The sequence below is a fragment of the Deltaproteobacteria bacterium IMCC39524 genome, assembly GCA_029667085.1.
Lineage (GTDB): Bacteria > Desulfobacterota > Desulfuromonadia > Desulfuromonadales > BM103 > M0040.
Map to the genome: position 1 here is coordinate 114,618 of JARUHJ010000003.1, position 115,343 is coordinate 229,960.

Here is a 115,343-nt window from a genome sequence, read left to right on the forward strand (position 1 = left end):
ATCAGCAAAAAACACATAGAGCGACTTTTGTCGCGCTTTTTCTGTTGACTGCGATACCCCTGGTGACTTCGCCAATGGCTCTGGTCGCGGGCTTTGCTTTCAGTTTTCTCTTCGACAACCCCTTTCCGGAAAAGACCGCCCGGATGAGCAAAGCTCTGCTCAAGCTTTCAGTTGTCGGGCTTGGCTTCGGCGTCAACTTCGCAGAGGTTCTAGAGGTCGGCAAAAGCTCTCTGTTGATTACCTTCGTCAGCATCACCGCAACCCTTGTGCTAGGAGAACTTTTGGGAAGGGCGCTGCGCTTGCCCCCGAATACCCGAACGCTGGTCTCTTTCGGCACGGCCATCTGTGGCGGCAGCGCTATTGCCGCCATGGCTCCGGTGATCAAGGCAAAGGATGAGGAGATCGCGGTTTCCCTGGCCACGGTTTTTTCTTTAAATGCCCTCGCCCTGGTTCTCTTTCCTCCTCTCGGCCATCTCTTTGCTCTCGACCAGCACCAGTTCGGCCTCTGGGCGGCTCTTGCGATCCACGACACCAGTAGCGTGGTCGGCGCCTCGGCCGCATATGGCGCTCTTGCTTTGAGCGTCGGCACTACGGCCAAGCTGACCCGTGCGCTCTGGATCGCACCCTGTACCCTGTTAGCGAGTGTGTTGAAAAAGTCGCAAGAACGAAGCGGCTTCCCCCTTTTCATTCTCGGCTTTATTGCGGCAGCTTTCGTCAATACCTGGCTGCCATCTCTCGACTGGGTGTGGGGAGGGCTTTATCTGCTGGCTAAACAGACGCTGGTGATGACGTTGTTTCTGGTCGGGGCAGGCTTGACTAAGAAAGTTCTCAAGCAGGTGGGCCTCAAGCCCCTTCTTCTTGGTATCATGCTGTGGGTCATGGTCAGCGCAACTGTTTTACTCTTGCTCCTCAGTGGCCACCTCCACTAAAACAAGGCCTGAAAGCCTGTAAGCTTTTTCTCCTATTGTTGCCCCAAGATTTTTGTTCATTCGCTGCCTGCATGAAGTGTTACAAGAGCATTCAAACCCTTACTGTCGACTTCAGGCGTAAGGGTTTTTTGTCTTTTTGGCAACAGGTTGAACATTATGGTGGCTGCATGCACCCCGTAGAGGGGGAATGTGAAAGTGTAAAACGTGTGCACAAAAAATTAGCAACTATAAGTTTTGCTTGATTGCGAAAAAGATATACGGTAAAAAAGACATAATGCATATTAAATAAGCAGCTAACTGCACAAAAAGGAGGCAGCATGTCGAATCAGCTAGATGAGAAGGTAGAGCCAATTTTTCAGGAAGTTCTGGCACGCAACCCGGGGGAAACAGAGTTCCACCAAGCCGCCCGCGAGGTTCTCGAATCACTCGGCCCTGTCCTGGTCAAACATCCGGAGTTCGCTCAGCACAAAATCATTGAGCGCATCTGCGAGCCTGAGCGTCAGATCATTTTCCGGGTCCCCTGGCGGGACGACAGGGGCGAAGTCCAGATCAACCGGGGCTTTCGTGTCGAGTTTAACAGCGCACTCGGCCCATACAAAGGCGGCCTGCGCTTTCACCCCTCCGTCTATCTCGGCATCATCAAGTTCCTGGGCTTTGAGCAGATTTTCAAGAACGCCCTGACCGGTCTTCCGATCGGTGGCGGCAAAGGTGGTTCAGACTTTGACCCGAAAGGAAAATCAGACGACGAAATCATGAGCTTTTGCCAAAGCTTTATGACAGAGCTCTATCGTCATATTGGCGAACATACAGACGTACCCGCTGGCGACATCGGCGTTGGTGGTCGCGAGATCGGCTTCATGTTCGGCCAGTACAAGCGCATCACCAACCGCTGGGAAGCCGGGGTTCTCACCGGTAAGGGCCTCGACTGGGGCGGCTCCCTGGTCCGTACCGAAGCAACCGGGTACGGTGCGGTCTTCTTTGTTGATGAAATGCTCAAAGCCCGTAAAGACAGCTTTGACGGCAAAATCTGCTCGGTGTCAGGCTCCGGTAACGTCGCAATCTACACCACTGAGAAGATTCACCAACTCGGTGGCAAGGTCGTCACCTGCTCTGACTCCAATGGTTACATCTATGACGAAAAGGGGATTGACCTGGCATTGCTGCAGCAGCTCAAGGAAGTTGAGCGCCGCCGTATCAAGGACTATACTCAATATCGCAAGCACGCCAAGTACGTGGCCAAGGGCAACATATGGGAAGTTCCATGTCAGGTAGCCATGCCTTCGGCGACCCAGAACGAGATCAACGGTGCTGACGCCCAGATGCTGGTCAAGAACGGCTGTATCGCCGTCGGTGAAGGCGCGAACATGCCGACCACTCCGGAAGGTGTTAAGATCTTCCTCGATGCCCAGATCGCTTACGGCCCAGGTAAAGCAGCCAATGCTGGTGGTGTTGCAACCTCAGCGTTGGAAATGCAGCAGAACGCCGAGCGTAACTCCTGGACTTTCGATCACACGGAGAAGCGTCTGCAGGAAATCATGCACAACATCCATGAACTCTGCTACGAAACGTCGATCGAATACGGAACTCCGGGTAACTATGTCAACGGCGCAAATATCGCTGGCTTTATCCGTGTTGCCAAGGCGATGGTTGCTTTCGGCGTAGTTTGACCCAAACAGATGTTAAGCAGGGCCGGCAATAACTTTGCCGGCCCTGCTGTTTTAAAGGTCTATAATCCAAACAAAGGGAAGACGTCTTTACACCAAAACAGTAAAAGGTTGAAATCAAAAGACCAACGCAAAGACGCAAAGAAAAGCCAGGAATGACGAAAATGGTGACTATTCTCGCTTTTTGAAGTGGTTTCCTTTGTGGACGTTCTCTACCACTGCGCGCCTTCGCCTAAAGCGCCTACTTTTGGTGCGTTAAATACTTACAACCTTTGTTTGGGTTATAATTCCTTTGTCTTATGCAGCATGGTCGCCAAACGCCAAGTTTAAGAGCGCAATGACGACGCCGGGGTAGAAAGAGGCCAAGGTTCTCCTCTGATTTTGCAGTTCCGAAAAGGCTTCAGCGGTTAAGTTTCTTGATGAAAGCTTAAAGGGGAAGTCCATGAACAACAGATGGGTGACAACTGGTTTCGATGGTCTTGATGAAATCCTTGATGGCTTGCGGATGGGCGACAACGTCGTCTGGAAGGTTGATAGCATTGAAGATTATCAGTACTTCGTCACTCCTTATGTAAAGCAGGCCCTTGCCGAGAAGCGAAAGGTTGTCTATTTCCGCTTTGGCCAGCACCCCCCTGTGATTGACCCAAAATTGCCTATTGAAACCTATGTGCTCGATCCGCGCGAAGGTTTCGAGACCTTTGCCTGTGCTATTCACGAAATTGCCACCGAAAAAGGCGTTGGCGCCTTCTACGTCTTCGATTGCCTCTCTGACCTGTTGTCAGCCTGGGTCACCGATCATATGATCGCCAACTTTTTCCACGTCACCTGCCCTTACCTGTTCAAGCTTGATACGGTGGCCTATTTCGCCCTGTTGCGCAATCGTCACGCCCACAAAACCATCGCCCGCATTCGTGAGACGACCCAGGTTCTGCTGGAACTGCACAACCGTGAAGGGCAACGATATGTACACCCGCTCAAAGTCTGGGAGCGACATTCCCCGACCATGTTCCTGCCACATCGACAGACCGGTGACAGCTTTGTCCCCCTTGCCAACAGCCTTGAAGCAACTGAGCTTCTGTCTAAAGCCTATCGTCAGGTTCAGGATGCCGGCAGTCGTCGTCTCGACCACTGGCATCGCCTCTTTTTGCAAGCGGAGGAACTGAATTCTGAAAAGGTCTCGCAGCAGGAGCAGGAAAAGATGGTGGCACATCTTTGTCGTCACCTGATTGGTCGCGAAGACAATATCCTCAACCTGGCGCGGCGCTATTTTACACTCAGCGATCTGCTTTCCTACAAAGCGCGCATGATTGGCACCGGGTTTATCGGCGGCAAGGCGGTCGGTATGCTACTGGCGCGGCGCATTCTGGAAACCCAGCCGGATGCGGATTGGTCTGAACGACTGGAGCAGCACGATTCTTTCTTTGTCGGGTCAAACGTCTATTACTCTTATATTGTCAATAATGGTTGGTGGGAGCTCTATGCGGCACAGAAAACACCGGAAGGCTATTTTGAGGCCGGTGCCGAACTCCATCAGAAGATGTTGACAGGATCTTTCCCGGAACAGTTACGGGAAGATTTTATGAGCATGCTCGATTATTACGGGCAATATCCGATTATTGTCCGTTCAAGCTCATTGCTGGAAGACGGATTTGGCAACGCTTTTGCCGGCAAATACGACAGTTTTTTTTGTGCCAACCAGGGCTCGCCGGAAGATCGATACAATGCCTTCGAAGATGCCGTTCGCAAGGTTTTCTCCAGCACCATGAGCGAAGACGCCCTGACCTATCGCAAGCAACGCGGTCTTGATCAACAGGTGGAGCAGATGGGCCTTCTTGTTCAGCGTGTGTCCGGCTCTTACCATAAAAATTATTACTTCCCGGAATTGGCCGGTGTCGGCATTTCTTACAATACCTTTGTCTGGGACAAGCATATGGATCCGAAAGCCGGTATGCTGCGGCTGGTTCTTGGGCTTGGCACACGTGCGGTTGATCGGGTCGAGGGAGATTATCCACGGATTGTCGCTCTTGACGAGCCGATGAAGCTGCCACTCAAAGGTTATGAAGATATTCGCCGTTTTTCCCAGAAGGATGTCGATCTGGTCAATATCAGCGAGAATGACCTGCAATCGCTGCCACTGTTCAACCTGGTCAGTGAAGGCATTGACCTGAACCTGGAGTGTTATGGTGTTCCGGACCAGGAAACCATTTCCCGATTAAAAGAGCGTGGGCGGCCGGCTCAAGATGTCTGGCTCCTGACCTTTGAGCACCTGCTGAAAAAAACGGACTTCCCTGTGAGAATGCAGCTGTTGCTCAAGACCCTTGAAAAAGCTTATCAGTACCCTGTTGATATAGAATTTACCGTTAACAAAACGAAGAATGGCGCGTCCAAAATCAATCTGTTGCAATGCCGGCCACTGCAGACCAAGGGGTTAAAAAAACGAATCAGTATTCCAAGTGAGATCGAACCGGAAAAGGTCTTCTTTAGTGCGGATGGCGGCTTTATGGGTGGCAATTCGGCATTGCCTATTAAACGGATAATCTGGGTTGATGCCAAACAGTACTCACAGTTGTCCCTTTCCGATAAACACGAAGTTGCTCGCTTGATTGGCCGTCTTAATAGGCGTATCAAGGATCGCGAACAACAACCGACTCTGCTGCTCGGTCCGGGGCGTTGGGGAACCTCCACACCGTCGCTGGGCGTTCCGGTCAAGTTTTCGGAGATAAACAATATGGCTGCCATCGGTGAAGTTGCCTTTGCTGAAGGGGACCTGATGCCTGAACTTTCTTTTGGCTCACATTTTTTTCAAGATCTGGTTGAAGCCGATATCTTCTATCTGGCATTGTTCCCGGACACTTTCCCTTGCACGTTGAACAGTGCCTGGCTTTATCAGCGCACCAACCTGCTGGAAGGCTTGATGCCAAGCAGCAGTCGGTTCAAGCCTGTTGTCAAGGTTGTCGATGTTCAGCCGGAAAATTTACTGATGTTGGCTGATGTTGTAACGCAGCAATTGAGGTGTTTCTGGGTTGAGCAGATATGAGTCGCTCTGACCGTCTTCAAGTGTATACAGTATACAATTCAGTTGACATTTATTGGTCGTTTCTTTACAGTGCAAAACTGCTGATGGCGGTAAAGATGCCGGGGTCAGTTTGCCCCAGAGATGTTGGCCCTTCTGCTTTGTTGTAGAGGGGTTTTTGTTTTTTCTCCTGTTTGGGTGTTTCTGCATATTCTATGCAACAGGAACACAGCAATTAGCTTTGCCTCATTGCTCTTGCGGGATTTTAATTTGTATACCGGTTTAACAGGGCTGAATTGCAAAAAAAGCTGTGTTAGGATGCTCTCGTGTTTTTATGATCATCTTTTCAGATTGGAACATGGCAAGTATGAGTAAACCTGCAGAGAAACTGGTGGAAATCTTCTCCGACGGTGCCTGCTCCGGTAACCCGGGGCCGGGTGGCTGGGGAACGGTTCTGCGCTGTGGCGATTATGAAAAAGAGTTCTCCGGTTATGACCCGGAGACCACTAATAACCGCATGGAGTTGATCGGTGCGATCGCCGGCCTGGAAGCCTTGAAGCGACCCTGTCAAGTCAGGGTGACCACCGATTCACAGTATGTAAAAAAAGGTATGACCGAGTGGATTGATGGTTGGGTCAAGCGCGGCTGGAAAAATTCCCAGAAGAAGCCGGTGGCCAACCGTGATCTTTGGGAGCGCCTGCTGGAATTGACCGACCCGCACGAGGTTGAGTGGTGCTGGGTACGGGGGCACGACGGCCACGCTGAAAACGAGCGCTGCGATGCCCTGGCAAGGGCAGCGATAGAGACGGCACGGGATGGGCTTTAATCCCCCGCCAAAAGGTGGACTTGACCCATTTTTATGCTAGTCTGATTCGAGACTTCAATGATAATTGACGATTGGTTTGTTCCCTCTTTTCAGAAGGTTACTTAACTTAAGCATATGTCACCTGCGACAGCCCCCTCACAGCTGATGGCGACGCCACCCGAATTCGAGTCTTACCTGGCTCTGGGAATCTATGGTGGTATAGCCATTTTCCTGGTTGCGGTTCTTTTGCTGCTCTCCTGGGGGCTTGGCCACAAGACCCGTTCCCGTCAGAAGCAGGAGCCTTACGAGTCGGGCATTCTGCCTCTCGACAATGCCCGCCTTAAAGGCCCGGTGCCCTTTTACCTGGTTGCGATCTTCTTTGTTATCTTCGATGTCGAGGTCCTCTTTGTCGCCTCCTGGGCGGTTGCCTATGAGCGGCTCGGTTGGTCTGGTTATGCCCACGTCTGTTTTTTCATCTTCATCCTTTTCCTTGGCCTGGTACATATCTGGAAAACCGGTGGACTCGACTGGGAACCGCGAGCCCAGCGCGAGCGGCGCAGGGCGCAGAATGATCAGCGCAGAGCAAAGGGGAGCGCATCATGAGCGAAGAGTTGCCTCCCAATGTCATACTGACAACCCTGGACGATGCTATCAACTGGGGGCGCAAGAACAGCCTCTGGCCGATGTTCTTCGGTCTTTCGTGTTGTTTCGTCGAGATGATGACCAGCATGACGCCCCGTTTCGATATTGCCCGCTTCGGCGCCGAGGTCTTGCGCAGCACACCGCGTGAAGCCGATCTGATGATCATTTCCGGAACTCCTTTTAAAAAGATGGGCGCCAGCATGTTGCGTGTCTACGAGCAGATGGCCAACCCCAAGTGGGTTATGGCGATGGGCAGTTGTGCAAACTCCGGCGGCATGTACGATGTCTACAGCGTCATGCAGGGCGTTAACCAGGTGCTGCCGGTCGATGTTTACGTGCCCGGCTGTCCACCACGTCCGGAAGCATTTCTGCAGGGTCTGATCATGTTGCAGGAAAAGATCGCCGCAGATGAGCAACCCGCCCGCAAGGTGCTCGGCATGCAAGGCGGCAGCGAGGGGACAGACGGACCGCTACTGATAGACGGCGTCAGCAAGAGCCGCGACACCCGTGGACCAGGCTTCGGCAACAGCCCTAACCGCGGCACATCCAGCCAGGCGCCAAATTTCTGGGGGAGCCGTGCCGAAGAGTTATGGCGTCCAGATCAGCCACGTGTAGACTTCGTCGCCTCAACACCTGACCTGCGCAAAACCCTGCACGAACATTTTGGTGACCGGGTGCGTGAAGACGCCAAGGGCGCTGATATGCCAACCTTCTGGACCGACACTGAGACGGCTCCAGAGTTGCTGCGTTTCCTCAAGGAACAGGCGCCGACCCGATACCGCCGCCTTGAAGACCTGACAGCAATCGACGAGCGGGCACGGAAAAAACGTCCCAATCACGATTTCACTCTCGTCTATCATCTCTTGTCCTTCGATGACCCCGGCTACCTGCGGGTCAAGGTCCCCCTGCAGGGAGAAACACCGACGGCACCGACGATCACCGACGTCTGGACCACGGCCAACTGGTATGAGCGCGAAGCCTACGACATGTTCGGCATCGATTTCAAAGGCCATCCCGACCTGCGCCGTATTCTCATGTCTCACGACTGGGAAGGGCACCCCTTGCGCAAGGACCATATCTCGCGCGCGACCGAGATGGAGCCCTTCACACCGGAAGCGGCAATGAAGATGGTGCCGCGTGATGCGGACAGCTTCTTCAGTGGCAAAGAGATGGAGCGGGTTGACGATGAGACCATGATTCTCAATCTTGGTCCTCATCATCCCGGTACTCACGGCGTTCTGCGCCTGGTCGCCAAGCTCAATGGTGAAGAGGTCGAGGATGTTGATGTCGACCTCGGTTACCACCATCGTGGCGCGGAGAAGATCGCGGAACGGCAACACTGGAACCAGTACATCCCTTACACCGACCGCATCGACTACCTCTCCGGCGTGCAGAATAACCTCGCTTACCTGTTGCCATTGGAGACCATGCTCGGTGTCGAGGTCCCGGAGCGGGCCCAGGTGATTCGGGTGATGCTCTGCGAGCTTTTCCGCTTGTCCAACCATCTGGTCTGGCTCGGCACTTTCGCTCATGATGTCGGTGCCATGACGCCGGTCTTCTACACCTTCGAGTCGCGGGAAAAAATCTTTGACATCATCGAGCAGATCACCGGTGGCCGTATGCACCCGGCCTGGCTGCGCGTTGGTGGTTTGCCTATGGACCTTCCCGATGGCTGGAAGCAGACCGTCGATATCTTTACGCGCGATTTTGACAAGCGCATCGATGAGCTCGACCGCATGTTGACCAACGGACCGATCTTCCGTGCGCGCACCGAAGGTGTTGGTGCCACGACCCTTGACGAAGCGATCGACTGGGGGATGTCCGGTGCCAACCTGCGCGCCTGCGGACTGGAATGGGACCTGCGCAAAAAGATGCCCTACTCCGGTTACGAACGCTTTGATTTCGAGATTCCCACTGAAACCGGTGGCTGCAGTTATGCGCGTTACCTGGTAAGGCTCAACGAAATGCGCCAGAGTTTGCGCATCGTCAAACAGGCCGCGGCCGATATGCCGGGTGGTCCTTACGTGAGCAACGATTTACGTTATGTCTATCCGGAACGCAATGCCGGCAAAAAAGATATCGAATCACTGATTCATCATTTTATGAATGTGACCCGCGGCCTGACGCCACCACGTGGCGAGTGTTACCGCGGCATCGAATCGAGCAAGGGTGAGTGCGGTTATTACGTGGTCAGCGACGGTGGCAACACTCCGTATCGTTTGCGCATCCGCACCCCGAGCTTCGCCCACATGCAGGTTTTCCCCAAGATCACCAAGGGCTGGATGATTTCCGACTTGATCATGGTTTTGGGGGCAATTGATTTTATTCTCGCAGATTTGGACAGGTAGCTTTTTAACGCAAAGACGCAATGGAAAAAGAAAGACGCTATGAAAAGCAATGAAGAGAAAAGACTCTCTTTGCGCCATTCGTTAAACTTTGCGCCTTTGCGTTGCGCTGGTCGGTTTTTATGAAAGAACTTTTACCTCAAAAACAGATCGACAGCTTCAAAGCCAAGGCGGCGGCGATTGCTCATCCCCATGAGTTGATCGTTGACCAGTTGCGGGCGATCCAGTTGCATCACGGCTGGGTGCCTGACGACGGTGTGCTGTTGACGGCTGAAACCCTCGGGGTTCTACCGATCGAAGTGGAGGAGGTGGCCACTTTCTACGATAAGATCTTCCGGCGTGAGGTTGGCAAGCGGGTCATTCATGTTTGTGATTCAATTTGCTGCTGGTCGACCGGTGCCGAGATGATCACCGAACATCTCATGAAAACTTTGGGAATCGGCCTGGGTGAAACAACAGCTGACGGCATCTTCACCCTGCTGCCAACCTGCTGTCTTGGTGCCTGTGGTGATGCCCCGGCCATGATGATCGGCTTTACCACGCACGGTTTGCTGACCACCGAGAAGATTGATGCCATTCTGCAAAGGGAGCGTGCCGCAGTAGCGGCCGAGGTTTAAGGATATGAACGCCTATACACAGGTTCTATTCAAAAATCGCCGGCCGAACGAGACGATCCTTTTGCCCGAGTACGAGAAGAACGGTGGCTACCAGGGCCTGCGCGCGGCGATGAAGATGTCGCCGGCCGAGGTCTGCGAGCTTGTCAAGGGCTCCGGTCTGCGTGGCCGTGGCGGCGCAGGCTTTCCCACAGGGATCAAATGGTCTTTTTTCCCGGCCGATCAACCGGGAGACAAATACCTGGTCTGTAACGGTGACGAGATGGAGCCGGGCACTTACAAGGATCGCCAACTGCTACTGGCCGACCCTCATCAACTGGTCGAGGGGATGGCGATTGCAGCCTATGCCCTGCAGACCCAGATCGGTTACATCTTCCTGCGTTACGCGTACGAAGATTGTTTTCAACGGCTTGAGCGGGCGATTGAAGAAGCGGTCGAAGCGGGCTACCTGGGGGGAAATATCCTTGGTTCCGGATTTGACGTCGAACTGCACGTACACGGGAGTGCCGGGCGCTACATCCTTGGCGAGGAGACCTCTCAGCTCAACGGTCTCGAGGGCCGTCGGCCCAATCCGCGTTCCAAGCCGCCTTTCCCGGCCCAGCGTGGTCTCTTCGGGCTACCCACCAACGTCAACAACGTCGAAACCCTGGCCACCGTACCGCATATTCTGACTCATGGCACCGCCTGGTTTCAGGATCTGGCGCTGAATCCGGAGAGTGCCGGAACCAAGCTCTTTGGCCTGTCCGGACACCTGAACCGCACGGAATGCTTTGAGCTGCCCCTCGGCATCACCTTGCGTGAAGTCGTGGAAGATTTTGGCGGTGGCGTACGGGGGGGCAAAAAATTCAAAGCCTGTTTGCCAGGTGGCGCGTCAACCCCATACCTGAACACCGATCACCTTGACGTGATGATGGATTTCAACCCTCTTGAAGAGGTCGAGAGCCGTCTCGGTACAGCGGGCGTGACAGTCTTTGATGAAGACACCTGCATGGTGGCGGTAACCCGCAACCTCAACCAGTTCTTCGCCCGCGAAAGCTGCGGCTGGTGCACACCTTGCCGAGATGGTCTGTCCACCATCTCCTGGCTGCTCGACCGAATCGAGTTCGGCCAGGCGACCAACGACGATCTGGCGATGCTCAAGGACCAGGTGAAAAATATCAAGGGACGCTCTTTTTGCGCCCTGGCCGAAGGCGCCATGGGGCCGGTAGAAGCTCTGCTGCGGCTCTATGAAGATGAAATCAAGGATCACATCCGCAAAGGATGCTGTCCTTTTAACTAGGCGAGCCCCCAGAGGCCAGCCCCGACAACCGATTTTATGCCTAAACTGACTATCGACAACCTTGAAGTGACCGTGCCGGACGGGACCAACGTCCTCGAAGCCGCACGTGAACTCGACATCGTCATCCCCCACTTCTGCTACCACGAAGCACTGGGATCCGTCGGGTCCTGTCGTCTCTGCGCCATGATGTTTGTCGATGGCCCGGTCAAGGGTTTGCAGATGGCCTGTATGGTCCAGGCTCAGGACGGCATGGTGGTTTCGTCAACCGATCCCGATGCCATGGAAATGCGCGAGCATGTCATCGAATGGGCCATGATCAATCATCCTCATGATTGTCCGGTCTGCGACGAAGGCGGCGAGTGTCAGTTGCAGGAGATGACTGTGGCCGGTGGTCATGGTGTCCGCCGCTATAGTGGCAAGAAATGCACCTTCGTCAACCAGGATCTGGGGCCATTCGTACAGCAGGAGATGAACCGTTGTATCACCTGTTATCGTTGTGTGCGCACCTATCGCGACTATTGTGGCGGTACCGACTACGGTGTTTTTGGCTCACGCAATCGGATTCAGTACAGCCGTTTCCAGGAAGGTGCCTTGGAGAGTCCCTTCTCCGGAAATATTATCGATGCCTGCCCGACCGGGGTTCTTACCAGCAAGCCGTTCCGTTTCAAGACACGACTCTGGGATCTGCAAGAAGCGCCGTCAATCTGTCCGCACTGTAGCCTCGGTTGTGCCACCGTTCCCGGCGGTCGTTATCGTGAGATACAACGGGTCAGAGCCGGTATCAACCGGGAAACCAACGGTTTCTTCATCTGCGATCGCGGCCGCTTTGGTTACGATCATGTCAATCATCCCGAGCGACCGCGTCAGGCGCGCCTCGATGGACAGCCTGTCGCTGTTGATACTGCCTTGCGTGCCGCCCGTGAGCGGGTTGCAGCAATCGCAAGCAAATACGGACCGGACAGCGTCGCTTTCCTCGGTTCTCCCCGCTCTAGCTTTGAAGCCAGTGTGCTTTTACACGATTGGGCTAGAGCAACCGGTTCGCAGCAGCTTGTTTACGAAGCTCATCAGGGGCGTGATCGTGCCGCCCGGACTCTGACAGCCCAACTTGGCAAGCATGTCCGCAGCCAGGAAGATCTCCGTCAAAGTGACCTGGTGGTCCTCTTTGGTGCCGATCCTCTGGCAGAAGCTCCGATGTTGGCCTTAGCTATCCGCCAGGCGGTACGCAAGGGTGGCAAGGTCGTCGTTATTGACCCTCGTCCGGTGGAGTTGCCCTGCGCTGCAAACCACTTGCCACTGTCTCCGGAAAGATTGTCAGAAGCCCTCGTGGCGCTCGGCAAGAACGATTTGAACGCCTTCGAAGCTGACGAGCGAGCCCTGCTTGAGAGTCTCGTTGAGCAACTCAAGGCTGCTCAGCGTCCTGTTCTGATCGGTGGGGCTGAAATCCTTGGTGGGCAGGGCGTTCAGGCCCTCTGCTCTGTTGCAGGGCAGTTCTCCTCTGATCAACGCTCTGTCGGTGTCATCACCTTGCTGGCCGGGCCCAACAGTTATGGCGGCGCTCTCCTTTCCGGTAACGGCCCTGATTTTGATAGCGTTCTTGATGCCGTTCAGGAAGGCACCGTGCGCGCGTTGGTCTGTCTGGAAAGTGATCCCTTCCGTGAAGCCAGGGATCCTGCTCGAGCTCAGGCCGCTCTCGGTCATCTGGAAGTACTGGTGAGCTTTGATTCGACAGCGAACCTCGCAGCCCAACGTGCTGATATTTTCTTGCCAACACGTGCCAACGCTGAAATGGCAGGAAGCTATGTGAACAACGAAGGCCGCCTGCAGGACTTCCTGCCGGTCATCGATCCGGGGGTGCCAATCCGTGAGGCAGGTGCTGGCAACCACCCCCCCCGCGAATTCTTCCAGACAACCCCTGGTTCCGCTCCCGAAGCAGACTGGCTGCTTTTGGCCGGACTCCTCGAACGCGATTTGAACCTCGTTGAATTGCGCGAATCAATCGAGCAGGACCATCCCCTGTTTGCAGGACTTTCATCAATTGCCGCAGAAACGACAGGTGTCCGCCTGACCGCCCAAGGCACTTTGCCTCCGGCCGAAGAGCAGGAACTGCCTCATACCGCGGCGGCTGAGTCCTTGATTCTCATGGCCATCACCGGCCAGGTTGGCTCCCGCTGGCTGGCGCACCTCTCTGCGCCTCTGGCCGCCACGGAGCCGCAACCTTATGTCCTCCTGCATCCTGAGCTGGCAGCGGAGTTGAATCTGGCAGCGGACGAACGGGCACGTCTGACCACTCATTTTGGCCATTGTCACGTCATGATCCGCACGGACGAAAAGATGCTGAAAGGATTGGTCATGGTACCGCAACTCTGGGATACCGCGCTTGAAGGGATGGTCCCGGGCGGCATGCTCGACTGCCGACTTGAGAAGGAGGCACAGCGATGAATGATCTGCTGATCAGCCTGATTCTCATCCTGGTCAAGCTCGGCCTGATCTTCGGCGTGGTGCTGACCATGGCCGCCTACCTGGTGCTGGCTGAGCGAAAAATTCTGGGCCGCATGCAGATGCGTTACGGCCCCAACCGTATCGGTCCCGGCGGTATGATCCAGCCGTTGTGCGATGTCATCAAACTGATCACCAAGGAAGACTTTGTCCCCGCCCGTGCGGACAAGTGGATTTTCCTCTTCGCTCCCGGGTTGACCGCCCTGACCGCTCTGCTCAGCTTTGCAGTCGTGCCGTTTTCACCGCCGCTAACCCTGTTCGGTCGCCAGATCCCGATGGTTGTATGTGATTTGAACATCGGCCTGCTCTACATCTTCGGGCTCTCCTCTCTGGCTGTTTATGGTGTCGTGCTGGGTGGCTGGGCCTCAAACTCAAAATATTCATTGCTCGGTGCCATGCGTGGCCTTTCGCAAATGCTCTCTTACGAGCTCTCACTTGGCCTGGCTCTGGTGCCGGTCGTGATGAGTGCCAAGTCCTTCTCCCTGACCGAGATCGTCATGGCACAGTCCACCTGGCCCAATATGTTGCAGCATCCGTTGGCCTTCATCATCTTTATGATCAGCATCACCGCTGAATCGAAACGGACCCCCTTCGATATGCCGGAGGCGGAAAACGAGATCGTCGCGGGTTTCCATACCGAGTACTCCGGTATGCGCTTCGGGCTCTTCTTTGTCGGCGAATATATCAACCTGATCGTCATCGGCGCCATGACCACGGTATTCTTTCTCGGTGGTTGGCACGGGCCGTTCCTGCCGCCGGTGGTCTGGTTTGTCGGTAAGGTCCTCTTTGTCGCCTTCCTTTTTATCTGGGCCCGCGGCAGCATGCCACGCCCGCGCTACGATCAGTTACTGCGCTTCGGTTGGAAGGTGTTGATTCCACTGGCCCTGCTGAATGTGGTTATTACCGGAGCGATCCGGTTGGCGATGAATGGATAGCTAAATGTGGAGAAGGGTTAAGGGAAAAGGGCTGAAGGTTAAGCCTTTCACCATGAACCCTGTTCCCTGAACCTGTGACCCTGTACTCGAAATTATTATGAATCTTTGGCGCGATATAAAAGGCACCCTGCAGCCGTTCTGGATCACCCTCGGTTATCTCTTCAAGAAGCCGGTGACCATCCAGTATCCGGAAGAGAAGCGCACGCCGCCGCCACGTTACCGGGCGCGCCTCGTGTTGACCCGCAATCCTGACGGCACGGAGCGCTGTGTCGCTTGCCAGCTGTGCAGTGCTGCCTGTCCGGTCGACTGCATTTCGATGCAGGCCGCTGAAGATGGTGACGGCCGCCGTTATGCGAGCTGGTTCCGGATCAATTTTGCCCGTTGCATCTTCTGCGGCCTCTGCGCTGAAGCCTGTCCAACCATGGCGATCCAGGCCACCCCGGATTACGAGATTTGCAATCGTGACCTGCTCAAGCTGGTGCAGGAAAAAGAAGATTTGCTGATCGATGGTTGCGGCAAGGATACGGAATACAACTATTACGAACATGCGGGAATCGGTGTGGTTAATGAACGCGGCGGCAACGAAGATGAATACGGTCCCGTGGATCCGAAAGCTTTAGTGCCTTGAGTTTATCACTAATAAACTTACAGAGCTTCGATCTGAAGTTAGGGTTTTAGAGAAGAAAGTGCGTGGTTTCGAACCCCAGAAAGGGTGAGCGCTCTAAACAAAAGGTACACCACAGAGGCACAGAGGACTCAGAGAAAAACCAGAGACTGTTTTGAATCCTTTACCTCTGTGTTCTCTGTGCCTCTGTGGTAAGTATTTAAGTTTTTGTAGCGAGCTAATATTTATGGCGACATTGTTATTCTACATACTCGGCTTCATCATGCTTGCAGCAACCCTGCTCTGCATCACGCGCCGAAATCCTGTCCACGCCGTGATCTACCTGGTGGTGAGCTTCTTCGCCCTGGCGATCATGTTCTACCTGCTCGGAGCCCCTTTGGTGGCAGCCTTTGAGGTGATTGTTTATGCCGGTGCAATCATGGTGCTCTTTCTGTTTATTATTATGATGCTCGGTCTGGCACCGCAAGAAACTCCGCAAGGACCCGGATGGCAGAGATGGGGGCCTCTGGTGCTGCTCTCTTCGAGCCTGATGATCTGCACCCTGATGCTGATTTTCCAGGATCCGGCGGCGGGCAAGGACATTGGCTCGTTCTACCTGGCGCCGCAGGCCGTCGGCGAAGCACTCTTCGGCCGCTACGCCCTGGCGGTGGAGGTGATCTCCTTCCAGCTGCTCTTTGCTACGATTGGGGCCTACATGCTCGGCAAGCCATTACCGAAAGGGGATGAACAATGATGATTCCCTTCGGACATGCTCTGGCTTTTGCGGCAGCGCTTTTTGTGCTCGGTTTGACCTGTGTCTTGCTGAGACGCCAGGTCATCATGATTCTGGTTGGCGTGGAGATCATGCTCAACGCCGCTTCACTGGTGTTTGTCGCGGCCTCGGCCTACTGGCAGCAAGCCGATGGCCAGGTTTTTGTAATCATACTCATGGCGATTACCGCTGCAGAGGTTGCAGTGGCCCTGGCCATGGTGGTTTATCTGTGGCGGCGCAAGCGTAGCTTGGTCGCCGATGTTTTCAACGGGATGCGTGGATGAACGAGAGCCTGCTCTTCCTCATACCTCTGTTGCCGCTCTGCTGTGCGGTGATCAACATGGTCTTCGGCATGCGCCTGCCGCGCCTCTTTGCCGAGGTTCTGGCAGTAACGGGAGTCGTCGGGGCCTTTGTGCTGACCCTGCTCTTCTGGGGTTACGCTGAAGGAGAAGGGACCCGCGCGGTTCTCTTTACCTGGCTTAACAGCGGCAGCGTCGATATCAGCTTCGCCCTCAACTTCGATCGCCTCGCGGCACCGATGACTTTGATGGTGACCGGCGTTGCCTCTCTGATCCATCTCTATGCAGTCGGCTATATGCATGAAGAAGAGGATTACGCCCGCTTTTTCAGCCTGCTCAATCTCTTTGTCTTTGCCATGCTGGCGATCATCCTGGCCGACAACCTGCTGGTGCTCTTTCTCGGCTGGGAAGGCGTGGGGCTATGTTCCTACGGCCTGATCGGTTTCTGGTATCGCAAGCTGGAAAACGCCAAAGCTGGCGTCAAGGCTTTCTTGGTCACCCGCGTTGGCGATGTTTTTCTTGCCATCGCCCTGCTCTGGCTCTTTGCGGTTACCGGCACTCTGTCGATCAGTGAAATCAATGCCCAGGCGGCCTCGATTTCACCAGGCGTTGTCATCGCCGTGAGCCTGCTCCTTCTGCTCGGCGCTTGCGGCAAATCAGCCCAACTCCCTCTGATGACCTGGCTGGCCGACGCTATGGCCGGCCCGACGCCGGTTTCAGCGCTGATTCATGCCGCGACCATGGTCACTGCTGGTGTTTACCTGCTTTGCCGTCTCTTCCCGTTGGTCTCCCTCTCGCCAGTCGCCATGACCGCGATTACAGCCATTGGTGCCTTGACGGCAATTTATGCCGCGACCTGTGCCATGGCCCAACGCGAGATTAAACGAGTGCTGGCCTATTCGACCATGAGCCAGGTTGGCTACATGTTCATGGCGGTTGGCGCCGGCAGCGTGGCCGGTGCCATGTTCCATCTTCTGACCCATGCATTCTTCAAGGCCGTACTCTTTATGGCCGCCGGTTGTGTGATTCATCTCGCCGGTGAAGAAAATGACATCTTCAAAATGGGTGGTTTGACCCGTCGCGGACCCGTCGAACTCTTCTGGGTCTTTCTGGCCGGGGCCGTCTGCCTGGCGGGTTTACCATTAACCGGCGGTTTCTTCTCCAAGGACGGCATCCTGCTGGCCCTCTTTACCCATCCGGAACCCTTCTACCGTGTCTTCTGGTTGATCGGGGTTGTCACGGCGCTGTTGACAGCCTTCTATACCTTCCGCCTGGTTTATCTGGTCTTTGCCGGAGAGTATCGCGGTGTGGGTCATCCCCATGCACTGCCGCTGCTGATGCGTTGGCCGCTCTGGCCGCTGGCTTTCATTGGACTATTCGGTGGCTTGCTCAACCTGCCTGCCTTTGTCGGTGGCAGCGAAACACTGCATCACTGGTACGACAACCTGGCAGGTCGTACCGTGACCGCCAGTCACGAGGTGGAATGGATGCTGATCCTTCTCGCCGTAGCGATCGCAGCGGTTGGCTGGTTCGCGGCCCATTGGCGTTATCGAGTCTATCGGGCCCCGCAGGAGAACGCACTGAGTCGCTTCCTCCTCAATGGCTGGTATGCCGACGCCATCGTCGATCGGCTCTTTGTCCGCCCCTTTGCAGCCATGGGCCGTTTCTGTTCTTCAGGTTGTGATCGTACCCTCTTCGACGGCACCCTTAACGGCCTGGCAAAGATGGCCATGGGCTGGAGTTCCTTGATTGTTCAGATGACCACCGGAAGATTGACAACCTACCTCTCTGCTTTTGCCTGGGGGTTTCTCGTCCTGCTCGGTTGGTTCCTGCTGAAGCTGGTTAGCGGGGGAGGCCACTGATGACTGAGTTGACGAGCCTTCCACAATTTCCCTGGCTGAGCCTGCTGGTTGTGTTGCCCCTGGCCGGCGCACTTCTCTGCCTGATGCACAGCAAACGTCCCGCCGATTGTCGCGCCCTGTCGCTGGCGACTTCGCTGGCGGTCTTCGGCGTAGCCCTCTACCTCTTTATCTGCCATGGGCAGGGTGAAGGTCGCTGGCTGCTGTACGAGGATGTCAGCTGGATCGAGCGTTACGGCGCCCGCTATGTTCTGGCCTTGGACGGCATCGCCCTGCTGATGGTGCTGCTGACCTCTTTCATGCAGGTTTCTGCGGTTCTGCTCGCCTGGCGTGTTGAACGTCAAGTCTCCAGTTTCTTTGCTTTGCTACTCTTGCTGGAAGCTGGTTTGATGGGCATCTTCCTTGCCTACGACCTAGTTCTTTTCTATCTCTTCTGGGAAGTCGCGCTGATCCCGATGTTCTTCCTGATCAGTGTCTGGGGTGGAGCCAACCGCCGTCAGGCCGCGCTCAAGTTCTTCCTCTACACCCTGGTCGGCAGCTTCTTCATGTTGATCGCCATCATCGCGCTCTACCAGATCCACGGCGCACAGAGTGGCATTTACAGCTTTGTCATCGGTGATCTCTTGCAAACCCAACTGACCGCTGCTCAGGAAGGTTGGCTCTTCGCCGGCTTCATGGCGGCCTTCATCGTCAAGTCGCCACTGGTGCCATTTCATACCTGGCTGACCGACGCTCTAACCGAATCACCTGCGGCAGGCTCTCTCGACCTGACCGGCCTGCTGCTGAAAACCGGTATCTACGGATTGATTCGCGTGGCCTTCCCGCTCTTCCCGAATGCCACAGAGAGCTTTTTGCCGATCCTTGCGGTCTTCGCTCTGGTCGGGCTCTTTCATGCCGCCTGGAGTGCTTATCATCAAGATGATATCAAGCGCCTGCTCGCCTATTCATCGATTTCCCACCTTGGTCTGGTAGTGCTTGGCCTGGCCGCCTGGCAGCTGACGGCCTGGGAGGGCAGTATTCTGCTGATGGTCACCCACGGTATCACCACCGGAGCTCTCTTCGTGTTAGTTGCCTTGATTCAAGAACGGACCGGCACGCGCAGTTTGAAAGAATTGGGTGGGCTCTGGGGTCAGGCGCCCTGCCTCGGTTTCCTCTTCCTGCTTTTTTCCCTGGCTTCGCTTGGCTTGCCCGGCTTGGCCAACTTTGCCGGTGAGATCCTGGTATTGCTCGGCACCTTCCAGCAGCACCCGTTCTGGGCGGTGATTGCCTTGCTCGGTGTGGTCTTTGCCGCAGCTTATATGTTACGCCTGGTTCAGGGAGTCCTCTGGGGCCCGGTTTACAAAGAACGCAGCTTGCCTGATTTGACCCTGAGAGAGTGGATCATCCTCTTGCCAATGGCCATCCTCGTCGTCTGGATGGGTGTTTATCCCGAACCGTTCCTGGCGCCGATGCATGGCGCTGTCGCTTCCCTGCTGGCGGGAGGTCTGCCATGAGTCTACTTGACCTGCTCGCTTTATTACCCGTCCTGATTCTCGTTTTTGCCGCAACGACCATTCTCATGGTCGGAGCCTGGTACAGAGAACCTCGTCCGCTTATTGCCGGTGGTATTCTAACGGCTTTACTGGCGGCACTGGCCGCCGGGATGGTGGCACCACCTGTCTCTGAGATCGCCGGCCTCTTCAGTGCAGGCGGTTACGCGCGCTTTTTTACCATCCTCTGGTCACTGCTGGCTGCGGCCGGGTTGATGCTTGGCGGTCGTTTTGTCGAGGACAAGAAAATCGGGGCCGGCGAATATGTTTCCCTGCTTCTCTACGGTGCGGCAGGTATGGCGCTGCTTTCTTCAGCCACCCACCTGCTTGGCCTGTTTCTGGCTCTCGAGACCTTCACCCTGGTGTTCTATATATTGATTGCCTGCAACCGTGACTGTGAATTTGCTGCTGAAGCCGGCTTAAAATATCTCCTCATGGGCGCCGTCGCCACCGGTTTCATGGCTTTCGGTATTGCCCTGATCTATGCCTCGACCGGTTCGCTCGCTCTTCCTGACGCAATGACACAACTCACCACCGTGAGCGGTGAACTGCACGCCTGGGGTCTGCTGGGCTGGGGGATGATCCTGATTGCGGTTGGGTTCAAGATTTCCCTGGCCCCTTTCCATCTCTGGACGCCCGATGTCTACCAGGGGGCTCCTGCTCCGGTTGCTGCTCTGCTGGCCACCGGCTCCAAAGGAGCGGTGGTCGCCGCGTTGGTTGGCATGCTGGCGGCCTCAGGACCGATCTGGCATGACCTGGTCGACTTGATCTGGCTGCTTGCGGCTTTGACGATGTTGGTCGGCGCCTTCAGCGCCCTCGCTCAAAAGAATCTCAAGCGCCTGCTCGCTTACTCCTCTGTGACACATATGGGCACGCTGCTGGTGGGCCTGCTCTGTCAAACTTCCGAGGGGTTGGCCGCTACAACCTTTTACGTGGTGGTGTACGTTGTCGCCAGCTTCGGTGCCTTTGCCGTAATCGCTTCTTTCGCAGACAAGCGCGGCGAGCCGATGTCTTTTGATGATTTGCGGGGCTTGGGCTATCGGCATCCGCTGCGCTGCGCCGTGCTGGTCCTGCTGCTGCTGTCGTTGGCCGGGTTGCCCGCTACCGCCGGCTTCATGGCCAAGTTCACGATCTTTCATGCGGCCTTGCAGTCCGGCTATATAGGTCTGGTCGTGATCGGGGTTTTTGCTTCGGTCGTCTCCTTTGCCTTTTACCTGCGTGTCGCCATGCTGCTTTTCCAATCCGACAAGCCCGCCTCAACCTGGCATGTCGGCTCGCCCCTCGAGCACGCTGTTCTCGCCGTTTGTTCCTCTGCGGTTCTCGTCTTAGGCCTCTTCCCGGGTGTGCTCTTTGATCTGATCGGTCGCCTCTTACCCTGACTCCCCTGTTTGGGTTATTATGGGTGCAGGGCTATTCACTAGAGGAGCTTTCCCATGACAATATCTGAGCGAATCGAAACCTTTTTAGCTGCTGACGCGTTTGGCGTTGTCGGCGCTTCATCCAAACCCCACAAATATGGCAACAAGGTCTTGCGCTGCTACCAACAGAACCAACATGCAGTGATTCCCGTCAATCCCGTCGAAAAGGTCATTGAAGGTCTCGACTGCGTCGCCTCAGTTAATGAGCTGCCGGGACATGTCGACAGTATCTCTATCATTACCCCGCCACAGGTCACGGAAAAAGTGGTCATTTCCGCGATTGCCAGGGGCATTAAAAATGTCTGGATGCAACCCGGCGCAGAAAGTCCTCAAGCTGTGGCGACATGTGAAGCGGCTGGAGTCAATGTGATTGCCGATGGTAGTTGTGTTCTGGTGGTGATGGGGTACCGGGAACATTAGGCGGAAAGGAATTGATCTCAGCCCTGGGCAAGAGCTGCTGCCCTTGGGGAGGAATTCAGGGCGAGAGAGGAGTAAAAAAAAGAGGACAAGGCCTGCTGGCCACGTCCTCTTTTTTAGTTGATATTTGCTACTGGCACTACACCATGGAGATCACGTCAATAATCACAAAGTAGAGATGTCAGAAGGTGTTCCGTGGTTTTAATGATCAATGCTCGGTGCTTGCTTATGCTGCGTAGCAGTAATCATCACCTTCAACAGTTTCGGTCAAAGCTTCGAGAAAGGATGCCTGCTGCGTATCTTTGATGACTTCTGTCAGCCCGTGATTGACTGACCAGCTGCTTTCACAGGTGGGGCATTCAAACAGGTCCTCGTAGAAGCCTTCGGCATGCAGGTCTATCTCTTGGGTCTCTAAGCTCTTGCAAATTGGGCACTTCATAAGTTGCCTCCTATATGTGGTTAAATTTAATCGATATTGTCAATACAAGTTAAACATAGAAGAGAAACGCCCCTTTGGCAAGCAAGTTTTTTGTAAAAATTCTTATAAAACAGTATGTTATAGTCGTTTTCTGTTTTGCTGGGTAGACCGCTGGTTTAAGATGGCTTTTGTACACGGCGCTTAAATTCGCAAGCTCATCGGTTCGTGTTCCCTGAATATCGAAGAACAGGCTTGGTCAGAGGTTTTAACAGTGCAACCACTATTTTGTTTCGCAGATGTCCATGGTTCAGTTCAATCAAGTATAAAAAATCGTAGCAGGACAACTTTTTTACTTCACGAACCATTGCCAAACTCTGTTTACACGGCTGTCGGCAGTTTTTAAGCCTTTAGGTAAGAGCAAGCCCCGGTTTTTTGGGTGCCTTCGTCTGCTTTTTGACCTCGCCAGGCAAAATAAGGTAATGTGCCAAGCGCTACAAAGCTGTTCATGTTAAAAAGCAATCACCGACTTACAGCTTCAGCAAAAGCATTAAGTGATGACAGGTACTTTTTACAGGCCTCCACGATGGACACCAAAGAACTGAAAATTGATTGGCTGTATCGCCTGAAGAAGAAAATGCTCTTCTCTCTTCTCGGCGTACTTACGGTGGCCATCTTGGTGACCATGGTCATTATTGCCGTTAATCTTCGTGACACTTTAGTTAATGACAGTAAGCTCAAAACCCGGGAGCTTGCGGTAACCATCAATTCAAATCTTCATTACCTGATGATTCTGCGTGCTCCCGAAGCCATTCAGGACACCCTGGAACATATTGTGGAGGAGAATGAATCGGTTCTTCAGGCGACCATATTGAACAGTCAGGGCAGCGTGACCTATTCCTCCGATCCGTCTCTGATCGGCATTACTTATGACCGTTATGAAGAGGCCTCATGCAGTGTCTGTCATAACCGTTCTGGAACAGAAACTGAATTTGATGCTTTGGTCTTGACGACAGGTCAAGAAAGCCATCGCAATATCTCCCTGATTGACAACGAGAAAGACTGTTACAATTGCCATGACCCCGCCAAGGAGACCATCGGCAAGCTGATTATCGACCGATCTCTTGAAACCACACATTCATTGATTCAAGAGATTCAGCTGATCCTGATTGGCGCCAGTGTCGTCTGTCTGATTATCCTTGTGCCGCTTTTTTCCAGACTCCTCTCAAGGGGCATCGACAAGTATATCCTTGAAATCTTTACCCGGAATGAAGAGTTGCGGCTGCTCTATGTCATGGTTGAGCGGTTGAGCAAGACGCTGGATATGGTTCTGCTCAAAGAAATCGTCATTGAAATCTTTAAAGACATACTGAATGCTGACGAAGTGACTTTAATTCTTGCGCGAGGAGAAAATGATTTCAACGGCTCTGAATGGACCAGGGAGAGCGGCAAGGTCGAGCGTAAAAACATCGCAGAGGATGAAGTTCTTAACCAGACCATGCAGGAGTGGTTATCGGGAGAGCTTGTGAAAATGAGAGTTTCTGCTGATACCAAGCAGCTCTTCATGCCGATAGAGAAGGGCGTGCAAAGGCTTGCCCTGGTTATTGCCAGGAAAAAGGGCCGCTATTTTGACACGGAGCGCCTCAAGCTCTGCTCGGTTATCAGCAGTCACATCGCCTTTGCTTTCGATAATGCAAGACTCTACTATATTGCCATAACCGATGATCTGACTAAAACCTTTACCAGGCGACATTTCCGCCAGTGTATCGACCAGACTTTTATTGAACACCAACAAGACGGCCATAAGTTTGCCCTGTTGATGATGGACCTTGATAAGTTCAAACAGGTTAACGACACCCACGGTCACGTTGTCGGCGATGCCGTTCTTAAGCAGATTGGGGGCATTATTCATAGCTCGATACGGGAGAATGATCTTGTCTTCCGCTACGGTGGTGAAGAGTTTGCCGTGATCCTGCCGAACACCAGTGAAAAAGGCGCACGCTATGTGGCCGAACGGATCAGGGCGACCACGGAAGCAGCGGTTTTCGAACCTGGGACAATCGATCTGAAACTGACCATAAGCATCGGCATAGAAACCTGTCCGGAATCTGCTTCGATTCATGACCTGATTGTCTCCGCGGACCAAGCGCTCTATGCGGCGAAAAAGCAGGGTCGCAATCGGGTCGTTCTTGCAGAGGTGGCACACGGGTTAGAGTCGGAGAAAGAATTATAGCTGAGGGGGTTTCATGAAAAGAATAGTTGTTTTCTGTGTTGGCATACTGGCAATGATCTACATTCTCAACCCGACCGCCGGTTTGTTCGAAATCATACCGGACAACCTGCCTCTGGTCGGCAACCTTGATGAAGCGGCGGCGGTCGCGCTGCTACTGATGTGCCTGAGCTATTTCGGTATCGATTTACCGAACATTTTTAAGCGTGACAAGGATGATGAAAAAACCATCAATCTCGATAAGGAATGAAAAGAGATCCCTTTTAAGAATAGAAAAAGGCAGCCACATGCAAAAGATGTCGCTGCCTTTTTCTTTGATTATTGAGCCCTGCTATTTCACCGGACCGATAAAGAGCCAGTCATTGCTTTTTACTGCAGCATGGCAGCCGATACAACCGCCCACCTTCCCCTCTTTCTGAATGGTGCCATCAGGGGCATACTTCAGCCAGAACCAGTCGCCACCTTCGGCATTGTATCCCGCCTGCTTGTACATCACCGTGACTGCCGCCAGTTTTTTCTCTGCTGTGTAGTTTTCCTTAACGACAAAATCCCCAGAAGGAATGCTCCCGGCTTTGCCCTCAATCGCCTGATAGGCCCCCTTACTAACATAGGTGGTTAACAGGGAACCGTGAGGATGCCGACCTTCGTAGAATTTTGTTTTGCCGGGCCAGAGTTGCCAACCCTGATAATTCACCTCGTTAAGATAGTTGATCACGTCCTGACCGGTTGCGGCTGGCAACGCGGCGGCGAAAAGATTTCCGGAACAGAAAAAAGACACTAACATCGCGAAAAACAGAGACTTCTTCATCGGCTCCTCCCTTCAGCATGAGCATTGTAAAGATGTGTTCAAGTCAAACAGGCGATTTAATCTTGTCAACAGGGAGTGAGGAGAAAACTAACCAGAAATGTGGCGAAGAGTTGACAGGGACACTGGGGAAAGTGTCCCTGTTTGCAGATATCGCTAATCGAGAACCATCACCGATTTAATGACGACCGGTTCCACCGGCACATCGTCGTAGCCCTCGGTGCTGGTGGTTGCCTGCTGTTCAATAGTGTAAACCACATCCATGCCATCGACGACCTGTCCGAAGACTGCATAGCCATACATCTCAGCTTTAAGCCCACCATGATCGAGGTCCTTGTTGTCCTCGGTATTTATGAAGAACTGGGTTGTCGCGCTGTTAATTTCAGCGGTGCGCCCCATGGCGACTGTTCCGGTCTTGTTCTTCAGCTTATTGGTTGCTTCATTGATAATCGGTTCACCGGTGGGCTTCTCCTGCATCTCCGGGGTAAGGCCACCCCCCTGAATCATGAACCCCTTGATGACACGATGGAAGATAGTGCCATCGTAGTGGCCGGCATTGGCGTAGTTGATAAAGTTTTCGACACTGATCGGCGCTTTAACACGGTCTAGCTCGAGAATAATTTCACCGTGAGAGGTTTCAATCTGGACTATCGGTTTATCACTCATAGCAGAATCCTTTTCTTTTTAGCGAGGGCGTGGATGGGTTGATTATAGGCAAGGATGATACTGATGGCAACTCGTCGCCGTTCTGCCGTTTTGATTAAAATCTTAACGACAGGCAGGTCAAGCCACCATCAAGCTTGGCATATTCAGAGATATCAACTTCGATAAGCTCTGCCCCTTGATCGACGAGTTGCCTGCTCACCTCGGGGAAACCGGCTGAGAGCAGAAGCTTGCCGTTGATACGAATGCAGTTGGCTCCGCTGTTTGCTTCTTCCGGAACAGCAAGGATCCTGAAGTCTGAAAAATTCGGACTGGCAATAAATTCACCGGCGGCCAGCAACGTATTTTCAGCAACTTGAGTGACGCCGGTTTTCAGATGGAGAACCTCTGTAACCGGCACAGTCGATCCGGTCATGCCGTAACGCTGCAAAATTTCGATCAACTGATCAGCCCCGGCACGGTTGGTACGCGTGGAGAGGCCGATATAGAAGTGTTGGTCAACTTGCATCACGTCGCCACCGTCAAGAGTCCCCGGAGGCTGGATCTTCTCAATATAGGAATAAAAGTCTTCGAGGATCGGAAGCATAGCTGCTGTTTCCCCTCTGCGCGAGGCTGCTGCAGGGCGGGTAATGATGGCGCACTTGGGTGTGACTATGGCGACATCTTCAACAAAGGTCGAATCAGGAAAGGCTTCGTCAGCCTCAAGAACCAGGACGTCCAGACCACAGCACTCGAGGGCTGCAACATACTGCCGGTGCTGCTCCAGAGCTTTCTGGTAGTCGGGGGATCCCAGGTTGGCAGCTGTCAACCCTGAGGTCAGGCTACGCCCTGGCGTTCGGACAATCGCTTTAGTAAACATTGAGTTTCTCTCTATTTCTTTCCGCGCGGATTTCTTGTTGTGCTTTTCTGTGTCATGCCGTGCTTCGCTTTGCTGTTGGTTCGTTGCTTCGGAGAGCCGGCTTCGTTATCATTCCTGCGCCTGCTTTTCCCTGCCGCAGTTTTTTTTGCTTTGTTTATGTCCTGCACTTTACTGCTCTTACGGGATTTGTTTCCAGAACTGTCTTTGTCCTTATCTGGCTTGTGATCTTTTCCCCTCTCCTGTTGCCTCTTCGGCTTTTTGGGTTTCTTTGGCCGAACCTTGGCTTGGTGAGTCAGAGGAACTCTATGCTTTGGAATAAAACCGTTTTCAACCTCTCTTGTTAGGGTTTGACGGATCAGGGTTTCGATTGCCGCAAGGAGGTTGATTTCGTCGGCGCTGACCAGGGAAACGGCCTCCCCTTCGGAGCCGGCGCGACCGGTGCGGCCAATGCGGTGAACATAGTCCTCGCAAACTTTGGGTAGATCGAAATTGACGACATGAGGTAGTTCGTTAATATCGAGCCCGCGTGCAGCGACGTCGGTTGCGACCAGCACACGGACCTTGTACTCTTTGAAGCGTTTCAGCGCTCGGCTTCGTTGGTTCTGTTTCTTGTCGCCGTGGATCACTACAGTTGAAATGCCGGCACGCTCCAGTTCCTGGGCCAGGTGGTCAGCGCCATTTTTGGTTCGGGTGAAAACCAGTACAAGCTGCCAGTTCTTGTTGAGTATCAAGTGGCTGAGAAGGGCCGATTTCCTGCTTTTATCCACTTCGTAGACGGTTTGCTTCACCCTTTCCGCCGTTGAGTTGCGCGGGCTGACCTCTATCTGTACCGGATGATTGAGCAGACGTTCAGAGAGTTTGCGAATGTCGTTGGAAAAGGTTGCCGAGAAGAGTAAGTTCTGGCGTTTTTTCGGTAGTAAGGCAATGATTTCAAGGATATCGTCGATGAAACCCATGTCGAGCATTCGGTCCGCTTCATCGAGAACCAGGGTTTCTACCTGGGCAAAATGAATGGCGTTCTGGCGGAAAAGATCCATTAGACGTCCCGGCGTCGCCACCAGGACATCGACCCCACTGCGCAGCCTCATCATCTGTGGATTGATCTTTACGCCACCATAAACAACGCCCGACTTAAGCGGTAGATGCTTGCCGTAAGTGGCAACACTTTCGGCAACCTGCACCGCAAGCTCACGGGTCGGCGTCAACACCAGGGTGCGGATGTGGTTTGCTTTGACCCTGGGGCCTGCAGCCAGGCGTTGCAGCAAGGGGAGTGTAAAACCGGCCGTTTTGCCGGTGCCGGTCTGTGCTGCGGCCAGGACATCCTTGCCAGAGAGAACCACAGGAATCGTCTCGACCTGGATCGGCGTGGGTTCCGTATAACCACTTTCATCAACGGCGCGCAAAATGAGTTCAGAGAGACCAAGGGAAGAGAATGACATCGGGCCTTTTTGCATGCTAACCTGCACGCTCTAGTTAAGGGGTTGATCGGATGGGCGACAAGGGATGGAACATAACATGAACTGGCAGGTTTATATCATTCTCTGCAAAGACAAGTCTCTCTACACCGGGATTACCACGGCTGTCCAGCGGCGGTTTGCCCAGCACCTCGCCGGCACAGGGGCCAAGTATTTTCGTGGCCATTCACCGCTCAAGTTGGTTTACCTTGAGGAGGGGCATGACCGTAGCAGCGCCAGTCGTCGTGAGGCTGAGATCAAAAAATTACGCCCCGAGGACAAGCGGCGGCTGATCGAATCGCCCGAAAATAACCTTAAATAAATAGATGTCCTTAGTAATCCAGGACCCCTTTCAGCTGCCCCCCGAGTTTTTCGCCAAGCTTCTCCTTCTCAGTATCCAGGCGTTGGTTGACTTCACCCTCGAGTTTCTCTTTGTACTGATCGAGGCCCTTTCTCTTGACCTCGGCCAAAGCCTTGGCTGTCAGTTCCTTAAGGACTTGATCTGCAATTTCCCCAGGTGTAGCACCATTTTCCCCACCAAGATTCATCATCTCAATCTTCGGAAGTTTCAGGTCGTAATCCTTGTTCAAAGGAACAACCTTGGCGTGGATGATGCCGCCTTCAAAGAGCAGTTTGCGGATGATCAACTTCGGTTCAGCACCACTGCTTTTAGAGGCAGAAGATCCAGACTTTGCCGATTCGCCGGATGAAATGTTCTTATTAAGCGACTCCAGGTTGTTCTTGCCGGTCTCATTCAGTTCGAAAAAGACCTCCGGAGCCCGTATGATGATGTGTTCAATAACGGTGACATCCTCAGAGAGTGATTTGAGATCAATCTGGGTTGCAATCTCGCCGAGGGAAAAGGCCTGCGCAGCAGCAAAACCTTGCGGGTTGCCAACGGTTAGCCCGCTGATAGCCCCGGAACCATCTGTCAGTTCAAGTTGCACTTTTTCTACCCGTACGGACGTCTGCGTTGCCTCCGAACCGTAACTTTCGATCGCCGCTTTGACGATGCTGTCGAGGTTGGAGAGTAAATAGTAAACTCCGAATCCAATACTGAGCAAAAGGACCAGAAAGGCCCCCAGAGCAAGCTTTTTCATCGCATTTCTCCCTCTTTCTCTCGCAGGTGCGTGACCATCGTTCACTGTGATCTGTTGTTCGTCAGCACAAGGCAAAAAAGCTGTCAATAAATAGCGCAGGTCAAGATCAAGACAAGCCCTAAAAATATGGGCTGGCGCACTGGTTCAAATATTACTTCGGTTGCTTGAGTTGGTCATCAAGAGCAGCGAAGGGGGAGTGCGCGAGGGAGGGGCGGTCTTGTCGGTCGGACGGACCCTCTTTGCTACGTGCTTCCTGGACTCCGCGGGTATGTTCATGATCATGACAGTAGAGACACAACAACTCCCAGTTGCTACCGTCTGGTGGATTGTTGTGGTGGTCGTGATCCTTGTGGTGCACGGTTAATTCCCGCAGTTTTTTGCCTTCGAAATCACGGGTACAGCGGCCGCATACATGGGGAAAGAGCTTCAATGCCTTCTCGCGGTATCCGGCCTGTCGTATCTGTTCTCCCCTACGCAACTTTGCAACGATGAGGTCTCTTTGTTCGGAAACAGTCATAAAGCCTCCTGACCTTTAATACTACAACATAATCAGTTTTAGTGTGTCATGAAGAACTTTTTGCGCAGAAAGGGAAAAGGAGCTCCTGTTTTGTGTGCCATCCGTTTTTGGCCATCAATTTGTCAGTTAGGGCCTTGGGTTGCTCCCCAGTAAGGACGAAGAAGGGCACAGGGAAGGTTCTCTTGTATTTAATGGTCTATATGTCCTGAGGCCTTATGAGAAGGACTTGCAAGAGATTAATAACAAGCGCTTACAGAGAATCTACGATGTTACTATTAATCGTGACAAAAAAAGAACGACCACCCAGAATTGATCCAAATGGTTTTGACCCCCTGTGTTATATGTTTCGCGATTTAATTTGCACTACAATCATTAAATGATACGCTCACATTATACGATTCTATACAGTCAACCCACAACACCATTAAAGGAGTCACCCATGAAATTCAAAACCCTTATGTTCTGCTTTGTCTTGCTGATTTTTTCGGTTGCCTCTGTAAGTGCCAGCGATGACATTGGCCAGTCGGTTTACACCAAGAGTTGTGCAGCCTGTCACGCTTCTGGTGTTATGGGAGCACCTAAAGTGGGCGACAAGGATGCATGGTCCGCTCTGATAACGGAAGGGGTTGACACCTTGACCCATAACTCCATTAAGGGCAAAGGAAAGATGCCGGCTAAGGGAGGCAACATGAAACTAACCGACGAAGAGGTGAAAGCTGCGGTAACATACATGATGGAGATGAGTAAGTAGAGTTTTCGCATCCTAATGGATAAAAAGGGGGGACATTCTACGATGCCCCCTATTAGAAAATGGCCACTCGGAATTGATCCAGGTGGCCATTGCTTTGTGGCTTAAAGAGCTTCCTAAAGACCTCGATCAAAAAGAAGCGGGTTTTAGTCTTGGACGTCGGGACTTATGAAAAAAGCCCCCGATCCTAAGATTGAGGGCTTTCGTGTTTTATCAATATAGTTTTTTCAGTGGTCAATCTACTAGAAGCGGGCAAGCACTCCAGCGTAAGGGCCATCGAGCGTGGCATCGATAAAGAGACCCGATTCATCAATTTCGAGATCCAGGTAACGGTAGCCAGCAAAAACCCCGATTAGTGGAATCGGTGAAAACTCGATCTGACCATCAACATCAAGGAAGCTGTTGCCATCATACTCCATATAGCCGACACGACCTACCAAGGCCACCCAGTCTGAGAGGCCAATCCTAGCCCGAGCGCCGAGAGTTGGTACGGGAGCGGTCAGTGAGTCGCTTTCGCTTAGGCCGGTGGTGTGATCGACCATCGACACATTGGCATCGACCACTTTGACAGAAAGTTCCGGACCTAATTGCACTCTTACCGGCAGATCATCAATATTGAGGATATTCCAAGTCAGGCCTAAATCATAGATATCCATATCGACCGAACTAGAGACCTCGCTGTTAACTAAAAAGGTTTTGCCGTTGAAGATGAGGGTCTGATTCAAATTGCCCTTACCGGAAAAGTCGATCGGCAGGTATCCAGCGGCCAGTCGAAAGTTTCCGAGGTTAAGTGCGATCTCGGCAAAAAGTTCCTCACTGTCGTCAAAATTCAGGTCATCATCAAAATCGACTTTAGTACCGGGAATGCCTCCACTGTTGACGGCAAATATGCCGTCAGGGTTGAGAGAGATATATCCGGCCTTAAAAGAGACTATTTCGTCGGCCCAGGTCGAACCAGCAATTAGCAGAAGAGCAAGAATAAGGCATACGATGTGTTTTACTTTCATGGTGAACCTCCTTAGAAATCTTACTCAAAAGATTGCAAACTGCACACCAAGAAGCTTACTACTTGAAATCGTTAGTTTTACCCTGAAATAATGGAATAAAAAGCATGTTACGATGTAATTCGGTGACGATTTGTGTCGAATGAGACCGGAATATGCCGGCTTCCAAAGTTGGCTTAGTTCTCTGCGGCAAGGATGTTGAGGCCAAAGATTGGTTTCATATTTATCCTCTGCCATTGACTTGCGTGAGAGAAATTGGCAGACATGCCTAATGACTGCAAACCCTGACAAATAACAAAAGGCCACCCGTTTCCAGGTGGCCAATTAATTTTACAGCCCCATCTAAAAAGGGGTGGTTTTTTTTGAAGTTAAGAAGACTATACCTTATTGCTTAGACGCTTAGTCTAATAGCTTAGCAATTTTGCCTCAGCCTATTCGGACTCCCCGCGGAGGCTGATCCTGGTAGACCTGTTGCAGTTTAGCCTCGGCATCCGAGACAACTTTGCCGACGGCCTGCAAAATCTCTTTGGCTTGTTGCCTAGCTGCCGGGTCGTCCTGCTCCTGGATTGTTACGGTGAAGGTAAGTTTGTACTCGTTCATGCTTTTCCCCTCTGTCAGATATGAGACTAAGATGGGCGCTGGGTGGAATGTGATGAGATTTAACGTTTTGGATTTCCTGTAGGCCTCTGTTTCTACAATTTGTCGCTAGTTTATCGGGGAAACAAGTCGGTGCGATTCATCAGGAGCTGGGCATTATATTAAGTTTGAAATCAGAGACTTAAAAGTTGCTGCTCCCCTTGGAGTTAGCAATAAAAAGAAGAAAATGCAGTTCGTCATAACCGTAAACCAGAAAACTAGACGAAAAGACATCTTCTTTGTCTTATGTCGAAGTTTTTGCTGGGCTACGAGTGCCGCAGGCCAGCCACCCATTAAAGAAAAAAGATGCAAGGTGTTTTCTGGCGTTCTCCACGTATCGTTTTTGGCTGCAGCCTTGTCCTTTATATAAAGGAGATAAGAAGCTAAACTTGAGACTACATATAGGGAAAAAACAATAAGAGGTATTTTGCCTAACAAAGTACAAATAGCGACGATAAAGAGAAAGCACCCTGCCAAAAGGAATGATAAGCCATTAAAATTAGTCTTATCTTTTTCATAACACTGTGCGGCAGCCATCGCGGCTGTCGCGGCACAAGGTCTACCTTGTTTGTCTGTTGACAATGTGTAGGTTACCAATCGATTGATCTCAGGCCGCCTGCTTTGCTTCTTGAATGCTTTGATGTGAACGAAGACTTGCTTTCCGCCTGGAATTGGCGTGATAAAACCGAAACCTTTGTCATCATTCCACGATGTGATTTTTCCTTTTTGAGTCATAAGATTTTCTTTTCGGCTACATTGAGATCTTTAGAGTGAGTATTTCATATGACCCCCATTTCAGTAACACGGGGGTCTCAAAATACTCAAAACACAAAAAATCCGCTGGCCAGCACAAAGCCAACAACAGCGGTTAAAATATTTATCTACAATTTTCTGCCTGCTTTTTTTCATTTCCATCCCCCAAGGAACACATCAAATAAGACGAGGCCAATCTACGCCATGAATCTGGTTAGGTCAAAGATATTAGCTTCTTATTTATCCTCTCGCATTGTTTTGAAGACTCCAGGTTCGCCAATACACCAAATCATTACTGACCCTGCATTCTAGTAACGGAAAACATTCTGACAATAGTGGAATTAAGAATGAACTCAGGGCTTGTCGGTGCGACTTCCAACTGGTTGGATAATCAGACGATCACCGGGATGAATCGGGCTATTGATGTCAATACGATTCCATATCAGGATTGCAGCTAAGGGTACCTGGAAACTTTCAGCAATGGACGAGAGATTATCGCCGGGCTGAACAATATAGATTTGCTCCTGCCTCTTCTGACTCCATTCCTGATGCAATTTATCAAAACGCTTTTGAAGCCCAGGTGGCGTTTTTTCTGGGACTGCCAGTGTATAAGTTCCAGCCGCAAGGTAGTGGCCACGCAACTCAGGGTTCAAATCCTTAATTATTTTGAAATAGGTCTGTGCTGCTTGTGCTACCACCGTCAGACTGGTTTCCTCGTAGCAGGTCAATTCGGCGGTAGTAAATCTGATGGGAGGATAATAATCCTTTTCTTTCAAGTGAAAGCCGTAACGCTCCGGATTTTCAAGAATCAATTTGGCCGAAAGAACTCGGAACAGGTACCTCTGGGTTTCTAACGGTAAGTAGAGACGGTAGAAGTTGCTGACACCTTGGGCTAGGATTTCTGCCTGCAAACCTTGCTCTCCCATATTATATGCTGCTGCGGCCAGGCTCCAAGACCCAAACTCTTCGTATAACTTGGAGAAATAACCTGCTGCGGCTTTGGTGGATGCTGACAGACTTCTTCGCTGATCGACTTGGCCGTTGATGGTCAATCCATAAAGGCGACCTGTCTCTGGTAAAAACTGCCAAAAACCGATAGCCCCTTTTGGTGACCCGACGTGCGGTCGCAAGGCGCTTTCAGCAAGCGCGATGTATTTCAGATCATCGGGTAACCCAGCCTGGGAAAGCATAGCTTCGATAGCAGGAAGATAGCGAGTAGATCGCTTCAGCCATAAAATAGCTTGATCTCGATCCCAGAGAGAAATCAGAAGTTCCTTTTCCATCCGCTCCCGCACTTCAGGATCTTCCATGGGAACAGTCTCACCGCAAAAAGATAATGTTTGTTCCAGCCGGAGGCTTTTAAACAAAGTTGGGATCGTCTCTTCCTGACCTGAGGCAAGTGTCGGCCTATTGAAGACCAAACCAGTCACTAGATATCCCACAACTAATAAGCGAAAGAACATTATTTTCGCTAAATCAAGCGATTTAGAATAGGTCTTATAATAATGCATTGTGAATTGGTAAATCCTAAAGGCAAATTCTTGAATAGCGGGAAAAACTGTTAGAGCTAATTATACCCAGGTGCAAGTGTAGGTCAAAGGCGTGGGGTTCTTATTTGTCCTACGTGTATTGTGTGTGTTGTGTGTGTGATGGTTACATTGGGTCTTTAGAATAGATAAAACCTTAGACAATGCGATTTTTAATAACCAAACTCAAGAATCGGGATCATAGAACTCTGCCTCTCACAACTTTCTTACAATTCCTCTCGTATTGATCCACGGGTAGATTGTAGGTACAAAGAAACAAATATTACTGACCCTCACAAATAATAAATAGTCACCCGTTAACAGGTGACTCCTCCTAGAGAAATCATTTAAAGAAAGAAATTGCCCCGCGATTAATTATGATTGAATTAGTTTTCAATTGCGATATGGTTTTTAAATTGATGTCACATCCAACAAATTCTTAACCCTATTTCAACAAGGGAGAAAGATGATGTCGTTATTCCCAGAACAGAAAAGTGATGTCTTCTACATAACTGAAGGTGGGACAGAGACTGAGATCATGTATAAGTTTGGCCATGAGCTACCTCATTTTGCTATGTATCCATTACTTGACAATCCAAAGGCTGTACAGGACCTGGAGCTAATGTTCCATAAATACCTTGATTCGGTAGCCAAAAGTGGATTTTCTGCTCTTATGAGCGGGCTTGATTACAGAGCAAGTCCTGATTGGGCTAAACTGCTAGGGTATTCACACAATGGACTAGCAGAGATGCAGCATCGATCAATTGAATTTCTTAGAAATGTAGCGAAGCCATACCAAAATCAAATTTCTGAAATTCTTTACGTTGGCATCGTTGGCCCCAGAGGGGATGCCTATTCGCTAAACAAGACAGTTACCGCAGAAGAAGCAGAAGATTACCACAGCGTGCAACTTGCGACGCTCAAAGACGCAAATGTTGATTTTGTTTGGGCTGCAACATTTAATAATGTTCCTGAAGCTGTAGGAGTTTCTCGTGCGGCTGCTCAAAAAGGGTTACCAATTTGCATTTCTTTTACTCTTGATAGCTCACATCGCCTTCAGTCTGGTCCAACGCTGAAAAAAGCAATTCAAACTGTTGATGCGGAGGCAGGTGAATATAGACCTACTTGTTATGGAATAAACTGTTCTCATCCCCTAGAGTTTGAACCTGCTCTCGAACCAGGAGATTGGATTAAAAGAGTACGAAGCATCAGGCCAAACGCCACAATGATGGAAAAGATATCGCTGTGCAAACTCGGACATTTAGAAGACGGGAATCCTGTGGAACTGGGCCAACAAATGGGCTCCCTTGCAAAGCGATACCCACACATCGATATGTGGGGAGGATGTTGCGGAACATGGGAGACACATCTTGCAGAGATCGCAAAGAATGTTGCAGTTACATGTGACTAGCTAGTAATCCGACATCTAAACTGATCTTTAGTTGACCCAACCAACTCGGTTGGGGCTTTACTATTTATCCTCTCACAATGACTGGACGGGCTCAGATTGGCAGAAACGCAAAATTCTTACTAACCCTGCAATATAAGAAAAGGCCACCAAGGAGCGAGCCCTGGTGTCCATAGCTTTGTGAAATAAACAGCTTCCTTAATGTTTCTATCAAATGTCTCGAATACCGCCGGCGCTCACTGCAATCCTGCTGGCCTTTATCGGCAAACTTGGCGGTCTGCGCGGCAGAAATCACATTCATCAAGGGGGCTGCTCAGCCGACCCCCTTACTGGTTCTGAGTTTAATACAGGGCACCAGAAGTCCTGCCATGCCCTGCTTTAACACAAAAATGCACTCTTGAAGTAGAATCTATCCCGCATCTATACAGTAGTGAAAAGCCCCCGACGGACATTCCGTCGGAGGCTTTTCTAGTTATCTTAGCTTAAAAAAATATCCAGCATTGATCACAACCCTCCGGAAAGAACTGCAATTTCTTCCTCTATGCCTTCGACGAGCTGCAATACTACTGGATAAAATGCATCTTGTTCTTCGGGTTCTGTGATCCAGTCGTTATTCGGATTGCCTCCGAATGATCCGTCGGCTTTAGCGAGAATGTCTTTTCTCAACTTGTTTGCACAATCGTTAAGAATGATAAGCTGATCACTGGTTTCGGTATCTACTGTAACCGTGTCGAGCTGTTCTAGAACCGCTGTAAGTTTATTTGTAAGTGCATGGCGGCGCTGCTCAGCAGCGTTTTTAAATGCAACCAGAGGAACGTCTTGAGTCGATTCGATCAGAACCTGAGTTAAATCAACCAGCGAGAGCTCATCAAACTCAAAAGCGCCCACATCCGGTGCGGAACCTGAGTAGGCCAGTCCAATGTCGATACCAGCATCAATCAGCGGTGAGCCGCTCTGGAGATGATAATCACCAACCGCGCCATCGACGAACAATGGATCGTTCGAGGTGGTCGTCGTCAATGCGTTGATAACCGTGTAATAAGATGGCGAGAAATATTCCCGAACGGTTGTGTCGCAATTCCAGAAGTTATTGTTTGAACCTACAACTTTGGGAGCCCAATAAAAACTTTTGTGGGTCGGTAGGTTAACGGCTACCGTACAGTTGCTGATCGATGTGTTGTTCAGAGTGACATTGGGTGACGACCTGATGTAGTCGATGTCGATCGCCATATAAACGTTATCGATAGTGACATTGTTGCAAATTACCCGACCACTGTTATATCCGCCGATGGCGTACCGCATGTTTTTGAAGACTGTCTTGGTCACTGTGGTCTGAGATCCATAAAATGCATTAATGCCAAAGGTTCCGCCGTCAAGAATGCAGTTGTCGACGATGCAGTCGCTGATAAATCTGAAATAAGCTCTGTTTCTGGAATAAATCAAGTTTCCCGCATTTCTGATAGTGAAACCTGCGATGTCGATTCTTGAACCACCCACGCCGCCATTATAAGGAGAAATGATTGCTGCATAACTACCCATGCCGTCGATAATTGTCACTTCCGGGCCTTGTTCTCCAACCACCTTGACACGATGATTCATTTCAAGGGGGCCGTAATATATACCAGGGGCGACCGAAACCGTATCCCCGCCGACTGCAGAATAGATGGCTGGTTGGAGTTCTTTAAACGGATATGCTTGGCTACCATCCTCAATGCCAGTGTCATTTTTTGCATCGACATAAACTGTTGCAGCAAAAACAACGCTAACAAAGAAGAGTTGGAGAACTAAGCATGATGCCAAAACAATTAACTTTTTCACTATAACCTCCCTATGATTAATAAACAGCTCAAGTCCCATTACCCGAGCACATGCTATAAAAGCAAAAACCCACCTTCGTTGACAAAGGTGGGTAGAACTCTTGTTCCCCTCCAAAAAAAGCCAAAGCTGCAACGCTCTTCGGTAGCCCAGCCATCCAAAATTATGGACCTGAAACTTTGCGCCCCTGCATTACTACAGATTTGCTCTTCTCGGAGTGATTAAATTAATTTTAAAGACAACTTTAGCACAAGTTCATAAAATAATTCAAACAATTTTAATCCACGTGCCACAGGTTAAACAAAGGGCTTAAAATCTTGATGCCCTGGCAGGATAACTGTAGGGAGTTTCTAACACTGAAAATGGGGAAGAGAAACAAAGCTTGGCACCTATCTTGGCACCCACAAGAATAAAAAAGAAAACGGGAACTTAAGTCAGTGACCTAAGTTCCCGTTTTTGCTTGGCTCCGCCTGCTGGGCTCGAACCAGCGACAAGCGGATTAACAGTCCGCTGCTCTACCAACTGAGCTAAGGCGGAATAAACAGAGCCAAACTAAATTTTTAATTATACATACGCCATAAAACTGGGCATGAAGGACGTTTTTATACACCTTGAAAAAATTTGTGTCAATACATTTGTGACCCTATTCCGTAGAGACATGGATAAGGTGGAAATACGACTGCTGATATTAAGAAATCCCCGCATTCAAAATGCGGGGTTATCATTGGTTTGAGCTGATGGCAATGCCGTCGATTTTTTTGTTTCCGCTCGCTATTGTCTTAAACTCCGCTCGAAGCGCTTGCCATCATTCTCTCTGTTCTGCCTCTTCACCACTATTCGTATTGTCGACCTGCTGGTGGACCAGGTACATGCCAACCAGGCGGGCCACCAGGATAGTCAGGTATACCTGTCCGATGATGGCTTCGAAAGTGGCAAAAGTCTGCGCCTCCGTGGTCACAGGGGACATATCGCCGTAACCGACCGTGGTAATTGTCACCAGGCTGAAATAGAAAAAGGGGAAGAACTCCCTGGAAAGCCAGAGATGCATGCGCGCTTGTCCCTGAGTGAAAGAAAAGGACCCCGGGACCATGACTTCAATCAGCAAAAAGATGTACCCCCAGATCACAGCAAGCATCAGGTAGACACAAACCGACCCGGCCAAGGTGTCACCACTTACCTCGCGACCGCGAAACAGGTCGATCAGAATAGTCAAGGCAACCAGAACCATGAAGATGACGCGGCAAGCGATACCAATGAAGAATAAGACTTCATTGCCTGTAACAGCACCCATTACATTGAGAACAAGGCTGACCAGGAGCAGGAGCACTTCAAAACCGAGCAGGCTCTTTTTGATTTCGATTGCGCGTAGCCCGGTAAAGAGAACTATGACGAACATCATCTCGAGAAGATATTTGCCAAGTTGCGTATCAACCGCCGGCTGCATCACCATCAGCAGGATCAATGCAATCAGCAGGCTGCCATAACGGCCTAAAATAAAGGTCTTGAAGCCGAAAGTGTAATATTTCATGAAATCCCTACATCTTCCCTTTTCTCAAGGGCCGACCAGGCATGCTCAGCAAAACCAAGCCCGGCTTCATTGTAAAAATTAAAAGCCGCGTGAACACCGGCCTCACGTAACTCCTCAACCTGATCGTCAAAGAGTGCTGTAGCCGCAAGCATGCCCGAGTAGCCCTTCTCAATCATTTGTTTGGCGACATTCAGATTGGAGACATGCTTAGGCATGGCCAGCATGATCATTCGCGCCTTACGGCCGGGTTGAAGACTGATACGAGACCAAAAATCAGGATCGGTGGGGTCACCATAAACAACCCAGCGTCCTGCTTCCTGGTGCATGCGAACCGTGTCGGCACTGAAATCAAAGCCGATAACAGTGTCACCATACTTGTCATGCAGAAAATCATAGGCCATGGTTCCGAGGCGCCCCATACCAAAGATACCGATAGTCGCATTGCCCGGGTCGATCGGTTGATCATCGGGGTGACGGGTGGGTGTTTCGAACCGTTGCAGCATGTTTCGGTACCGTCCATAGAGCGCGTCCGCGGCCGTGTTCAACGGTGAAGCGATCACAAAGGATATCGCCAGGGCCACGGCAATAATAACCAACCACTCCGGGCTCAGCCAACCATTACTGGAGCCAACGGCCGCGACAATCAAGCCGAACTCGCTGTAGTTGGCAAGGCTCAGTGATGCGAGGAGGGAGGAACGGGCGCGCAGCTTAAAACGGGTCAGCAGGGTGAAGAAGAGTGCCACCTTGAGTGGCACGACCATGACCAGAAGTGCTGCCACGCCAATGGCGGCAAGACTGGGTACTCCGGAAAACCCGATGGACAAGAAGAAGCCGACCAGGAATAGGTCTTTCAGCCCCAACAGAGTCTTGGCCATCTCTGAACTCTTTTCATGTCCGGCCATCAGAACACCCAGGACAAGTGCGCCAAGGTCTGCCTTTAGCCCAACCAACTCAAAACCTGCGGCCCCCACAACCAGAGCTACACACAAGCTGAACAGGAGGAGCAGTTCGCCATGACCGCAGCGATCGGCGAGGCGGTATAGCAGTGGCCTCAGCCCCCACAAGGCCAGTGGGACCAAAAGGGCCCAGGCCGAGGGAATTTTACCGAGGGACACGGTCAAAAAGATTACAGCAAAGATATCCTGCACGATCAAGATGCCGATAGAGACCTTGCCGTGCATGGCTGACTTCTCGCCTTTTTCTTCGAGAATTTTGACTGCGAAGACTGTACTGGAAAAGCTTAAAGCGAAGGCAAGCAGGATAGCCAGAGGGAGATCAAGGGCAGCAAAAAAAGGCAGGCCTGTCCGGCCGAGCAGAAAGATTCCAGTGCCGAAGACGACAACTGTTGTCAGCATGTGCAGGGAGGCTCCGGCCCAGACCTCAGGCTTAGCCAGGTTCTTGAGCTGCAGTTTCAAACCGATGCTGAAGAGCAGCAGAGTGACGCCCAGGTCGGCGATGACCTGCAGGCCCTCGCCGCCCTCAAAGCCAAGGGCATTGAGAGCGAAGCCGGCGGCAAGGAAGCCGATCAGTGGCGGCAGTCCGACCTGGCGAACCAGGAAACCAAGAACAAAAGCTATGGTGATGAAGACAGGAGTCATAACACAATGTTTCGTGGTGTAAGGAGCGAAAGGTGAAAAAGCCAGAAAGCCTTCTTCACCTTTGCGTGGTTATTAAATAATCAAAGCCTCAAACGAAAAAACACTTCCGGCCACGTGTCACGCCCTTTTCATGTTTATTTGTCAGAGTGCATACTCCGTGTAGTAATGAGCCACACGGCCAATCGCCAGAATGTAGGCGGCTGTGCGCAGATCAGGGACATCATCGCGAGAATGCCAAATTTCCCGAATCTCCTGGTAGGCCTCGCACATGGTGTCTTCCAGACCCGAACGAACCAGGTTCAGCTCGTCGGCCTCTTTCTGAAAGCTCTGACGCATCTTTTCCGGAAACTTGTTCCCCATGGCCTGCTCCAGGGCATCGATGGCCGACTCTGCTCTGAACTGCATGAAACGACGGCCCATCTTGCCAAAGCGCATATGTGCCAGGTTCTTGGTCCACTCAAAGTAGGAAACTGTCACTCCACCGGCATTGGCATACATATCCGGAATAATGATCTTACCGCGTTGACGAAGTATTTCGTCTGCCTCGGCGGTAACCGGACCGTTCGCAGCCTCAACGATCAGGTTGGCCTTGATCTTTTCGGCATTGCCTTCATGAATTTGGCTTTCGAGAGCCGCTGGCACCAAAATGTCACAATCTGCTTCGAGGAGTGAACTCCCCTCAGCAAAATATTCGGCTTCCGGGTAGCCTTTGACGCCACCATTCTCACGCAAATAGGCAAAGACACTCTCGACATTCAAGCCATTAGCATTCCAAAGACCGCCGTCCCTTTCGATGATGCCGAGAATCAGGCAGTCATCTTCCTCTTCGAGGAACTTGGCAGCATGGTAGCCGACGTTACCAAGGCCCTGGACAACCACACGCTTTCCAGCCAGACCGGGCGTCAGGTCTGCCGCCTTGACATCTTCTGCGTGGCGGAAGAACTCCTGCATGGCGTACTGCACTCCACGTCCGGTTGCTTCGGTTCGGCCCTTAATGCCGCCCATCTCTGGAGGTTTCCCGGTGATACAGGCAGCCGCATCGATATCTTCGGGATGCAGTGTCCGGTAGATATCAGCCATCAGAGCCATCTCTCTTTGCCCTGTTCCCATGTCAGGGGCCGGCACGTTCAAAGCTGGGCTGAGATAACCTTTTTTCTCGAGCTCTAATGCAAACCGGCGAGTAACGGCATCAAGGTCTTCACGACTGTAGGCGCGAGGGTCGATGCAAAGACCTCCCTTGGAACCGCCAAAAGGAACATTGACCACAGCGCATTTAAAGGTCATCAAGGCGGCCAGAGCTTCGACCTCGTCCTGGTTGACTGCGGTGGCAAAACGGATGCCGCCCTTGGCAGGCAGGCGGTGTTCGCTATGGGTCGCGCGCCAGCCTTTAAAAACTTTGTATTCACCATTTATTTTCGCCTGAAAACGCACCTGGTAAACGGAACGACATTCCCCAAGCAGCTCAGCAATTCCCGGGGGCAGATCCATCCTTGCTACAGCGAAGTCATACATTCGTTTAACACTGTGCATGAAACTATGCGGCTGAATGGCAGACATAACTTCCTCCATTGAGAGTCGCGGCTAAAAAACAGAAAAGGAGAAGCAAATCTCCTCCTTTTCTGTCGTGTGATCAGGACATAACTCCTTAACGGGAAAACCGTATTTTTTACTCTTATGCTTTCGGCGACGGCACCTTGAAGAACATACAGTAAAGTACTGGCACCACAAGCATGGTCAGTACCGTACCAAAGGCCAGACCGGCCATAATGGTGATCGCCATACCAACCCAGAACACGTCCTGCAGCAGCGGGATGACACCTAGCACCGTGGTCGCGGCGGCCAACACAACTGGGCGCAGGCGAGCCAGCGCGGCAATGACCACGGCATCGTATTGCGCCATGCCGTTGCCAAGGTTGATATTGACCTCGTCGAGCAGCACTATGGCATTCTTGATCATCATCCCCATCAGGCTCATGGCGCCGAGCAGGGCCATAAAGCCGAAGGGAGCCTGGAAGGCGAGCAAGCCGCTGGTAATACCAATCATGGCGAAAGGTACCGTCAGCATGATCACGATCGGTGGCTTGAAGGCATTGAACAAAGCGACCAGGATAAACAGGATCACTGCAAAGGTTGGCACCAGGCCGGGGACCAACGCCTTCTGGGATTTTGCCGAATCCTCAGTCGTCCCCCCCCACTGGGCCTTGTAGCCGGGAGGCATTTCGATCGCTTCAACCTTGGCCTGGACCTGTTTCATCAAGGTTGGCAGAGTCTGCCCGAGCACCGGGTTGGCCTGGACGGTGATGGTGCGCCGTCGATCCCGTCGCCAGATCCGGGTCTCCTCCCACTCCATCTTGACCCCATCTGTGACCTGGGCGATCGGCAGGGTCGACGTTGTCAAGCCGGGTTGGACCTGCAGTACGTCGAAAGAAGCCAGACTGGCACGGTCATCTTCGACATGACGCAGAACGATTGGCAGCAATTCGTCCTGTTCACGATAAAGTCCGATCGTGCGACCGTCGTAAGCCCGCTTGGTCGCATTGGCGACATCCTCGCGGGCGACCCCGGCGTAGCGGGCCCGCTCCTGGTTGTAGACCGGCACCATCTTCGGCACTTTCTGACGCCAGTCGACCTGCATGGCGCCAGCCAGTGGTTCATCCCTCAGGAGATCCAGTACCTCTTCGCTGAGACTGCGCAACAGTTCAGTGTCAGCAATCGCCGGGCCGCTGATCCGGTACTGGAATTGCCAGGTCTGGCCCGGGCCGACATCGAACTTGCGCATCGGCACCATGGAATCAGGGAAGGTCTCCGCAGCCCAGGGAGTGAGCTCTTTAATCAGCTCATCGATCTTGCGGAAATCGTGCAGGTTGACAATCAGTTGCCCGTAAGCGGGGTTAGCCGATTCAGGCTCTACCGGCAGGTAGAAGCGCGGCGGTCCGGAACCGATAAACGCCGCAACATTATCGACCCGTTCGTCGGCGAGCAGTTTTTCCTCAAGAGCCTTGAGATCGTTGGAGACCACTTCGATACGTGTACCCTGAGGCGCATAGTAGTCAATCATGAACTTGCTCATCGACGAACTCGGGAAAAACAGCTGTTCGACAAAGCCGAAACCCATGAACGAGGTCACCAGCAGGCCGACCATGATAGCGATGAACAAAACGCGCAGACGGATCGCCTTTTCCAGCAAACCACGGAAGATTTTATAGAATTTACTGCCAAACGGGTCGTGCCCTGCTTCCTGTGGTTTCGGATCGGGCAGCATGTCGAGGCATTTGATCGGCGTCAGGGTCATCGAGACGATCCAGCTGACCATCAACGAGATGCCGACGACGATGAACAGCGAGAGGCAGTACTCACCTGTACTTTCTTTGGACCCGCCGATCGGGTAGAAAGCCATGACCGCTATCACGGTTGCACCGAGCAATGGCATCGACGGCGAGCCTGCGGCTTCAATGGCCGCCTTGATCTTGTCCATCCCCTGTTCACGGCGAACGACAAACCCTTCAGCAACGACGATCGAGTTGTCGACCATCATCCCCAGGGCAATAATCAGGGCGCCCAATGACATGCGCTGCAGGTCGATCCCCATGATTGCCATGACAATGAGTGTGCCGAGGATGGTGAGTATCAGGTCAATGCCGATCAGAGTACCCATACGCCAACCCATGGACAGGGCCAGAACAACAAGTACGATTCCTACGGCTTCCGCAAGGTTAATGAAGAAGCCGTTAACCGAGTCGGAGACCACATCAGACATCCAGTGGACATGGTGAGCCTCCAGGCCAACCGGCAAATCTTTCTCAAGCTCGGCCATCCGTGCGTCGACATTGCGGCCGACATCGACGATGTTGGCTCCGGCAACGTTGGTGATCGAGATTGCCAGGGCCGGCTTGCCATCGAGGCGCATCATGGTCGGCGGCGGATCCTTGTAGCCACGCCTGACCGTACCTATATCACGGATGCGGATCAGCTCATCGCTGCTTTGCAACGGCTGTCCCTTGCCGAGACTTTGCAGGCTGTCTATCAAAGACGGGTGAATGGCCAGCTCAGAGATATCCTCCGGCGATCTGAACTCACCGGTCGGCGCAATCCGAACCCGCTTCTGCTGAACATCGACGCTTCCGGCATCGACCACCATGTTCTGCTGCTGCATAGTGGAGACAATGCTCTTATCAGAAATCCCCAACTGGCTCAACTGGGTCTCTGAGGCTTCCAGGTAAATAATTTTCGGCTGCACACCCCAGAGTTCGACACGTGCAACGCCTTCAACCAGGCTCAGTTCCTTCTTCAGGCCCTTGGCGGCGTCCTCCATTTCGGCGTAGGAGTAGCCGTCACCGGTAATCGCCATCAAAAGTCCGTAGACATCACCGAAATCATCGTTGACAATCGGCCGGCTACAGCCGGGAGGCAGCGAGCCCTCGACTTCGCGAACTTTGCGGCGCATATCATCCCAGATCTGCGGCAGTTTGTCCGACCAGTACTGGGTTTTGATGTTGACCCAGATCTGGGAATAGCCTGGAGCAGAAAAAGACCTGAGATAGTCGATGGTCTTGAGTTGCTGCAGGGCTATCTCGATCCGGTCGGTTACCTCGAGTTCGACTTCAGCGGCACTGGCTCCAGGATACTGGGTAATGATGACCGCGGTCTTGACGCTGTAGTCCGGGTCTTCGAGTTGTCCCAGGGAAAAGAAACTGGCAAGCCCTCCGACCACTAGCAGGAAGGTGATAAAATAGCTGACCGCCTTTTTTTCAATGGCTATCTTGGCAAGATTCACGGACGAATCTCCTCAATGCAAAAGATTATTCAACAATGCGAACCTGCTGGTCTTGAACCAGCATATTGGCTCCGGCAGTAGCGATGATTTCCCCAGGCTCGAGGCCTGTGATCATGGCCCCGTTTTCGGTCAGGTTGATGATCGTAACGGGTCTTTTGTTGACTTGCATACTGTTCTCATCCACAACCCAGACAAAGGTCTTTTTGGCTTCATCGGAGAATGTCGCGGTAATCGGAATCTCGACTCCAACCAGGCCTTCCTCTGCAGCAATCTGGGTGACGGCTCTCTTGTCGCCTTTTGCCTTACCAGCCATTCCGGGCAGGATCTTGAAGCCTTCAGGTTGATCCATGATCAGCGTTACCGGGTAAGTCCGTGTTGTCTTCGAGGCTTCCTTGCCAATCTCTTTGACCCTGGCAGGCACCTCGGCATCGGGATAGGTATCAAAGAGCACAACGGCTCCCAACTCACGGACGACGTCGACATGCTCCATCAGGGTTTCCGGGATCTGCACGGTAAACTCGATACTGCTGTTGTCGAGTACACGGATAATCTGTTGCTTCGCCTGCACATCTTCGAACTGCTCGACGAATTTCTCAACCACGATTCCATCGTAAGGCGACTTCATGTAGGTATAGCTCAGGTTGTCCGTGGCACTTTCAACCGCAGCTTTCGCGGAGACAATCTGTGCCCTGGCGGTATCGAGTTCCGCCTTGCGGACATCGACCATCGACTTGCTGACCGCGCCGGGGTCCTTCTCAAACACCCTGGCGACCCTGGCATATTCAGATTCTGCCAGGTCAAGGCCTGCTGTCGCCTTGCGAAACTGGGCCTGGGCATCGTTCAATGCGACCTGATAATCCTGTGGGTCGAGGCGAGCCAGCAGGCCACCCTGCTTGACTTCCGCACCGATATCGACAGGAATTCTCTGTACGGTTCCGGAGACCCTGAAAGAGAGATTGGCTTCCTGAGTCGCAGTGGCTTTGCCTGGGAACCAGCGCCCGCCGAAAGGCTCCTCATCACCGACCTTCATTGCCTTAATTGGCCGGACGGTGTCTTTTTCTACGACCTCTTTCTCGCCGCAGGCTACCAGGGTCAAGATTATCGTGATAAAGAGTCCTGCAAACAACAATCGATTTTTCATAGCACACCCGATGTTCGTAAAAGGTGAAAGGTTATTGGGGAAAAGTTTCTTTTATGAGTAATGCGTTTTTTCACGCCACATGCTGCACGCATCGGACTTCATCACTCTACCAATCCGGCCAGCGCCAATTTGACGTGTCGTCAACAGCTTCCGGCTGCTGTTCTGCTTTGTCTAGCAGGCCACCCCAATCGGTACGCTCCGACATCTGTTGCTGCACATCAACAGGGACGATCTCGGCGTTTAAGCGCTGTTGCCAACCGCCCCCAAGGGCCTTGTACATATTCACAAGGTTAATGGCAAAAGAGCCTTGCACTCTAGCCAGAGCGTCTTGATCACGGGTCAAGCTACGCTGGGCATCGAGGACCCGCTGATAATCGGTGAGACCTTCGCTGTACTGTAGTGACGAAATATCGACCGAGCGCCTTGAAGCAGCGACGGCTTCAGCAAGATAACCGGCCTGGACCTTATCCTCGAGGAAGCCGGTCATGGCATCCTCGACCTCGCGCGCAGCGTTGAGGACTGTATTCTGGTAACTGGCGATCAACTGCTGCAATCTGGCATCTTGAACACGCACCTGGTTCTTGATACGACCATAGTTAAGCAGATTCCAGGTCAGAGATGGCCCGGTGAAGTAGGTGAAGCTGTTGCTGCTGAACAGGTCGCTTAAGCTGCTGCCCCCTTCGCGGGTCAAGGGACTGTTGCTGGACTGCAGACCGATGCTACCGATCAGGGTGAAGTGGGGGTAGAGATCGGCCTTGGTGACGCCGACCAGGGCGCTCTGGGCAGCGGCCTGTTGTTCTGCACGGCGGATATCAGGGCGCCGTCGCAACAGGTCCGCCGGCACGCCTACAGCGACTTCAGCAGGGGGCTGGGGGATACTGGTGTGCCCGGAAATGTTAAGCTGAGAAGTCAGATCTTTGGGAGGAGTGCCGAGCAGAATACTCAAGGCATTCTGGGCTTTCCGGTAGTCGGTGCGGAAGCGTGGAATGGCCGACCGGGTATTGGCCAGAAGCGTGCGAGCTTGCTGGACATCGAGCTCGGTGACCAGGCCACCATCAAAACGGTTCTCAGCGATCTCCAGTGAGCGTTCCTGAATTGCGGCACTCTCTTCGGAGAGGCGGATTTGCTCGGACAGGGTACGGATGAGAATGTAGGAGCGGGCGACCTCGGCAGTCAAGGTCACCATAACTTCGTCATAATTGGCAATTGCTGCAAGGAATTGCGCATCGGCAGCTTCGACACCGCGCCTGAATTTGCCCCAGAAATCAAGTTCCCAACCGGCACTGAAGCTGGTGTTGAGATCCTTGTAGTCGAGATCACCGGCGATTGTATTGGCCGCGTTCCTGCTCGCTCCGAGGGCCGCTGCCGAGGCCCCTAACTGCTGCTGTTGCGGGTACAGGTTGCCCGTGGCAATGCCGAGTTGGGCGCGGGCTTCAAGAATACGCAGACCGGCAACCTGCAAGCCGAGGTTTTGACTATGGGCTTCTTTAACAAGACTATTCAGAACAGGGTCATCGAAGACCAGCCACCATTCTTCATACTGGTCTGGCGTGGCGATTAATTGCTGATCGGCTTGCTCTATCCAGCTATCGGCGACAGGAGCAGGAAGGGAAGTAAAATCAGGTCCAACCTTGATGCAACCGGACATCAGCAAGGTTAAGCCAAACATAGAAATCACAACAAAACGCATCTGTTTCTCCTGAAAAGGCAGACAACTAAAGAGGGTAATGCCAAGATCAAACTTTCACAAAAGCGTTGCTGCCCTCTGAAATAGCACCAAGGCATTCATTCTTACGCCAATTAATAATACTTCAAAAACTCTAATCTTCAAGCCTTGAAGCAAACTTAATCATCTGCGAAATGCTGTAATCTTAAACATTTGAGAACTTTCAGATGGCTCATTGTTGGCAGCTAAAAGCTAGCACATAAAGTTAAAAAGCCTTCCCCACCCTGCTCGGGAGCAGACGAAATCAGGCCATAGAGGTTTTTTTAAGTTTCTCCAAGAATTCGTTTTTAAATGCCCGCCGCATCTTCGCAGCCTGGTCTCGCTGCTTCTCATCCTCTGTTTCAGGAACATGGGGTGGTATATTTTCGAGCCACCTTCATAAAAAAGCCTCCATTTACGGAGGCTCCATTCCTTAGACGTTGATTTATCGACCTGCTTAACGGTCTTTCAATCTTTAAACCTGTTGAACTCAATAACCAGCAGGAGCCTTGACAACAATATATGTCACATTCCCGCCAGAATAGGCCCGTGAATACCAATCATTATCACAGCGATAGTAGGTGACACCGTTAACATGAACAGTGGTTGACGTGCATGAAAGCGAGCGAAAGGTTGCATAAGTTATACTTGAGCCAACTCTGTAACGATAACGATCGTTATACCAGTCACGCCGATCATCTCGCACATCATCTCCGTAGTCCTGCCAGTCTTCACGTCTCTCCTTGCGAGCGTCCTGTATGTCATCTTGCCGGTCGCCACGATTGTCTTGCATGTTGCTACGCCGCTCACTGCGATTGTCCTGCATGTCGCCACGCTTATCACCACGATTGTCTTGCCTGCTGCCGCGATTATCAGAAAGGCTGCTGCGATTGCCTCCCCGCTGACCACTCGGAGCCTGGTGACTGCGAATCGAACCGCCAGAGGCGGGCCCACTTCGAGAGAAGCTTCTGCCGCCTCCGCCTCGACCGCCGCCACCTCCACCACGACGCGCCTCAACTTCGGCCACAACAAACAGCAGAGCTACCAAAAAAGAACAGCCAGCGATGACCAATTGCCACTTCCTGTTCATCATGGCTGACCTCCTTCCGATTGCATCTCAACATCTACCACCGCAAAGGGAATGCGCTCCACCTTCTTCGAAGGTGTGAAAGTAAAGGTCTCGTCACTTAGCTTTGGAGATGTTTCCCACTTCAAGAATTGCCCCCAGAATTGAGGCTGACCTTCCTCATTTTTAAACGTGATGATAATTCTACGCGGCAAAGGTTCATCGCCCTGAGGGATCCAGATCTGGAAATCAACATTGTCATTACGCATGGCGAGGTGATCACATAGTACGCCTGCCAACATCGACTCATCAACATAGATCCCGGACTCTATCTTGGCAGTCAGCACAGAGCCTGGATCACTCACGAAAAAATCTCTTAAGGGAATTGGTCTTTGAAGCTCCTCTGCGAGGAAGTCGAGTGCGTCATCGATTTCGCCTTTGAACGGGGCCTTGGCATAAACCGCTTCCTCGGGGTGAGATAGCACAACCTCCTTGCCGTCATAGACAACGCTGCCATGAACCCCATCCCTGCGGACAAAATCGACCCGAAAATGATTCGGGCGTTGAATCGTGACGTCCTGATGGGAGCCGAACTCTATCTTCTGACCCGTCTCTTGCAACACATCGAAACCGAATTCGGCAGTCACCTGAAACTGTTTAAGTTTGGCGAGATAGTCCATAGAACGGTTGAAAATCTCCAGAACCTCTTCGTCTATAACATTAGTCTTCTGATCCGTTGATGACGGTTCTGCTGCATTGGCCTTCGGCAGGCCTGTGAGCCCTAAAAACATAACGAGCAACAGGAAACAACTTCGGGATACTACAGACATCTTGATTCTCCTCTCCCTTTGCCTAAGATTGGCAGCCAGGTTGTGACTACCTTGGCATTGTTGGTAAGTAACGCCATCCTCATAAATCTGCGGGGACAAGTCTTACATTTGAACTTGTTGTTGATTTCTGTTTTACTTGCTTGATACAGACGTCTTCTTGTAACAGAGACACAAATAAGTGAATATATATTCGTAACAATGGATTAATGTACAAAGCTACCAGTTATTTCCGCTATTTCAATTAGCGGGCAAGCTTTTCAAAGGTAGGCAGGCTGTTGGCGTGTATAGAGATTCGGGGTCAGAATTTTTGTCATAGCATGAGACGACAATAACCATCCTGAAAAATTTGATGTTTCGTCGAACCAATTATGTACACCGACCAAAAGCTGACAAAAGAGCTTATGGAGTTATCATGCCCTGGAAAGACACACAAAGTTCCCGATTACGCAGGCTTTTCCTCAAGGGGTTTTCGGCGATGGATATTGCCGAGCCGCTGGTTTCCTTTGATGAAAACGCTCAAGTGGCAGACGTTCATCAGTTCATGCAAAAGAAACGATTCGATCTCGTTGGCGTACGCAGAAACGGATTGGTTGAAGGGTATGTGCGACACGAGGATCTGACATCTGGAGTCTGTGGCGACCATTTCCGTTCTTTTACCCCAGATGATGACCTTGTTCCTGACACCGCCAACTTGATCGATGTGGTCAAGTCTCTGTCGATCAACCAGCAGTGCTTTGTGACCATCCTTGATCATGTCGGCGCAATCATCACCCTGACCGACCTGGAAAAACCACCAATGCGCATGTTCCTTTTCGGCATGATTACTATCATCGAAATGACCATGACAGAGGTATTGCGTCAACGCTATCCCGGTGACTCCTGGCAGGAGTTCCTTTCCGAAAAACGTGTTGATGTCGCCAGGAAACTTCAGGAGGAGAGAAACCGCAGGGGGCAGCAGGTTGAGCTGGTCGACTGCCTGCAGTTTGGCGACAAGGGCTGGATCATCACTTATGATGATGAGCTAAGAGAGTCACTGGGACACAAGTCTCGAAGAGAAACCCGCACTGCGGTCAAGGAGTTTGAAACCTTGCGCAACAACCTGGCACACACCCAGGAGATTATTCCGAGCGGTTGGCAACGCATTGTCATCGCCTGCAGTCGTTGGGAGAGTAACCTGGACAAAACGGTTGAGGATTATCACTTCGGACAAAAGGCGAACAAGAAATGAGCTTGTTGAATGAGCTTGAAAAAGAACTGCGGCTGCGCGAAACAGGCTGGTGGGGTCGTCTCAGTGAAACAATCCCGGAGCTGGCCCTTTTGTCTGGCACCCTGCAGCCACCGGAATATCATGCCGAAGGTGATGTTGCCGTTCACACCCGGCTGGCGATTGAACTTTGCCCTGCTGATTGTGATCCCGACCTGCTTTGGATCGCCCTGCTTCATGATATTGGCAAGCCAGCAACAACAGAGAAGAACGCACAAGGACGCATTACCGCCCATGGTCACGCCAACCTCGGGGCTGATATGGCTGGCGGGATTCTCGCCAGACTTGAAATGCCAACCGAGCGCATTGCACGGATTTACTGGGTTATCCGCCATCATATTTTCCATCATTCCTGGCAACTACAAAAAGCCGAGGATCTCAGCAAAAGGCAACGAGCATATCTGGTTGACCCCAACTTTCCTTTACTGCTGGAATTCCTACGCATTGATTCCCTGGCATCTCAAGACAACCCTGCCGGCATGCAGGCCTACGAATTTTACAAAAAACTTTACCATGCGGAAACCACTTAGGACCCTTGAGATTTATTCTGGAGAGGTCTCTCTCCCCCGTGTTGACGACGCCCTCACAAAAAAAGCTCCCCGGTTTCCCGGAGAGCTTTTTTCTGTTCATAATCTGGTTGATCAGGCGTTACATCATGCCGCCCATACCACCCATACCACCCATGCCGCCCATGCCGCCCATATCGGGCATACCAGCGCCACCTTCAGGTGCCGGCTTGTCAGCGATACAAGCTTCAGTGGTCAGCATCAGACCGGATACGGAAGCAGCGTTCTGTAGAGCAGAGCGAACCACCTTGGTCGGATCGATGATACCGGCCTTGACCAGGTCAACGTACTCATCGGTGGCAGCATTGAAGCCGGTGGACCCTTTGCTGTTTTTGACTTCGTTGACCACGATAGAGCCTTCCTGGCCAGCGTTGGCAGCGATCTGACGGAGAGGCTCTTCGAGAGCGCGCTTGACGATGTTGACGCCAAACTCCTGCTCACCGGTAACTTCAACCTTGGCAACCGCTTCGATAGCACGAATCAGAGCAACACCGCCTCCAGGGACGATACCTTCTTCAACGGCTGCGCGGGTTGCGTGCAGCGCGTCTTCAACGCGGGCTTTCTTTTCTTTCATCTCAGTCTCGGTCGCAGCGCCAACCTTGACAACTGCAACGCCGCCGATCAGCTTGGCGAGACGCTCCTGCAGTTTTTCACGATCGTAGTCACTGCTGGTTTCTTCGACCTGGGCACGAATCATCTTGACGCGGCCAGCGATATCCGCCTCGGAACCAGCGCCGTCGATAATCGTAGTGTTGTCTTTGTCGATGACGATGCGCTTGGCAGTACCGAGCATATCAAGAGTAGCCGTTTCCAACTTGAAGCCGACTTCTTCTGAGATCACGCGACCACCGGTGAGGATAGCAAGGTCTTCGAGCATCGCCTTGCGACGGTCACCGAAGCCAGGAGCCTTAACAGCAGCAATGTTAAGCGTACCGCGCAGCTTGTTAACAACCAGAGTAGCCAGAGCTTCGCCATCAACGTCTTCAGCAATAATGAACAGCGGACGGCCTTGCTTGGCAACCGGCTCGAGAATCGGCAGAAGATCACGCATGTTGCTGATTTTCTTATCGTGGATCAGGATCAGAGCGTCTTCCATAACCGTTTCCATGCGCTCTGGATCGGTGACGAAGTAAGGAGAGAGGTAACCGCGGTCGAACTGCATACCTTCGACAGTCTCGAGAGAGGTTTCCATCGCTTTGGCTTCCTCGACAGTGATAACGCCTTCTTTGCCGACTTTCTCCATCGCCTCGGCAATGATGTTGCCAATGGTCTCGTCGGAGTTGGCAGAGATGGTGCCAACCTGGGCAATCTCTTTGTGGTCTTTCACCGGCTTGGAGAGCTCTTGCAGAGAAACGACAGCAGCACCGACCGCCTTGTCGATACCACGCTTGATTTCCATCGGGTTGTGGCCAGCAGTTACGAGCTTAACGCCTTCACGGTAGATGGCCTGGGCCAGAACCGTAGCGGTGGTGGTGCCGTCACCGGCAACGTCAGAGGTCTTGGAAGCAACTTCCTTGACCAGCTGCGCGCCCATGTTCTCAAAATTGCCTTCCAGCTCGATCTCTTTAGCAACGGTGACGCCGTCCTTGGTGATCAAAGGAGCGCCAAAGCTCTTGGCGATCACAACGTTGCGGCCCTTGGGGCCGAGGGTAACTTTTACTGCGTTGGCAAGGGCGTTGACCCCTTCCAGAATTGATGCACGGGCTTCTTGCCCGAATTTAATCTCTTTTCCAGCCATGTCTATGTATCCTCCGTAATCAGTCGTGGGTAATGTGTTTTATTCAACGACGCCGAGGACATCGTCCTCGCGCATCATCAGATATTCTTTGCCTTCGATCTTGATTTCGGTGCCCGAGTACTTGCCGAACAGCACCTTGTCGCCAACTTTGACGTCAAGAGGCAAAACCTTGCCGTCTTCGGTCACTTTACCTTTTCCAACAGCAATGACGTCGCCCTGCATAGGCTTTTCTTTGGCGGAATCGGGGATGATGATACCGGAAGCCGTCGTGGTCTCCTCCTCGAGGCGTTCTACGATAATCCGGTCATGCAAAGGTCTGATGTTCATAACTTGTGTTCTCCTTTCTTGAGACAATCCGGGATATTAATCCACTTGATAAATAATAAGATCCGTACCGAGACAACTATGTTGGCACTCGCAGCCAAAGAGTGCCAAAAGCAGGCCTAAATATAATCAGCCTCCCGAGATTGTCAAGGTCTTTTCAGAAAAAAATAAAGAATAAAAGGGAATCGTCTGTCGAGTGACTGACGGCAGTGTGTCAAACAGGCCAAGTTAGCGAAATAATTAATTGCCAAGAACCGTGAGAAGTTCAGTTGAGAGGTTCGCAGCGATCTCTTCAGCGACCTTAGCCCGTTCAACAGCAATCGTTGATCGGTCATGTTCAAAAAAGATTCTGACCGGGTACTCATACCTAAAAGCCGGCAATTCTTGTTTGGGTCTGTGATAAATCAAACGAGCCTTGGTGCGCAGATCCGTCGAGCAGCAGCCTGAGTCTTCAACGTATCCGTAAATTTCCCCGGTTACATATTGACGAACTGCCAGCCAACCGGGGTCAACACGCTGCAAATCTTCCTTAAGGATGACAAACTGTAGTCCGAGGTCTTCTCCCCCCTGGTTAAGCAGATCAACAAACTGGTCAAAGAACATGGAATTGAAATCATTGGGCACCATAACCGCGGCAAAGGGAATCACATAGATGACTCCTGGCTCCGGCACCAAATCAGGCAAAAGTTGCGGCAGCGGCGCAGGAAAGGTCCTCCTGGCAGGTTCGGGTATCGAGGCCACGAGAAGTTCATCCGTGGGCTCAGGGGGCAATGACGCAGGGGAGGGTCGCACAGCAGGAATTCCTGGGGGACGAAGCGACTGGGGTATGTCGGGCTGGGAAATCATTGAAGCAACGGTATTCTCACCTAAAAAAGCGAGGATTTCCGTATCAAGCAAAGGTTTTTCGACGTCGTCATCAAGAACGGAGTCGGCCTCTGTCAAATAACCCTCGGGAGAGAAGTCTTTCGTCCTCCCGGTTTCTTCAACAATGTCCTGATCTTGCTCAGCGATCACGATGGGAACGACCGAGGCGATTGGTGCTGGCTCGGGTTCAAGAACAATGGTTTCCACAAAAGGGGTCTTATCTTCAAACGGCTCCGGTATCACCGGAACAACAGGTTCCTCTCCTGTTTTACCAACCAGGCTAGGAGGCGCTGTAGAAGGCTCAGTTAGTTCAACAGGCTCAAGCGCAGTTTCTTCCTGCGGCAGAGCTGCCAATTCCGGTTCTTCGGGAACCTGCTCCGAGATAAATTCATCGAGCTCAGGGACGGGCCGTTCAGTGACTTCCGGAGCAACGGGAGCAGCAAGGGCTTGAGTGAGCTCTTCCTGCGGCATCGCTTGAGCCTCTTTAACAACCGGAGTCTCTACAGCAACCGGAGCCTCTACAGCAACCGGAGTCTCTACAACAACCGGGGCTTCTACAACAACCGGGGCTTCTACAACAACCGGGGCCTCTATAACAACCGGGGCCTCTGCAAAAACAGGAGCTTCTACAGCAACAGGTGTTTGCGGTACAGCAGGAGGTTCAACAACGGCCAGGCTTTCCGGCTGCGCAGCCTCGGCGGCAACGGGTGGCAACAAGGGTACGGACGGCTCAAACGGTTCTGCCGGCGGGGAGGCTATCTCAGGGACCTCAATGGGGTTTGCGACAGTGGGACCTGGTGGTTCAGAAGGATTTGTTCTCTCCGCGGGGAGTTCAGGAGCAGTAACGGCGATGACATCTGTAGACGGAACCACGGGCGGTTGACCCGGTTGCGGGACGGCCGGTAAAGGCTTGACGACAACCGCCGGCGGGGTTAGAGGTTCAAGAGGATCGGCAAGTTCAGGTGTTGGCGGCGTAGGTTCTTCAACGGCAGGTTCAACCACCTCTTCGGGCATCGCGACCGGAACTGGAGAAGCCTCCTGGACCAGTTCTGGTATCGCCTCGACAACGGTCGGCAAGACAACAGCGTCATCCAGGGCCAGCACCTCGCTGACGCTCAAGGCTTTCATAAGATCCTGGCCACCAGAGACTTGTGTCATAACCAGGAGCGTTTGCTGTAATGGTCCCAGGAGTTCCTGATTCTGGCCGCGCCGCATAATAACCAACTCTGCCGATTCTTCACCCGGTTTATCCGAGCGCAAGAGCTTCACCAGAGGTTGATAATCTCTTCCCAGGCTCATCTCAGCGTATGTGCGTGGCAAAATCGCCAGATCGACCATTCGATAACGCATGAACCATTCCGCGAAGGTTTCTATGCTTGCGAATTCTCGGATCGTTACGGAAACAGGTAGCGCTTGTTCGAGGTAAGTCGCTAATTGCTGAGCTTGCTCTGTCGTGCGCAACAAACCCCTGGGGTCTGGAATGACACCGAGAACCAGCGTTTTAAGCGGCGGTTCGTCACTGGCCAAGAGATCACGGTAAAGCCCCTCGTCTTGTGGAGTCCACGCACGGCCCGTGCTTAAAGGAGGAACATGCTCCAGTTCATTTTGAACCTCGATGACTTCGTCGACGGGCAGAGGCTCCTGCTCGGCAGCAGAGGGGCTTTTTTCAACCACTGACGGAGGCTGCGAGACAATCTGCTGAGTTGTTTCAGCGGTAGAGACGCCCGGCTCACGCAGAACTTCGGCGACACGTTGCAACCATGCGCCACTGATTCCCTGCCGTGAAACCAGGCGCAGGTCACTCTCTGGATGAAGTTTCCCAACCGACAGGAAACGCCCGGGGTTGGCTTCAACATCCTTTGAGGAGAGCAAAGCCAGATCGAGCATGGCAAACCGATCGATCCAGTTGATCAAGGTCGAAGAGTCCGCGAGTTCCTTAACGACAACCTCTTCCTGAAGGTTCTCAGTGAGGAGCTCCGCTAACGCATTCGCTTGTTCCAGGGAAACCTCTCCAGAAGAGTCATGCGTTCCAGGCACAATACCGAGCGTCAGCCGTGCTTCAGCCGGGCCGCTGACCAGCAGGCATAGCAGCAGGAGGAGTATGGCAAAAAAGTGTTTGTTCATGGTAGGTTTCAGCATCCTAATCACTCTTAACCTGACTGTCAATCTTGTTGCATAACCATGTACTCTCGAGAGAGACAAGAAAGGCCTTCCAGAGTTTCCGGAAGACCTTTCTTGTTACATTGGCACGTTCTACAGCTTATGCGACCAGGGCACCGCCACAGGAGGAACCACCGCCGGCGGTGCAACCGAAACAATGCTCTCCGGTTACGATGGTGCGGCCCTGCAACTGTTCGGGGTCAAGGTCGTCGATGTGCTTCGGCAAACCCTCGTCGAGAGAAAGCCCCAGGGCGCTGTTGAAGTCACAATCGGAAAGGAAGCCATTCCATGCGACACAGATCTGATGACGGCACATCAACCCCTCCAGGGTTGCCTGGTTAAAGTTGTCCTCAAGCAGCGACCTGTAACTTTCTGCTTCACCATCACGCTGCAGATCGTTCAGGAAGCGTCCCATCGGCATATTGGTAATGGTCAGAAGGCTGCTGAACGCCACCTCGAAACGATCCTTGAGCTCTTTGCGGTAAGTCTCTTCCAAAGTGGCCTGATCCGGTGGAAGGAAAGCGCCACCGGGGTTATAAACAAGGTTCAACGGCAACTCCGGTTGACGCCCATAACCGAGAGAATTCAGACGGCGTAGAGCTGCGACACTCCGTTTATAGACACCGCCCCCTCTCTGCTTGTCGACATTATCGTCTAGATAGCAGGGCAGAGAAGCCACCAGGTGAACACCCTGGTTGGCCAGAAATTCTGGTGTATCAGCCTGTCCGGCTTCAAAGAAAACAGTCAGGTTGGTGCGTACCAGCACCTGGTGGCCACTGTCTCTGAGAGCGGAGACAAAATCTTTAAAGAAGGGATTAAGCTCAGGGGCTCCCCCGGTGAGATCAATCCGCGCTTTCGGCAGTGCTTTCGCCAGATGTAACACGCTTTGCATCGTCTCCCAGGTCATAACCTCGGGACGTTTTGGGTTCGCTTCGACATGACAATGACGGCAACTCAAATTACAGAGCAAGCCAAGATTGACCTGAATCGTCTGCACGTCTTCACTCTTCAGGTCCTCGCCAATGGTCTGGCAAACGGCCTGACTAAAGTTATTCATAAGGTCTCCAACAGTTAAAAGTTTACCCGTTAATTATATACACGATTGGCATGTCATGGGAAGAGAGTGCCCGACCACACTGGGAAGTATGGCCGGGCACCACGAGCTAAAGAGCGAAGGGGGAGGACCTTCTCTCAATCCTGAGAGCGCTTATCCAGTAGTTTTTCACCGACGGCCGATTGCACAACTTCCTTAAGAGCAGCAACAACGCGCTGGTCGTAAGTATCTTCTCCAGCCTTGATAATCTCGAGCGTTTCATCGGCTGAACGAGCCGCGCGGTAAGCGCGGGGCCCAACCATGGCACAAAAGCTATTCACAACTGCAAGAATCCGCGCAGGTAAGCCTATTTCATCGCCCTTCAAGCCGTTCGGATACCCCTTGCCATTGAGGGTTTCATTCATCTGGTAAACGGCATCGAAGACAGGTAAGCCGAAATCGATATCCTGTAAAACTTTGGCGGCATGCTCAGTGTGCTGCTCCAGCTCAAATTTTTCTTCAGCGCTAAGGGCCTCTGCCTTGAAGAGCAGGTCACGGTCCACAAACAGCTTGCCGACCTGGGAGAGGTTGGCTGCCGTATCAACCGTAGCAATATCAACATCGCTGGCATTCATGGCCTTGGCGACCTCAATGCTGAGACGTCTCATCAAACGGGAATGGCCGGCCAGGTAGGGGTCGGTCAATTCTATGGCCCGCACCAGAGCTTCTACGGTTTTCGCTGTCGCTTGCTCCTGCCGCCTCTGCACCTCGACAATTTCCGTGACATCACGAATAACCGAGACGACTCCGGAAGGTCTGCCGTCAGCATCCTTGAGTGCGGAATTTGAGATCTGCAGGTGGTGGAGCTTCGATTGCAGGTAAACCTGTTCGTTCAATGTGACCGTTTCAGAACTGGCAAGAACCTTTTGGTCGGAATTTTCCAGTCGTCGGGCCGTGTCATAACCGAAGACGGCTTCACTATCCAGGCCGATCATATCTTTTGGGTTGCGGCCGACTGCGTCGGCAAAAGCAGGGTTAACGTAGAGATAATGTCCCTGCAGATCCTTGAGGACAATATACTCAGAGATTGTGTTATTGATCCGATCCAGAAGCTGGCGCTGTTTTTCAATCTCCCCGGCCAGACTTTCGAAATGCCTGGCGGCTTTGCGCTCCTGATTACTGATCAACAGAGCCCACACAGCACCAAAAGTAACGGCAAAGGAGATGATCAAGAGCGCGGCGACACTCAACAGGGCCTTCTGTTGCCCGCGTAAGGCTTCGCGCGCCACATCATAATCAGCTTCGACCAAAATCCACATATCCGCGCCCGCAATCGGCAGGCCCAGCGAGTAAGCTCGAGTCCCACCGACCAGAGAAGAACGGACAGCAAAGGGCAGCGTCTCTGCCTGGTCAAGGGCCAAAGGCGTGGCGATACTCTGCAATTTACCGGGAAGCCAGGGCACAATCTCTTCGTAACCGTCAGCAACCGCCTGCAGCAGGCGGGCCCTCTCACCCTTCTCCAGCAAGCTGCTGGTCTGCATCTCGTTGATCCGCTCGCCGACGATCTTGGTCAGCATCAGAACCGCAACAGGACTCGGATCAAGACCACTCGCATCAGGAGGGAAAATGGGCAGGAAAGCCTCCAGGACCAACCCGACAGGTGTATTTCGAATTGGCGCAAACTTGACTTTCTGGCTCTTTAAAACTTCATTGACGAAACCCATCTGATCAAATCGCAGGGGCGTGGTGGTGGCATCGGTCGCTATATAGACGGTGCCTCCCCGGTTCACGACCCGTCCTCCCGTATAACCTGTAATACGGGTAAATTCGATCAGCAGGCTCTGCATCATCGGTAACTGGGCAGAGAGTTGTGCCAGGCCTTCATCGCTGGCATCTTGACCCGGCAGTGGCCCTGACACCAGCCTCGAGACATCATCTTCAACCAGATGGACCTCGGCGGCATACAACTTAAAAAGCTCCGAGTTGATCACCCGGTTGGCCTGCGCCACGGCATTCTCCAGCAAAGCCTCTGTCAACTGCACTTGCGAAGACGCCATCAATTGCAGCCGCTTTTGCAGATTCACCTCGAACTCCCGCTCTCGCAGCTGAATCCCCCATGCCACCCAGACAATGGCGGCAATCATGACCAGGATAATGATGCCAAGACCGAACCAGAACACCTTTTTCCTTGACGCTGCCGGGTACTCCCGGATCGTTGTCGAAGAGGAAATCGTCAGTTTCGTATCCTTTGCGTGCATTGCTTGCTTCTCCTTAGCTTAGGTCAGGCAACAAGCCTAACGTAACGCGCCTGGCGATACATGGGCCCAGCGGTAAAACTCGTTAACAGAATATTGCGGGACATAGTGCTCGTACTTGAGGTGCGAGAGCACCAGATCGGACACATTGTCCAGAATGTATGAGTCCTCATCTATCTTCACTGCCAATACCGCATGGGAGATGTTACGAATCGTGTCTTTCAAAAGAACGATGCGCATGTCATCAACGGAGAACCCGAGCTTACGCAGGGCATAATACTTGGTAATACTGTAATCCTCACAGTCCCCGGAGAGTTTGAGAAACTCACCTGGTGTCGCCCAGTAATCACTGACTCCGTAAATATCGATATCAAGCCCGTATGGCCAACGGTTGAAATACGTGTTGACCGACTTGAGTTGTGCCATGGGGGCAAGACCCTGTCCCTGCTTGATAATCTTCTGCCAACTTAATGCCGCTGAAGAACAGACCTCTGCGCTTGCATTGCAAGCATAAAAGGTGTCGGTCTGTTTTTCTGCCGAGGCCATGACCCGCGTCCAGTTAGGCAGGGCTTTCAAGGTGCTGCGAAACTCATGGCTGCGGAACAGGCCTTTGCCGGGCTTGATCGCCGGGGCAACGCCATCTGTAGGCTTTGCCGAAGCCTTGGACCCGCAGCCCCAAAGTCCTACCAGGAGGCTTATGGCCAGAATGAAAAGAAAGCAGCGAAGTTTCGGCATATTCAAAGTTCCGGCTAACGTTCCCGCAGAGCGTTCTGCTTGGCGCGCAAAATTGGTTTCAGAAGGTAAGCCAGAACAGACTTTTTGCCGGTGAGGATATCAATACTGGCTGTCATTCCCGGCATAATGGGCAATTCTTCACCCCGATAAGCAATGGCATTTTTCTGGGTCCTTAATTTTACCTTGTAAAAGCTCTCGCCATCATCATCCTCGATGGTGTCGGCGCTGATCGCCTCCAGGACGCCATCCAGACCACCGAAGATGGAAAAATCATAAGCGGTAATCTTGATCATGGCCTTCTGCCCAGGATGCAGGAACGCGATATCAGCTGGACGAATACGGGCCTCGATCAGCAAGGTGTCATCAAGAGGCACGATCTCCAGGATCGATTCGCCGGGGCGAACCACGCCGCCGATCGTGTTCAGATTGATCTGCTTGATCGTGCCGCGGACAGGAGAGCGGATGTCGGTACGTGTGACACGGTCTTCTCCCGCCGACATGATCTGTTGCAGAGATTTCAATTCGCCACGACGACTGTTCATTTCATCAAGGGCGATAGCTTTGAACTCGGCACGCCTCTGTTCGATACGGCGGCTCGCCTCGTTGGCCGCTTGCTGGATGCGCGGAATCGCCAGGCGCAAGGCGTCAATGTCCCCTTGTAGCGACGAGATCTCACGCTCCAGGGCCAGATAATCTACGCGCGGATAGACACCCTGGTCAACCAGCGGCTTGGCAATATTACGCTGCTGTTTTGCCAGGCCAAGGCCTTGTTCTAGCTGTGCTTTACGGCTCTGCATTTCCTTTATTTCCTGCTGCTTCTGGCTGTGCTGAGAACGCAGAACGTTAAGCTCCGCCTGCAACTGATCTTGCCGTGCCTGGAAAATCGCCTTCTGGTCATTCAGAACTTGCGGGTCCGCTTCATTAAAGCTTTCGGGGAAGACGAGTTTTGATTTCCCTTCTATCTCCGTGTTCAAACGCAGAATGGCCGCTTCATGCTCGGCCGCCTTGGTAAAGGCGTCCCGATACTGGCTTGCCGCCAGTTCGTTATCGATACGAATCAGGATATCGCCTTTATTGACGATCTGATTTTCCTGAACTGAGATTTCCTGGAGAATCCCGCCCTCCAGATTCTGTATCATCTGCACCTTCTGAGAAGGGATCACCGAGCCCATGCCGCGGGTCACCTCGTCCAAAACCGTAAAATGTGCCCACACGACAAAAGTAACCATCAACAGGCCGATCACCAGGGTAAGAACAAAGGCAATCGAGCTACCCTTACGATGAATGGCCGCATCGACTTCGCTCATGAAATGCAGGTCCTCTTCCTCGCTGAACGCGCTCAACAAACCCTGCCGTTCCCGACGATCAAATGCGTCTTTTATTTCTCTAGGTTTCGACATAATGGCAGACTCTTATCGTTTCTTGGCGCCGATTGCGCCGCTTTTGAGAGCTTTCAGGACATCCGCTTTAGGACCGTCGGCGACAACCTTGCCAGCTTCCATAATAACCACGCGTTCAACCAGTTCCAGCAAGCTGGTGCGGTGCGTGAATAACAATAGAGTTTTGTCTGCCAGGCTTTCTTTCATCCTCTGTCGCAACAGAAGCTCGGCGTTGTTGTCCATGGCGCTGGTCGGTTCATCAAAAATCAGGATATCAGGATCAAGAAGCAGAGCCCTGGCAATAGTCACCGCCTGACGCTGACCTCCGGAGAGGTTCATGCCGCGCTCACCGACCTGCCAGTCAAAACCGGCAGGATGGCCTTTAACAAAATCAGTCACCCCCGCCAGGTTGGCAGCGCTCAGAATCGCCGGGCCGTCAACATAAGGAGCACCGAAGGCGATATTGTCACGGATACTGCCGTAGAAGAGATAGTTGTCCTGGCTTACGTAGCCGATATGACTGCGTAAATCAGCGACGTGCAGTTGTCGAAGGTCAATGCCGTCGAGTTTTACGGCACCTTTCTGCGGTTCATAGAGGCCCATGCATAGTCTTCCCAAGGTACTCTTCCCCGAGCCGGTTCGGCCAAGGACCGCGACCTTCTCACCCGGTTTGATATGCAGCGAGACACCATCAAGTGCCGGCGTTTGGCTGTTCGGGTACTGGAAATGCACATTTTCAAAACTCATAGAAGGCTGCAGGTTTTTCGCCTGGATAAACTCGTTATCAAGAGGCCTCTCGTTCGGCTGTTTCATCAGGAGATCGAGTGATTTCAGCGCCATACGTGATTGCTGTAATCGTGTCAGCATGGCAGCCACGGCACCGAGCGGAGCCATCGCTCGACCCACCAGGATGTTACAGGCAATCAGGCCACCCAGAGTCAACTCCCCTTCGGAGATCAGGTAAACACCACCAATGATAATCGCTACGCTCACCAGTTGTGCAGACCATTGCGAAAAGGAGATTGAAAAGTTGGAGAGCGCACGAGCCCTGCTGGTTGATTTTGCGTTCAGGCCGATCACTTCTTCCCAGCGCTTTTGGATCTGGCCTTCGGCCATGCTCGTCTTGATCGTCTCCAGGCCGGTGATCGCTTCGACCAGCAAGGCATTTTTCTGGGCACCCTCGCGGAAGCTTTTTTCGATAATGCGCTGAAACGGCAGTTGCAGAAAATACCCGACCAGAACCACCACCGGGACAGCTACAAGTGGTGCATAGGCGAGTGGTCCGGCGATATAAGAGATCAGGCCGACAAAGAGGAAGATGAAAGGCATATCGACCAGGGCCATCAGGGTCGTTGAGCTGAAAAACTCCCGCAGAGACTCGAACTCACGCAGGTTGTTCGCCAAAGTCCCGGCTGATTCAGGCTTATGATCAAAGCGCATCGCCGTCATCTGCTGCATCAGCTTGCTGGCAATAATAACGTCGGCGTTCTTACCGGCAACATCAGCGAAATAACCCCGCAGGTTGCGAAGCAGGAAATCAAACAGGTAGGCGATAAAAACCCCGATGGCCAGTGCCCAGAGCGTGTCGAAGGCGCTGTTTGGCACAACCCGATCATAGACGTTCATGATGAATAAGGGGCTGGCCAGGGCCAGGATATTCACCATCACTGTCGCCAGCAGCACATGCTTGTAGATCGGGAAAAACTTGAAGATGGTCCCCCAGAACCATTCCCGGGTGTCAACCAGCCTGAGGTCGCTGGCCCTTTGATCAAGCTTGCCTTCCGGACTCGCAAGCAGGACATAGCCTGAATACTGTGGCTGAAGTTGCTCCAGAGAGAGCCGTTTGCTGGTACCCCCACCCTGAGGGAAGATCACCTCGGCATGGGCCTCTTCCAGGGCGCTGAGGATACACGCTTGATCATTCTGCAGCACCAGGATGCAGGGCATGATCAGGGAGGAAATATCCTGGATCCGTGGCTTGTGGAAGGTGCGGACGATCAGGCCGGCCTGTTCTGCCGCCCTGATACAAACAGCAAGTGGTGGCCGCTCCCGGCCCTGCGGCATACCCGCTTTAAGGGCAACGGTGGAAACCGGCCTGCCGAGGAGTCCGGCAACCAGGGAGAGACAACGCAAAACCGGAGGTTCATAGTCAACCAATCCCGGTGACACAAAGTCGCTGGAACGGCGCCTTGGCTGCGGTTTCCGGGGAGTTTCCTTTGGGGTGTTTTGTTTCTCAACAGTTTCTTGCGCTATTTCCGGCTGTTTTTTTTCTTCTGGCATGGTCCCTCGTCAGGGTCAAACAAATGATTTCACGGGCTTGGGCTCCCCCATCTTACAAAACAACTGGAGCGATCGTTTAAAAGCAATAATTCAAGCAATTTACATGCTCGATTATAGCATTTATTCGGACGAATGCGATATACTAACCTAAACCTTTAAGCATTAACCCTTTTTCAACCAGACTAAAGGATCAGAAATATACCGGCTGACGCTTGGCAAGTCATGAATCTTTGGTATACCTATAGACACCCTAAAAGGTTTCGCAATACTCGTAATATTAAGCATTTCTGGATACGAACAGATAAGCAACACGGACATGAAGTGAGGAGGCGTAGATAATGATGAAAAAGATATTCGTGACGGGGCTGTTTTCAAGCATGGTCCTTTCTCTTGTTGTCCTTACAGGCACCACCGCTTTGGCACAAGACACGACTGTAAAGTTGGCAGACACAGTGACAACGGCTCTTGAGTACAGCCCGCGACTGCAAGTCCTGGAAGCCAACCAGGAAGCCATCGGCTATGAGCGTGATCGAGCTCAGGGCGGCTACTATCCACAGGTTGACGTCGCCTTCGGTTACGGTATTGAAGCACACAGCGACACTCTCACCCGAGCTCAGGGCAATGAGCATAATTTCTACGATCGTCTTGAAGGATCAATTCGTCTTTCACAACTGCTCTACGACGGTAAGGAAACCAGGAGCCTTGTTGAAATAGAAGAGGCCAAGCTGGTCTCTGCCGGTTATCGGACTTTTGACAATGCCGAGGCGATTGCACTCGATGCGATTATCGCTCACATGGAAGTCTTCCGTCAGCGTGAGCTGGTCGGGTTGGCAGAAAAGAATGTTAATGACCATCTCGAAATTCTCGACAAGCTTGAAGAACGCCAGGAAGCCGGTGCCGGAAGCATCGCTGACGTAGACCAGACCAAGGCTCGCCTCGCCCGGGCTTATGCCTCTCTGGCCGAGACCCAGGCGGGTCTCAAGTCAGCCGAGGCGAATTACCAGCGCTTTGTTGGCAAGCTGGCCGGTGAGATTGAATTTTTCGTTGTTCCACCCGGAATCGTTCCCGGGTCATTGGATGAAGCCGTGCAACAGACCGCAGAGCGCAATCCAAAAACCTTGGCACTCGATGCCAATATTGACGAAGCAGACCGCCGGATCGAATTGAGCAAATCAAACTTTTTGCCAAAAGTTCATGCGGAATTAAGTTCAAGTTACGAAGACCAGGTTGAAAGCTCTGATACCTATGAGCACAACAATCAGGCGATGATGCGCCTGCGCTGGAACATTTTTAGCGGTCACTCGGATGTTGCCGACCGTAAAGCCGCTATGGCGCGCAAGCTGCAGGCAGCAGCCCAACGTGACGACCAACGTGACATGGTCATTGAGGAGACCCGCACGACTTGGGCGGAGCTGGAATCAGCACGCAAGCAGGTTGTTTCGTTCGGCGACGCGCTGAACTACAATCAGAAGACTCTCGATTCTTATTTGAAGCAGTTTAACGTTGGTCAACGCACACTGCTTGACGTGCTTGATGCCCACAATGAAAAGTTCCAGTCTGCCGGCTTGATGATAACGGCAAAAACCAACGAAGTGATTGCGGCCGAGAGGCTCCTTGCCCTGACAGGCAAGTTGAATGAAAGCCTGCAGATCGACCCGCAGCTTTACGCCGCAGCCAACAAAACCGACTGAATCTTCTTAAAACAGTCTCGTTAGCATAAAAAAAGCCCGTATGCATGATGCATACGGGCTTTTTTGTTGATTGAAAATCTCTTAACCGCCGCCGCCACCTTTTTTGAGCTCCAGCAGGATCAGCTTGGCAACTTCTTTGAGGGTTTCGAAGACCCCTTCACCGGTTTGTGCACACGCGGGGAACTCGGGGACGTCATCGGGATTGAGCAGTTCGCGCAGTTCCTCGAGAGGAGTACAGTTTGGCAGGTCCTGCTTGTTGTACTGGATGACGAAAGGCAGCTTCTCCAGTTCGTATCCCTGCTCTTCAAGGTTGACCCTGAGGTTGTCCATGCTTTCGATGTTAGCATCGAAACGTTCTTCCTGGGAGTCAGCAACAAAGACAACGCCGTCAACACCTTTGAGAATCAACTTTCGCGAGGCATCATAAAAGACCTGGCCGGGAACCGTATAGAGGTGAAAGCGGGTTTTAAAGCCGCGAATTTCTCCAAGAGCCAGGGGTAAAAAATCGAAGAAAAGAGTCCGCTCGGTTTCTGTCGCCAAGGAGATCATCTTGCCTTTGGCGTCGGGGGCCGTCTTCTGGTAAACAAACTGCAAGTTGGTCGTTTTGCCGCATAGGCCCGGGCCATAATAAACAATTTTGCAATTAATCTCGCGGGAGGCGTAGTTGATGAAAGACATGTTCCGGTATCCTTAGCTGAACAGGTTATCTATGTCGTCGTCAGTGATTTCGGCGAACGGACTGTCAGCATTGCCGGCCTTCTCAACTTCTGCAGCCTTGACAGCAAGGTCTTCAAAAATACCGGCCAATTCGTCACTTGCTTTTTTGACGCGCAGTCTGACAAGTCCAAGAGAGCTGCGATGGTCGAAAATAACCACCAGGATAACCCGCTGAGCAATGATAGAAATGTGAATGTTGTCTTTTTCCCCTTCGTGGAAGAGGATGGAGAACTCTTTCTCGCCGATCAGCTTGGCGAGTCCGCCTGTTGCGGCAATGTTGCCGGCGGTCAGAGAGGCAAGGCTTGTCGTGTCAAGGTGCTCCGTTTCGCCACAGCCAGCAATCAGTTGCCCGTTTTTGTCGACCAGGAAGATGACTTTAGCGTTGGATTCGCGCAATAGTTTTTCTATGACTGCGCTGATCCTCTGGAATTCCTCGTCGTACATGACAAAGGAGTTGTTCTGTGGCTCGAGCATACTTGGTTCTCCTGTTGGGGGGTATTCACCAATAGCCCTTATAGCATTTCATCCTGCATCTTATCAAGGCTTTTTGCCTGATTGCTCAGGCTTCGTAACGGCTTGTTGTAGACGTTGTCCCTAAAGGATGGTTAGCTCGTGACGTGAATTTTTGAACCTTTTACAAACTGCAGACAAAAAGCTCCCGACGTTTACGCCGGGAGCTTTTTGTTTTTAGCTGATGTTTTGCTAGTTTACTTGCCGCAGTCTGCTGAAAGATCTGCCAGTTTCTGGTAAAGATCGAAACGGGCGGCGAAGTCTTTCGCCGAAGCTTCCATCAGTTCCTCAGCTTGCTCGGGATTGGCCTTCTTGAGCATCCGGAAGCGGTTCTGCTTGCTGGTAAAATCTTCGAAGCTGGTCGTCGGCGCTTTGCTGTCGAGCTGCAACGGGTTTTTGCCTTCAGCCGCTAGGCGAGGATCGAAGCGGAACAGCGGCCAATAGCCTGAAGTGACAGCCTCTTTACAACCGTCCACGGCGGTGGTCATGTTGATGCCGTGAGCGATGCAGTGAGAGTAAGCAATGATGAGCGACGGACCGTCGTAAGCATCAGCTTCAAGCATTGCCTTGACCACTTGACCCGGGTTCGCCATCGAGACCTTGGCGACGTAGATGTTGCCGTAGGTCATGCTGATCATGGCGAGGTCTTTCTTCGGCATTTGCTTGCCACCCGCTGCGAATTGGGCTACCGCGCCCATCGGCGTTGCCTTGGAAGCCTGACCGCCGGTGTTGGAGTAGACTTCGGTATCCATGACGAGCACGTTGACGTTGGCACCAGAGGCGAGAACATGGTCCAGACCGCCATAGCCGATGTCATAGGCCCAGCCGTCTCCACCGTGGATCCAGACCGATTTGTTGACCAGGTAGTCTGCGTCAGCGAGCAATTGCGGCGCTGTCTCGTGAGTACAGTTTGCCAGGATCGCCTTGAGCTTTGCGACCTGAGCACGTTGTGCTTCGATCAGTTCCTGAGAGGACTGGTCAGCGTCGAGAATCGCTTGCTTGAGTTTCTCGGTCCCTTTGCAGGCCGCGCAACCGCAGGCCATGTTCTTGACCAGTAGCTCACGCGAGTACTCAGCGGTCTTGTCGATGGCAAGGCGGAAACCGAAACCGAATTCAGCGTTGTCTTCAAAGAGCGAGTTGCTCCATGCCGGGCCGAGACCGTCCTTACGTGTGGTCCAGGGTGTGGTCGGCAGGTTGCCACCATAAATCGAGGAACAACCTGTGGCGTTGGCAACGACCATGCGATCACCGAACAGCTGAGAGCAGAGCTTGACGAACGGGGTCTCGCCACAACCTGCACAAGCGCCGGAGAATTCGAACATCGGCGGCAGCAACTGGCTTCCTTTGAGTGTTGCGCTGTTAAAGAGCGCCGGATCGGTGTCGGGCAGGTTGAGGAAGAAGTCGAAATTCTTCCGCTCAGTATCGCGCAATGGAGGCTGGGGCTGCATGTTGATGGCTTTGTGGTTTTCGTTGGTTTTGCTTTTTGCCGGACAGTTGTGGACGCAGGCACCACAGCCGGTGCAGTCTTCGACAGCAACCTGCAGGGTGAACTTTCTATCACCCATGTCCTTGCCGCGTGCCGCGCAAGATTTGAAAGTCTCCGGTGCGCCGGAGAGGTCCTTGTCGTCATAGATTTTCATGCGGATCGAAGCGTGTGGGCAGACGAAAGAACAGATGCCGCACTGGATGCAGAGGTCTTCGTCCCAGACCGGAGTTTCTATGGCGATGTTGCGTTTTTCATACATTGCGGTACCGGTCGGGAAGGTCCCGTCAACAGGCATTGCTGAAACCGGCAGGCTGTCACCGAGGCCGTCGATGATCGGGCCGAGGGAGTTCTTGACGGTGTCCGGAGTGCCGTTCCACTGGCCGATCGTCATTTCAATTGCGCTGTCGGCGCTGGCCGGAACAGTGACTTCCTGAATGTTCTCCAGGGCGACATCGACGGCCTGGTTGTTCATATTGAGGACTTTTTCGCCAGCCTTGCTGTAGGACTTGACGATGGCATCCTTGATCTCCCGTACGGCCTGCTCGATCGTGATGATTTTGGAGATCTTGAAGAACGCGGTCTGCATGATGACATTGATGCGGGGACCGAGACCGATTTGGTTGCCGAGCTTGACGCCATCGATAACGAAGAACTTAAGCTCTTTGTCGATGATCGCCTGCTGAACCCGCTTTGGCAGGTGAGACCAGACTTCGTCTTTGTTGAAGGGGCTGTTGAGCAGGAAGGTTGCGCCCTGCTTGGCGTTTTTGAGCATGTCGTACTTCTCGAGGAAGGAGAAGTTATGACAGGCGACAAAGTCGGAAGAAGTGATCAGGTAAGGTGCCCGGATCTTGTTCTTGCCGAAACGCAGATGACTGGTGGTCATACTGCCGGCCTTCTTGGAGTCGTAGACGAAATAAGCCTGAACTTCGTTGTCGGTGCTGTCACCGATGATTTTGATTGAGTTCTTGTTGGCGCCAACGGTGCCGTCGGAACCGAGACCGTAGAATATGGCCGAATAGCCATCGAAAGGCACCTTGTAGTCCGCATCGAAGTCGAGGCTGCGACCGGTGACGTCATCCTTGATGCCGACCACACAGTGGTTCATTGGCCTGTCTTTAGACAAATTGTCGAGGACGGCTTTGGCCATGCCGGGGCTGAACTCGTAGGAACCGAGACCGTAACGGGCGCCAACGATCTGCGGGTAGCCTTTGAAAGAGATCAGGCCATCTGCCATCGCTTCGCCGAAGGCGGTGCGCACGTTGTGGTAGAGCGGCTCACCGATGGAGCCCGGCTCTTTGGTGCGGTCGAGAACCGCAATTTTCTTGGCTGTTGCAGGCAATGTTTTGGCAAAGGCTTCAACATTGAAGGGCAGGAAGAGGCGGACCTTGATCAGGCCGACCTTCTCGCCCTGGGCGACCAGGTGCTCGACCAGTTCGTGCATGGTGTCGCAACCCGACCCCATCATGACCACAACACGCTCGGCGTCGGGGGCACCGACGTAGTCGAAGAGGTTGTACTGACGGCCGGTTTGCTTGGCAAATTTGTCAAATTGGGCTTGTACGATTGCCGGAAGCTTGTCGTAAAAGCTGTTGACAGTCTCGCGACCCTGAAAGTAGACGTCGGGATTCTGGGCGGTGCCGCGCAGGACCGGGTGGTCCGGCGACAGGCTGCGGGCCCGGTGCGCGCGAACCAGATCATTGCTGATCATGTGGCGCATGTCGTTTTCGGAGAGCTCGTGGACCTTCTGGACTTCACTCGAGGTCCGGAAACCGTCGAAATAGTGCAGGAAGGGGACGCGCGATTCAAGGGTTGCTGCCTGAGCGACCAACGCGAAGTCCATGACTTCCTGAGTGTTGTTGGAGCTAAGGAAGGCCCATCCGGTCGAGGTGCAGGACATAACGTCGGAGTGGTCACCGAAAATCGACAGCGCTTGTGCTGCAATGGCGCGCGCTGAAACATGGAAGACCGTGGGCGTCAGTTCGCCAGCGATCTTGAACATGTTCGGGATCATCAGCAGCAGTCCCTGGGAGGCGGTAAATGTGGTGCACAAAGCTCCTGCCTGCAGGGCACCGTGGACGGCACCAGCGGCACCACCTTCTGACTGCATTTCAACGACCTTGGGAATGGTATCCCAGATGTTCTTTTGACCGGCAGCGCTCTTGGCATCGGAGACCTCGCCCATAACTGACGAGGGCGTGATGGGATAGATGGCGATTACCTCATTGGTCGCATGAGCTACATGCGCCGCGGCGGTATTGCCGTCAATACAGACCATTTTCTTGGACATCAGACTTCCTCCTTGTACTTGAATGTTGTATCGATGAATCGGGTTTACGATATGTCTTGCGGAAACTATTATCTCTGTGAATCAGATGTCGCGCCGTCCTTCGACAGCGCGGTTCACAGTGGCTTCATCTACATATTCGAGTTCGCTGCCCATCGGAATGCCATATGCCAGGCGTGTGACTCTTATTCCGAGAGGCTGGACAAGCTTTGCCAAGTAAAGGGCTGTAGCATCACCTTCAACCGTAAAGTTGGTGGCAATGAGGAGCTCCTGTACCCCGCCTTGCTCAAGGCGTTTGATCAGTGGGTTGATCTTGAGGTCTTCCGGTCCGACGCCATCCAGCGGAGAGAGGGCACCGTGCAGCACATGATAGCGGCCTTTGAAAGAACGGCTGCGTTCGATGGCCATGAGTGCCTGCGGTTCTTCCACAACACAGACCAGGCCCTCATCCCGCCTTGTGTCGCAACAGAGGGGGCAGGGGTCTTGTTCTGTGATGTGGAAACAGACAGAGCAGAACCTAGTGTTGCGTTGCAGGTCTAAAATTGCTTCTGCCAGCGCCTCGGCCTGAGCTTTAGGTTGGCGGAGCAAGAAAAAGGCCAGCCGGGTTGCCGTCTTGTTGCCGACACCTGGAAATTTTGCCAATTCTGCGACCAATCTTGCGAAGGACGGGATGGAGTCTAACATGATTTTTCGCAGAAATTCAACAGTTTATGAGATTTCGAAGATATTTTAAGGGGGTCAAATTTTTTTCGTATCACTGAAAAAATTCCCGTTATTTTTTTTAGTGAAGGTAAAGAAATTCACTTTAGCTTAAAAAAATTGGCATATGCAAGGATTAAGTTTACCGGCTCCGGTTCACAAGGGTCGAGGCCTCTCTGTTGCGCTGTGTCCTTTTTGCTCACTTTATGGCGAATCTTCGCCGACGACTCAGATTAGAAGAGGCCCGGAATGTTCATGCCGCCGGTCAATTTGCCCATCTCTTCCTGAGCCATCTGCTGGCTTTGCTTGATCGCTTCGTTGACCGCTGCAGTCACCAGGTCCTGAAGCATCTCTACATCCTCCGGATCGACTGCTGTCGGGTCTATCTTCAGGTCAAGGAGCTGTTGCTTTCCACTGACGACGGCAGTCACCATGCCACCGCCGGAAGAGGCTTCAACCTGCTTGCTCTCGAGCTCTTCCTGAAGTTCTGCCATGCGGCGCTGCATCTGCTGAGCCTGCTTCATGATGTTGCCGATACCACCTTTTGCCATTGCGCTTCCTCCGTTCTTGTCAGCCTGACTTGGGGCTGCTCTGTTAATTTATGACCAAATATATTGCTATGAGGGGTTTCGCCTACAGATGTTACTGCGCGCTCCTCAATCTTGCAGTCTACCTTATTTCTAAACAAATCCCTTGTCGATGGGGATAACTTTTTTAATTTCGCCTTTGAAAATGTCCTGCACCGACTTCAGCGCCGGGTGCTCCATGGCATCTTCGCGCAAACGTCGCATGCGATCTGTCTCTTTGGCTTCGCGTTCTTCCACCAGAGAAGGAGGCGCAGTACTCTGCTGTTCAATATCAACAGCAAGGATGCGTAGCTTTACCGGCTGCCCGAAGTACTCTGTTATCAAAACATCGAGATCCTGACTGATGTCCGGCTCCTGAAGCTGGCTGATCATGAACGACCCCTTTGCATAGCCTATCTCGATAACCGGAATTTCCAGCTTGAGAAGACGACCGTGTTCAAGGACAGAGCCAAGCATCGGTCGGCTTTGTTTGACTTGCTCAACCAGCCCCTGCCAACCCTTGCTCTCGGTCGATGTGGCGACGGGGGCTTCAGGCTTTTTTGGCGGCGGGTCCGGACTTGGGATTGGAGTGGTCGGTGCCGGCACCGGAGCTGGACTGGCACTCTGAGTCGAGCTTGACGTTGGCCGTTGCACAGGATGCTGGGCTTTTGCTAAGGGCGTTGACCCCATACGTTTTTCCAGACTTTCGATGTGGTTGATAAGCTTTGCGAGGTCCTGGGTCGGCGCGAGGGTGGCCAGACGTACGAGGCTCATTTCAAGCGTCAGTAGGGGGAAGCTGCTGTTGACCAGCTCGGTCTGGGTTTTCATGAGCAGGGTCACGATGCGTTGCAGGTCGTCGAGAGAGGCCTCTTCGGCTAAGGACTTCAGCTCTTTGAGTTCTTCTCCGACCAGGTCGAGCATCTCAGCAGGATCTTCAACAACCTTGCAGATCACCATGCCACGGAACATCTCGAGCAGATCTTGTGTGAAGCGGCGCAGTGCAAGGCCAAGCTGGTCTACGCGACGGACGGCATCGAGTGCGCGGCGACTATCCCGTTGCAGCACTGCTTCTACAGTATCAAGCAATAGCCTGCGATCTACCATTCCGAGAAGGGTTTGCACGGCTTCATCGTCCACCTGCTCGCCGGAGAAGGCGATCACCTGGTCAAGGGTGGAGAGGGCGTCGCGCATGCTGCCTTCGCCCTGCCTGGCAACCAGGCTGAGGCTGTGATCGGAAATGGTCAATTGCTCAGCATCAGAGATTTCGCGCATCCGGCTGGCAACTCTGGCCAGTGGGATTTTGCGGAAGTCGAACCGTTGACAGCGTGACAGGATAGTAATCGGAATCTTGTGTGGTTCTGTCGTGGCAAAGATGAACTTGGCGTGCTCCGGAGGTTCTTCAAGAGTCTTTAGTAACGCGTTGAAGGCGTTGGTCGAGAGCATGTGAACTTCGTCGATAATGAAGATTTTAAAGCGGGAGCGGTTGGGCAGGTAACGGATGTTTTCCCGCAGCTCACGAACGTCGTCGACGCCGGTATTCGAGGCGCCGTCTATTTCGATGACATCAAGGCCTTGTCCGGCCGTGATTTCCGTGCAGGAAGAACAACTTCCACACGGCTGGTCGGAGAGACCTTCGTCGCAATTTAAGGCTTTGGCAAGAATGCGTGCTGCAGAGGTTTTGCCGACACCACGTGCGCCGGTAAAGAGAAAGGCATGATGAATGCGGCCAGAACGGATGGCGTTGGCCAGAGTCTGGCTGACGTGCTCCTGGCCGATCAGATCGGTGAAATTTTGTGGACGCCACTTTCGGGCGAGAACCAGATAGGCCATTGTCTCTCAGTTCGGCTGATGGTGAACAGCGTAACCGGCGACTTGCCGGCACAAGTGACAGCCAGGCACTCCCGCGGCACACGGCTGAGGCCGCTGCCGCTGCTCCCTTCCGGGCCTGACGGAGTTCACGGCCGTCCGTTGCGCGGGACCCGGCTGTCACTTCTGACGGCAAATACGATTAAGACAAGGTCGCAGCTAGAAATGACGATGTGATTCGTGTCTGTTGTTAAATATGGCGGAGAGGGAGGGATTCGAACCCTCGGTACCTTGCGGTACACCCGCTTTCCAGGCGAGCACCTTCGGCCACTCGGTCACCTCTCCGCAGAACAGGAAAAGTACACTAAAGGATACTTTTCTGTAAAGGCTTTTCTCAGGGGTAAAAAATGCCAGGTTTTGTCGCTATCTATAAGGGGTCAGGCGAATCGTGCCCACGTCAATAATCTTTCCCGCGACAGCATTTCGGCAACCCGATTCATGTAACCCCAATTTACCATAGGGCTCGCCTGCGATCGGTTGGCCGCGAGTACGGGTACGGGCGGCCAGACACCACTGCCCGGGACGTTCGACATAGAGTTGAAACCGGCCGTCATCACCGACAGAAGGTGAGGTTGCCTCGGGCATGTGTTGAAAGTCATTGTCTGGATATGCGATGACAAAGGCACCGGGAAGTGGCTTGTCATCAGAATCAACCAGTTGGCCACTAAAACCGGTCTCTCCGCTGGTCAGGGTGCCTTCACGCATCAACATGGGTTGAGCGACCCCCTGGAGAGTGAAATTAACAACTGTGACTTCGCCCGGATTGACTGTCACTGGATTTCTTGCAGGCAGCGCCCAGGTATCACCCGGCTTGGGTGGCCCGGCATCGGCTCCGGACTGGCGCATACGCGCGACCAGGTAGTAATCCCCTTCGACCAGATCCAGAAAGTAGTGGCCCTTTTCATCCACCAGAGCTTCGAAGTCGGCGGGTCCGCGCAGGCTGCTGCGCATGTTGCGGTAGGCGTATACGTAGGCGCCGGCGGCGGGGTGGGCTTTTCCGTGAGTTATACGACCAGTGATACCGGTAGACGAAGTCAGAATAGATCTGTCGACGCCTGTTTGCGATTGTGATGAAAGGCAACCGAAAAGCAAACACGCCAGGAGAAGAAAGGGCAGCCTGATAATGGCTTGGAAGTAAGAATAGTTCAATGTAGTCTCAAAGTTAACAGGTTTAATTGCCTGGTATCTTAGCTTTATCAACGACCTCAAGTTCACCGAAGATTATTACGTTGGGCAGAGTGGCCCCGTCTGCCCGGGTGTTGCCCTCATCGGTCAAGACACCATTGTCGGTGTTGGTGTATGTATTACCTATGGAAGAGTTTCCGGTCGTAGCCCCAAGTTTTACACTAGAGCCGGCCCTGTTAAAGATTAAGTAGTCTTCTGGATCACCCGCCAAACTATTACCATCGACGTGGTTCCCGTATAAGTAAAGGTTGGCTGTTTCTCCTGTGTTATCGATTGCGATGCCCTCGAACTTGACCGCTTCGATTTGGTTCTTTTGTAAGTTGATCGAAAGAGTTTTCCCCGGAGATTGATTACTTACGAATATCCCATTTCCGAAGGTTCTTGAAATTTCGTTGTCAAAGACGCTTGCCCATAAATTCAGGCCCTTATTATCCAAAATGATGCCAGTATTACTCACATTCGAAATTTTGTTTCCAGATAAGTCGACCCCGAGACCCAAGCCTTCGTTTTCCAGAACGATCCCTGAGCCATCAGAACTTATCGTGCCAATGTTCTGCAAATCATTATTTGAAATGTTTACAAAGACCTCCCCTGCATTGTTAATGTTCTTAATATGAATCCCATCATAACCCACCGTGTTGATAGAGTTGTCAGTTATAAATGACTCATTCACATGAGGAACCAACTCATCAAGGGAAATACCGTAATTCACTCCAGTTATGCCAATATGGTTAACATTGACCCCACCCACCCCGTTACCGTAAATAGCAGTTGTTGAATTGGTAATGTTGATGCGCGAGACCTCGCTACCGTCAGCCAGAGTAACTGCTGTCCCGGCATTTCTAATCACAGGAACCGCAGTGCCACCAGAGATCGTAGGCAGATTGATGCGTCCGAGTTGATCGGTATTTACTTTATGCTCAGAGCTTTCCCCCAACAGGCGCTGGTTGGCAGTGAGAGTAAATCCTTCGCCATCAAAAAAGCTATCGGAATAGAGCAGTACGATCTCACTGTCGGTAGAATTGGCGGCTGTCAGAGTGTTAAAGGGAGCTTCGACGGTGCCATCGCCAACCCCCGCCTGTGAATCAACGTGGGCGATGGAAATTTGATTATTGTTATCTGTCAAGATCTCATTATGAACTGGTGTCGAAGAGTCCTCATGACGTTCTGCAACGATGATATCCGGGTCTCGCTGAATACGTTCGGTCATCCGCTTGCGTAAACCCAGCAAAGGTTCTGGAAAGTCCTTCGAAAAGACACCGAAAGGAATACGGGCGCGGGCGCTGACAAAATAGTCGGTGTCTCTCACATCATCGTGACGAACCTCCCCGCCAATTTCGAAAAACGAGCCCTGCCAGCTGAAAGCATCCTGGAAACGGACCTCCAATCGCGCTTTTGGACCGGAGATGTCGTCCATTCCTGCCGCTGAAAAAGAAAAACCACCGAGGTAACCATGAACTTCCTGTGACCTGAACCAAGGAAGAACCCAACCAATTTCTGCATCAAAACCACTCATCGATTTTTCCATGGTTTTAAAGGCTTGACCACCGGTTTGATGGATCAATGTGGTTCCTGAATAGATGACTTGATTTAAGCTTTCCTGGCTTTTAATCAGATATTCTTCCTCGTCAGCGAGATACCAATTGACACGGGCAGAATACTTTTCGGTCATGGCTTCAGCACCAAGCGTGAATTGGTCGAAATCATTATGGTTCTCTGACTTGCGCAAATCATAGAAGCCATAACCGCCAAGGACCCAGCTGTTGTTGATGATTTTACGGTAACCAAGGCCAAAATTGCCTTCCTTGGCATCGTTGTCATCGAGTTGAAATCGCAGATCTCCAAAGAGCATACTGTTGGCATTTTGGGTAATGGGGAAAAATAAATCGGCTTCACCAATAATGCTATCGTTGCCTAATCTTCCTTTCAGTTCGACATGGGCAGCCCATTCTTGACTCTTGCTTGTCTTTGACCTGGACGGGGCATCAGGAATCGTTTCGGACGCTGTCTCCTTGAGTGCTGTTAAGGAGGCCCCCTTTGACACCTGGTCTTCTTTGGCCGGAGTGGGCCTGGCAGTAACGGTCGGTGTCGCCTCAAGGGTTTCTCTGGCCAAAACGGTGGTGACAACCAAAGCGTCTTCGTTGGTGGTGTCGTTGTCCTCGACGATATCACTGACTTTGTTGATGGTAAGGCTGACCTCCTGGGTGGTCGTGTTGCCGGCATCGTCGGTGACGGTGACGATGAAGCTGTCTCTGCCGTTGTAATCAGCGTTCGGCGTATAATTCCAGACGCCTGAGGCCTCATTGATAAAGGCTCTGCCATTGGTCGCAGTGCCCGTAACACTGAAAATAGTCCCGTCGGTCAGGCCATTGCCGTCTGTGGCGGTCAGGGTGCCATTGATGACGCTATCTTCATCCCCGCTGGCGCTGGTGGTTCCGCCGATCGTGGTCGGCACGTTAACCGGGGCGACCGTGATGGTGACCTTGGCGGTCTCAGTGATTCCACCTCTGCTGACGGAGTATGTGTAGGTGTCCTTGCCCTTGAAGTTGGCATCAGGATTGTAGCTAACAGTACCCTTGTTGCCATCGACGATCGCAACAGTTCCGTTGGTGCCCTGAGAGACAGCGGTGACGGTCGGTGTTGCCTCAAATGTGTCGTTGGCCAACACGTTGGTGACAACCACAGCGTCCTCGTTGGTGGTGTCGCTGTCCTCGACGATATCGCTGACTTTGTTGATGGTAAGGCTGACCTCCTGGGTGGTCGTGTTGCCGGCATCGTCGGTGACGGTGACGGTGAAGCTGTCTCTGCCGTTGTAATCAGCGTTCGGCGTATAATTCCAGACGCCTGAGCTTTCATTGATAACGGCTCTGCCGTTGGTCGCAGCGCCCGTAACACTGAAAATAGTCCCGTCGGTCAGGCCATCGCCGTCTGTGGCGGTCAGGGTGCCATTGAAGACGCTATCTTCATCACCGTTGGCGCTCGTGGCCCCGCTGATCTTCGTTGCTGTGATACTTGTGGCGTATTGCTCAAGAAGGTTCAAACCTTCTGTGCTCAGGAGGAGTTCCTGATAACCTTCTATCAGCAGAACCTTCTGGCTTTCGGCAAGGTCTGCACGGGCAACAAGGATAAGATTCGTTTGGTTCGTTTCATCAGATATCTGCAAATTGGCAAGGGACGAGAGGCTACCAGGAACTTGTTTATTATACGTACTTTGACTGAGCAGTGCTGCATCAAGTTTGTTGAACTTCAACAACATACCAAGCAAAGTTGCCTGGTCGGTATAATTGTGCACTACAACCGTGTCACCAAAAGCACGGTCGATCTGTTTGTCTAAATAGAGTTGATTCGCAGATTGTTGTCTATTCTCTTGCGCAAGGCTGATTCCAAGCAAGGCGCGTGCGCAAGCTGGCTGGGCCAGAATTAGCAGAAAGAGGCAGGCCAGAAGTAAGGCCGGAAGGGCCTTATTGAAACGTTTCATTGATGATGACCACCCTTTGGAAGATAGAAAAAACTTTCCCAATATAGCTCACTTTCTGATTAAAAATCAAAGGTGTTCATAACAAGACAGCCCCGTGAGAAAAACTCACGGGGCTGTCTTGTTCAGTCAGTTCGATTTGTTCTAATTGATTTGAACAATCGTGCCGTTTTGCACCTGCAGCAGGAAGAGGACCTTGTCAGCTTCGCCAATAAAGTCAAAGCGGGTTGCCCCGGTGACTCCAGGGTAATTCTGCAACTGCGCTAGAGCACGGCGCAGATCCTCGCGACTTTGCAGTTGCGGATTGTCGAGCAGGGTCAGCAGAATTCCGGCGGTGTCATAACCCTGTGCTTCCAGGATCGTCGGTTCCTCCTGGTAACGATTAAAGTAAAGCTCAACAAACTCCTGGATGAAGGGATAGCTGCTGTGGCGGAAAAAACCATCGGTAAAGACCGCGCCTTCGACAAACTGGCGGGCCAGTTTAGGGAGTTCAGCATCGTTCCAGCCGTTGGTGCCGAGTAGCTGGATATCCTCTAGACCATAAAAAGCCAATTGTGGTGCGATCAGGCTGATGCGGTCCGCGTAGTCAGGAACAAAGAGGGCTTCAAAGGGTGGAGTCTCCTCTTCTTTTTCAACGAAATCAGGGTGGTTTGGATCTGTTGGTGGCTCTTCTTCGTCCGGAGCGTTCGGGTCGAGTCCCCGCAGAGACCTGACCTGGTACCGGAAGTCGGTCTGGTCGGTGAGGTAGCTCTCTTCTGCAATGACTTCTCCTCCGCGACGTAACACCTCTGCACGGAAAAGTTCGGCAAGCTGCTCTCCCTGGCGGGTTTGTGGACTCATAATGCCGAATTGATAGAAGTTACGTTCTTCCATGGCGTAATCAAGCAGTGCACGGACCTGTAGTTGCGGTGTCAGTGAGTTGCGAAAGGTGTAAAGACTGGAGGCGGCCAGCCCTTCTTTTTGCGACATGGTCAGGAGGGGGGTCCGCTCCTGGTGAGCCCTTCTTGCGGCTCCCTGGGCGGCGTTGCCGACCAGTGGCCCGGCAATGCCCAGAACACGGTCACTGATGGCCAGCTCTGCGACCTGTTGTGCGGCAACCGTTTCATCACCCGTCGTGTCACGGAAAATAAAGCGCACCGGAATGTGTGGACGGAAAGCTTCCAGGGCCAACTCCATGCCGCGCTGAACACGTTTGCCGAATGCAGCGTAGCGTCCGCTCAGCGGAAGCAGGACACCTATGGCACGTTGGAATTGGGTTGGGTCGGAGAGTTGCGACTGCAAGGCCAGGGCTTCTTCGTGATAGGCGAAGCCGGCCGGTGCCATCATTGCGGCAGAAACCCACTCCTGCGCCAGTTCTTTCTGTCCGGCAGAGAGAGCTCTCCAGCCAAGCTGCAACATTGCCAGGTAAGCAACGGGTTTGTTGTGATACATGAAAGCGGCTTCGGCCAGGTCCGCTTCGTTGAAGCCCGCGCTCAGCAGGGTGTAGATACGCGCCAGAACTTCCCGGGGTGCCTCTGCACCTTCAACCACCAGGGCCTGTTGATAGAAGTAAAGTGCTTTTTGAGGTTCTTCCAGAAGGGCAAGCCCTTCAGCCAGGCTCAGGTAGCGCGCTTGACGTTCAGGCAAATCCAGCCTCTGCGTTTCCAGTTGCAGGAGCTGGTCCACTGCGCGCGCTGCATCGCCCATCTGCAGGAGCAGTTCGCTATGTAACAGGGTGGTAGAAGGGCTTTGGTTCTCTGTGGGTATATTGTCAAGATAGCCGAGCGCTGTAGCGGGGTCTCCTTGTTCATTATGGATGCTGGCCAGATAATAGTAGGCCTGATCAATCAAACTGGAATCGGGGTTGCTGACCACGAAACCACGCAGCAGCCCGGCGGCTTCATTGAGCAGGCCGGCCTGGTAATGATCAAGAGCCCTTTGCATGGCGATCTCTGCCTGCGTGACAGTCTCTTCAAGGGATTGTTGTGCCAGCGTATTCGAGACACTGACAGACAAGAACGCAAGCATAAAAAGGCTGATGATCTTAAGGCGCATTAGTCGAACAACTCCTTAACCTTGTCGAAAAAGCTTTTCCCCATCGGGTGAATGTCTTCACCGGCTTCCTTGGCAAATTCGCTGAGCAGTTCCTTCTGGCGAGAAGTCAGGCTGGTGGGTGTCTCCACTCGTACGATGACGAGCTCATCACCGCGGCCATAGCCTTGCAGAACCGGTATCCCTTTGCCCGCCAATTTAAAAATTTTGCCGCTCTGGGTGCCAGCCGGGACCTTGAGTTTGACCTTACCCTCCAGCGTAGGTGCCTCCAGTTCACAGCCGAGTGCGGCTTGTGGAAAGGAAATCGGAATTTCGCAAATCAGGTCGTTGCCTTCCCGCTGGAAGATCGGGTGATCCTTAACCGTAATGACGACATAAAGATCGCCGGCTGGGCCACCCTTGGCCCCGGGTTCACCCTCACCATTCATCTTGAGACGAATGCCCGATTCTACACCGGGTGGGATTTTCAGGGAAAGGGTCTTTTGTCCGCGGGTTAAACCTGTGCCCCGGCAGTCTTTACAGGGGTCGGAGATTTTTTTGCCCTCGCCGTTACAGTCGGGGCAGGTGCGGGTCAGAGAAAAGAAGCCCTGCTGGAAGCGCACCTGTCCGTTGCCGGAACAGGTTCGGCAGGTTTCGGCGCTGGTGCCTGGCTTGGCACCTGAACCATCGCAGGTCTCACACGGTTGATGCCGCGGTACCTGGATTTTGGTTTCGAGTCCAAAAGCGGCCTCTTCAAAGTTGATCGTCAAATTGTAACGCAGGTCATCCCCACGCCTGCCACCGCCGCGACGACCCCCGCCTCCACCACCACCGAAGATATCACCGAAGATGTCGCCAAAGATGTCTTCAAAGGGGGCCCCGCCGAAGCCTCCGGAGGAAAACCCTCCACTTTGCTGGTCAACTCCGGCATGGCCGTATTGATCGTAAAGGGCGCGCTTCTGTCCATCAGAGAGAACCGCATAGGCTTCGGAAAGTTCCTTGAAGCGTTCTTCTGCCTCTTTATCGCCGGGATTTTTGTCGGGATGACATTTCAGGGCCAGCTTGCGATAAGCTTTTTTGATCTCGGTGTCACTGGCGTTCTGGTTAACTTTAAGTATTTCGTAATAATCACGTTTGGCCAAAATAGTATCCTTGCGGCGAAAGCGAACCCGACCTGTCCACTGGTAAAACAGGGAAAGGCCAGAGGCTCAAGGAGAGCATATATTGCTCCCCCGAGGCTCTGGCCTGATCTGCTCCTGTTGCTGGTTTATTCTTTCTTTTCGTCGTCGACTTCTTCGAACTCTGCGTCGACTACATCGTCCTGGTGCTCGTCGCTTTCAGCGCCTGCGTCGCCGGCTTCCGCTTCACTCTGGGCCTGCTTGTACATGACCTCGCCCAGCTTCTGCGAGGCTGTTGCCAAAGCTTCGGTTTTGCTTTTGATCGCTTCAGAATCTTCACCTTCCATGGCGGTCTTGAGTTCCTCAAGGGCTGTTTCAATGCCTTTTTTGGTCTCTTCGTCAACCTTGTCGCCATGTTCTTTGAGAGCTTTTTCCGTGGTGTAGACGAGACCGTCAGCTTGGTTGCGGGCTTCGATCATTGCACGTTTCTGCTGGTCTTCAGAAGCGTGCAGCTCAGCGTCCTTGACCATCTTTTCGATCTCATCATCGGAAAGGCCAGATGAGGCGGTGATGACAATCGACTGCTCTTTGCCGGTGCCGAGGTCTTTGGCGCCAACGTTGAGGATACCGTTGGCATCAATGTCGAAGGTGACTTCAACCTGGGGTACGCCGCGTGGTGCCGGTGGAATGTCGGTCAGCTCAAAACGACCGATCGTTTTGTTGTCGTTGGCCATCTCACGCTCGCCCTGCAGTACATGTACGGAAACTGCCGGCTGGTTGTCAGCTGCCGTGGAGAAAACCTGGCTTTTCTTGCAGGGGATCGTGGTGTTCTTCTCGATCAGCTTGGTCATGACGCTGCCGAGAGTCTCGATACCGAGTGAAAGCGGAGTGACGTCGAGGAGGAGAACGTCTTTGACGTCGCCCTTGAGAACACCGCCCTGAATTGCGGCGCCGATGGCAACGACTTCATCAGGGTTGACGCCCTTGTTGGGCTCCTTGCCGAAAATTTCCTTAACCTTCGCTTGTACGGCTGGCATACGGGTCATGCCGCCGACCAGGATGACGTCGTCAATATCTGAAGCAGAGAGGCCCGCGTCCTTGATCGCTGTTTTACAGGGGCCGGTCAGCTTGTTGAGCAGGGAGCTGCAGATGCTTTCGAGCTTGGCACGGGTCAACTTGATGTTGAGGTGCTTGGGGCCAGAGGCGTCTGCTGTGATAAAGGGCAGGTTGATGTCAGTCTCCATGGAAGAGGAGAGCTCACACTTGGCCTTTTCGGCACCTTCCTTGAGACGCTGCAAAGCCATCTTGTCGCCGCGCAGGTCGATGCCCTGGTCTTTTTTGAATTCATCTGCGACGTAGTCGATGATCAACTGGTCGAAGTCCTCACCACCGAGGAAGGTGTCGCCGTTGGTCGATTTAACTTCAAAAACACCGTCGCCGAGCTCGAGGATAGAGATATCGAAGGTGCCGCCACCGAGGTCGAATACGGCAATCTTCTCTTCTTCCTTCTTGTCGAGGCCGTAAGCCAGAGCTGCAGCGGTGGGCTCGTTGATGATACGCAAAACGTTCAGGCCGGAAATTTTGCCGGCGTCCTTGGTGGCCTGCCGCTGGGAGTCGTTGAAGTAGGCCGGTACGGTGACGACTGCATCGGTGACCGTCTCTCCCAGGTAGTCTTCGGCGGTCTGCTTCATTTTCTGCAGGATCATGGCTGAGATTTCAGGAGCGCTGTACTGCTTGCCGCGCACTTCAACCCAGGCGTCGCCGTTGTCCGCTTTAATAATCTTGAAAGGACTGATTTCAATGTCTTTTCTAACCGCATCCGAATCAAACTTGCGGCCGATCAGGCGCTTGATAGCGAAGAGGGTGTTTTCCGGGTTGGTGACAGCCTGGCGCTTTGCCTGCTGGCCAACCAGCCGTTCACCGCTCTCGGAAAAAGCCACCATCGAGGGGGTCGTGCGAGTTCCTTCAGCGTTGGCGATAACCACAGGCTCGCCACCTTCCATAACGGAGACACAGGAATTTGTTGTTCCCAGGTCGATACCAATTACTTTACTCATGATAAGAATCCTCCTTAAAGATTCGGTTTGATAATTGTTTCAATGCATCCGGACGTTTCACGCCTGGCGCTTTATTCTTCTGTGTCTGCTTCAGGAGCCTTGGCCACTATGACCAGCGATGGCCGCAACAGTCGATCGTGCAGTAGGTAGCCTTTCTGGAACTCTGTGACCACGGTGTTGGGTGCCTGCTCCGCTGACTCGATCTGGCCCATGGCTTGATGCAGGTTCGGGTCAAAGTTTGTGCCGATGGCGTTGATCGCTTTGACGCCAAAGTCTTCCAGAGCTTTGCGGAACTGGGTGATCGTCATATTGACGCCTTCGAGGAGGCCCTGGTTGTCGGTCTCTTCCTGGGCGGCGTGTTCAATGGCGCGCTCGAGGTTGTCGAGAACCGGAACCATCTCCTTGAGGAGTCGGTCATTGGCAAAACGGATCGAGTCTTCCTTGTCGCGCTGGTTGCGTTTGCGAGCATTCTCAAGATCTGCCCGTTCACGCAAATAGAGGTCCCAGTTTTTGCGGGCTTCCGTACGCAGAGCTTCAACTTCATTCTGCAGAGCAGTCAGCGGGTCGATTTCTGCTTCAGCCTCAACTGCAACCTCTTCTGCGCCGTCTTCGATGACTTCTTGCGACGCTTCTGGAGCTGTTTCCAACTCCGTTACGTCTTGCTTTTTACTTTTCTTGGCCAAGGTTTTTCTTCTCCTAATCGTTGTCTGTATCAAGCAGGCGGCTAATCAGGCTCGCCGTGTAATCGACAATTGGAATAATGGTTGCGTAAGGCATGCGGTTCGGGCCGATGACACCCAGGGTGCCAAGGGTGCCGCGCTTGCCCGAGTAGGCCGCTGTAATCAGGCTGCAATCGGAAAGCTCTGTGTGTTCAGTCTCGCTGCCGATAATGACTTGAACGCCCTTGGTTTCAAGTCCGCGGTCAAGCAGTTCGACCAATGCACTTTTTTGCTCAAAGGTCTGGACGATCCGTTTCATACAGTCCAGGTCGGAGAATTCTGGTTGCTCGAGGAAGCGGCTGGTGCCCTCGATAATCACGTCACCGTTCGATTCGTCGACCAGTGCGGCGCTGGACAGAGTAAACGCCCGTCGCATCAGCTGATCATAAAGTGCCTTTTCCTGAGCCATTTCGGTGATGATGCGGGTACGAACGTCCTGAATACTCAGGCCGGTCATAGTCTGGTTCAGGTAGTTGGTTATTTTTTCCAGTTCTCTGGGTGACAGGTCCTCATCAACTTCGACCAGTTTGTTCTGTACCAGCCCCGACTGGGTCACGAAGACAGCCAGAATCAGGCGAGATGAAAGTTTGACGAACTCAATGTGCCTGAAAATAGTCGCCTTGAGGCGAGGGATCATAACCAGGCCGGTATAGTGAGAGATTGACGACAGCGTTCTACTGGCTTCGCGCAGCATGTCGGTCATCTGCAGTCCCTGCTGGCGATACTGCAACTCGATCTGGTCTTTCTGGCCGCGGTCCATTTCACTGACGCGCAAGATGGTGTCAACGTAGAACCGGTAGCCCTTCTCGGTAGGAATCCTGCCGGCCGAAGTGTGTGGCGAGACCAGGTAGCCGAGTTCTTCGAGCTCTGCCATGACATTGCGCACCGATGCCGGAGACAGCTTGATGCCCTGATTCTGTGTCAGGGCTTTGGAGCCGACCGGTTGGGCGGTTGCAATATATTCCTCAATGATGGCCTCGAGGATTTTCTGGCCGCGATCCGTCAGTTTTGCTGCCATGATGAACTCCGCGCAAAAAACTCAAGCCGGCTAACCCGGCCTGCTAAAGCTCTTAGCACTCCTTCTCTTTGAGTGCCAAAGCACGGTCAACATAACAACGGCAATTGCCTTTGTCAAGGGACGCAATGTGATTTTCCAGGAGCGGGCTAAAAGCCGCTCCAGCAAAGGAAATCTTCTTAGAGGAAAGGCAGAATCAGACGGTCAAAAAGGAGCCATCCCGCCGGTGTGAAGGTCCAGCGGCCATTGTTGCAGGTTAACCATGGTGCACTGGCCGCAACCGCTTCTGGAAAAGCTTCTAGCAAGGTGCAACCGAAGCGCTGTTGGAGTTCTGAATCACTGATGCCGTTACGTGTTCGAAGGGCAAGATAAATCGTTTCACGTAATGCCGATTCTTGATCAAATACTTCAAGGTGTTGTGTTGGTTCTCTGGCGTTAACCAGAGCGTGCTGGTACGCAGCCAGGTCGGGAGGCACTTCACTGCGGCTGCCCCAATGGCGCGCACAAAAAGAGTGTGCTCCGGGACCTATGCCGAGGTAGGACTGCCGCTGCCAGTAGCCGAGGTTGTGGCGACAGGCCCGGCCTTTCAGCGCATAGTTGGCGATTTCGTAGTGTTCGTAACCAGCTTCAGACAGTCGTTTGTGAACCAGCATAAAGGTGTCGGCGTAAAAGTCTTCGTCGGGCAGGATCATCTCTCCTGACGTCACTTTCCGATGGAAGGGCGTCTCGGGCTCGGCTGTCAGGCCGTAACAAGAAAGATGCTCAGGGCTCAATTCCAGGAAGCTGTGCAAATCTTCTTCGAGTTCGGTGGTGGTTTGTCCGGGGAGGGCAAACATCAGATCAAGAGAGATGTTGTCAAAACCAACATCGCGTGCTTGGCTGAAAGCATCGAGCCCCTCTTGCCGGTTGTGCAGACGGCCCAGATTGGCTAGGTGGTTGGCGTTGCAGGTTTGCAGGCCGAGGGAGAGGCGGTTGATGCCCGCCTGACGATAACCCGCCAGTCTTTGCTCTGAAACCGTGCCGGGGTTGGCTTCAAAGGTGATCTCGGCATCATGGGTTATGCCGAAGGTTTGTTGGACCGCCTGAAGAATGTCGGCTATCACTGCAGGAGGTAAAAGCGAGGGGGTGCCTCCACCGAAATAGATCGTCTCAAAGGGGCCTGGTTGTTCGCGGCTTGATGCCCAGTTGAGGTGCCTGATCAGGAGGCTCGGGTAGGTTTCTAGCAGAATGTCTGTTGAGGCTATGGAAAAAAAATCGCAGTAGGGGCACTTGTGACTACAGAAGGGAATATGCAGGTAAAGACCGGCCATATGTCTTGGTTGCCGCGAGATCCCCCGCGACGAAGTCTCATCTGAGGTAAAGTAGCAGAGATGCCAGAGCGAGGATCACAACCGCGAGTAGAACTCCGACACCAACCGGATAAGCCGCGCTACGGCTACGACTATCGATTTGTTTAGTAACGTGTTCCTGGTCATCGGTGATGCCGCTACCTTCAACCCAGAGGCGGTAGCCATACTTCTGTAAATTGCCACCCGGTTCTTCGAAAAACTGGGCTAGTAGCTTGGTAAATTGCTGGACGAAAATACGATCAGCCCAGTTGTTGATGCCGTTGAAAGCCCAGTTGCAGAAGCGGTAAATCTGGCGACCACCTTTGCGGTAAATCCAGTCGGCGTCGACATTCACCGAACGAATTTCTGCCGGGTAGATGCCGGCGAGCAGCAATAGGGTAAAGGCAAGGGCCGAGAAGATGAGCAACTGAGACTGCGCCAGCACGTGACTGATCGAGTAGGGCTGATAATCAGTGGCGTAGGGCAGTATGCTGTAAAGGTATTGCGGGAAACAACCAATCAAAATGCAGAGTATTGCCGAGATGCCCATGGCCAATAGCATATGCGGTGGTGCTTCTTTGCAGCGGATGCCGGAATCATGTGAAAAGAAGGCGAAGAAGGGGATCTTGATGCCAGCATGGTGAAAGACCCCTGCCGAAGCAAAGAGCAGGATGAACCAGAGCCAGCGCATGTCGCCGTGGGCCGCGGCCTCCATGACCATTGATTTGCTGACGAAACCGGAGAAGAGCGGGAAGGCCGAGATCGAGGCGGCACCGACGATGCAGAAACCACAGGTCCAGGGCATTGATTTATAAAGGCCTCCGAGGTCGGTGGCGTTGATCTTGCCGGTGCGGTACATGACCGCGCCCATGGTCATAAAAAGCAGCCCCTTGAAGAGGAGATCATTGAAGGCATGAGCGACGGCGCCGTTAATTGAGAGAGCGGTGCCGATACCAATACCAACCACCATGAAGCCGACCTGGTTGATCAGGCTGTAGGCCAGGACTCGTCGCAGGTCATTCTCAATAACTGCGTAGAAGATCGGGAAAGCCGCCATGGCCCCGCCAATGAATATCAACTCTTCGGTCCCGGGGAAGGCTCGGGCCAGAGCGTAGATTGCAGTCTTGGTGGTAAATGCCGAAAGAAAAATGGTGCCGGTGATGGTCGCCTCGGGGTAGGCATCGGTCAGCCAAGGGTGCAGAAACGGCCAGGCACAGTTAACGCCGATACCGACAAATATAAGCCACGAGGCTGTTGTCCCCAGACCAATCAGGTCAAAGGCCGCTGAACCGGTCTGTGAAACGTGCATAATGATCCCCGCCAGAAGGCAGAGGCCCCCTGCGACGTGGACCATAAAGTAGCGGAAACCGGCCCCGAGAGCTCGCTCGGTACGGCGTGCCAAGATCAGGAACGTAGCACTGATCGTGAGCATCTCCCAGAAGACAAAGAGGGTGAACATGTCACCGGCGAAGACGGCGCCAATGGCAGCTCCAGCGTAAACGGTGCCGGCAACATTCTGTATGGCGTCATCAACGTGCAGGGCATAGAGTGCTGAAAGGAAAGCGACCAGATGGAAGATATAACCGAAGATCAGGCTCAGCTTGTCAACTCTGGCCAGGATGACCTGGTCACTTAGAAACGGGTAGATCCAGTAACTTCCATGTGATAGCTGCAGCAGGTTGATAAAGCTGATCACCGGCAGCAGCAGTAACAACGCTTGCCGGGTGCGGCCCTTGAAAAGCGGGATCAGAAGCCCACCGAGAATCAGAATCATTGCTGGCGGCAACGCATTAATCATTATAGTAATCCTCTTTGCGCATGACTAAAGGCCGCAGTACATATTTGGCTACGATCACCAGGATGACACAAGCGACAAAACCGTAGACCGAGTAGAAGCCGAAGAAGCTTTCCCAGGTGAAGATGCCGTGCTTGTGGTAGAAGATGTCAATCGACAGAGACACGACTACGCAGGCATAAAATATTCTTAGTAGGCGTTTGACGTTTTCGGGCTTGTCAAACATCCTGAGTTCTTCGTTTATACTAATCGGTTTTTTGGACATCCGTTTGCTCCTTACCAGGTCTGCCAGAAAACAAAGGCCAGATAGAGGATGCCGATGGTAATGCAGATATAAAAGATTGTCCGGTAGCCTTCGACGGGCTCATGGGCCAGTATCATCGGACCGTCTTCTGCGTGGTCTTGATTGTTGTCTTGCTCGTGTGTGTCCGTCATATGCTCTCTCAAACTTCAGGAAGCTGTTTACCTTAACAGGAACCTGCTCAGATTTCCTGTGCCATCAAATCCTCAGCCTTACCAGGTTCCAAGGGCCATGCGCGCCAGCTGCAACAGGGTGTCGGGAAAGAAGAACAAGGCCAGTGAAACAAGGGCCGTCACCGACAGTGGCACCAAGCAGAAGAGTGGAGCTTCCTTAATCCCGCTTCCTTCACCATCCGTTGCCGGCATGAAGAAACCGCGGTAGACGATCGGGAAGAAATAGGCGGCGTTGAGCAAGGAACTGACCAGAAGCACAACGATAAGGACGAGCTGATCTCCTTCTACGGCACCGAGCAGCAGGTTCCATTTGCTGATAAAACCACCCAGAGGTGGCATCCCTATGATACTCAGTGAACCAAGGAAAAAGGCCAAATAGGTGATCGGCATGCGCCGTCCCAAGCCATCCATCTGACTGATATTCTTCTTTTTGCTGGCGACATAGATTGCTCCAGCACAAAAGAAAAGGGTGATCTTGCCGAAAGCGTGCATCGCCAGATGCATGATTCCGCCGAGCATGCCGGTGGCTGAGAGCATACCGGCACCGAGGACCATGTAGGCGAGCTGACCGATGGTTGAGTAGGCCAGTCGTCGCTTCATGCTGTCCTGGGTCAACGCCACCAGCGATGCAACCAGCACAGTTACCGCAGCGATATAGGTAATCAGAGCGCCGAGATTGGCAGTCTGCAACGTTTCTGGGCCGAGAATATGAAAGATGACCCGGAAAATCGCGAAGACGCCGGCCTTGACTACGGCGACACCATGCAGGAACGAACTGACCGGGGTCGGTGCGACCATCGCTGCCGGTAGCCAACCGTGGAACGGCATCAGGCCCGCCTTGGCAAAACCGAACAAAAAGAGGACGACCAGCAGAGCCAATAGCTCCGGTGACGCCTTGCCGGCCAGTATACCGCCGGCGGTGAAATCGAGAGTCCCCGCTACGCTGTAAGTGATCAGCATGGCGGGCAGTGCCAGACCGATAGATGTGCCGAGAATGTAGGTCAGGTACTTGCGGCCAGAGGTTCTGGCTTCAGCGTTTTGTTTATGGGTGACCAATGGGTAGGTCGAGAGTGACAGCACCTCGTAGAAGAGGTACAGGGTCAGCAGGTTGCCCGCAAAGGCAATGCCGAGAGTCGCTGAGATAGCCACGGCAAATGACGCAAAGTAACGAGTCTGGGCGTGCTCGTTGAGCGCGCGCATATAACCGATTGAGTAAATTGAAGTAAAAAGCCAGAGACAGGAGGCCACCAGGGCAAAGATCATTCCCAGGGCATCGACGCGCAGTTCAATCGGCACGCCCGGGATCACTTGTGCGATGGTGAAGACATAACTGCCGCCTTCCAGGATCCACGGCAGGAGCGAGGCGACGATCGTCAGTTTGACCAATGCAATCACGATGGTCCAGCTTTCGCGCAGGTTTGGCTGACGATCAGAAAGAAGGATCGGCAAAGCCCCCAGCAGGGAAACCAGGATCGCGGCCAGCGGCCAGATGGAAACAATCGGTGTCATATCTCTCTCAAAGCGGGTCCCGGACAATATTGGCCGGGTTCACGATAGAATTAAAAGCCGACCGGTATCATCAATCGGATTACGTTGTTAATTAAAGGCCCGGTGCTCAGGCCGACCACAATCAGGAGGGCTGCTGTCAGGACCAGTGGGCTGAGCATCCACCAGGGAGCCTCGTGCCGTTCGGTGCTCAAATGCTCATGATGGTCGCCGTCCTGCAGGGAGCCGAAGTAGGCCAACTCGATAATCCGAAAGAAAAGGATGGCGTTAATCAGGCTGCTGGCAACCAGGGCAATGACGAATTCCCAGTGGCCGCCATCGATCCCGCCAAGGATTAAATACCATTTGCTAAAGAAACCGCAGGTCGGCGGTACGCCGATCATGGCAAAAGCACCCAGTGTGAAAGCAGCCATGGTGATCGGCATGCGGCGAAAAACTCCCTGAAGTGATACCAGTGAGACGCTCCCCTGACGGTAAATGATCGCAGCGACGACCAGAAAGAGGCAGAGGGTCATGAGGGCGTCGTTGACAATATGCAGGATACTGCCGGTCAGGCCGTTGGCATTAGCCAGGAATATGCCGCCGACCATGTAGCCGACTTCGGCGACGATAATGTAGGTCAACATGCGCCGCAGGTCTTTCTGTCCCAAGGCGAGTACTGATCCGCAGATGATCGCAAGCGCTGAAGCCCACACCACGCCCTGGGCGATCCATTCATGGGTAAAGACCAGTGCTGGTGTGTACATGGACAGGATCACACGCACCATCAGGTAGACCGTGACCTTGGTCATCAGTGGCGCCACCATGGTGCCGGCACCGGTAGGCGCCTGGCTGTAGGCGTTGGGCAACCAGCTGTGCAGGGGGAAAAAGGCCATCTTGACCCACAACCCGACCAGAGCGAAAGCGATGGCTGTGGCGGTCGCCACCGGAGCGTTCAGGGTCGGCAGGATCCGGGCGATGTCGGCCATGTTCAGGGTTCCGGTCAGGATGTAGATATAGCCGATCCCAAGCAAGTAGAAACAGGCGCCGATTGAGCCCATGATAATGTAATTAAAGCTTGAGAGAGCTGCCCGTCCACTGCCCATGGCGATCAGGCCGTAGGTGGTGATTGAGGTTATTTCGAGCAGGACGTAGAGGTTGAAGGCGTCGCCAGTCAACACCAGGCCGAACAGGCCGGCAATCAGGATCATGTAGAGGGTAAAGAACAAATGTTCCCGGCCGGGAAGTTCCTGTTCAACGCTCTTCAATGAAGAGAAGGAGGCAAGCAGTGCGACAACCGATATGAGCACCATCATCAGGGCGCTTAAAGGATCGACGACCAGTTCGATGCCGTAGGGTGGCCGCCAGTTGCCGACTGTGTAGCTTAGATTGCCGTGCTCGATCACACGGGCCATAATAATAATTGAGCCGAAAACGGAAAAGGCCAGGGAGCCGAGGACCATCGGTGCGATCCACTGACGGGATCTGCGGCCCAGCAGGTTGATAGCCAGAGCCGAGAGGAGCGGGACGACCAGAACGAAGAGATGTAGATTGGTTGCGTTCATCGCTGGAGCTTCTCCAGGATTTCATCCTCTTCGAGGGTGCCGTACTCTCGATAGATGCGCTGCAGTACAGCCAGGGCCACGCCGGTAACACTTACGCCGACGACGATTGCCGTCAGCATCAATACGTGCGGCAGGGGATTGACCATGGACGCCGCGTCCACGTTGCCCGCCAGTGCCTGGTATTTGTCAACGATCGGGATACCACCACCCTTTTTAACTCCGGTTGAAACGAAGAAAAGAATGATGGAGGTCTGGAAAATATTCATTCCGATCAGTTTTTTCATCAGGTTGCGCTTGCCGATCATTGCGTAAAAGCCGATCATCATCAGCACGACGTAAATCCAGTAGTTATATTTGGCGACGATTTCGTCGACTATCATCTCCATAGCTAGAGCCCCTCATCCATAGCACCACCGGAACTGAGGTTCCAGTAGAGCAGAACCATGATACTCATAACCGCTACACCGACCCCGACTTCAATCAGGAAGATACCAAAAGAACGCCACTCAACCGGGCCCAAAGGAATCAGCTTGTCCAGGGCACTGTAATCAAGGAAGAGGCCTCCGAAGAGGGCACAGAGTACTCCGACGCCAATAAAAATGGCCGGGCCGAGATTGTTCAAAACCGCATTGACACTGACCGTCATGTATTCCTGAGAAGTCTTCATGCCAAAGGCCAGGGCCAGAAGAATAAAGGATGCGCCGAGAATGACCCCCCCCTGGAAGCCGCCGCCCGGGCTGTAGTGACCGTGGACGATGACATAAAGGCCGAACACCTGGATGAAGGGGACCATCAATCTCACTGAAGTCTTGATAATCAGGTCTTCTCCAGCGGTATGTTCGTGGATGTCCCTCATTCTTCCTTTTTCCTCCACAAGACGCTGAGTACGGCCATGCCTGCACAATAGATGACCACTGTTTCAAACATGGTGTCGTATCCCCGGTAATCGCCGAGCACAGCTGTGACGATGTTGGGGACATGGGTCTGCGCGACGGCGTTTTCAATATAGTACGGCGAGAGGTAGGTACTGGCCGGATCCTGGGGATCCCCCCATGCCGGAAAATCCTTGGTTCCGTACAGTAACAGAGCCCCTGTTACCAGGGTTGCGAGCAAAGCTAAATTTTTCAATCTCGGCTCCTTCTGGTGGTTCTCAAGATAGCTGCGATAAAGAAGATAGTGCTGACGCCGGCGCCGACAGTGGCTTCAGTAAAGGCCACGTCGACAGCCCCCATTTCAGCCCATAACAGGCACATCAAAAAACTATAGATACCGAACACGACTGAAGCGCCAAGCAGGTCCTTGATGTTGATTGCCACCAGAGCACAAATCACCACCAGGGTCAGAATCATGAGATCAAGTTGCCAGATCATGGTCGTTTTCCCCTCGTCCTCTTCCAGGGCTTTACGCCAAGAACCAGAGCGGCTTCGGTGATTGCATGGGTTGCCGTCGGGCTGGTGACAAAGACAAACGCGGCAATCAGAAAGAGCTTGGCACTGACCAGCAGTGCGCCGACAGAGAAGGGCTCAAGGTTGTAAATTGCCAGTCCTGAAATCATTAGTACTGCAGCCAGAGAATCGCATTTACCAGCAGCATGCAAGCGGGAGTAGAAATCCGGTAAACGCAGAAGGCCAATGGTTCCTGCAAGAAAGAAGAAGAGGCCTAAGAGCATCAGGATGATGGTAAGGATCGACAGGACCGTCATAAGCTCTCCTCTCCTTCGCTGTCTTCCATGAACACGCCGAGTCGCCGCAGAAAGAATTTGGTGGCACCGAGTGTCGCGATGAAGTTGAGCAGGGCATAGGCCAGGGCGATGTCGATAAACATCCCCAGGTCGTCGTAGAGCACACCGATCACCAGCAGCAGTACCGTTGTTTTTGTGCCGATGACATTGCCGCCGAGGATGCGGTCAAGAATGGTTGGACCAACCAGGGCGCGAATCAGACTCAGAGCCATTAACAGGACCATGGCAATGCCGGTGGCAAGAAAGAAGGAGTGCATCATAAGTCGGACTCCAGAGCACGGGCGATTCGAGTCTCCATCTCACCGGGCAGGGCTTCACTTGCGTTGCGGGTCAGGGCGTAAACGGAAAACTCGTCATCATGAATGCTGACTGTGATTGTTCCCGGAGTCAGTGTGATCGATTGGGCAAAGGTGACCTTGGATATCGGTCGCTTGAGTTTAGTTTTGAAACGAATGACGTGTGGGTCGATCAGCTCGAACATGCGGGGGTGCAGAACCACATAAGCTATCTGCAGGTTGGCAAGAATGATCTGGTAAAAAAGCCAGGGCACATAGGTGATTAAGCCCCAAAGACCTCGTACCCAGGATTGATCATCGTCACCGTAGAAAAGTAGATCATGACTGAAATGAGCAACCAGCAGGCAGCTGATCACACCCAGGGTCAGGTGAAAGGCATCAAACATTCCGGACAGAACGACCCAGAAGGTAAACATCGCTATAAATGTGGCAAGTTTTGCTTTCATAACCCTCTGTCGTTAAGACGTGTTTCCGATACAATTTGAACGGGAAACCAACACAAGAACCGAAAGATGTAGAACATCTGTCTAATCTCCAAAACGCGACATCTTTTACCATGTTTTTGTCTGGCTGGTCAAGAGAATCGACGTGACACAGTGCTCTTGTTTGTCTTCTTCGACTCGCATATAATTAGTGGGGCAACAGGTTTTGGGTTAAGTTTTGAGTAGTTAAAAAACATTGTTTTATTATGGGGATGTTATGAAAAAAAAACTGAAGGTAGCAGCTATTCAATTTAATATCACGCTTGGTGATGTAGGCGGGAACTTGGTAAAAGTTGAGGCAGCTCTCAACCGAGTTGCTAGATTGGGTGGGCAATTGGCAGTCCTTCCCGAGATGTGGAGTTCCGGCTACGACTATAAGCGGTTGGCCAGGCATGCGCTTGAAACGCCAAGAGTGGTTGAAGCCCTTTGTCGCATCTCTGCCGAGTATAAGATGGTGATTGTCGGCAGCTTGCCGGAAGAAGCTGATGGTAAAATCCACAATACCGCTTTCGTGATTGATAACGGAGAGGTCCTCGACAGTTATCGAAAGCTGCACATGTTTTCTACCATGGGTGAGGATCGCTTCCTTTCACCGGGAGATCGGTCTCTAGTGGTGCCGACTTCGGTGGGTCGCCTTGGCGTCGCGATCTGCTATGATCTGCGCTTTCCCGAGCTTTTCCGCAAGATGGCGCTTGAAGGTGCCGAGATTGTCTGCCTGCCGGCAGAGTGGCCCAAGCCTCGCCAGGAGCATTGGCGAACCTTGCTGCGGGCGCGTGCCATGGAGAATCAGCTGTTTCTGATCGCGACCAACTGTTGCGGCGTTCAGGGCAAGCTGGATTTTTTCGGTATGAGCCTGTTGCTGTCGGCCCGTGGGGAAGTGCTTGCCGAAGGCGGTGAGATCGACACTGAGCTGATCGCCACCTTTGATGCCCAGGAGATGATCGATTATCGTGCCCAGATCCGTTGTTACCATGACCGACGTCCGGAGATATACGGGACGCTTCCTTAAAAGGAAACTGGAACGCCGAAACCAAGAGGCCGGTGCAGTCATTTTTTGCAAGAGAGACGATTTTCAATTAACTATATTGAACTATTATTCCTCCCTGAACGATAAAAAAGCCGACGGCATTGCCGTCGGCTTTCTGTTGGTTCATATGCCACGAGGTGAGTTTTTCCCGAGGGTCTGCCGGGCCCTACCTACTTGCCCCAGCGATAAGTCGCCATCAGGCCGAAGAAGGTCTGCGTATCGTCACCTTCATCGACAATCGGGCTGTCTTTGGCGTCTTCAAGTAGGGCGGAGTAGGACAGAATGCCCATAATCCCCCACTGCTCCCAGGGCGTATAATTGACGACAATCCTGGTCCCGACATCCTTGAAGCCGGACTCGGCTTTGTAGCGGTCCAGGCCGCTGGTGCCCTCATTTTTAGCATTTACTCCGAAGTATGTATCCGTGAAGTCGTCATCGGCGTAGTTAAGGAAAACATTTGGCGTCACAACCAGAGCCTCGGAAGCCTTCCACCTGTAACCTACATTTCCCTGTACCTGCATGCCGTCATGTTCATCAGAAATATCCATCAGGAAGTCCACGCCAAGCAGCACGTCGTCAAAGTTCGCCAGAACATAGGCGCCAGCTTCCATGGCGTCATCAATGTCTTTCATCCTATCGACAACCTTGTTGTCGACGTCATCACGGCCCATGCGATAGTTTAGAATCGGACCAAACTGGAATTTATTGCTGGCCAGGACATTGACCCTGAGGTTGGTGCCAAGCAGATGGAAAGAGCGGCCGCTATCATACTTGCCCGTCAACATCAGCATGGGGACGCCTTGGTAATCATCTGAACCTTCGTACTCTGGAGCAAAACCCGCACCGAAACCTACTGTGTGTGTGGCCGCAAGCACCGGACCAGCGGCAATGCACAAAGCGAACATTAAGCAGAAGAAGATCTTTGTCAGTTTCATTGAAGCCTCCAAGTGTTTAGAATTTTTGAAATACCGTATAATGTTAAACGTTATTTCTGAAATATCAATAATTTTGGCAACATAATTTTGTCAGGTTTTAAGCGCAGGCCCCCCTGGAACAAACCTTGAGTCGTCTTTAGCAAAAGTTCAGCCGAGGGCAATGCGCGCCTTGGGTTACTTGCCTCAGACAATCATCACTGTTGCTGCTTCTCTGGACATGGGGGCGATACTGAAGAGCTTCTCGCCGCCCGGCATTTCCGCCAAGACTTCAACTTCTGTCTGATCCTTGCCTTTGCCATAGGTGGCGAGAATGGCTCCCGCCGTTTGCAGGTCATCCTCTGAGGGTGTTCCGGAAACCAGCCCTAGTGGACCGGAGACGCCAGGAGTGCGCAGAATGATGTAATCACTCTTGTCGGCGGCTCGAATGGCATCGTTGTCTTTCTGGTTCCTGCCCAGGGTCAGCTTGGATTGTTCTGAAAGGCGGAACTGGCGGCCAATCTTGAGTAGCTCGACATCATCTACGTTGCAGTCTGGCTGGTGTTTGACCAGGTCGCGCAGGCGGTCAGAGAAGTGGATCTCTGTCAGCAGACAACCGCCACCCGAGGAAGGAAAGTCCGTTAGCCCCCATTCCTTTGCAAGGGCTTCCTGGGGTTTACGTGACCGACCCTGAATGTCAAGGAGCTGATCACGGTCAACCAGACCCTGCTCTTCCATGGGGGTCACTGGCAGGAGCTTGGCACTCAGGGGCCTGATGATGCGGTCCGGATGGCCGGAGTAGTTGGCGACCGAACGCAGCGCGTTGGAGTTCTGGCTCATGGGTCGTTGCCCCAGCACTTCGCCGGAGAAGAGAAAGTCGAAACCTTGTTCAGCCATAATTTCACCGGCCAGGCGAAACATCATGGCGTGGCAGTCGATGCAGGGGTTCATGTTCTTGCCATAGCCGTAGTGCGGATTTTTAAGCATCGCCAGATGGACTTCGCTGATATTCTCAACAATCAGCGGGATGCCCATCTGCTTTGCTGCGAGTTCTGCTTTACTGCTGCCGAAAAAAGGAGTGACAAAGGAAATGGCCGTGACCTCAACTCCCTGGCGCTTGAGACATAGAGCAGCAAGGCTGCTGTCGAGTCCTCCGGAAAGGAGTCCCAGGGCTTTACTCATAATCGCTTCTCCATTACTTGTGAATTCCTGACCACGCTATTTTGGCGCGGATTGAGGAGGTTAGTGGAACCGTGGGTTGATACCATCATGTTACCTCGGATATCAAGTTGGAATCTACTCTGGATGTGAGGGTGTAGAGGCAGGCATTCAGCTTGACAATGAAAAGCCCGCTCTGCCAGAATGTGCTGCGGTTTCCTTGGGATTAACATCCGCTACCAAAGGCTTTCGGGAGAGATCATGGCTAAAATTGATTCGCTGTTCAAAATGATGAAGCAACAAGGTGCCAGTGATCTGCATATTTCCACCGGCGCGCCGCCCCTCTTCCGCCTCCACGGCGACATGGAAAAGCTCAACTACCCGCCTTTGAACGACCAGCAAGCCCGTGGCCTTCTTTACGAAATCCTCAACGAGGAACAGCGCGCAGAATTCGAAGCCAACCTTGATCTCGACTTTGCTTATTCCCTGGAAGGGGTTGCCCGCTTTCGTGGCAACCTTTTGGAGACCCACCGTGGCGTTGCCGGTGTTTTCAGAATCATCCCCAGCAAGATTTTGACTGCCGACCAGCTTGGTTTGCCGGAAGGTATCCGTAAACTGACCAAACTGAAAAAAGGTCTGGTGCTGGTGACCGGGCCAACCGGTAGCGGCAAGTCAACCACTCTGGCGGCCATGATTGACCTGATCAACAAGACCCGTCGTGAGCACATCCTGACTCTCGAAGATCCCCTCGAATTTATTCACGAAAACCAGATGTCACTGATGAACCAGCGGCAGATTGGTCAGCATTCGCAGTCCTTTGCCAACGCTTTGCGTGCCGCCCTGCGCGAGGATCCCGATGTCATTCTTGTCGGTGAGATGCGCGACCTGGAAACTATCTCCATGGCAATGACCGCCGCAGAAACCGGACACCTGGTTTTCGGTACCTTGCATACCAATTCGGCTCCGAAAACCATTGACCGTATCATCGATGCTTTTCCCAAGGATGCCCAGGAGCAGGTGAGAACCATGCTTGGCGAGAGTCTCAAGGGCGTTATCTGCCAACAGTTATTGCGCACCGCCGATGGCAAGGGCCGCGCAGCTGCCCTGGAGATATTGATCTGTAACTCTGCTGTCGCCAACCTGATCCGCGAAGCCAAGACCTTCCAGGTGCCGTCAATCATGCAGACGGCCAAGGGTGATGGTATGCAATTAATGGATCAGCACATCCTGGAGATGCTTAACGCCAAGCTCATCAATGGTGATGAAGCCTATCGCTGCTGTGTCGACAAGAAAGCTTTTGAGCAGTACCTTCCGAAGAAGAAACTTTGATGAGACGTGCCTTCCTCAGCTTGCCTCGGTTCGTCTGCCAGTGTTAGCATCAAAAGTGTAGGCAACGGAACCAGGGAACTCTTGTGCAAGACCAATTTGGGCGAAAAATTGAATACTTACGCCTGTCAGTGACGGATCGCTGCAATCTTCGCTGCCGCTACTGCATGCCTGAAAGTGGGGTCGCGGATCTTACCCATGGCGATGTGCTGCGCTACGAGGAGATGCTGCGGGTGACTGCCGCGGCCTGCCGCCTCGGGATTCGCAAAGTCCGCGTGACCGGTGGCGAGCCCCTGGTCAGGCGCGGTATTGTCGACTTTATCGGTCGTTTGGCTCGCTTGCCGGAGAAACCTGAAATCACACTGACTACGAACGGCCTGCTTCTGGCAGAACTGGCAGAGGAGCTTAAGGCTGCCGGCCTTTCTCGGGTGAACATCAGCCTTGACACACTCCGCCCGGAGCGCTTTGAAGAGTTGACCCGTCGTTCGGGGTTGGAGAAGGTTCTGGCCGGCATCGAAGCCGCCGAAAGTGTGGGGATGCTGCCGATCAAGCTGAATGTCATTCCTTTTGCAGATTTTAACGCTGATGAGATCGTTGATTTCGCCCGGCTTACACTGGATCACCCCTGGGATGTCCGTTTTATAGAGTTCATGCCGATCAGTGCCGATCTGGAATATGCTTCTAAAGACGGTATGCCGATCATGGAGGTTGAATCACGACTGCGAACTCTTGGCGAGTTGGAGGCTCTTCCTCATCAGGTCTCCTCAGGGCCTGCTCAAATGTATCGTCTGCCAGGGGCCAAGGGCCGTGTCGGGCTGATTCCTTCTGTCTCCGGGCATTTTTGTGGTGATTGTAATCGCCTGCGAGTGATGGCCGACGGCCGGGTGCGCGGCTGTCTCTTTGATAATGAAGAGACTGATCTCAAAACGGTTTTGCGAGATGGCAGTGATGATCAGGCCCTGGAGGAACTCCTCGTGGCGGCAGCCTGTGCCAAGCCGGAGAAGCACAAAATCAATGGTAAGGACTTCATGACGCCGAGTCGGCGCATGCACGGCATTGGTGGTTGATAGAGGCTGGGGCTGGAGGCTGGTAACTAGAGGCTGGATAAAAAGAATATCGAGAGAAAGGCCCGCCGGGATAAACGGCGGGCCTTTCTTGTTTGCGATTTGTACGTCAGATTACTGTTTAACGTGGCAACGGGCACAGTTTCCCTTTGCATCAAAAGCACGTTTGCCGTTGTGACAGACACCACAAAGGTTGCCCGCGTAGATCTCATCCATGGTGATCTCTACGGTTCCCTGTTTCATTTTCGGGAACATGTCCTTGTTATGGCAGTCTTTGCAGTTGAGGTCTTGCTCTTTATGTATCGTGCCGTCGAAGATGACAGTGCCCATCGGGCTTTTGTTGAATTCGATAGTTTTTTTGGCAGAGACAGCCAAAGCCGCTCCCGTGCTCAAAAACAGGGCGACAACAATCAGGCAGATCACTTTTTGCATCGGTTTTCCTCCTGGAACGTGTAGGGGTTATAGAGTCTTGGGTAGACGCGGTTATTGTAACAGCTTGTCAGTACTCTGCAACGGGACAATTCTCTTTGTTGGCCCATACTCACTCGGGTAAGGCTTCGGCAAGGAGCTCCAGAATGTGCAGTGCCCTCTGAGTCCCTTCGGCATGGTTGATACCGTCCTGAAGCTGCATGATACAGCCAGGGCAGTCTGTCGCGACCAGTTCCGCTCCGCTGCTTTCAATGTTGCCGGCTTTTCTGGCGGCGATTCTCTTCGTGTGCTCGTAGTGGTAAACCGAATAAGTCCCACCCAGACCGCAGCAGGTCCCGGCGTCCGGCATTTCGACAAACTCCACCTGGGGCAACGCCTTGAGAATCTGCCGAGGTTCCTTGGTGATTCCCTGGTTGCGTAGATGACAGGGGTCGTGATAGGTCACCTTGATGCGTTGCTCGGATTTGGGCAGCGCCTCCAACTTCTCCGGGAGGCCGTGTCTGGCCAAAAAGACGAAAATGTCCATGACCTTTGCTGACATCTCTTTGAATTCATCCCCCATCTCTGCGTAGATGTTGCCGAGTCCGGAGTTGCATGAGGCGCAGGCGGTAACGATATAGTCAAAATTGTGCCGGTTGATCGCGGCCAGGTTCTGATCTGCCAGGCTCTCAATCGTCTTGGTCGCTCCTGCACTCACCGCAGGCAATCCGCAGCAGGCCTGATCCTTGGGGACAATAACGGTGACGCCGAGAAAGTTCAACGCATTGAGAAAGGCCTCACCGACCGCAGGATACATGTAGTTGATGCCGCATCCGGTAAAGAAGAGCACGGTCGGCTGCTGAGAATCTCCCGGAATAACCTCGGGAACCCTCTCGCGAAAAGGTTTGGCGGTAATCGGCGGAAGCGTCCGTCCTTTTTCCAGGTAAGGCGCCGGAAATCGAAGGTTCAGACCGCTGTTTTTCGGGAGCTTTTTAAAGAGTATTGACGACAGGCTGCCTCCCGACTTGGCCAAAAGGTTCATCAGCTTCGGTCGACCGAGGACAGTGGCGACACCCTTGCCAAAGGTGGAGAGACCCCGTTCCTCCGCGATCTGCCTCCTTGCGGCGGCAACGATGTCTTCGGTGTGTACCTTGTTGGGGCACCCGGCGCAGCAACTGCCACAGAGCAGACATTGGCTCAAGTCCTCCAGAACCTTGGGTTCGAGGCCGACTTCTCCTTCCAGGATCGAGTTGGCCAAGGCAATCTTGCCACGGGCGACCCGGCCTTCACGACGTTCAGCGTCGAAGGCTGGGCAGTGGGCCCGGCAGGCCCCACACTTGACGCAGCGCTCTATTTCGTCTCGATAATCTTCGAGTTTTTTAAGTTTTGCCATTGCTCTATCTTTCTCACCACGAAGTGCACGAAGCACACGAAGATTATTTCTTTTGAACTTTGAAGGTATTTAGCTCTTCGTGACCTTCGTGTTCTTTGTGGTTAATCCTCTAGTGAGTCTAAAAAAATCTTGCCCGGATTAAGAATGTTGTTCGGGTCGAGTGCTTTCTTGATCGCCTTCATATATTCAGCAGCGATCGGAGTGATCTCCAGTGGTATGTAGGGGGCCTTGGCTATGCCGACACCGTGTTCTCCGCTCATGGTCCCGCCCAGTTCGAGCGTTGCCTTGAAAACGTCTTTGATGGCCCCTTCCGCTTTCATGATGTCGCCGGAAACTTTCTTGTTGACCATGATGTTGACGTGAATGTTGCCGTCTCCGGCATGACCGAAGTTGACGATCGGTATCTGATACTTGTCAGCAATGGCATCCACTTTGCGAATCATCTCCGGAACCTTGCTGCGAGGTACGCAGATGTCCTCGTTGAACTTGTCCGGATTCACCTTGCGCAGAGAAGCCGAGACCGAACGCCGGATCTGCCAGAGGGCCTCGCTCTCTTCCGGCGTGGTTGCGATACGGGTTTCAACCACACCGAGGGGTTTGATGATCTCGGCAATGCGGTTGACCTGTTTGTCGAGAAATTCTCGATCCCCGTCGACTTCAATGATCAGCACCGCCTGGGCGGCCTCCGGCAAATCCAGATCGGTGGCCTGGCGTACGCATTCAATGGTGCGTCCGTCCATGAATTCGAGGGTCGTCGGGATAATTTTATTGCGGGTTATTGCAGACACTGCTTGCGCCGCACCGTCGATTGAGTCGAAGAGCACCAACATGGTTTTCTTCGCTTCAGGCAGGGGCAGCAGCTTGATAACGATTCGGGTGATGATTCCGAGCGTTCCTTCGGAGCCACAGAGCAGCTTGGTCAGGTCGTAGCCGACGACGCCTTTCATGGTGGGACCGCCGGTGGTGATGATATCGCCGGTCGGGGTGACCACTTCAAGGCCGATGATGAAGTCCTTGGTGACACCATACTTGACGCAGCGCGGTCCGCCGGCACATTCGGCGACGTTACCGCCCAGGGTTGAAAATTTCAGGGAGGCAGGGTCGGGAGGGTAAAAAAGGCCGACTTTTTCTACGGCTTTCTGAAAACGTTCGGTGACGACACCTGGCTCGACGGTGGCCACCAGATTCTCCTCGTCAATCTCCAGAATCTGGTCCATTTGCTCGGTACAAAGCACGATCCCGCCTTTGGTCGGTAGCGACCCTCCGGTAAAACCACTACCCGCACCACGGGGGAAAACCGGGATGAGCTCCCGATTGGCGAGCTTCATGACGAGAGCAATTTCTTCTGTAGAGCCGGGTTGCAGGATAACTTCCGGTAAAAAACTCTGCTGGGTCGCATCGTAGGAGTAACAGATGCGTTCCGCTTTGCTGGTCAGGACATTATCTTTACCAAGGATCTGAACAAGTTCTTCGATTATTTTTTTGTCGATCATACACACGCCTGTTCACCACGAAGGGCACGAAGACCACGAAAAAATCAAATTTTTCATGGGAACAGAGATCCAGGAAAAAACTTCGTGTTCTTCGTGATCTCTGTGGTTAAGTGTTGTTTTTTATTACTGGCAGAATAGTACCGCCATCGGGAATAATCACAACCTCCGGATTGTCCGGAAGCTGTTTGTATGCCATCTGCAATGCCTCGTCAAGATTGATTGCCTTTTCCATGCCCATCTTTTCGGACTGCTCGCGATTGAACTCGCTGATCAGAATGACGCGCCAGGTGCGTGCTTTGCTCAGGGTCGACCAAGCTGTTTGACCGTTGATCTCATAACGGTTGCGCAAGGCTTTTTCGAAAGTATCGAGCTCTTCGTAATTGAACCAGTCAAAAAAGGTGGCGTTGCCGAAGCCATCCGGGCAGGCCGCCAGCAGGATGACTGTTCCACCAGGGCGAACGGCCTGCACACCGTAATCGAGTGCTTTGTGGGCTTGAATGAAGTTGATGTCCTTGGGTTCGCCGCCGCAGGAAACGATGGCCAGGTCAGCTGCTTGCTGCAGTGGTGCAGTGTACAGACTTTGCGCCAGTTCGCAACCTGCCAGGTGGGCCTGCTCCAGATCGCCGCAGAAGACTTTGGCGATTTTCTTGTCAGTCGTCAGCACGGTATTGAGTAAAAAATCAGGTTTGATTGTCTTTGCGGCTTCCAGAATGGCCTGGTGTACCGGGTTGCCGTCGAGATTGGCGGTGCGGGCCTGAGTGTTGCGGCCACCTTCTGCTGGTGGATTGAAGATGGCAAAGTGTGTAGCCATGCAGGTTGTCCGACTTGCAACGCCCGGGACCAGGCTCTTGCGTCCGCCGCCGAAGCCGGCAAAGTAGTGCAGGCCGATGGTGCCGGTGACGATGGCCCGGTCTGCTGCCATGACTCGTCGATTGATCTGTACCGGCAGGCCGGAGCTTGTCTGGCCGAGATCTACCAGCTGCTCAGGGTCGTCACATTCATGATCATAAACGGTTATTCGCCCATAGAGAGAGCCAAGGATTTTACGATGCTCCTCTTCGGTCTGTTTGCGATGAATGCCAAGGGCGATGATGATCTCTATGTTGCTGTCGGCAATGCCGCAACGATTTAACTCGGCAACCAGGAGCGGCAGGTAGATCTCACTGCCGGTGTAGCGGGTGATGTCCGATGTAACAATGGCGACACGTTCACCGGGCTTAAGGATCTGTGCCAGCGATGGTGAGGAGATCGGATTGGCCAGCGCGCGACAGACCTCTTCTGCTGGATCTGGCAGGTCATGGGGTGTGTTGGCTGTCAGGGTTTGCGCCTGAAGTTCTATCGGTAGCTTCTGCGAACCATATTTCAGTAAGTTTTTCTTCAAACGGCCCCCTGTAATCAACATCTCATTATAGGCTTTCGCCCGGCTTAAGTGCAAGCGAATGACGGGTAGGGGGTTCTTTGAAAGGGCTAAATAAAATGGACCTATAACCAAAACAAAGGCAAGGCAAAATCAGAGCATTTATTAACGCAAAGACGCGGAGGCGGATAGAGCAATAGTCTGAATTGAGCAATTTAAAATCTTGAAGCGCTTTTCCTCTGCGTTAAACATTTTTTTTGCTTAGAGAACCGAATAAAAAAGGCCCGAGGCAATAAACTAATGCCTCGAGCCAGTGTCTTTTTACCACAAGGTTCAATCCGTATAATCCGCCAAAAAATCCATCGCCTCATCAACCGTATCAAAGAGATAAAAGCGCCGTTTGCTGAACATGGCAACCGCGTTGAAAACGACCTTGTAAAGGCCCTTCACACCAACAATCGCACCTGCTTTGACGTAAGGGGTGTTGTCGCGAGCGACTTCTTTAAGCTTTGAAATGGTTTCCCCGCTGAAAGCGCTACCACCGGCAATCGTCAGAGTGAAGACCGATTTCTCGGGCTGCTTGCGGACCTGTAGAATACATTCTTCGATGACCTCGTTCATCTCATCGAGCGTGGCATCTCTGCAATCCATGACAAAAATTTGTTTACCTTTATGCTCTACAAATTTGGCCCGGTCCATAGCTAACTCCTCAAGTTTTCACGATGCTTACTTTCTGAGTGTCACATTATCAATGATAAGTCACCGTTTGAGAAGAAGAAAATGCTTTTATGAATGGCAAGAGGGAATGGATTAAAACCCATTCCCTCTTGCTTTGTTCGTATCCAGCCGAAGCAGGCTGGTGTGACTCCAATAGAGTGTCAATAATTTAAGAGCGTGCCGGTCCGTTCCCGTTCGCAATCATTGTTGTTTTTCTGGAAGAATTCTGACGGCCACCTGGGCGGCCACGATGATCATGATGTAACTGAAAAGAGGCATAATCAGGTAGTCTCCCGGACCATTCACAAAGCGAGGCATAGTGAAGCCAGAAAACCAACTGGTGCCGAAGAAGGCCAAACCACCGATGAGTGCTGAAAGCTTGAACATAATGAGACTCCTTTTTTCTATGAATGTCCGGGAACGGGAGAGTGGACACATTTAGTCATCTATTATGCATCAGCCGTGCCATATTTTTACACATGCGGTATCGGCTTAGATGTGTCTGAAATGATTGACTTTGTGAGGCTGTTTTAATGGTCGAGACGTTGTTTTGAAGGGTAATACGCCAAAAAGTTGTATTTCTGGCACATGGTTATGGTCAAAAGGCTACACAAGTAAACCTTTACTTTTAGCAAATGCGAGGGAGTTGCTCGCCGGCGAGCATTTCGATTGCTCGAAGTCCACCGATTGATGTCTGCAGGCGAACCTTGCCGGCTGCTATGGCGGTGACTTCACCGATGATCGCAGCCTGCTTGCCATGCTTGTGGCTTTGCATAATGCGCAGGGCCTGGTCTGCGACTTCGGGAGTAACGAAGGCGAGTAACTTGCCTTCGTTGGCAACGAAGAGAGGGTCCAGGCCTAAAATGGCACAGGCCCCGGCGACGGACTGATCGACAGGCAGCGCAGTTTCCTGCAAGGTGATTTCAACCTGGGACTGTAGCGCGATCTCCTTGACTGTGGTGGCAACTCCACCGCGGGTCGGGTCGCGCAGGGTGTGCAGTTGAGAACCGAGCTGTGCAACCAGTTCTGCCACCATGCTGCTGAGAGGAGCGCTGTCCGTAGTGATATTGCTTTCTAGCTCAAGCCCTTCACGACTGGCCAGAACAGCCATGCCGTGATCGCCTATGGTGCCGTTGATAAGGATCTTGTCTCCGACCTGGGCGTTGATTCCGGAAATCTGTAAATCATGCTCAATGACACCGATGCCGGAGGTGTTGATAAAGAGTTTGTCAGCCTTGCCCCGTGGAACGACCTTGGTGTCTCCGGTAACGATCTTCACCTCGGCCTGCTGTGCCGCATCGCGCATGCTCTCGAGGATTGTTCTGAGGTCTTCGACGGGCAGGCCCTCCTCGATAATCAGGCCAACGCTGATCGCCAGAGGTGTGGCGCCGGCCATGGCCAGATCGTTAACCGTTCCGTGGATTGCCAGGTCGCCGATATTGCCGCCGGCAAAGAAGATCGGATCAACGACGTAGGAATCGGTGGTAAAAGCCAGGCGGCCGTTCGGTGCGGCAAGTACTGCGGCATCATTCTGATCGCGTTGACCAATCCCGGAAAGGGTCGGCACGATCAGGTTGTCGAGCAGGTCATGGCTGAGTTTGCCGCCACTGCCGTGGCCAAGCAAAATTACATCTGATTTCATAAAAAACTCCGGGGGCTGGAGGCTGGGGACTGGGGACTGGTAAAAGATAATAACCAGACCCCAGTCCCCAGCACCTAGACCCTGATTTTAAGTCCCATACTTATATTCGGCTGCGCAGGTTCCTTCACTTGAGACCATGCAGGCTCCGACCGGATCTTCCGGTGTGCAGACGGTGCGGAAGAGCGGGCAGTCGTTGGGACGGACTTTCCCTTTAAGGATCTCGCCGCAGAGACAGCCCTTGTGCTCAACGGGGGGCTCAACCTTAACGTGCAGTTGGGTTGCGGCATCGAAGTGCGAAAACTTGGCTCTGATCTGCAAGCCGCTGTTCGGGATGTCACCAATGCCACGCCAGCGGGCGTCTCCGGGCTCAAAGACCTGCGCGAGGAGTTGTTGAGCTTTGAGGTTCCCTTTCGCTTTGACGACGCGGCGATATTGGGTTTCGACATGCGCTTCACCGGCAACGGTTTGTTTTGCCAGCATCAGCACGCCTTGTAGTACATCGAGAGGTTCAAAGCCGGTTACTACACAAGGAACCTGGTACGCATCGACGAGAGACTGGTAGGCATTGGCGCCGATGATGGCTGAAACATGTGCCGGACAGAGGTAGCCGTCGACCTGCAACTCCGGGTCGCCGGCGAGGGCCGCCATGGGGCCGGGCATGGTTTTGTGGGAGCAGAGGACAAAGAAGTTGTCGAGCTTCTTCCGGGCTGCGGTCAATATGGCGCCGGCCACGGTCGGGGCGGTGGTTTCAAAACCGACGCCGAGGAAGACCAGGTCACTGTCAGGGTGTTTTTCAGCGAGTGCGACAGCATCAAGGGGTGAGTAGACAATTTTGATGCTTGCTCCCCTGGCCTGTTCTTCAAGCAGGCTGGAGGAAGAGCCGGGCACACGAACCATGTCACCGAAAGTGGCGATGATCGTATCGGGTCGTCGGGCCAGGGCGACCGCCTGGTCGACGAAGCCGACCGGGGTAACGCAGACCGGGCAGCCGGGGCCGGAGATTAACCGCACCTGCTCGGGCAGCAGGGAGCGGATACCGTGCTGGTAGATCGCCATGGTGTGGGTGCCGCAGACTTCCATGAAGGTCATGCTACCATCGTAGCCGTCAATCGTCTGACGAATGGCTTCCAGTTGCAGCCTGGCGAGCTTTGGGTCGCGGTATTCGTTCTGGTGCTTCATTCGGGGGTCAGGCCCATGTCGAGAGCTTCTCGTAAAGCCTTCAAAGTCAGTTGGGCTTCGTCATCGTCGATTTTTTCAATCGCAAAGCCGGCGTGAATGAGGACATAGTCACCGATCTTGACGTCATCGAGCATCATCAGGCTGGCTTGACGCTGTACGCCGTCGATTTCGCACATAGCGACTTCGTTTTCGATTGTTTTGACCTGCATTGGTACACCGAGACACATGGTCGTTCGCTCCTTTGTCGCTTCTCCCGTGGCGCGTAGCGCGTGGCGGGCGGTGAGGAAAGATTTAATCTCGCTACAGGCTACTCACCAAGCGCCGCTTGCCAGCAACGCCGGCTTTCAACCAGTCGTACCACTCGGTCATACCGTCACCGCTGTGGCAGGAGAGTTCAATGATCTTGATCTGCGGATTAACCTGTCGGGCAAAGGCTTTGCACCCTTCGATGTCGAAACGCAGATATGGCAACAGGTCGATCTTGTTGATCAGCATGAGGTCGGCAGCCTGAAACATTTGTGGATACTTGAGAGGTTTGTCTTCGCCTTCAGTCACCGAGAGCACCGCAACCTTGTGATCTTCACCGAGGTCAAAGGAGGCCGGGCAGACCAGGTTGCCAACGTTCTCGATCATCAGTATGTCAGCTGCGGCAAGGTCTAAGCCCTCGACACCGTGGCCAACCATGTGAGCGTCGAGATGGCAGCCGGCACCGGTATTGACTTGCTTGACCGGTGCTCCGGTCGCAGCAATGCGCTCGGCGTCATTGTCCGTTTGTTGGTCCCCTTCCAAAACGGTAAAGCTGATTTTGCCTTTAAGGTCAGTCAGGGTTCGTTCCAGAATCGAGGTCTTGCCGGAGCCGGGCGAACTGACCAGGTTGAGAACAAAAAGTTGATGCGCAGCAAAACTGGCACGGTTGGCCATTGCCAGGCGCTGGTTCTTGGCCAGCAGGTTCTCTTCTACGCGGATTTTGCGGGAAGCGTGGTCATGTTTATGATCATGCTCCGGCTGTGGCGGGGCGCAGCCGCAATCGGTACACATTTTCAGTCTATCTCCAATTCTATTAAAGCCATCTCCTGGCCTTTGAGGATGTCGAGGGCGTAGCTGCCGCACGCGGAGCAGCCATCGAGCAGGCTCTCCATTTCACATTCCTGGCCGCATTTCTGACAGCGACCGAGGGCGGGGATGTGGCGAATCTCTAGGCTTGCTCCTTCGGCGAGGGTGTTCTTGGTGCAGGCCTCGAAAGCGAACTCCACGGCTTCCGGCATGACCCCGGAGAGTGCGCCTATTTCCATGGTAACACTTGTGATCACAGTGGCGTTCTCGCGGCGGGCATGCTCCTCGGCGATTTCGATGAGGTTTTGGGTCAGGCTTAATTCGTGCAAAGTGTGTAACCAAAATTGATACAGCCCTAAAGATCTGGACTGTTCTGTTAATGATAACGCGATAAGCGCTTAGGGTTCGTGGTTCAATATAATGAAAGGCCTGTTCAAAAAGCAAGGGCCAGAGTTGTGCATGGACAAAATGATACAATTTATCTGCAAGAGCCTTGCCGAACAATTACCGTATCTGCTAGATTGCCTCGACTTAACAGAATGAAGAGGACTGATCTTATGAATAAGGGAATTGTTTATATCTGTGACGTACAGCCGGAAGCCCAGGAGCAGCTTTCCAGAATACTGACGGCTGGAGGCTACAGCGCCGAGCTCTTTGCCAGTGGTACGCAACTGCTCAAGGCCTTGGCGGAGAGCCATGGTGTGCAACCGGACATGGTTTTGATCGACGCCTCTCTCGAAGAAGACAGTCTTGAAATGCTGCGACAGGTCAAGGCACGCAGCAAGGACCTGCCGGTGATGATTATAAGCGCCTATGCCTCGGTACGCAGCGCAGTGAGTTTCCTTAAGCAGGGCGCTTGCGATTACCTGGTCAAGCCGATCCTCAGCGAGGAGTTGCTGCAACTGCTTGGGCACTGGAGTGACCGGCGCAGGTTGGTCGCTGAGAACCGTTCCCTGCGAGCTGAGGTGCAGCGTCGTTTTGACCCCAACAAGGTAATCTTCCGCAGTGATGGCTTCTCCAAGGTGTTGAGCCTGGCCAAACGTGTTGCCGCCAGTGAGGCCAGTGTTCTGATCCTGGGAGAAAGTGGTGTTGGTAAGGAGTTGGTCGCCTCAACGATTCATTACAGCAGTGAACGAAGTGACCGGCGCTTCCTGACGATCAATTGTGCCGCGTTAACAGATACTCTCCTGGAGAGTCAACTCTTTGGCCATATTAAGGGTGCTTTTACCGGAGCTACGAGTACACACAGTGGTCTTGTGGAAGAGGCGAATCACGGCACCCTGTTCCTCGATGAGATAGGCGATATAAGTCCGGCATTGCAGGCTAAACTGCTACGTCTGCTGCAGGAAAAAGAATATCTGCCTGTTGGTGCAACCCGTGTGCAGCACGCTGATGTCCGTTTCGTTGCTGCGACCAACCGTGACCTGGAAGCCGCTGTTGCCGGTGGCTCTTTCCGTGAAGATCTATATTATCGCCTCAATGTCATCACCCTCAACGTGCCGCCCCTGCGTGAGCGATTTGATGACATCAAGCCGCTGGCGGAGTTTTTCGTCAGCCGCTACACCTCGGTGGCCGGGCAGGAAATATCGCCGGCTGTCATGGCTCTGCTGCAGGCTTATCCCTGGCCTGGTAATGTCCGTGAACTCGAAAATGTCATGGAGATGGCCTGTATCCTCTCGGCGGGCGAAACGCTACAACCGGAGCACCTTGCCGTTAGAATCAAGCAGGGCGTCTCGACCAGTTTTTCACTGCCTCAAGCCCAGATGACTCTGGATGAGGTTGAGCGCCTGTATATCGAACAGGTTTATCAGCAGACCAATTATCATAAGGTTAACACCTCCCAGATTCTTGATATCTCCCGTAAAACCCTCGATCGAAAAATTAAACAATATTCTATTCTCCGCAAGGAAGAATAAGTAATTCTTCGTTGCGGCTCTTCCGGCCGTTAAATCATTCTCTGTTTATTGTACATTTCGGGACAAAACGATACAGCCTGTATCGTTTTGTCCTTTGTTGTGTCGAGCCGGGCCTTCTCCGGATTTCCCCAAAAAGGGATAACCTGCAGTCATACCGTGCCGTTTACACCTTTTTAAGTTTAACGGCATGCTCCTTGCCAATGTCCAGGGATGCGTCACTTCGTTACGTGAAGATGAGTGACCTATACCCTGAAGAGGAGAGAATGCATGTCAAATCGAATTGTCATTGATCCGGTGACCCGGATTGAGGGTCACCTGAAAATTGAGGCGGTCGTCGAAAACGGAGTGGTTAAAGAGGCTCAAAGCTCCGGTATGATGTACCGCGGCCTGGAAAATATCCTGCGTGGTCGCGATCCTCGCGACGCTGCACGCTTGATGCAGCGCATCTGTGGTGTTTGTCCTACTTCCCACGGCCTGACAGCGGCTTACGCTCTCGATGAGGTCTACGGCGTTAACGGTATTATCACCGACAACGGCCGGACTCTGCGTAACCTGATCCAGGGTGCTAACTTCCTCCAGTCTCATATCCTGCACTTCTACCAACTGGCGGCACTCGACTATGTCGATGTCACCGCTGCTGCCGATTACAAAGGGTCGGATCCTTCTCTCAACAAGGTGAAGGATTTCATTGCCCGCGGTCACCTCGGCCCTTTTGTTCCTCGTTACGAAGGCGATTACCGCCTGTCGAAAGAAGAGAACCGCTCTGCCGTCGCGCACTATGTTGAAGCGCTCAACATGCGCCGCCTGGCTCATGAGGCGACTGCGATCTTTGGTGGCAAGATGCCGCACAACATGTCGATCGTCGCCGGTGGCTGCACCGCTGCACCGACCATTGATGAGATTGCCAGCTTCCACTGGAAGATTAATCAACTGATTGAGTTTATTGACAACGCCTACCTGCCGGACGTTCTGATGGTGGCCAAAAGTTATAGCGATTACTTTAGTATCGGTGATGGTTGCGGCGAGTACATGTCCTTCGGCTGCTTCGACCTCGACAGCGATCCTGACCTGACCAAGCGTCAACGCTTCCTGCCCCAGGGTCTGATCGGCATTAAAGATCTCAAGATGCGCCGCCTCGACCCGAGCAAAATTACCGAAGATGCAGAATTCAGCTGGTTTGAAAATACCGGTGCAGTGCACCCCTACGATGGTCAGACGGTGCCGGATCGTGACAAGGCCAATGCCTACAGCTGGGTCAAGGCCCCTCGCTACAGCGGCAACGTTACGGAAGTTGGTCCACTGGCTCGTATGCTGGCTGCCTATGCAAGCGGTAACAAGTTTGTTCAGGGCCAGGTTGACTCGGTTCTGGGTCTCTTCAACGCTTCGCCCGTAGTGCTTGACTCCGTTCTCGGCCGTCACGCCGCCCGCGCCATCGAGTGCAAGCTGGTTGCGGAACAGCTCAAGAGCTGGGTTCTTCAGCTTCAGCCTGGCCAACCTGGCTGCCAGGATTATCCTCTCAATGTGACCAATCGCGGTATGGGACTGCACGAAGCGCCTCGAGGTGCTCTGGGCCACTGGGTTGTGGTCGAAGACGGCAAGGTCAAAAACTACCAGGCCGTTGTGCCGACAACCTGGAACGCCGGTCCGATGGATGGTCAAGGACAGCCCGGTCCGATCGAGCAGGCGATGATCGGCACCAAGGTCAATGACAAGCACAATCCCTTCGAGCTGGTGCGTATTGTTCGTTCATACGACCCATGTCTCTCCTGTGCGGTCCATGTTGTGTCTCCGCAAGGTGAAGACTTGAGCCAGTTTGTCGTGGGGACCGAATGAACCAGCAGGCAGATCGTTCTCCCGTTTTGGTGATGGGCGTCGGCAACACGCTGCGTGGCGACGATGGGTTTGGCGTTGCTGTTCTGGATGAAGTCGGTACCCGCAACTTGCCGGGCAATGTTGATTTGCTCGATGCCGGCACCAGCATCATCGATCTGATGGAAGAGCTGAATGGCCGACGTAAAGTCGTGGTCATCGATGCGGTCCGTGGTGGTCAGTCGCCCGGAACCCTGTATCGCTTCAGCCCGGAAGATGTGGCAGCAGAAGCTGTCCCTGCAGATTCCCTTCATCAGGTCGGCCTGCTCGAGACCTTGCGTCTGGCCGAACTGGTCGACTGCCGCCCTGAACAAGTGGTGATCATCGGTGCTCAGCCTGAAGATACCAGCCTGAAAATAGGCTTGACCGAGGCTGTAGCCGCAGCTGTATCGGGCGCCGCCGAAATGGTCATGGCAGAAATTAGCGGCGAAGTCGCCGATAAAAATTGAGGAGAGATACAATGGCAATAACAAGACGTAAATTTTTGAAAGGCAGCGCCGGCGCCGGTGCCGTCCTGGGCATGAGCCTGTTTGACAACCCGTTGTTGCGCAAAGCCTTTGCTACCGCTATCCAGGAGACCCCGGTGGTGTGGCTGGCCGCCGGAGCCTGTAGTGGTTGCAGTGTCTCGCTGCTTAACAGCCTGGCACCGAGAGTCCAGGACGTTCTGCTCGATCAGGTTTTGCCAGGTCATCACGTAGAATTCGCCTTCCATCCAACCATAATGGCCGCTTCCGGTGATCTTGCCATGCAGGCCATGTACGATACCGAGGAAAAGCCCTTCCTCCTGGTTGTCGAAGGTTCTGTCATGACCGCAGATCATGGCCGTCATTGTGAAGTCGGTGAAAAAGATGGTCACGGTATGACCGGTCTTGAACATGTCCTGCGCCTGGGTCGTAAGGCCAAGGCCGTTATGGCTGTCGGCACCTGCGCCGCTTTTGGCGGCATCCCGGGGGCGGAAAACAACGAAACCGGTTCCCGCGGAGTTATTGATGTCTTTAAAGAAAACGGCATCACAACTCCGACGATCAACCTGCCTGGCTGCGCGGTTCATCCTGACTGGTTTGTTGGCACCCTGGCCGCAGTTCTGCTCGGAGGTCCTGAATCCGTCAAGGTCGATGCGCATAGCCGTCCGGAGATGTTTTACAGCAAGCTGATCCATGACAACTGTCCGCTGCGCGGTCATTTCGATGCCGGCCGTTTTGCCCAGGCTTTCGGTGAGTCTTACTGCCTCTACAAACTCGGCTGCAAAGGTCCGGTTACTCACGCCAACTGCCCTGAGAAGAAATTCAACAGCGGCACCAACTGGTGTATCGACAATCGCCACCCATGTAACGGCTGTACCGAGCCTGAGTACCCTTATGTGCAATCGATGTGGAATACCGTGCCGATTCAGGACGTCACTCCGCCTGCGGCCTATCCATCGATCATTACGGACCGGACGGCTAAGCTAGACATGACCCCGGGCTATACTGC

99 protein-coding genes, 2 tRNA genes, 1 other RNA gene, 1 pseudogene and 1 riboswitch (2 of these 104 cut by a window edge) are annotated in these 115,343 nt (G+C 52.9%); of the genes and pseudogenes, 33 read left to right on the forward strand and 70 right to left on the reverse strand.

Features of this window, described 5'->3' with window-relative positions:
* From P9J64_08670 to P9J64_08750, 17 genes are all read left to right on the forward strand, one after another.
* On the forward strand, positions 1 to 929 hold the 3' portion of the coding sequence (locus P9J64_08670) for a putative sulfate exporter family transporter (GenBank protein ID MDG5468389.1). The gene continues 10 nt to the left of window position 1, outside the view; 929 of the gene's 939 nt are visible here — the last part of the coding sequence; the start codon falls outside the window, past its left edge; the stop codon is at positions 927 to 929.
* Between the two features lie 317 nt (positions 930 to 1,246).
* Entirely contained in the window at positions 1,247 to 2,596 is a 1,350-nt protein-coding gene (gdhA, locus tag P9J64_08675; protein MDG5468390.1) for an NADP-specific glutamate dehydrogenase, read from the forward strand.
* A 439-nt stretch (positions 2,597 to 3,035) separates the two neighbouring features.
* The gene (locus P9J64_08680; protein MDG5468391.1) at positions 3,036 to 5,630 is read left to right on the forward strand and encodes a PEP/pyruvate-binding domain-containing protein; all 2,595 of its coding nucleotides are present in this window, start codon (positions 3,036 to 3,038) and stop codon (positions 5,628 to 5,630) included.
* A 343-nt stretch (positions 5,631 to 5,973) separates the two neighbouring features.
* On the forward strand, positions 5,974 to 6,432 hold the full coding sequence (gene rnhA / locus P9J64_08685) for a ribonuclease HI (protein ID MDG5468392.1): 459 nt from the start codon (positions 5,974 to 5,976) through the stop codon (positions 6,430 to 6,432).
* Between the two features lie 114 nt (positions 6,433 to 6,546).
* A complete protein-coding gene (ndhC, locus tag P9J64_08690; protein ID MDG5468393.1) occupies positions 6,547 to 7,014 on the forward strand; it encodes an NADH-quinone oxidoreductase subunit A in 468 nt (155 codons plus the stop codon).
* Complete coding sequence (locus P9J64_08695) at positions 7,011 to 9,401, forward strand: NADH-quinone oxidoreductase subunit B/C/D (protein MDG5468394.1); 2,391 nt, start codon at positions 7,011 to 7,013, stop codon at positions 9,399 to 9,401. Before ndhC ends, P9J64_08695 begins: the two co-directional genes overlap by 4 nt.
* Before the next feature lie 119 nt (positions 9,402 to 9,520).
* Positions 9,521 to 10,015, forward strand: a complete 495-nt coding sequence (nuoE, locus tag P9J64_08700; protein ID MDG5468395.1) for an NADH-quinone oxidoreductase subunit NuoE — start codon at positions 9,521 to 9,523, stop codon at positions 10,013 to 10,015.
* 4 nt (positions 10,016 to 10,019) lie between these two features.
* Positions 10,020 to 11,291 (forward strand): NADH-quinone oxidoreductase subunit NuoF, encoded by a 1,272-nt coding sequence (gene nuoF, locus P9J64_08705; protein ID MDG5468396.1) that lies wholly within the window; start codon positions 10,020 to 10,022, stop codon positions 11,289 to 11,291.
* A 36-nt stretch (positions 11,292 to 11,327) separates the two neighbouring features.
* Positions 11,328 to 13,730, forward strand: coding sequence for an NADH-quinone oxidoreductase subunit NuoG (nuoG, locus tag P9J64_08710; GenBank protein ID MDG5468397.1), 2,403 nt, complete (start codon positions 11,328 to 11,330; stop codon positions 13,728 to 13,730).
* The gene (gene nuoH, locus P9J64_08715; GenBank protein MDG5468398.1) at positions 13,727 to 14,722 is read left to right on the forward strand and encodes an NADH-quinone oxidoreductase subunit NuoH; all 996 of its coding nucleotides are present in this window, start codon (positions 13,727 to 13,729) and stop codon (positions 14,720 to 14,722) included. The genes nuoG and nuoH overlap by 4 nt, the downstream gene beginning before the upstream one ends.
* A 97-nt stretch (positions 14,723 to 14,819) precedes the next feature.
* Positions 14,820 to 15,350 (forward strand): NADH-quinone oxidoreductase subunit NuoI, encoded by a 531-nt coding sequence (nuoI, locus tag P9J64_08720; GenBank protein MDG5468399.1) that lies wholly within the window; start codon positions 14,820 to 14,822, stop codon positions 15,348 to 15,350.
* A 223-nt stretch (positions 15,351 to 15,573) separates the two neighbouring features.
* Positions 15,574 to 16,080 carry an NADH-quinone oxidoreductase subunit J gene (locus P9J64_08725; protein MDG5468400.1) on the forward strand — a complete coding sequence of 169 codons (507 nt, stop codon included), beginning with the start codon at positions 15,574 to 15,576 and terminating at the stop codon, positions 16,078 to 16,080.
* Positions 16,077 to 16,382 (forward strand): NADH-quinone oxidoreductase subunit NuoK, encoded by a 306-nt coding sequence (gene nuoK, locus P9J64_08730; protein ID MDG5468401.1) that lies wholly within the window; start codon positions 16,077 to 16,079, stop codon positions 16,380 to 16,382. Before P9J64_08725 ends, nuoK begins: the two co-directional genes overlap by 4 nt.
* Entirely contained in the window at positions 16,379 to 18,259 is a 1,881-nt protein-coding gene (gene nuoL / locus P9J64_08735; GenBank protein MDG5468402.1) for an NADH-quinone oxidoreductase subunit L, read from the forward strand. Before nuoK ends, nuoL begins: the two co-directional genes overlap by 4 nt.
* Positions 18,259 to 19,749 (forward strand): NADH-quinone oxidoreductase subunit M, encoded by a 1,491-nt coding sequence (locus P9J64_08740; GenBank protein MDG5468403.1) that lies wholly within the window; start codon positions 18,259 to 18,261, stop codon positions 19,747 to 19,749. Before nuoL ends, P9J64_08740 begins: the two co-directional genes overlap by 1 nt.
* Positions 19,746 to 21,164 carry an NADH-quinone oxidoreductase subunit N gene (locus P9J64_08745; protein MDG5468404.1) on the forward strand — a complete coding sequence of 473 codons (1,419 nt, stop codon included), beginning with the start codon at positions 19,746 to 19,748 and terminating at the stop codon, positions 21,162 to 21,164. The genes P9J64_08740 and P9J64_08745 overlap by 4 nt, the downstream gene beginning before the upstream one ends.
* 54 nt (positions 21,165 to 21,218) lie before the next feature.
* Complete coding sequence (locus P9J64_08750) at positions 21,219 to 21,623, forward strand: CoA-binding protein (protein MDG5468405.1); 405 nt, start codon at positions 21,219 to 21,221, stop codon at positions 21,621 to 21,623.
* A gap of 223 nt (positions 21,624 to 21,846) precedes the next feature.
* On the opposite strand, the gene P9J64_08755 is transcribed toward P9J64_08750, so the two are convergent.
* A complete protein-coding gene (locus P9J64_08755) occupies positions 21,847 to 22,059 on the reverse strand; it encodes a hypothetical protein (GenBank protein ID MDG5468406.1) in 213 nt (70 codons plus the stop codon).
* 562 nt (positions 22,060 to 22,621) lie between these two features.
* Between P9J64_08755 and P9J64_08760 the strand changes: the two genes are divergently transcribed.
* Together P9J64_08760 and P9J64_08765 are read left to right on the forward strand one after the other, a co-directional pair.
* A complete protein-coding gene (locus tag P9J64_08760) occupies positions 22,622 to 24,268 on the forward strand; it encodes a GGDEF domain-containing protein (GenBank protein ID MDG5468407.1) in 1,647 nt (548 codons plus the stop codon).
* A gap of 13 nt (positions 24,269 to 24,281) precedes the next feature.
* The gene (locus P9J64_08765; GenBank protein ID MDG5468408.1) at positions 24,282 to 24,515 is read left to right on the forward strand and encodes a DUF1232 domain-containing protein; all 234 of its coding nucleotides are present in this window, start codon (positions 24,282 to 24,284) and stop codon (positions 24,513 to 24,515) included.
* Between the two features lie 81 nt (positions 24,516 to 24,596).
* Here the strand turns inward: P9J64_08765 and P9J64_08770 are convergent, their stop codons facing one another.
* The 4 genes and pseudogenes from P9J64_08770 to P9J64_08785 all read right to left on the reverse strand — a co-directional run bounded on the left by P9J64_08770 (position 24,597) and on the right by P9J64_08785 (position 28,031).
* Positions 24,597 to 25,073 (reverse strand): cytochrome P460 family protein, encoded by a 477-nt coding sequence (locus P9J64_08770; protein ID MDG5468409.1) that lies wholly within the window; start codon positions 25,071 to 25,073, stop codon positions 24,597 to 24,599.
* A gap of 153 nt (positions 25,074 to 25,226) precedes the next feature.
* On the reverse strand, positions 25,227 to 25,736 hold the full coding sequence (locus P9J64_08775; GenBank protein MDG5468410.1) for a peptidylprolyl isomerase: 510 nt from the start codon (positions 25,734 to 25,736) through the stop codon (positions 25,227 to 25,229).
* A 94-nt stretch (positions 25,737 to 25,830) separates the two neighbouring features.
* Positions 25,831 to 26,610: pseudogene (locus tag P9J64_08780) on the reverse strand (arginine deiminase family protein).
* Complete coding sequence (locus P9J64_08785; GenBank protein MDG5468411.1) at positions 26,604 to 28,031, reverse strand: DEAD/DEAH box helicase; 1,428 nt, start codon at positions 28,029 to 28,031, stop codon at positions 26,604 to 26,606. The pseudogene P9J64_08780 and the gene P9J64_08785 overlap by 7 nt, the downstream one beginning before the upstream one ends.
* A 76-nt stretch (positions 28,032 to 28,107) precedes the next feature.
* Between P9J64_08785 and P9J64_08790 the strand changes: the two genes are divergently transcribed.
* Positions 28,108 to 28,368 (forward strand): GIY-YIG nuclease family protein, encoded by a 261-nt coding sequence (locus tag P9J64_08790; GenBank protein ID MDG5468412.1) that lies wholly within the window; start codon positions 28,108 to 28,110, stop codon positions 28,366 to 28,368.
* Positions 28,369 to 28,378: 10 nt separating this feature from the next.
* Here the strand turns inward: P9J64_08790 and P9J64_08795 are convergent, their stop codons facing one another.
* Together P9J64_08795 and P9J64_08800 are read right to left on the reverse strand one after the other, a co-directional pair.
* Positions 28,379 to 29,146, reverse strand: coding sequence for a hypothetical protein (locus P9J64_08795; GenBank protein MDG5468413.1), 768 nt, complete (start codon positions 29,144 to 29,146; stop codon positions 28,379 to 28,381).
* A 151-nt stretch (positions 29,147 to 29,297) separates the two neighbouring features.
* On the reverse strand, positions 29,298 to 29,663 hold the full coding sequence (locus P9J64_08800) for a YajD family HNH nuclease (GenBank protein MDG5468414.1): 366 nt from the start codon (positions 29,661 to 29,663) through the stop codon (positions 29,298 to 29,300).
* 439 nt (positions 29,664 to 30,102) lie between these two features.
* Here P9J64_08800 and P9J64_08805 point away from each other — a divergent pair, with 439 nt between their 5' ends.
* Positions 30,103 to 30,414, forward strand: a complete 312-nt coding sequence (locus P9J64_08805) for a c-type cytochrome (protein ID MDG5468415.1) — start codon at positions 30,103 to 30,105, stop codon at positions 30,412 to 30,414.
* A gap of 239 nt (positions 30,415 to 30,653) precedes the next feature.
* Here P9J64_08805 and P9J64_08810 read toward each other — a convergent pair whose 3' ends face one another.
* The 4 genes from P9J64_08810 to P9J64_08825 form a co-directional block, all read right to left on the reverse strand.
* A complete protein-coding gene (locus P9J64_08810) occupies positions 30,654 to 31,418 on the reverse strand; it encodes a hypothetical protein (GenBank protein MDG5468416.1) in 765 nt (254 codons plus the stop codon).
* A 423-nt stretch (positions 31,419 to 31,841) separates the two neighbouring features.
* Complete coding sequence (locus tag P9J64_08815) at positions 31,842 to 32,015, reverse strand: hypothetical protein (protein MDG5468417.1); 174 nt, start codon at positions 32,013 to 32,015, stop codon at positions 31,842 to 31,844.
* A 153-nt stretch (positions 32,016 to 32,168) separates the two neighbouring features.
* On the reverse strand, positions 32,169 to 32,786 hold the full coding sequence (locus P9J64_08820; protein ID MDG5468418.1) for a cold shock and DUF1294 domain-containing protein: 618 nt from the start codon (positions 32,784 to 32,786) through the stop codon (positions 32,169 to 32,171).
* A gap of 371 nt (positions 32,787 to 33,157) precedes the next feature.
* The gene (locus P9J64_08825) at positions 33,158 to 34,315 is read right to left on the reverse strand and encodes a transglycosylase SLT domain-containing protein (GenBank protein MDG5468419.1); all 1,158 of its coding nucleotides are present in this window, start codon (positions 34,313 to 34,315) and stop codon (positions 33,158 to 33,160) included.
* 481 nt (positions 34,316 to 34,796) lie between these two features.
* On the opposite strand from P9J64_08825, the gene P9J64_08830 reads away from it, so the two are divergent.
* Positions 34,797 to 35,741 (forward strand): homocysteine S-methyltransferase family protein, encoded by a 945-nt coding sequence (locus P9J64_08830; protein MDG5468420.1) that lies wholly within the window; start codon positions 34,797 to 34,799, stop codon positions 35,739 to 35,741.
* A 211-nt stretch (positions 35,742 to 35,952) separates the two neighbouring features.
* Positions 35,953 to 36,120 (forward strand): hypothetical protein, encoded by a 168-nt coding sequence (locus P9J64_08835; protein ID MDG5468421.1) that lies wholly within the window; start codon positions 35,953 to 35,955, stop codon positions 36,118 to 36,120.
* A gap of 122 nt (positions 36,121 to 36,242) precedes the next feature.
* Here the strand turns inward: P9J64_08835 and P9J64_08840 are convergent, their stop codons facing one another.
* The 10 genes from P9J64_08840 to P9J64_08885 all read right to left on the reverse strand — a co-directional run bounded on the left by P9J64_08840 (position 36,243) and on the right by P9J64_08885 (position 50,195).
* Positions 36,243 to 37,556, reverse strand: a complete 1,314-nt coding sequence (locus P9J64_08840; GenBank protein ID MDG5468422.1) for a hypothetical protein — start codon at positions 37,554 to 37,556, stop codon at positions 36,243 to 36,245.
* Positions 37,557 to 37,693: 137 nt separating this feature from the next.
* Positions 37,694 to 37,771, reverse strand: a riboswitch (cyclic di-GMP riboswitch).
* Between the two features lie 243 nt (positions 37,772 to 38,014).
* Positions 38,015 to 38,090: transfer RNA gene (locus P9J64_08845), tRNA-Asn, on the reverse strand.
* Positions 38,091 to 38,358: 268 nt separating this feature from the next.
* Complete coding sequence (locus tag P9J64_08850; protein ID MDG5468423.1) at positions 38,359 to 39,081, reverse strand: potassium channel family protein; 723 nt, start codon at positions 39,079 to 39,081, stop codon at positions 38,359 to 38,361.
* Positions 39,078 to 40,679 (reverse strand): cation:proton antiporter, encoded by a 1,602-nt coding sequence (locus P9J64_08855; GenBank protein MDG5468424.1) that lies wholly within the window; start codon positions 40,677 to 40,679, stop codon positions 39,078 to 39,080. Before P9J64_08855 ends, P9J64_08850 begins: the two co-directional genes overlap by 4 nt.
* 141 nt (positions 40,680 to 40,820) lie before the next feature.
* Complete coding sequence (locus P9J64_08860) at positions 40,821 to 42,236, reverse strand: Glu/Leu/Phe/Val dehydrogenase (GenBank protein MDG5468425.1); 1,416 nt, start codon at positions 42,234 to 42,236, stop codon at positions 40,821 to 40,823.
* A gap of 115 nt (positions 42,237 to 42,351) precedes the next feature.
* On the reverse strand, positions 42,352 to 45,453 hold the full coding sequence (locus P9J64_08865) for an efflux RND transporter permease subunit (protein ID MDG5468426.1): 3,102 nt from the start codon (positions 45,451 to 45,453) through the stop codon (positions 42,352 to 42,354).
* 25 nt (positions 45,454 to 45,478) lie between these two features.
* The gene (locus P9J64_08870; protein MDG5468427.1) at positions 45,479 to 46,594 is read right to left on the reverse strand and encodes an efflux RND transporter periplasmic adaptor subunit; all 1,116 of its coding nucleotides are present in this window, start codon (positions 46,592 to 46,594) and stop codon (positions 45,479 to 45,481) included.
* Between the two features lie 106 nt (positions 46,595 to 46,700).
* Positions 46,701 to 48,284 (reverse strand): efflux transporter outer membrane subunit, encoded by a 1,584-nt coding sequence (locus tag P9J64_08875; GenBank protein ID MDG5468428.1) that lies wholly within the window; start codon positions 48,282 to 48,284, stop codon positions 46,701 to 46,703.
* Between the two features lie 505 nt (positions 48,285 to 48,789).
* On the reverse strand, positions 48,790 to 49,392 hold the full coding sequence (locus P9J64_08880) for a hypothetical protein (GenBank protein ID MDG5468429.1): 603 nt from the start codon (positions 49,390 to 49,392) through the stop codon (positions 48,790 to 48,792).
* Complete coding sequence (locus tag P9J64_08885; GenBank protein MDG5468430.1) at positions 49,389 to 50,195, reverse strand: DUF2092 domain-containing protein; 807 nt, start codon at positions 50,193 to 50,195, stop codon at positions 49,389 to 49,391. The genes P9J64_08880 and P9J64_08885 overlap by 4 nt, the downstream gene beginning before the upstream one ends.
* 412 nt (positions 50,196 to 50,607) lie before the next feature.
* Here P9J64_08885 and P9J64_08890 point away from each other — a divergent pair, with 412 nt between their 5' ends.
* Together P9J64_08890 and P9J64_08895 are read left to right on the forward strand one after the other, a co-directional pair.
* A complete protein-coding gene (locus tag P9J64_08890; protein ID MDG5468431.1) occupies positions 50,608 to 51,423 on the forward strand; it encodes a Swt1 family HEPN domain-containing protein in 816 nt (271 codons plus the stop codon).
* A complete protein-coding gene (locus tag P9J64_08895; GenBank protein ID MDG5468432.1) occupies positions 51,420 to 51,989 on the forward strand; it encodes an HDIG domain-containing protein in 570 nt (189 codons plus the stop codon). The genes P9J64_08890 and P9J64_08895 overlap by 4 nt, the downstream gene beginning before the upstream one ends.
* 118 nt (positions 51,990 to 52,107) lie before the next feature.
* On the opposite strand, the gene groL is transcribed toward P9J64_08895, so the two are convergent.
* The 8 genes from groL to P9J64_08935 form a co-directional block, all read right to left on the reverse strand.
* Complete coding sequence (gene groL, locus P9J64_08900; GenBank protein MDG5468433.1) at positions 52,108 to 53,763, reverse strand: chaperonin GroEL; 1,656 nt, start codon at positions 53,761 to 53,763, stop codon at positions 52,108 to 52,110.
* A 39-nt stretch (positions 53,764 to 53,802) separates the two neighbouring features.
* On the reverse strand, positions 53,803 to 54,090 hold the full coding sequence (gene groES / locus P9J64_08905) for a co-chaperone GroES (protein ID MDG5468434.1): 288 nt from the start codon (positions 54,088 to 54,090) through the stop codon (positions 53,803 to 53,805).
* A gap of 237 nt (positions 54,091 to 54,327) precedes the next feature.
* Positions 54,328 to 57,075 carry a hypothetical protein gene (locus P9J64_08910; protein ID MDG5468435.1) on the reverse strand — a complete coding sequence of 916 codons (2,748 nt, stop codon included), beginning with the start codon at positions 57,073 to 57,075 and terminating at the stop codon, positions 54,328 to 54,330.
* Between the two features lie 136 nt (positions 57,076 to 57,211).
* The gene (gene arsS, locus P9J64_08915) at positions 57,212 to 58,168 is read right to left on the reverse strand and encodes an arsenosugar biosynthesis radical SAM protein ArsS (GenBank protein MDG5468436.1); all 957 of its coding nucleotides are present in this window, start codon (positions 58,166 to 58,168) and stop codon (positions 57,212 to 57,214) included.
* Between the two features lie 134 nt (positions 58,169 to 58,302).
* The gene (locus P9J64_08920; protein MDG5468437.1) at positions 58,303 to 60,402 is read right to left on the reverse strand and encodes an HD domain-containing phosphohydrolase; all 2,100 of its coding nucleotides are present in this window, start codon (positions 60,400 to 60,402) and stop codon (positions 58,303 to 58,305) included.
* A 36-nt stretch (positions 60,403 to 60,438) separates the two neighbouring features.
* On the reverse strand, positions 60,439 to 61,134 hold the full coding sequence (locus tag P9J64_08925) for a transglutaminase-like cysteine peptidase (protein ID MDG5468438.1): 696 nt from the start codon (positions 61,132 to 61,134) through the stop codon (positions 60,439 to 60,441).
* A gap of 14 nt (positions 61,135 to 61,148) precedes the next feature.
* Positions 61,149 to 62,441: an HlyD family type I secretion periplasmic adaptor subunit gene (locus tag P9J64_08930; GenBank protein ID MDG5468439.1), complete on the reverse strand. Its 1,293-nt coding sequence runs from the start codon at positions 62,439 to 62,441 to the stop codon at positions 61,149 to 61,151.
* Positions 62,442 to 62,546: 105 nt separating this feature from the next.
* The gene (locus P9J64_08935) at positions 62,547 to 64,793 is read right to left on the reverse strand and encodes a type I secretion system permease/ATPase (GenBank protein ID MDG5468440.1); all 2,247 of its coding nucleotides are present in this window, start codon (positions 64,791 to 64,793) and stop codon (positions 62,547 to 62,549) included.
* A 338-nt stretch (positions 64,794 to 65,131) separates the two neighbouring features.
* On the opposite strand from P9J64_08935, the gene P9J64_08940 reads away from it, so the two are divergent.
* Complete coding sequence (locus tag P9J64_08940) at positions 65,132 to 66,484, forward strand: TolC family outer membrane protein (GenBank protein ID MDG5468441.1); 1,353 nt, start codon at positions 65,132 to 65,134, stop codon at positions 66,482 to 66,484.
* An 81-nt stretch (positions 66,485 to 66,565) separates the two neighbouring features.
* Here P9J64_08940 and P9J64_08945 read toward each other — a convergent pair whose 3' ends face one another.
* The 28 genes from P9J64_08945 to P9J64_09080 form a co-directional block, all read right to left on the reverse strand.
* Complete coding sequence (locus P9J64_08945) at positions 66,566 to 67,162, reverse strand: ADP-ribosylation factor-like protein (GenBank protein ID MDG5468442.1); 597 nt, start codon at positions 67,160 to 67,162, stop codon at positions 66,566 to 66,568.
* Positions 67,163 to 67,174: 12 nt separating this feature from the next.
* Positions 67,175 to 67,675, reverse strand: coding sequence for a roadblock/LC7 domain-containing protein (locus P9J64_08950; protein MDG5468443.1), 501 nt, complete (start codon positions 67,673 to 67,675; stop codon positions 67,175 to 67,177).
* 233 nt (positions 67,676 to 67,908) lie between these two features.
* Positions 67,909 to 71,484 (reverse strand): pyruvate:ferredoxin (flavodoxin) oxidoreductase, encoded by a 3,576-nt coding sequence (nifJ, locus tag P9J64_08955; protein ID MDG5468444.1) that lies wholly within the window; start codon positions 71,482 to 71,484, stop codon positions 67,909 to 67,911.
* An 81-nt stretch (positions 71,485 to 71,565) separates the two neighbouring features.
* Positions 71,566 to 72,165 (reverse strand): recombination mediator RecR, encoded by a 600-nt coding sequence (gene recR, locus P9J64_08960; protein ID MDG5468445.1) that lies wholly within the window; start codon positions 72,163 to 72,165, stop codon positions 71,566 to 71,568.
* 248 nt (positions 72,166 to 72,413) lie between these two features.
* Entirely contained in the window at positions 72,414 to 72,731 is a 318-nt protein-coding gene (locus tag P9J64_08965) for a YbaB/EbfC family nucleoid-associated protein (GenBank protein ID MDG5468446.1), read from the reverse strand.
* A 129-nt stretch (positions 72,732 to 72,860) separates the two neighbouring features.
* Positions 72,861 to 74,576 (reverse strand): DNA polymerase III subunit gamma/tau, encoded by a 1,716-nt coding sequence (dnaX, locus tag P9J64_08970; protein ID MDG5468447.1) that lies wholly within the window; start codon positions 74,574 to 74,576, stop codon positions 72,861 to 72,863.
* A 56-nt stretch (positions 74,577 to 74,632) separates the two neighbouring features.
* Positions 74,633 to 74,731: signal recognition particle sRNA small type (gene ffs / locus P9J64_08975), an RNA gene on the reverse strand.
* Positions 74,732 to 74,809: 78 nt separating this feature from the next.
* Positions 74,810 to 74,897 (reverse strand) — tRNA-Ser (locus P9J64_08980).
* A 78-nt stretch (positions 74,898 to 74,975) separates the two neighbouring features.
* Positions 74,976 to 75,761, reverse strand: a complete 786-nt coding sequence (locus tag P9J64_08985) for a hypothetical protein (GenBank protein MDG5468448.1) — start codon at positions 75,759 to 75,761, stop codon at positions 74,976 to 74,978.
* 22 nt (positions 75,762 to 75,783) lie between these two features.
* Positions 75,784 to 79,275, reverse strand: coding sequence for a tandem-95 repeat protein (locus P9J64_08990; GenBank protein ID MDG5468449.1), 3,492 nt, complete (start codon positions 79,273 to 79,275; stop codon positions 75,784 to 75,786).
* 141 nt (positions 79,276 to 79,416) lie between these two features.
* A complete protein-coding gene (locus P9J64_08995) occupies positions 79,417 to 81,306 on the reverse strand; it encodes a penicillin-binding protein activator (GenBank protein ID MDG5468450.1) in 1,890 nt (629 codons plus the stop codon).
* Positions 81,306 to 82,424, reverse strand: a complete 1,119-nt coding sequence (dnaJ, locus tag P9J64_09000) for a molecular chaperone DnaJ (protein MDG5468451.1) — start codon at positions 82,422 to 82,424, stop codon at positions 81,306 to 81,308. The genes P9J64_08995 and dnaJ overlap by 1 nt, the downstream gene beginning before the upstream one ends.
* A 125-nt stretch (positions 82,425 to 82,549) precedes the next feature.
* Positions 82,550 to 84,457: a molecular chaperone DnaK gene (dnaK, locus tag P9J64_09005; GenBank protein MDG5468452.1), complete on the reverse strand. Its 1,908-nt coding sequence runs from the start codon at positions 84,455 to 84,457 to the stop codon at positions 82,550 to 82,552.
* 71 nt (positions 84,458 to 84,528) lie between these two features.
* Positions 84,529 to 85,140: a nucleotide exchange factor GrpE gene (gene grpE, locus P9J64_09010; GenBank protein ID MDG5468453.1), complete on the reverse strand. Its 612-nt coding sequence runs from the start codon at positions 85,138 to 85,140 to the stop codon at positions 84,529 to 84,531.
* A gap of 13 nt (positions 85,141 to 85,153) precedes the next feature.
* Positions 85,154 to 86,194 carry a heat-inducible transcriptional repressor HrcA gene (gene hrcA, locus P9J64_09015; GenBank protein ID MDG5468454.1) on the reverse strand — a complete coding sequence of 347 codons (1,041 nt, stop codon included), beginning with the start codon at positions 86,192 to 86,194 and terminating at the stop codon, positions 85,154 to 85,156.
* Positions 86,195 to 86,370: 176 nt separating this feature from the next.
* The gene (gene hemW / locus P9J64_09020) at positions 86,371 to 87,501 is read right to left on the reverse strand and encodes a radical SAM family heme chaperone HemW (GenBank protein ID MDG5468455.1); all 1,131 of its coding nucleotides are present in this window, start codon (positions 87,499 to 87,501) and stop codon (positions 86,371 to 86,373) included.
* 37 nt (positions 87,502 to 87,538) lie between these two features.
* Positions 87,539 to 89,317: a Na(+)/H(+) antiporter subunit D gene (locus P9J64_09025; GenBank protein ID MDG5468456.1), complete on the reverse strand. Its 1,779-nt coding sequence runs from the start codon at positions 89,315 to 89,317 to the stop codon at positions 87,539 to 87,541.
* Positions 89,310 to 89,579, reverse strand: a complete 270-nt coding sequence (locus P9J64_09030) for a hypothetical protein (protein MDG5468457.1) — start codon at positions 89,577 to 89,579, stop codon at positions 89,310 to 89,312. The genes P9J64_09025 and P9J64_09030 overlap by 8 nt, the downstream gene beginning before the upstream one ends.
* An 11-nt stretch (positions 89,580 to 89,590) precedes the next feature.
* The gene (locus tag P9J64_09035; protein ID MDG5468458.1) at positions 89,591 to 89,749 is read right to left on the reverse strand and encodes a hypothetical protein; all 159 of its coding nucleotides are present in this window, start codon (positions 89,747 to 89,749) and stop codon (positions 89,591 to 89,593) included.
* Positions 89,750 to 89,827: 78 nt separating this feature from the next.
* Complete coding sequence (locus P9J64_09040) at positions 89,828 to 91,297, reverse strand: monovalent cation/H+ antiporter subunit D family protein (protein ID MDG5468459.1); 1,470 nt, start codon at positions 91,295 to 91,297, stop codon at positions 89,828 to 89,830.
* 50 nt (positions 91,298 to 91,347) lie between these two features.
* Positions 91,348 to 92,838 (reverse strand): monovalent cation/H+ antiporter subunit D family protein, encoded by a 1,491-nt coding sequence (locus tag P9J64_09045; protein MDG5468460.1) that lies wholly within the window; start codon positions 92,836 to 92,838, stop codon positions 91,348 to 91,350.
* Positions 92,835 to 93,224: a cation:proton antiporter subunit C gene (locus P9J64_09050; GenBank protein MDG5468461.1), complete on the reverse strand. Its 390-nt coding sequence runs from the start codon at positions 93,222 to 93,224 to the stop codon at positions 92,835 to 92,837. The genes P9J64_09045 and P9J64_09050 overlap by 4 nt, the downstream gene beginning before the upstream one ends.
* 2 nt (positions 93,225 to 93,226) lie before the next feature.
* Positions 93,227 to 93,694 carry an MnhB domain-containing protein gene (locus P9J64_09055; protein MDG5468462.1) on the reverse strand — a complete coding sequence of 156 codons (468 nt, stop codon included), beginning with the start codon at positions 93,692 to 93,694 and terminating at the stop codon, positions 93,227 to 93,229.
* A complete protein-coding gene (locus P9J64_09060) occupies positions 93,691 to 93,966 on the reverse strand; it encodes a hypothetical protein (protein MDG5468463.1) in 276 nt (91 codons plus the stop codon). The genes P9J64_09055 and P9J64_09060 overlap by 4 nt, the downstream gene beginning before the upstream one ends.
* Complete coding sequence (locus tag P9J64_09065) at positions 93,963 to 94,208, reverse strand: DUF4040 domain-containing protein (GenBank protein ID MDG5468464.1); 246 nt, start codon at positions 94,206 to 94,208, stop codon at positions 93,963 to 93,965. The genes P9J64_09060 and P9J64_09065 overlap by 4 nt, the downstream gene beginning before the upstream one ends.
* Complete coding sequence (gene mnhG / locus P9J64_09070) at positions 94,205 to 94,540, reverse strand: monovalent cation/H(+) antiporter subunit G (GenBank protein MDG5468465.1); 336 nt, start codon at positions 94,538 to 94,540, stop codon at positions 94,205 to 94,207. Before mnhG ends, P9J64_09065 begins: the two co-directional genes overlap by 4 nt.
* On the reverse strand, positions 94,537 to 94,836 hold the full coding sequence (locus P9J64_09075; GenBank protein ID MDG5468466.1) for a monovalent cation/H+ antiporter complex subunit F: 300 nt from the start codon (positions 94,834 to 94,836) through the stop codon (positions 94,537 to 94,539). The genes mnhG and P9J64_09075 overlap by 4 nt, the downstream gene beginning before the upstream one ends.
* Entirely contained in the window at positions 94,836 to 95,321 is a 486-nt protein-coding gene (locus P9J64_09080; GenBank protein MDG5468467.1) for a Na+/H+ antiporter subunit E, read from the reverse strand. The genes P9J64_09075 and P9J64_09080 overlap by 1 nt, the downstream gene beginning before the upstream one ends.
* Positions 95,322 to 95,574: 253 nt before the next feature.
* Here P9J64_09080 and P9J64_09085 point away from each other — a divergent pair, with 253 nt between their 5' ends.
* On the forward strand, positions 95,575 to 96,366 hold the full coding sequence (locus tag P9J64_09085) for a carbon-nitrogen family hydrolase (protein ID MDG5468468.1): 792 nt from the start codon (positions 95,575 to 95,577) through the stop codon (positions 96,364 to 96,366).
* Between the two features lie 188 nt (positions 96,367 to 96,554).
* Here P9J64_09085 and P9J64_09090 read toward each other — a convergent pair whose 3' ends face one another.
* Positions 96,555 to 97,319 (reverse strand): MipA/OmpV family protein, encoded by a 765-nt coding sequence (locus tag P9J64_09090; GenBank protein ID MDG5468469.1) that lies wholly within the window; start codon positions 97,317 to 97,319, stop codon positions 96,555 to 96,557.
* 183 nt (positions 97,320 to 97,502) lie between these two features.
* Positions 97,503 to 98,477: a thiamine biosynthesis protein gene (locus P9J64_09095; GenBank protein MDG5468470.1), complete on the reverse strand. Its 975-nt coding sequence runs from the start codon at positions 98,475 to 98,477 to the stop codon at positions 97,503 to 97,505.
* 237 nt (positions 98,478 to 98,714) lie between these two features.
* Here P9J64_09095 and P9J64_09100 point away from each other — a divergent pair, with 237 nt between their 5' ends.
* Positions 98,715 to 99,782, forward strand: a complete 1,068-nt coding sequence (locus tag P9J64_09100) for a type IV pilus twitching motility protein PilT (GenBank protein ID MDG5468471.1) — start codon at positions 98,715 to 98,717, stop codon at positions 99,780 to 99,782.
* Between the two features lie 83 nt (positions 99,783 to 99,865).
* On the forward strand, positions 99,866 to 100,846 hold the full coding sequence (gene moaA / locus P9J64_09105) for a GTP 3',8-cyclase MoaA (GenBank protein MDG5468472.1): 981 nt from the start codon (positions 99,866 to 99,868) through the stop codon (positions 100,844 to 100,846).
* Between the two features lie 111 nt (positions 100,847 to 100,957).
* On the opposite strand, the gene P9J64_09110 is transcribed toward moaA, so the two are convergent.
* From P9J64_09110 to hypA, 11 genes are all read right to left on the reverse strand, one after another.
* Positions 100,958 to 101,275: a cytochrome c3 family protein gene (locus P9J64_09110; GenBank protein ID MDG5468473.1), complete on the reverse strand. Its 318-nt coding sequence runs from the start codon at positions 101,273 to 101,275 to the stop codon at positions 100,958 to 100,960.
* Positions 101,276 to 101,384: 109 nt separating this feature from the next.
* Positions 101,385 to 102,644: a (Fe-S)-binding protein gene (locus P9J64_09115; protein ID MDG5468474.1), complete on the reverse strand. Its 1,260-nt coding sequence runs from the start codon at positions 102,642 to 102,644 to the stop codon at positions 101,385 to 101,387.
* 101 nt (positions 102,645 to 102,745) lie between these two features.
* A complete protein-coding gene (locus P9J64_09120) occupies positions 102,746 to 104,137 on the reverse strand; it encodes an FAD-linked oxidase C-terminal domain-containing protein (protein MDG5468475.1) in 1,392 nt (463 codons plus the stop codon).
* A 106-nt stretch (positions 104,138 to 104,243) separates the two neighbouring features.
* Positions 104,244 to 105,518 carry a nickel-dependent lactate racemase gene (gene larA / locus P9J64_09125; GenBank protein ID MDG5468476.1) on the reverse strand — a complete coding sequence of 425 codons (1,275 nt, stop codon included), beginning with the start codon at positions 105,516 to 105,518 and terminating at the stop codon, positions 104,244 to 104,246.
* A gap of 309 nt (positions 105,519 to 105,827) precedes the next feature.
* Complete coding sequence (locus tag P9J64_09130) at positions 105,828 to 106,193, reverse strand: hypothetical protein (protein ID MDG5468477.1); 366 nt, start codon at positions 106,191 to 106,193, stop codon at positions 105,828 to 105,830.
* A 219-nt stretch (positions 106,194 to 106,412) separates the two neighbouring features.
* Positions 106,413 to 106,598, reverse strand: a complete 186-nt coding sequence (locus P9J64_09135) for a hypothetical protein (protein ID MDG5468478.1) — start codon at positions 106,596 to 106,598, stop codon at positions 106,413 to 106,415.
* A gap of 241 nt (positions 106,599 to 106,839) precedes the next feature.
* Entirely contained in the window at positions 106,840 to 107,853 is a 1,014-nt protein-coding gene (gene hypE, locus P9J64_09140; protein MDG5468479.1) for a hydrogenase expression/formation protein HypE, read from the reverse strand.
* 87 nt (positions 107,854 to 107,940) lie between these two features.
* Positions 107,941 to 109,032: a hydrogenase formation protein HypD gene (gene hypD / locus P9J64_09145; GenBank protein ID MDG5468480.1), complete on the reverse strand. Its 1,092-nt coding sequence runs from the start codon at positions 109,030 to 109,032 to the stop codon at positions 107,941 to 107,943.
* Positions 109,029 to 109,259 carry a HypC/HybG/HupF family hydrogenase formation chaperone gene (locus P9J64_09150; GenBank protein ID MDG5468481.1) on the reverse strand — a complete coding sequence of 77 codons (231 nt, stop codon included), beginning with the start codon at positions 109,257 to 109,259 and terminating at the stop codon, positions 109,029 to 109,031. The genes hypD and P9J64_09150 overlap by 4 nt, the downstream gene beginning before the upstream one ends.
* Positions 109,260 to 109,332: 73 nt before the next feature.
* Positions 109,333 to 110,070 (reverse strand): hydrogenase nickel incorporation protein HypB, encoded by a 738-nt coding sequence (gene hypB / locus P9J64_09155; GenBank protein MDG5468482.1) that lies wholly within the window; start codon positions 110,068 to 110,070, stop codon positions 109,333 to 109,335.
* A 2-nt stretch (positions 110,071 to 110,072) separates the two neighbouring features.
* On the reverse strand, positions 110,073 to 110,414 hold the full coding sequence (gene hypA / locus P9J64_09160; GenBank protein ID MDG5468483.1) for a hydrogenase maturation nickel metallochaperone HypA: 342 nt from the start codon (positions 110,412 to 110,414) through the stop codon (positions 110,073 to 110,075).
* A 228-nt stretch (positions 110,415 to 110,642) separates the two neighbouring features.
* Between hypA and P9J64_09165 the strand changes: the two genes are divergently transcribed.
* The 4 genes from P9J64_09165 to P9J64_09180 form a co-directional block, all read left to right on the forward strand.
* Positions 110,643 to 112,001 carry a sigma-54 dependent transcriptional regulator gene (locus P9J64_09165; protein MDG5468484.1) on the forward strand — a complete coding sequence of 453 codons (1,359 nt, stop codon included), beginning with the start codon at positions 110,643 to 110,645 and terminating at the stop codon, positions 111,999 to 112,001.
* A gap of 267 nt (positions 112,002 to 112,268) precedes the next feature.
* A complete protein-coding gene (locus P9J64_09170) occupies positions 112,269 to 113,834 on the forward strand; it encodes a nickel-dependent hydrogenase large subunit (GenBank protein MDG5468485.1) in 1,566 nt (521 codons plus the stop codon).
* Positions 113,831 to 114,319 carry a hydrogenase maturation protease gene (locus tag P9J64_09175; GenBank protein ID MDG5468486.1) on the forward strand — a complete coding sequence of 163 codons (489 nt, stop codon included), beginning with the start codon at positions 113,831 to 113,833 and terminating at the stop codon, positions 114,317 to 114,319. The genes P9J64_09170 and P9J64_09175 overlap by 4 nt, the downstream gene beginning before the upstream one ends.
* 11 nt (positions 114,320 to 114,330) lie before the next feature.
* A protein-coding gene (locus P9J64_09180; GenBank protein MDG5468487.1) for a hydrogenase small subunit crosses the window boundary here: on the forward strand, positions 114,331 to 115,343 show its 5' portion. It continues 94 nt past the right edge of the window; only the first 1,013 of its 1,107 coding nucleotides appear in the window; it begins with the start codon at positions 114,331 to 114,333; the stop codon falls past the right edge of the window.

Coding starts and splice junctions, on each gene's coding strand:
- gdhA (MDG5468390.1), top strand. CDS start 1,247: ATGTCGAATCAGCTAGATGAGAAGGTAGAGCCAATTTTTCAGGAAGTT.
- P9J64_08680 (MDG5468391.1), top strand. CDS start 3,036: ATGAACAACAGATGGGTGACAACTGGTTTCGATGGTCTTGATGAAATC.
- rnhA (MDG5468392.1), top strand. CDS start 5,974: ATGAGTAAACCTGCAGAGAAACTGGTGGAAATCTTCTCCGACGGTGCC.
- ndhC (MDG5468393.1), top strand. CDS start 6,547: ATGTCACCTGCGACAGCCCCCTCACAGCTGATGGCGACGCCACCCGAA.
- P9J64_08695 (MDG5468394.1), top strand. CDS start 7,011: ATGAGCGAAGAGTTGCCTCCCAATGTCATACTGACAACCCTGGACGAT.
- nuoE (MDG5468395.1), top strand. CDS start 9,521: ATGAAAGAACTTTTACCTCAAAAACAGATCGACAGCTTCAAAGCCAAG.
- nuoF (MDG5468396.1), top strand. CDS start 10,020: ATGAACGCCTATACACAGGTTCTATTCAAAAATCGCCGGCCGAACGAG.
- nuoG (MDG5468397.1), top strand. CDS start 11,328: ATGCCTAAACTGACTATCGACAACCTTGAAGTGACCGTGCCGGACGGG.
- nuoH (MDG5468398.1), top strand. CDS start 13,727: ATGAATGATCTGCTGATCAGCCTGATTCTCATCCTGGTCAAGCTCGGC.
- nuoI (MDG5468399.1), top strand. CDS start 14,820: ATGAATCTTTGGCGCGATATAAAAGGCACCCTGCAGCCGTTCTGGATC.
- P9J64_08725 (MDG5468400.1), top strand. CDS start 15,574: ATGGCGACATTGTTATTCTACATACTCGGCTTCATCATGCTTGCAGCA.
- nuoK (MDG5468401.1), top strand. CDS start 16,077: ATGATGATTCCCTTCGGACATGCTCTGGCTTTTGCGGCAGCGCTTTTT.
- nuoL (MDG5468402.1), top strand. CDS start 16,379: ATGAACGAGAGCCTGCTCTTCCTCATACCTCTGTTGCCGCTCTGCTGT.
- P9J64_08740 (MDG5468403.1), top strand. CDS start 18,259: ATGACTGAGTTGACGAGCCTTCCACAATTTCCCTGGCTGAGCCTGCTG.
- P9J64_08745 (MDG5468404.1), top strand. CDS start 19,746: ATGAGTCTACTTGACCTGCTCGCTTTATTACCCGTCCTGATTCTCGTT.
- P9J64_08750 (MDG5468405.1), top strand. CDS start 21,219: ATGACAATATCTGAGCGAATCGAAACCTTTTTAGCTGCTGACGCGTTT.
- P9J64_08755 (MDG5468406.1), bottom strand. CDS start 22,059: ATGAAGTGCCCAATTTGCAAGAGCTTAGAGACCCAAGAGATAGACCTG.
- P9J64_08760 (MDG5468407.1), top strand. CDS start 22,622: ATGGACACCAAAGAACTGAAAATTGATTGGCTGTATCGCCTGAAGAAG.
- P9J64_08765 (MDG5468408.1), top strand. CDS start 24,282: ATGAAAAGAATAGTTGTTTTCTGTGTTGGCATACTGGCAATGATCTAC.
- P9J64_08770 (MDG5468409.1), bottom strand. CDS start 25,073: ATGAAGAAGTCTCTGTTTTTCGCGATGTTAGTGTCTTTTTTCTGTTCC.
- P9J64_08775 (MDG5468410.1), bottom strand. CDS start 25,736: ATGAGTGATAAACCGATAGTCCAGATTGAAACCTCTCACGGTGAAATT.
- P9J64_08785 (MDG5468411.1), bottom strand. CDS start 28,031: ATGTCATTCTCTTCCCTTGGTCTCTCTGAACTCATTTTGCGCGCCGTT.
- P9J64_08790 (MDG5468412.1), top strand. CDS start 28,108: ATGAACTGGCAGGTTTATATCATTCTCTGCAAAGACAAGTCTCTCTAC.
- P9J64_08795 (MDG5468413.1), bottom strand. CDS start 29,146: ATGAAAAAGCTTGCTCTGGGGGCCTTTCTGGTCCTTTTGCTCAGTATT.
- P9J64_08800 (MDG5468414.1), bottom strand. CDS start 29,663: ATGACTGTTTCCGAACAAAGAGACCTCATCGTTGCAAAGTTGCGTAGG.
- P9J64_08805 (MDG5468415.1), top strand. CDS start 30,103: ATGAAATTCAAAACCCTTATGTTCTGCTTTGTCTTGCTGATTTTTTCG.
- P9J64_08810 (MDG5468416.1), bottom strand. CDS start 31,418: ATGAAAGTAAAACACATCGTATGCCTTATTCTTGCTCTTCTGCTAATT.
- P9J64_08815 (MDG5468417.1), bottom strand. CDS start 32,015: ATGAACGAGTACAAACTTACCTTCACCGTAACAATCCAGGAGCAGGAC.
- P9J64_08820 (MDG5468418.1), bottom strand. CDS start 32,786: ATGACTCAAAAAGGAAAAATCACATCGTGGAATGATGACAAAGGTTTC.
- P9J64_08825 (MDG5468419.1), bottom strand. CDS start 34,315: ATGCATTATTATAAGACCTATTCTAAATCGCTTGATTTAGCGAAAATA.
- P9J64_08830 (MDG5468420.1), top strand. CDS start 34,797: ATGATGTCGTTATTCCCAGAACAGAAAAGTGATGTCTTCTACATAACT.
- P9J64_08835 (MDG5468421.1), top strand. CDS start 35,953: ATGTCTCGAATACCGCCGGCGCTCACTGCAATCCTGCTGGCCTTTATC.
- P9J64_08850 (MDG5468423.1), bottom strand. CDS start 39,081: ATGAAATATTACACTTTCGGCTTCAAGACCTTTATTTTAGGCCGTTAT.
- P9J64_08855 (MDG5468424.1), bottom strand. CDS start 40,679: ATGACTCCTGTCTTCATCACCATAGCTTTTGTTCTTGGTTTCCTGGTT.
- P9J64_08860 (MDG5468425.1), bottom strand. CDS start 42,236: ATGTCTGCCATTCAGCCGCATAGTTTCATGCACAGTGTTAAACGAATG.
- P9J64_08870 (MDG5468427.1), bottom strand. CDS start 46,594: ATGAAAAATCGATTGTTGTTTGCAGGACTCTTTATCACGATAATCTTG.
- P9J64_08875 (MDG5468428.1), bottom strand. CDS start 48,284: ATGCGTTTTGTTGTGATTTCTATGTTTGGCTTAACCTTGCTGATGTCC.
- P9J64_08880 (MDG5468429.1), bottom strand. CDS start 49,392: ATGATGAACAGGAAGTGGCAATTGGTCATCGCTGGCTGTTCTTTTTTG.
- P9J64_08885 (MDG5468430.1), bottom strand. CDS start 50,195: ATGTCTGTAGTATCCCGAAGTTGTTTCCTGTTGCTCGTTATGTTTTTA.
- P9J64_08890 (MDG5468431.1), top strand. CDS start 50,608: ATGCCCTGGAAAGACACACAAAGTTCCCGATTACGCAGGCTTTTCCTC.
- P9J64_08895 (MDG5468432.1), top strand. CDS start 51,420: ATGAGCTTGTTGAATGAGCTTGAAAAAGAACTGCGGCTGCGCGAAACA.
- groL (MDG5468433.1), bottom strand. CDS start 53,763: ATGGCTGGAAAAGAGATTAAATTCGGGCAAGAAGCCCGTGCATCAATT.
- groES (MDG5468434.1), bottom strand. CDS start 54,090: ATGAACATCAGACCTTTGCATGACCGGATTATCGTAGAACGCCTCGAG.
- P9J64_08910 (MDG5468435.1), bottom strand. CDS start 57,075: ATGAACAAACACTTTTTTGCCATACTCCTCCTGCTGCTATGCCTGCTG.
- arsS (MDG5468436.1), bottom strand. CDS start 58,168: ATGAATAACTTTAGTCAGGCCGTTTGCCAGACCATTGGCGAGGACCTG.
- P9J64_08920 (MDG5468437.1), bottom strand. CDS start 60,402: ATGCACGCAAAGGATACGAAACTGACGATTTCCTCTTCGACAACGATC.
- P9J64_08925 (MDG5468438.1), bottom strand. CDS start 61,134: ATGCCGAAACTTCGCTGCTTTCTTTTCATTCTGGCCATAAGCCTCCTG.
- P9J64_08930 (MDG5468439.1), bottom strand. CDS start 62,441: ATGAGCGAAGTCGATGCGGCCATTCATCGTAAGGGTAGCTCGATTGCC.
- P9J64_08935 (MDG5468440.1), bottom strand. CDS start 64,793: ATGCCAGAAGAAAAAAAACAGCCGGAAATAGCGCAAGAAACTGTTGAG.
- P9J64_08940 (MDG5468441.1), top strand. CDS start 65,132: ATGATGAAAAAGATATTCGTGACGGGGCTGTTTTCAAGCATGGTCCTT.
- P9J64_08945 (MDG5468442.1), bottom strand. CDS start 67,162: ATGTCTTTCATCAACTACGCCTCCCGCGAGATTAATTGCAAAATTGTT.
- P9J64_08950 (MDG5468443.1), bottom strand. CDS start 67,675: ATGCTCGAGCCACAGAACAACTCCTTTGTCATGTACGACGAGGAATTC.
- nifJ (MDG5468444.1), bottom strand. CDS start 71,484: ATGTCCAAGAAAATGGTCTGTATTGACGGCAATACCGCCGCGGCGCAT.
- recR (MDG5468445.1), bottom strand. CDS start 72,165: ATGTTAGACTCCATCCCGTCCTTCGCAAGATTGGTCGCAGAATTGGCA.
- P9J64_08965 (MDG5468446.1), bottom strand. CDS start 72,731: ATGGCAAAAGGTGGTATCGGCAACATCATGAAGCAGGCTCAGCAGATG.
- dnaX (MDG5468447.1), bottom strand. CDS start 74,576: ATGGCCTATCTGGTTCTCGCCCGAAAGTGGCGTCCACAAAATTTCACC.
- P9J64_08990 (MDG5468449.1), bottom strand. CDS start 79,275: ATGAAACGTTTCAATAAGGCCCTTCCGGCCTTACTTCTGGCCTGCCTC.
- P9J64_08995 (MDG5468450.1), bottom strand. CDS start 81,306: ATGCGCCTTAAGATCATCAGCCTTTTTATGCTTGCGTTCTTGTCTGTC.
- dnaK (MDG5468452.1), bottom strand. CDS start 84,457: ATGAGTAAAGTAATTGGTATCGACCTGGGAACAACAAATTCCTGTGTC.
- hrcA (MDG5468454.1), bottom strand. CDS start 86,194: ATGGCAGCAAAACTGACGGATCGCGGCCAGAAAATCCTCGAGGCCATC.
- hemW (MDG5468455.1), bottom strand. CDS start 87,501: ATGGCCGGTCTTTACCTGCATATTCCCTTCTGTAGTCACAAGTGCCCC.
- P9J64_09025 (MDG5468456.1), bottom strand. CDS start 89,317: ATGATTAATGCGTTGCCGCCAGCAATGATTCTGATTCTCGGTGGGCTT.
- P9J64_09030 (MDG5468457.1), bottom strand. CDS start 89,579: ATGTCCAAAAAACCGATTAGTATAAACGAAGAACTCAGGATGTTTGAC.
- P9J64_09035 (MDG5468458.1), bottom strand. CDS start 89,749: ATGACGGACACACACGAGCAAGACAACAATCAAGACCACGCAGAAGAC.
- P9J64_09040 (MDG5468459.1), bottom strand. CDS start 91,297: ATGACACCGATTGTTTCCATCTGGCCGCTGGCCGCGATCCTGGTTTCC.
- P9J64_09045 (MDG5468460.1), bottom strand. CDS start 92,838: ATGAACGCAACCAATCTACATCTCTTCGTTCTGGTCGTCCCGCTCCTC.
- P9J64_09050 (MDG5468461.1), bottom strand. CDS start 93,224: ATGGAGATGATAGTCGACGAAATCGTCGCCAAATATAACTACTGGATT.
- P9J64_09055 (MDG5468462.1), bottom strand. CDS start 93,694: ATGAGGGACATCCACGAACATACCGCTGGAGAAGACCTGATTATCAAG.
- P9J64_09065 (MDG5468464.1), bottom strand. CDS start 94,208: ATGATCTGGCAACTTGATCTCATGATTCTGACCCTGGTGGTGATTTGT.
- mnhG (MDG5468465.1), bottom strand. CDS start 94,540: ATGACGGTCCTGTCGATCCTTACCATCATCCTGATGCTCTTAGGCCTC.
- P9J64_09075 (MDG5468466.1), bottom strand. CDS start 94,836: ATGCACTCCTTCTTTCTTGCCACCGGCATTGCCATGGTCCTGTTAATG.
- P9J64_09080 (MDG5468467.1), bottom strand. CDS start 95,321: ATGAAAGCAAAACTTGCCACATTTATAGCGATGTTTACCTTCTGGGTC.
- P9J64_09085 (MDG5468468.1), top strand. CDS start 95,575: ATGAAAAAAAAACTGAAGGTAGCAGCTATTCAATTTAATATCACGCTT.
- P9J64_09090 (MDG5468469.1), bottom strand. CDS start 97,319: ATGAAACTGACAAAGATCTTCTTCTGCTTAATGTTCGCTTTGTGCATT.
- P9J64_09095 (MDG5468470.1), bottom strand. CDS start 98,477: ATGAGTAAAGCCCTGGGACTCCTTTCCGGAGGACTCGACAGCAGCCTT.
- P9J64_09100 (MDG5468471.1), top strand. CDS start 98,715: ATGGCTAAAATTGATTCGCTGTTCAAAATGATGAAGCAACAAGGTGCC.
- P9J64_09110 (MDG5468473.1), bottom strand. CDS start 101,275: ATGCAAAAAGTGATCTGCCTGATTGTTGTCGCCCTGTTTTTGAGCACG.
- P9J64_09115 (MDG5468474.1), bottom strand. CDS start 102,644: ATGGCAAAACTTAAAAAACTCGAAGATTATCGAGACGAAATAGAGCGC.
- P9J64_09120 (MDG5468475.1), bottom strand. CDS start 104,137: ATGATCGACAAAAAAATAATCGAAGAACTTGTTCAGATCCTTGGTAAA.
- P9J64_09130 (MDG5468477.1), bottom strand. CDS start 106,193: ATGGACCGGGCCAAATTTGTAGAGCATAAAGGTAAACAAATTTTTGTC.
- P9J64_09135 (MDG5468478.1), bottom strand. CDS start 106,598: ATGTTCAAGCTTTCAGCACTCATCGGTGGTTTGGCCTTCTTCGGCACC.
- hypE (MDG5468479.1), bottom strand. CDS start 107,853: ATGAAATCAGATGTAATTTTGCTTGGCCACGGCAGTGGCGGCAAACTC.
- hypD (MDG5468480.1), bottom strand. CDS start 109,032: ATGAAGCACCAGAACGAATACCGCGACCCAAAGCTCGCCAGGCTGCAA.
- P9J64_09150 (MDG5468481.1), bottom strand. CDS start 109,259: ATGTGTCTCGGTGTACCAATGCAGGTCAAAACAATCGAAAACGAAGTC.
- hypB (MDG5468482.1), bottom strand. CDS start 110,070: ATGTGTACCGATTGCGGCTGCGCCCCGCCACAGCCGGAGCATGATCAT.
- P9J64_09165 (MDG5468484.1), top strand. CDS start 110,643: ATGAATAAGGGAATTGTTTATATCTGTGACGTACAGCCGGAAGCCCAG.
- P9J64_09170 (MDG5468485.1), top strand. CDS start 112,269: ATGTCAAATCGAATTGTCATTGATCCGGTGACCCGGATTGAGGGTCAC.
- P9J64_09175 (MDG5468486.1), top strand. CDS start 113,831: ATGAACCAGCAGGCAGATCGTTCTCCCGTTTTGGTGATGGGCGTCGGC.